Consider the following 105,640-nt stretch of genomic DNA (forward strand, 5'->3'; position numbering starts at 1 on the left):
CGAGAAGACCGACGAGCCCAAGCATCCATTGAAAATAAAACAAGCTAACAGCCATAAGCACCGCCAAGGCGGCTAACGCATAGGACGGATAACGGTACGTTTTCCTTTCGTAAAAATGAGACATTCAAGTCAGCTCCTACACTGCAAAAATGGCTTACTTTATCCAATTATTATATGCGGCGGCGCAAATCAAATCCTAAATCAATTATACCGAATATCGCCACAAGATAAAGTAGAAAAGGCAGGAATAAGCAAATAACCGTCCCCGCGACAACAACACCTTTTCCTATGCCTTTTTTGTAAGCGGCGTAGTACAAAAATGAAAACCCCTGAACAATCAAGGCAAGCTGCAACACGTAAGATACGTTCAATACAGCAATGTATGTAAATGTTCCCTCTTTAAGCGGAAATAGGGATAAAACGAGCACAAGGACATAAATCCATAACACGCTTTTGGGCAAGGAAAGCTCACGAAACGGCGGCCACGTGCCGACTGGCAGTTTCAGACGTTTCATGACTGGAAGCGAGACAATAATCGTCACGTACGCCAACACAAACGAGGCGACGAAAAACAAAGTCGGAGTCATGTAACTAATCAGCACAATGGCTTGCTCAAACTGTTTTTTCATCTCCGTCGGCGGTGTTTGCCCCATTCCTTCCATGACGCGCATTGCCGTATCAAATGATTCACGCACTAGCGCGAGTGTATCTTGGATCATATCAACTTGCAAAAATTGAATCGAAATGACATAGTCAAGCACAATGTTGGCTAAAAATACGAGCGCACCAATAAGCAAAACAAGGTAACGATTTTTCTTTTTCACCAGCATCGCGCCGACCGCTATGCCAAAAGTTCCGAACATAAGCGCCATCGGCAGCGACAAAAGCGATCCGATCAAACCGGAGACGACAAGCGCCGCCGCAAGCAGCAACCACGCGGGAATGAGCCCGTGGCGCATCGTAAACACCATAAACGGAAGCGCTAAAAACAAAGCAGCAATGAAACCGATAAACGGCACGTATAACGCGAGCAAAAGCAAAACGGCAAACAATGCCAATTCAATCGCTGCTTCAGTGAGAGCATGCGTCTTTCGCAATGAACGTTCTCCTTTCCGTCTAGTGATCAGCATAAATAGAAAAAAGCAGTAAGGTCCCCCTTACTGCTTTTTTCAGCTCACTCGTCCGCAACATACGGCAAAAGCGCCATTTGGCGCGCGCGTTTGATCGCGACCGTCAATTTGCGCTGATATTTCGCGCTCGTTCCTGTCACGCGACGCGGTAAAATTTTGCCGCGTTCGGAAATGAATTTTTTCAGCAAATCAACGTCTTTGTAGTCGATATGCGTGATGTTATTCGCCGTGAAATAACATACTTTGCGGCGTTTGCCACGTCCACCTTTCCGTCCTGCCATGGTCCGTTTCCTCCTTTCTGTCCCTGTCTTCCTTATCAATTAAAACGGCAAATCGTCGTCAGAAATATCGATCGGTTGGCCGTCATTGGCGAAAGGATCTTCATCAATGCGGCCAATCCCTTTTTCGTTCGGGTATCGGTGGTTCTGATCTTGTCCGAATGGGAACGGATCCCCATAGTAGCCGCCTGCTGCTGCCCCACGTTGCTCGTTGCTTCCTTTTGGCTCAAGAAATTGGACGTTATCAGCCACCACTTCCGTCACATACACGCGCCGGCCTTCTTGGTTTTCATAGCTGCGAGTTTGCAGCCGGCCGTCCACTCCGGCTAAGCTTCCTTTTTTTAAGAAGTTAGCGACGTTTTCTGCCTGGCGACGCCAAACAACACATTGGATAAAATCAGCTTCACGCTCGCCCTGCTGGTTTGTGAACGGGCGGTTGACCGCGAGCGTAAATGTGGCAACAGCCACTCCGCTTGGAGTGTAGCGCAACTCCGGATCTCTCGTTAACCTGCCGACCAAAATGACGCGGTTAATCATCAGAACCACCTCTTAACATATACCAAAAATTATTTTTCTTCTTTTACGACGATATGACGGATGATATCTTCGCTAATGCGCGCTAAGCGATCAAATTCTTGCACCGCTTGCGGTTCTGCCATGACGTTGAGAATCATGTAATAACCGTCACGGTATTTTTCAATTTCATAGGCTAAACGGCGTTTGCCCCAATCCGTCACATTCGTAATCTCCGCACCTTTTTCTTTCAACACGTTGTTGAAGCGTTCGACGACAGCTTGTCTTGCTTCATCGTCCATGTTCGGGCGGATGATATACATGATTTCGTATTTTCTCACGCTCGTCACCTCCTTTTGGTCTAAACGGCCCTTCCGCTGAAGGGCAAGGAGTAATAGCCATTACTCACATTCGTTGATTATACCACGATTGCAAGTGATAAGCAAGGGCATGTCTCGCATTCTGGCTGCGCAAACATCTTCCAGCGCCATTGCGGAAAACAGCGTACCAGTTAGAGAGTTTTCCTTCGGCAAATGTGATCGTTTTTCCTCGAACTTGCCGTTATGTTACACGTTAAACCGGAAGTGCATAATATCGCCATCTTGCACTTCGTAATCTTTTCCTTCGAGGCGCACTTTGCCGGCTTCCCGCGCTGCCGCCATCGATCCAGCAGCGACTAAATCAGCGTACGAAACAGTTTCAGCGCGAATAAATCCACGTTCAAAGTCAGAGTGAATAATGCCAGCGCATTGCGGCGCTTTCATTCCTTTCCGGAACGTCCATGCTCGTACTTCTTGCTCACCGGCAGTGAAAAATGTGGCCAGTCCCAGCAAGCTGTAAGCAGCGCGGATAAGCTGGTCAAGACCAGACTGCTTAATGCCGAGCTCTTGCAAAAACTGTTGTTTTTCTTCGTCGCTGAATTCAGCGATTTCTTCTTCAATTTTAGCGCAAACGACGATGACCTCAGCATTGTCGCTCTTCGCAAACTCGCGCACTTCAGCAACGAACGGATTGCTATCTGGATCAACCACATCTTCTTCCCCGACATTAGCGACGTAAAGCATTGGCTTTGTCGTCAACAAATGTAGCTGTTTAACGACTCTCATCTCTTCATCAGTGAATTCGACCGTACGCGCCGGTTTGCCGGCTTCAAGCGTCTCTTTTAATCGCAGCAAAATGTCGTATTCAAACGCTGCTTCTTTGTCTTTTTGCTTGGCAATTTTGCCGACCCGTTCGATTCGTTTGTCTACTGTTTCTAAATCGGCGAAAATAAGCTCCAAATTGATCGTTTCAATATCGGCTAGTGGATCGACCTTGCCGGCAACGTGGGTAATGTTTTCATCGTTAAAACAACGAACCACTTGGCAAATCGCGTCCACTTGACGAATGTGCGATAAAAACTTGTTGCCGAGCCCTTCTCCTTTGCTCGCTCCTTTGACGATGCCGGCAATATCGGTAAATTCAAAGACGGTCGGCACCGTGCGCTTCGGCTGGAACATTTCCATCAGTACATTTAACCGCTCATCAGGTACTTCGACGACACCAACGTTCGGTTCAATCGTACAAAACGGATAGTTGGCTGATTCAGCTCCTGCCTTTGTAATCGCGTTAAACAACGTCGATTTGCCGACGTTCGGCAAGCCGACAATTCCTGCTGTCAATCCCATTCGTCCCACTCCTCTTTCCCGTTCGCATCTTCCCTCATTATATGGGCTGGCAAGAAAAATGACAAGCGTACCGCCAGTCTGTTCTGGAAAAAGCGTTTTTTAGGTCGTTTCTCTTTCTTTCAGCACTATTTTTTGAATGTGAACTAAACAGTCATACAGTGTACTGCCGCAGCCGTTGCCCGACTCCAAATCCAACGTGAGTACGTTAAACGAACCGCCAAACGCCTCCCCATTGTCCTTCATCAATATTGATTGTTCCCGGATAAGCACCATCAAACACTTTGAACGTGCCGGCGAGCGAGCCGCAGTCGTTGTAGACAAGCACCTGATCACCATCAGTGTGCCCTCTTTCGTCGGCAACATCGGCTGCAACTTCAATGTGAACCATCTGCAATGCCGGAATGAGCGGATAGTGCTGCAAATGGTTCGACCCGAGCGGATGGATCGTCAGCAACCGGTACGGATATTTCGCGGCCAATAACGGATTCGATTCTTTTGATTCAGCCGGATACATGATTTGGAGACGGCCATCCATCCCTTTTTGTCGAACAATGTTAGATATGAGCTCATATTTGCCGCTTGGCGTTTGAAAGCGACGGTCGCACCATGGCACCGGTTCGACAGGCAAAAAAACGCGGTGCTCTGCCTTCAGCCGTTCAAGCGTAATGCCGTCTCGTTCCAAAGGTCGAAGCGCCATCGCGAGAAACTGCTCGTGCGTATAGGCAAATTCATCTGCAAAGCCTACGCGCTTCGCCAGCTCCGTCCAAATCCAAAGGTCGGGATTTGCCTCGCCCGGCGGAATGAAAATGAGATACTTACTCGATGGATTCTGTCTAATGGTTGCATATCAATGCATGTTCGTCCGGGCGACGTTTCGCTCCCAAATAACGATATGACGACTATTCCTTGATATCTTCTGGTGAATGACTGTACGCGTTGCCAAAATCTCACGTTTGCGCTTCAATCCCCGCACCCCAGCAAAGGCTGCCGACAAGTTCCATCACTCCACCATAGCAGTTGAAAAAACGTCGGTCCAAATTTTTCAACAGCCCGTTATTGGCGTAATCATGGTTACGAAGCACAGCTGTCGGACCGAACCGTTTTTTAATTCCCGCACGTTTCGAGCAATATCATCAAACGTCTCTTTCCACGAAACACAGATAAACTGCCCGTTCACTTTTTTCAGTGGATAAAGGAGACATTCCTTAGCATTGACCCGCTCTTTCAACATTCGTCCGCACCTGCAAATGCTCCCTTACGTGATCGGGTGTGGTTCATCGCCGTCAATGCGCACGACTTTTCCTTCCTTCACCGTCACTTTCAACCCGCATACCCTAGCCATTGAGCGGGCATGACGTCACATGCGTGATTTCCATCCTTTTCCCTCTTAATTAACAAAAGAGCATGGGACAGCTGCCCATGCTTTTTTGGTTCGCATTTCTCTATTCCTCGTGCTTGACTAACACTTTTTTCATTTTACGGATAAACTCTTTGCGCGGCAAAAGAACACTATGGGCGCATCCTTCACATTTAATGCGAATATCAGCGCCTAGACGGATCACCTTCCAACGGTTCGTACCGCACGGATGCGGTTTTTTCATTTCAACGATATCATACAAACCAAATTCTTTCCCTTCCATCCACTCACCCCCATATCATCACGATTGTTCCCTTTGCCGCTTCACCGCAGACTGTTCGTCTTCATCCCGGCGATGCAGCACGAGTCGTGGATACGCAACTTCGATCCCTCGTTCGTCTAAAAGCATCTTTACTTCTTTGCGAATGGCTCTTCCTATACCGATATGGCACATCGGTTTTGTTTCACATACAATGCGGAGCACGACTTCCGGACCGGTCACATTTTGCACGCCGAGCAGTTCCGGCGGAGCGACCATATCTTCATATTTTGCCGGCAGCTGCGGCAGAAGCTCGCGAATTGCTTGTTCTGCCTCTTCAATATCCTCTTCGTAAGCGATGCTGACGTCTACAACCGCCAAGCTATTATGAAGCGAATAGTTTGTCACTTGCGTGATGCTGCCGTTCGGTAAAATGTGCACTTCTCCAGTCCAACTTTTAATTTTCGTCACCCGCAACCCAATTTCTTCCACATACCCTTCAAAATTGTCGATGCGCACGTAATCGCCGACAGCAAACTGGTCTTCAAAAATGATGAAAAATCCGCTAATGATGTCTTTCACTAAACTCTGCGCCCCGAAGCCAACGGCCAAGCCGACGACCCCAGCCCCGGCCAACAGCCCTTTAACGGGAACACCCAACGTATCTAAAATCATCAATAACGCAATAAAATATAATGCGTATGTAATGACGTTGTCGAGCAGTCGCGCTAGCGTCATCTCCCGACGTTCCGAAAATCGGAGCGGTGCTTTCTGGCGCATTTTGAATGCATTATGGACGGCCATTTTCAATACTTTCACCGCTACGGCGCATATGAGTAGGATAAGAATAATATAAAGCGTCTTTTTTCCGATCTCAGTCCACAAGTTCTCATCTGTCAAAAACTCAAAGAACGGATTCACCGTTTTTTCAATTGTCTTCAACGTTGACGACACCTCTACCTTATTTCATTCTGCGCTTTTTATTTTAACAAGATCGATCGTTGATTTGTAGTCATGCACCAGATGAAAAAGAAAAACAAACGTCAAGATGTATATCATTCTTTTATTTTCCGTATACTGTTAATACTTTTGAATCGAAAGTAGGAGTGAAGTGAATGAGCATACCGTCGATATTTTTCTCTTCCAAGGAGGATAGAAATCGTATTTTTTACGATGAACAAGGAGCGGTGGCCGCGATTGCCTGGCGGATCGCTTCGCTGCTTCCGGATCCGCTCGTCCAACCGATCGCCATCGTCTGCATCGGCACAGACCGTTCAACCGGTGATTCGCTCGGACCGCTTGTCGGCACGATGCTACAGGAGAAGCCATTGACCCGCTTTCACGTCTACGGAACGCTTGAAGAACCGATCCACGCTGTCAACCTAGAAGAAAAAGTGGAAGCCATTCAGCTCATTCATGGTGATCCATTTATGATCGCGGTCGATGCTTGTCTCGGACGGCTGAAAAGTGTTGGCGCCATCACTGTAGCCAAAGGACCGGTTCGCCCTGGAGCTGGGGTGAATAAACAGCTTCTTCCCGTCGGCGACGCCCATATTACCGGAGTAGTGAATGTGAGCGGATTTATGGAATTTTTCGTCCTGCAAAATACACGCCTTCATCTCGTCATGAATATGGCCAAAACGATCGCCAACGGCATTTATGAGGCAGAACGGCATCTCATCCGGAAGGAACGGCTTGCCGTCCAACCGTTTCCGAAAGATCGACATTCATTATGGTAGGTGGCCAATCCCCCTCTTGACAAGCTATTTCAAGAAGGGGATTTCTTTTTTCCTTCCCTTAAAGGTGTCGACAGCAACTTTTGTTAAACGAACGAAAGAATGAAAACAGCCGCTGCCGTTACAAGAATACTCGGCAACAAATTGGCCACGCGAATGTTTGTCAAACCAAGCATATTCAGCCCGATAGCTATAATTAAAATTCCCCCGGTTGCTGTCGATTCAGCGATAAACGCATCCAACACTTCCCTTGGCACAAATCGCTCGATTTGTGTCGCCAACAAAGCGATGCTGCCTTCGTATATGATAACGGGCAGCGTAGAGAAAATGACACCGATGCCAAGCGTCGTTGTCAAAATAACACTGGTAAATCCATCCAAAATCGATTTCGTATACAAGACGCTATGGTCGCCGCGCAACCCACTGTCAAGCGCCCCGACAATCGCCATCGCACCGATGACAAATAATAATGTCGCGCTGACAAACCCTTTCGCAATGCTTCCTTCCCCGTGGCCGCCGACTTTCTTCTCCAACCATTGGCCGAGCCGATTCAACTTTTCCTCCCAGTTCCAAAGCTCCCCGAGAATACCGCCAAAAACGAGGCTGAAAATGACGATAAGAAACTGCTCGCTTTTCATTCCCATCTGAATGCCAAGAAGTGCTACTGCTAGCCCGATGCCCCCCATTACTGTCTCTTTTACCCGTTCGGGAATACGGTGAAACCATTTTCCGATCAAGGCTCCGACAACAATGCTAATTCCGTTGACAATCGTCCCTAGCAATACCATGGTGTTCAATCCTCTCTAATAAAAATAAACCGGCCTTGGTTAAGGGCCGCTCTACTCATCGAACTGTACGTCAAGTAGTTCCAATATTCTCTCTAAGTCTTCCGGAGAAAAAAATTCGATTTCGATTTTCCCTTTTTTCTTTGATTGTTTAATCGTGACGTTCGTGCCAAATTTTTCGCGCAACAGCGATTCGCTTTCCCGGATAAACACGCTTTTTTCCGGTGGTTTTCGTTTCGATGTTTCACGTGAAACATTTTCATTCATTTGCTGGACCAGTTTCTCAAGCTGGCGCACGTTCAGCCCTTCACGAACCGTTCGCTCAACGATGGACTTCATTTTTCCTTTTTTCTTCAGCCCTAAGAGCGCACGACCGTGTCCCATCGAAAGTGTGCCGTCAATGAGCAGCTTTTGTACTTCGGGCGGAAGAGACAATAAGCGCAAATGGTTGGCAATGTGCGGACGGCTCTTCCCGACGCGGCTGGCAATTTCCTCTTGTGTCAAGTGCAGCTTGTCCATCAACATTTTATACGCCATCGCTTCTTCGATCGGGTTCAAATCCTCACGTTGCAAGTTTTCCAAAAGCGCAAACTCCATCATTTGTTCGTCCGTTAACTCGCGCACGACAACAGGAACGGACGGCAAATTTGCTTCTTTTGCCGCCCGGTAGCGCCGCTCGCCAACGACGATTTCAAACCCTTTCAGCGAGCGACGAACGATGAGCGGCTGCAAAATACCGTGCTGCAAAATCGATTGTTTTAGTTCCTCAATCGCCTCAGGCTGAAACGTTTTCCGCGGCTGGTACGGGTTCGGATGGAGATCAGAAATGCTGACTTCGAAGATGGTTTCCTCTTCCCCGTTGAGCGAGAGGTTGTTAAACAGCGCATTGATGCCTTTACCGAGACCTTTAGCCACGTTCAAGCACCTCCTTCGCCAGTTCCAAATACACTTCCGCTCCCCGCGATTTGACATCGTATAAAATAATCGGCTTGCCGTGGCTTGGCGCCTCGCTCAGCCGCACGTTTCTCGGGATGATCGTTTCGTACACTTTTTCGCGGAAATACTTTTTGACTTCTTGAATCACTTGTAAACCTAAATTCGTCCGTGCATCAAGCATGGTTAACAAGACGCCTTCAAGGCGTAAATCATAGTTTAAGTGCCGCTGCACGAGCCGGATCGTGTTCAGCAGCTGGCTGAGCCCTTCAAGCGCATAATATTCGCACTGAACAGGGATCAGGACAGCATCCGCCGCCGTCAACGCATTTAACGTCAGCAATCCTAACGAAGGAGGACAGTCAATAATGATAAAATCATACACAGTCTTGAGCGGATCGAGCGCGTTTTTAAGCCGAATTTCACGGGAAATGACCGAAACGAGCTCAATTTCTGCGCCTGCTAGCTGGATCGTCGCCGGAATTACGTATAAATTTTCGATATTTGTCGGCCGAATGACATCTTTTGCTTTCATATCGCCAATAATGACGTTGTAAATGCATTCGTCGACATCGCCCTTTTCAATGCCGATTCCGCTCGTTGCGTTCCCTTGCGGATCGACGTCAACAAGCAGCACTTTTTTTCCGAGATACGCCAAACAAGCCGACAAGTTGACGGCTGTCGTCGTTTTCCCAACTCCGCCTTTCTGGTTTGCAATAGCAATGACTTTGCCCACGATGCCACCTACCTCTATCTATTACTCATAAATTCTATTTTATCATGAAAAAAAGAAAAATGACTTTGTTTTCTGAAAGAAAAAACCCCATCAGCCGCGCTTGATGAGGCAACAGGTGACTTCGTTATTTTTTTGCAATGCGAATCGTAATTTGATAGTAATCGTCAAACTCTTCTTCTTCAGAATGGACCGACACCCCGCTATTTTCTACCATGGAAAGCGATTGGCGAATCGTATTGACAGCGATGCGCATATCTCGGCTGAACGCCTTTCTCTTCGGCTTCGGCTTTCGTTCGCCTGCCTCAAGCATCTTTAGCACGCGGTCTTCTGTTTGTTTGACGTTTAATTGTTTATCGATGATTTCTTGCAGAAGCTTCAGCTGTTTCTCTTTATCTTTCAATGCAATTAACGCACGCGCATGGCGTTCGGTAATCGCCCGTTGCAGGAGTGCCTCCTGCACTTCTTGGGGAAGCTTAAGCAGTCGCAGCTTGTTGGCGATGGTCGACTGCCCTTTGCCGAGGCGTTGGGCAAGCGCTTCCTGCGTTAAATCGTGGAGTTCGATCAATCTGGCATACGCCATCGCCTCTTCGATTGGCGTCAGTTCCTCACGCTGCAAGTTTTCAATGAGGGCAACGGAGGCGGTTTCTTTATCGTTTAAGTTTTTAATAATAGCGGGGATTTCCGTCCAACCAAGCTTTTGCACCGCTCTCCATCTCCGCTCGCCGGCGATGATTTCAAATTGTCCGTTGTCGCATTCGCGGACGACGATCGGTTGGATGATGCCGTGCGTGCGAATCGTCAACGCCAGTTCGGCAATTTTTTCTTCATCAAATACCGTGCGCGGCTGAAAACGGTTCGGAATAATACTGGCAACCGGTATGTTGCGAACTTCTTCCCTCTCTTGCTTGCCCCCCGCCTCTTCTTGCTCTTTTTCTCCAAAGCTGAACAAACGTGAAAACGGATGCTTCATCCCCCTACACCACCTTTGGACATACTTGGCCAATATTCTCTGTTTCGCCCAGCAGGTGCCGCTGCTTATGGCCGTCTTTGTTTTCCTCGAAACGGAACGCGAGGCGGGAGCCGGTACAACCTCTTTTCTCTTTCCCTTTCCCGCCGCGTCCGCAAAGGGTTACTGAATCGGTTGTTTATTTGGCGTTCCCGGTTTGCGCGGGTATCGGGCCGGCGTCTTTTTCGTTTTTTGAACGAAAATGATCGTCCGTTCGCCTTCCTCAAATGGCAGCATGAATGTTTCCGTCGCGGTTACTTCCCCGCCGAGCACGGCGATCGCTTTTTCCCCCTCTTTCAACTCTTCGGGGGCCGAAGCAGCTTTCATCGCGAGGAATGTACCGCCGACTTTCGTAAGCGGAAGGCAAAGCTCGGCAAGCACCGGCATACGCGCCACTGCCCTAGCCGTAACGACGTCGAACGATTCGCGCATCCCCTTTTGGCGAGCAAACGTCTCGGCACGATCGTGGTAAAGGGCGATATCTTTAAGCCCTAGTTCCCCAACAAGATGCTGTAAAAAGCGGATGCGTTTTTGCAGCGAATCGACAATCGAAACTCGCAAGTGCGGAAAGCAAATTTTAAGCGGGATGCTCGGGAATCCTGCCCCAGCACCAACGTCGCAAAGCGAGAACGGCTCGGAAAAGTCGTAATAAAACGCCGGAGAAACCGAATCAAAAAAATGTTTCACATATACACCGGGCTTGTCCGTAATGGCGGTCAAATTCATCTTCTCGTTCCATTCAACGAGCAGTTCATAATAGCGCTCAAACTGTGCAAGCGCCTGGGAAGAGAGGGAAATTCCCCTCTCTTCGAGCATGGCTTGAAATTGTGTCGCCTCCATAAGCCAATCCTTTCCCTCATGATTTATTCATTCGACACGCGCGCGATTCTTCCTTGTTCCAAATACACTAATAATATCGAAATATCGGCCGGATTGACGCCCGAAATGCGCGATGCTTGGGCAATCGAGAGCGGGCGCACTTGTTTCAGCTTTTGCCGCGCCTCGGTCGCCAGTCCTTGGATAGCGTCGTAATCGATATCTTCCGGAATTTTTTTGTTTTCCATTTTTTTGAGCCGTTCAACTTCTTGCAACGATTTTTGAATATAGCCTTCATATTTGATTTGAATTTCAACTTGCTCAGCCACTTCTGGAGCGATGTCTTCGTCAGCCGGCGCGAGTTTTTGAATATGTTCGTACGTCATTTCTGGGCGCCGGAGCAAGTCTGCAGCGCGGATGCCATCTTTCAGCTCGCTTCCCCCTGCTTGGCGGATCACTTCCTGCACTTCTGGCGTCGGTTTGATGATGACCGTTTGCAACCGTTTTTTCTCCCGTTCGATTGCCTCTTTTTTCGCCAAGAACGCTTGGTACCTCTCTTCGGAAATAAGGCCGATCCGATAGCCGAGCTCGGTCAGGCGCAAATCAGCATTGTCGTGGCGGAGCAACAGCCGATATTCAGCGCGTGATGTCAACAAGCGGTACGGCTCGTTTGTCCCTTTTGTTACTAAATCGTCGATCAAGACACCGATATAGGCATCCGAACGACTTAAAATGATTTCCTCGCGGCCGAGCGCGCGATGGGCGGCGTTAATGCCGGCCATAATGCCTTGACCCGCCGCTTCTTCGTAGCCGGACGTACCGTTAATTTGACCAGCGGTGTATAAGTTTTTCACCAACTTGGTTTCCAACGTCGGCCATAACTGTGTCGGCACAATCGCATCGTACTCGATCGCATAGCCAGCCCGCATAAGCTGCGCTTTCTCAAGTCCAGGAATAGTCTCAAGCAACTTGCGTTGAATATGTTCCGGCAAGCTTGTCGACAATCCTTGCACGTACACTTCTTCCGTTTCCCGCCCTTCCGGCTCGAGGAAAATTTGATGACGCGGTTTGTCGTGGAATCGGACGACTTTATCCTCGATCGACGGACAATAGCGCGGTCCGGTTCCTTTAATCATGCCGGAATACATCGGCGACAAATGCAAGTTTTCGTCAATGATGCGATGAGTTTCCTCTGTCGTATACGTCAGCCAGCAAGGCAGTTGGTCGGTGATGTATTTCGTCGTTTCGTACGAAAAAGCCCGCGGTTCCTCGTCGCCCGGCTGAATTTCTGTTTTGCTGTAGTCAATTGTCCGGCTGTTAACGCGCGGCGGCGTTCCCGTTTTGAAGCGAACGAGCTCGAACCCAAGCTCTTCTAAATGCTCAGACAGCTTAATCGACGGCTGCTGGTTGTTCGGTCCGCTTGAATATTTAATATCGCCAATAATAATTTCCCCACGTAGAAACGTCCCAGTCGTAATGACAACCGCTTTGGCGTAATAATGCGCTCCTGTTTGCGTAATGACGCCTTTGCAGACGCCATCTTCGACGATGAGCCGCTCGACTTTCCCCTGCAGCAACGTCAAATTTTTCTGGTTTTCGAGCGTCTTTTTCATTTCCCGCTGGTAAAGCACTTTGTCCGCTTGCGCACGCAACGCGCGGACAGCCGGCCCCTTGCCGGTGTTGAGCATCCGAATTTGAATGTATGTTTTATCAATGTTTTTCCCCATTTCTCCGCCGAGAGCATCGATTTCGCGCACGACGATCCCTTTCGCTGGGCCGCCAATCGACGGATTGCATGGCATAAATGCGATCATATCGAGGTTAAGCGTAATGACGAGCGTTTTCGCACCGATGCGCGCAGACGCCAGAGCCGCCTCGCAGCCGGCATGACCAGCACCGATGACGATGACGTCATACGATCCTCCGTGATACTCCATTTCGGTTCCTCCTTGTTTATTTTCCTAAACAAAATTGGGCAAACAGCTGATCAATCAGGCTTTCATGCACTGTATCGCCAACGATTTCGCCAAGCAGCTCCCACGCGCGGCGCAAATCGATTTGAACGAGATCGACCGGCATGCCAACATCAATGCCGGACAGCGCATCTTCGATCGCCTTTTTCGCTTGCTCGAGCAACGCGATATGACGGGAATTCGAGACATAAGTCAAATCGCCGGCTTCGAGTTCACCACCAAAAAATAAGTCAGCAATCGCTTTTTCCAGTTCATCAATTCCTCGTTCACACAATAGTGATGTTGCCACAATCGGCCGGCCAGCCGCAAGCTCTTTGACCCGCTCTATATCAATGTTCTGAGGCAAATCCGTTTTATTGACGATAACAATAACATCCATTCCTTCTGTCATTGCAAACAGCCGCTCATCCTCTTCTGTCAGCGGTTCATGATAGTTCAAAACAAGCAAAATTAAATCGGCCTTCTTCAACATTTGCCGTGAGCGCTCGACGCCAATCCGTTCAACAATATCTTCTGTTTCACGGATGCCGGCCGTATCAATCAAGCGGAGCGGCACACCGCGAACGTTGACATACTCTTCGATGACATCGCGCGTCGTTCCCGGAATATCAGTGACGATCGCTCGGTTTTCGTGAGCAAGCGCATTTAACAGTGAGGACTTGCCGACGTTCGGCCGCCCGATAATAACCGTCGCCAAACCTTCGCGCAAAATTTTCCCTTGGGTAGCGGTCGAAAGCAGTTTTTCAATTTGCCCACGCACGTATTCTGCTTTCTCTTTTAGTAGACGCGGCGTCATCTCCTCGACATCATCGTATTCCGGATAGTCGATGTTGACTTCAACGTGCGCCAACGTTTCTAAAATCGTCTGCCGCAATTCGCGGATCAATTTCGACAAGCGCCCCTCCATTTGCTGCAAGGCGACGTTCATCGCTCGATCCGTTTTGGCGCGAATGAGGTCAATGACCGCTTCAGCCTGGGATAAGTCGATGCGCCCGTTTAAAAACGCTCGCTTCGTAAACTCCCCCGGCTCGGCGAGACGCGCCCCGTTCGCGAGCACAAGCTGCAACACCCGATTGACGGAAACGAACCCGCCATGGCAATTAATCTCTACTACATCTTCACGCGTAAATGTTTTCGGCGCCCGCATGACCGATACCATCACTTCCTCAACGATCCGCCCGCTTTTTGGGTCAACAATATGCCCATAATGAATCGTGTGTGACGGCACGTCTTTCAGCTGCTTTCCAGTTGGGCTGCGGAAAAGCCGATCGGCGATCTCTACCGCCTCATCCCCGCTCAGCCGAACAATGGCGATCGCCCCTTCTCCCATCGGCGTCGAAATAGCGGCAATTGTATCAAATTCTGTCATGGCTTGTTCACCTCACTTTTCTCCGTTCCATCTATATCCACAACTTTTTTTGGCCGTATTCACCTTGTGTATTTTTGTTTAGTTCAATTTTAACTTATCCACATGTGAATAACAATATGGCACGCTCAGGCCGGTTGTCTAAAATGTATAGGGCTGATACAAACTATATAGAACATACATTCGCAAAATAAGACATGGTATTAGACATAAACATGTTAGGCATCCTCTCCGACCTAGAAATAGAAGCCAAAAAAAGAGAGGCTTCCTCTATGTTGTTTAAAGAGGTGCCTCTTTCCTTGACGATTTTTTGCCTGCTGCTGGCGAAACGACGATCGAACGATGTGGGTCAACCCCGATCGAATAGGTGGAGACATGTTTATTGCCGGCCAGTGCCAAATGAATGATTTTCCGCTCATGCGCCGGCATCGGCTCAAGCTTGACTTCTTTCCCCGTCTTGACCACCCTGGCCGCTAGCTTATGTGCTAATTCGACAAGCGCCTGTTTCCTTCGTTCGCGGTAATTTTCTACATCGACGGCAATCGACACGTATTCGTCGGCATGGCGGTTGGCGACGAGCTGCGTCAAAAACTGAAGCGCGTTTAACGTTTGCCCGTGTTTGCCAATCAGCAAACCGACCGGCCCTCCTTGAATGTGGAGCGTCACTTGCTTGCCGCGGCGGGCGACTTCAATGTTTGCCCCTTCCGCTCCCATTTGCGTGATAACCTGCTGCAAAAAACGTACCGTCTCCTCAACCGGATCGATTTTCAGCACTGCTTTCACAACCGCCGGCCGACCACCAAACAGGCCGAACCAACCTTTTTTTCCTTCATCGATTACGACGATATTCGCGCGCTCCCGAGGCACGCCGAGCTGTGCGAGCGCCAACTCCACCGCTTCTTCGACTGTTGCGGCAGTCGCGGTCACTTCTTTCACTTTTTCGCTCCTCCTGAATGGGCAGAAACAGCCGGCCCTTTAATGAGATACGTTTGCACAATGGAGAAAATATTTCCAACAACCCAGTAAAGCGACAAGGCGGCCGGGAAGTTGATCGCAAAAATGACAATCATAATCGGCATCATCCAAAGCATCATCGCCATTTGTGGATTTTGCTGAGCAGAGCCGGCCATCATAATTTTTTGCTGGATGAACGTCGTCAATCCGGCAACTAAAGGCAAAATATAGTATGGGTCCTTGTCACCAAGGTCGAACCATAAAAAGTTATGTTGAGCGATTTCCCTTGTGCGCATAATAGCATGGTAGAAACCGATTAAAATCGGCATTTGAATTAAAATCGGGAAGCAGCCAGCCATCGGGTTGACGCCGTGCTTTTGGAACAATAACATCATCTCTTGCTGGAGCTTTTGCTGGGTTTGCGCGTCTTTGGAACTGTATTTTTTGCGCAACGCCTCAATTTCAGGCTGAAGCGCTTGCATCGCTTTCGCATTGCGCGTCTGTTGAATCATCAGCGGCAAAATGAGCAGACGGATGAGAATGGTAACGACAATGATCGATAACCCGAAGCTTCCGCCAAGCAACTCAGCGACATATTTAATAAGCCAAGAAAGCGGATAAACGATATATTCGTTCCAAAATCCCTTGCTTTCTTGGGTGATCGGTTCATTAATTTCCGTGCATCCGGACAGCATGGCAGCCAATGCACTAAGCAAAACAATCAATGGAATTCGCCTTTTCACCTTCTTTTTCCTCCCACATGTACAAGTTCACGTATGTATTTTACCACCTTTTTTCGCCGCGTGGAGCATTTTTTCAAGCCAAATCCGTTGTTCGGCCTCTCTTTTTCAATCCCCCAGCTTTCCGCAGCACATGGAGCAAGCTTTTTTTCACTTCTGCATAGCCCATTTCAGCCACAGGCTGCCTAGCAATAATGACGTAGTCCTTGCCTGGGACAACCTCCTCTTTTAATTCAAGAAAACATTGGCGGACGTATCGTTTAATTTGGTTTCTGACAACCGCTTTGCCAAGCTTTTTGCTGACCGAAAGCCCGATGCGAAAGTAAGGCTGCTCCGGACGGTCAAGCGTATACACAACAAACTGGCGGTTGGCCGTCGAAACACCGCGTCGAAACACTTCTTGAAATTCCTCGTTTTTTTTGATCCGATACTTTTTTTTCATTTTCCCGAAACACTCCACTTGCCTAATTTCCCGACGGCAAAATGTTGAGAAAAAAGACCACTGATGTTTCAGTGGCCTATTATGCAGACAATACCTTTCTTCCTTTGCGACGGCGACGCGCCAATACTTTTCTTCCATTTTTCGTGCTCATGCGCGCGCGGAATCCGTGCACTTTGCTGCGCTTCCGTTTATTTGGTTGATACGTCCGTTTCATCTATGACACCTCCCTAGGGAATAACTGTTACGGGCAGTCTTTCTCATTATATTGAACAATCTTAGCAAATGTCAACCGCCTTCGTATTTTTCTCCCTCTATCACTGTTGTGGATAATTTTTCTGCCCTAAATAATAATCCACAACATTTATCGACATTTTTTTCACATGTTCAGCGGTGTGGATAACGATTTTTTCACAGCCTGTCCGTTTTGTGGATAATCAAAAAACACCATTGCAACTAGCTGCTTTATTTGCTATTATTAATGTGTTTTCACTATGAATAATCGTGTGGATAAAAAAAGATATCCACATTTGTGGATAGGATGTGGATATATTTTTTCACAGCTTGTTTATAGTGTTGTCCACAGATGGTGGATTTTGTCGAAAAGCCGCCTTTTTTCCTTAAATATATTTTTCCACAAATTTATTTTTTTAAACGAACCATTATCCTCTGAATTAAGGGAGGGGCAACGGGTGGAAAATATCCATGACTTATGGGATCGCGTGCTTGGAGAAATCGAACGAAAAATTAGCAAGCCGAGCTTTGAAACTTGGCTTAAATCGACGAAAGCCCACTCTTTACGAGGTGACACGCTCGTCATCGTAGCCCCAAACGAGTTTGCTAGAGACTGGCTTGATTCCCGCTATTCCCATTTAATTGCGGAAACCATTTACGCGATTACCGGTGAAGAGCTGGCGGTCAAATTTATCATTCCGCCAAATCAGGCTGATGAAAAATTGGAGCTTCCGTCGTCGGCGAAAAAACAACGAAAGCCGTATGAAGAGGCGAACGACTTCCCACAGAGCATGTTAAATCCAAAATATACGTTCGATACGTTCGTTATTGGCTCTGGAAACCGGTTTGCTCATGCCGCCTCGTTAGCGGTCGCTGAGGCGCCGGCTAAGGCGTATAACCCCCTCTTCATTTACGGCGGAGTCGGGCTTGGAAAGACACACTTAATGCACGCGATCGGCCATTACGTAATTGAACATAACCCATCCGCGAAAGTCGTCTATTTGTCTTCGGAAAAATTTACAAACGAGTTTATTAACGCCATCCGCGATAACCGCCCTGACGACTTTCGCAATAAGTACCGGAACGTCGACGTTCTGCTTATTGATGATATTCAATTTCTGGCTGGAAAAGAACAAACTCAAGAGGAATTTTTCCATACGTTTAACACACTGCATGAAGAAAGCAAGCAAATCGTTATTTCGAGTGACCGGCCACCAAAAGAAATCCCGACGCTTGAAGATCGCTTGCGCTCTCGCTTTGAGTGGGGACTGATCACGGACATCACGCCGCCTGATTTAGAAACGCGGATCGCCATTCTCCGCAAAAAAGCAAAGGCAGAGGGATTTGACATCCCGAACGAAGTCATGCTTTATATCGCCAACCAAATTGATTCGAACATCCGTGAGCTCGAAGGCGCTCTTATCCGCGTCGTCGCCTACTCATCGCTCATCAATAAAGAAATCACGGCTGACTTGGCAGCGGAAGCGTTGAAGGATATCATTCCGAGCGCGAAGCCAAAAGTAATTACAATCCAGGACATTCAGCGCGTTGTTGGGCAGCATTTCAACATTAAGCTTGAAGATTTTAAAGCAAAAAAACGGACAAAATCGGTCGCGTTCCCCCGACAAATCGCCATGTATCTCTCCCGTGAGCTGACTGACTGTTCGCTGCCGAAAATCGGCGACGAATTTGGCGGCCGCGATCATACGACGGTCATCCACGCCCATGAAAAAATATCAAAGCTTTTGCAAACCGACACGCAGCTGCAGAAACATTTAAAAGAAATCCAAGAAAAGCTGAAGCAACTGTGAATAACCGGCTTTGTTTTATGCACAGCTTATCCACATGTGGACAGGCTGTGCTTACTTCGCTTTTCTTGTTTATCCACATACTAACAAGCCATATGACTATTACTACGAATTTTTATTTTTATATTTTTATAATTTATTTCCGAACATCAACTAAACGGGGAGGAACGACAAGTGAACATTTCCATTGATCGCGAAGCGCTGGCAAAAAGCGTCCAAGACGTAATGAAAGCTGTATCGACAAGAACAACGATCCCGATTTTAACCGGAATTAAGTTAACAGCAAACGCTCATGGAGTGACGTTGACCGGAAGTGACTCTGACATTTCGATTGAGTCGTTTATTCCGCTCGAAAAAGAGGGACGCTTGCTTGTTGACGTAAAAAGACCCGGAAGCATCGTGCTGCAAGCGCGCTTTTTTGCCGAAATCGTCAAAAAGCTGCCTCAACAAACCATTGAGATTGAAACCGAGGACAACTTCTTGACTGTCATCCGCTCAGGACACTCAGAATTCCGTCTCAATGGCTTAAACGCTGAGGAATATCCACGTTTGCCGCAAATTGAAGAGGAAAACGTGTTTCAAATTCCGGCCGATTTATTAAAAACGCTGATCCGACAAACAGTGTTTGCTGTATCAACATCGGAAACACGCCCGATCTTGACAGGTGTCAACTGGAAAGTCGAAAACGGCGAACTGATTTGCACGGCGACAGATAGTCACCGCCTAGCGATGCGCAAAGTAAAAATCGAAGCGGAAAACGCGATTTCATATAATGTCGTCATTCCAGGGAAAAGCCTCAACGAGCTGAGCAAAATTTTAGATGACGGCAATGCTCCAGTCAGTATCGTTATCACGGCCAACCAAGTGTTGTTTAAGGCGGAACATCTTCTGTTCTTTTCCCGATTGCTCGACGGAAATTACCCGGAGACAGCCCGCTTGATCCCAACCGACAGCAAAACGAACATGGTCGTCAATGCAAAAGAATTTTTGCAAGCGATCGATCGGGCATCCTTGCTTGCAAGGGAAGGAAGAAACAATGTGGTGAAACTGACGACGCTCCCTGGAGGATTACTTGAGATTTCTTCGATTTCTCCGGAGATCGGAAAAGTGACTGAGCAGTTGCAAACCGAGTCGATTGAAGGCGAAGAATTAAACATTTCCTTCAGTGCAAAATACATGATGGATGCGCTGCGGGCGCTTGATGGCAACGATATTCAAATCAGTTTCACGGGGGCAATGCGTCCGTTCTTGTTGCGTCCACTTCATACAGACTCAATGCTTCAGCTTATTTTGCCGGTAAGAACATATTGATAACCCCTTAATAAAGCTAGCTTTACGCGCATAACGGCTGTGCTGTCTTAAACATGACTTTTTCCGTGACCGATGAGAAGGATGGGAATCCCTTTGACTGTCCTTGCTCATCGGCTTTCTTTGCGAGTGGAAGAGTTTTTCGGTAAAATAAAAGAATAGGCAGTTTGAAGGAAAGCGAGCGATAAGCAGATGGAACAAAAAGTAACAATTACTACGGAAACGATTACGTTAGGACAGCTGCTAAAGCTAGTGAATTTGATTGAGACAGGCGGCGCAGCGAAATGGTTTTTGCAAGAATACAATGTATTCGTTAACGGTGAAAAAGAGGACCGGCGCGGCCGGAAACTGAAAGACGGCGACCGAGTTGAGATTGAACGGATCGGCACGTTTATCGTCACGCAAGTGGAGTAGGTGAAGGCCGGGTGTTTCTGACTAACTTAACACTAACGAACTACCGCAATTATGAACATGAGACGTTAAGTTTTGACCAAGGCGTTAACATCATCTTAGGGGAAAACGCCCAAGGAAAGACGAACATGATGGAGGCCATTTATGTTCTGGCCATGGCAAAATCGCACCGCACCACGAACGATAAAGACCTTATCCGTTGGAATGAAGACTATGCTAAAATAGAAGGAAGAGCAGAAAAGCGAAGCGGTTCTTTAGCGCTTGAACTGACGATCTCAAAAAAGGGAAAAAAGGCAAGATGTAACCATATTGAACAGCAGCGGCTCAGCCAATATGTTGGCCATTTAAACGTTGTCATGTTCGCTCCTGAGGACTTGAATTTAGTCAAAGGAAGCCCGCAAGTACGGCGCCGGTTTATCGACATGGAAATCGGGCAAGTATCTCCCGTTTATATACATGATTTAAGCCAATATCAAAAGCTGTTGCAGCAGCGCAATCATTACTTGAAAATGATGCAGGCACGTGAGCAACACGATGAAGCAGTGCTCGACGTATTAACCGAGCAGCTCATGGTGCTGGCGGCAAAAATCACCCTGCGGCGCCGCCAGTTTTTAGCGTTGCTCGAGCAATGGGCAATGCCGATCCACCATGAAATCAGTCGTGGCGCCGAACGGCTTCACATTCGATACGAACCATCAGTTGACGTATCAGAAAAGGCAGAATTGTCGAGAATAGTAGAAGCATACAGTGAAACGTTTGCCGCCATGAGAGAGCGGGAAATTCAGCGGGGAACGACGCTTGTCGGCCCACACCGTGATGACATTGCGTTTATCGTCAATGGAAAAAACGTGCAAACATTCGGCTCCCAAGGGCAGCAGCGCACAACAGCGCTGGCGGTCAAACTAGCGGAAATTGAACTCATCTTTTCTGAGTTAGGAGATTACCCCATTTTATTGCTCGATGATGTGTTGTCGGAACTGGATGACTTCCGACAAACCCACCTCCTTGATGCGATCCGGAAAAAAGTGCAAACTTTTGTCACTACAACAAGTATCGACGGCATTAAGCACGATCTCATTCAAGAAGCGGCCATTTATCGAGTTCACTCCGGTTCGGTAGCCGCCCCTTCTTGATTGTGGAACGTTGAACGTTTGCAAAGAAAGCGTAGGTGATATGGCATGACAATGGAACAACGGGTTGAGCAGGCGTACGATGCGAGCCAAATCCAAGTGCTTGAAGGCCTTGAGGCGGTTCGGAAACGCCCAGGAATGTACATCGGTTCGACAGGACCAAAAGGGCTTCACCATCTCGTCTGGGAAATCGTCGACAACAGTATCGATGAGGCATTGGCCGGCTATTGCACGGAAATTCATGTGACGATCGGAGAAGATAACAGCATTACGATCGCTGACAACGGGCGCGGTATTCCGGTTGATGTGCACGAGGCGACGGGGCGTCCAGCTGTTGAGGTCATTATGACTGTCCTTCACGCCGGCGGAAAGTTTGGTGGAGGGGGCTACAAAGTATCGGGCGGCTTGCATGGCGTCGGTGCCTCAGTTGTGAACGCCTTATCGGAATGGCTCGAAGTTTACGTGTATCGTGACGGAAAAATCCACTACCAAAAATACGAACGAGGTGAACCTCGCACCGACCTGCAAGTTATCGACGAAACGGACCGAACCGGGACGACGACCCGTTTCAAGCCGGACCCGGAAATTTTTACAGAAACAACCGAGTTTGACTATGAGACGCTGGCTACTCGGCTGCGCGAGCTCGCTTTTTTAAACCGCGGCTTGAAAATTACCCTAACGGACGAACGGGTTGACAACCGGAAAAATGAATATTTTTATGAGGGTGGTATTCGCTCTTATGTTCGCCATTTAAACCGGACACGGGAAGTGCTGCACGAAGAGCCGATTTACATTGCTGGCGAGCGCGACGGCATCGCCGTTGAAATTGCCTTGCAATATAACGACGGCTACACAAGCAACATTTACTCATTCGTTAACAACATCCATACGCATGAAGGGGGCACGCATGAGTCCGGCTTTAAAATGGCGCTGACGCGCATTATCAATGACTATGCTCGCAAACAGCAAATTTTTAAAGACAACGATGCCAACTTGACCGGTGAGGATGTGCGCGAGGGACTGACAGCCATCGTGTCGATCAAGCACCCGGCTCCGCAGTTTGAGGGGCAGACGAAAACAAAACTTGGCAACAGCGATGCGCGCACTGTGACAGACGCCGTTTTCTCTGAGCAGTTCGAGACGTTTTTACTTGAACATCCAGCTGTTGCTCGAAAAATTGTCGAAAAAGGTATGATGGCAGCGCGCGCCCGGGTCGCGGCGAAAAAAGCGCGCGAACTGACACGTCGGAAAAGCGCGCTTGAAATTTCCAACTTGCCCGGCAAGCTGGCTGATTGTTCATCGAGAGATCCATCAATCAGCGAACTGTACGTCGTAGAGGGCGATTCGGCGGGTGGTTCAGCAAAACAAGGGCGCGACCGACATTTCCAAGCGATTTTACCGCTGCGCGGGAAAATTCTTAACGTAGAAAAAGCGCGTTTGGACAAGATTTTGTCGAATAATGAGGTGCGGGCAATCATCACTGCGCTTGGCACCGGCATTGGTGAAGACTTTGACATCTCAAAAGCGCGTTACCATAAAGTCATTATCATGACCGACGCGGACGTCGACGGCGCCCATATCCGCACGCTCCTTTTGACGTTCTTTTACCGCTATATGCGTGAATTGATCGAACGCGGCTACATTTATATCGCCCAGCCGCCGCTATATAAAATCGAGCAAGGAAAACAAGTGCGTTATGCTTACAATGACCGTCAGCTCGAAAAAATTCTTGCCGAACTGCCGGCTCAGCCAAAACCGATGATTCAGCGCTACAAAGGATTGGGCGAGATGAATCCAGAGCAACTTTGGGAAACGACGATGAACCCGGAAACGAGAACATTGCTGCAAGTGAGCCTACAAGACGCGATTGACGCGGATGAAACATTTGAAATTTTAATGGGCGACAAGGTGGAACCGCGTCGTCAGTTTATTGAAGAAAACGCCCGTTATGTGAAAAACTTGGATATTTAGGCTGAGAAGAGAGGGAAGCGGCCGCCCTCCCCGCTTCACCTTGCCGACGGGATCACCCGGCGCGCGAGCGAAGCGGCGCCTGCCGCTTGTCTGTTTCTGCCGCTTATAAGGCAGAACGGAGCGGTGGAGGTTCAAAAGGGAGGTTTGGACGAATGGCAGAACACGAACAACCACGCATTCGCGAAGTGAATATTAGCCAAGAAATGCGCTCTTCGTTCCTCGATTATGCAATGAGCGTCATCGTTTCGCGCGCCTTGCCGGATGTGCGCGACGGATTGAAACCGGTGCACCGCCGCATTTTATACGCCATGCACGATCTTGGCATGACCGCCGATAAACCGTACAAAAAATCGGCTCGCATTGTCGGCGAAGTGATCGGGAAATACCATCCGCACGGCGATGCCGCCGTGTATGATACGATGGTGCGCATGGCGCAAGATTTCAACTATCGATATATGCTCGTTGATGGGCACGGCAACTTTGGATCGATCGACGGCGATGCAGCGGCCGCCATGCGTTATACGGAAGCGCGGATGTCCAAAATCGCGATGGAACTGTTGCGTGATATCAACAAAGATACGATCGACTACCAAGACAACTATGATGGCTCGGAAAAAGAGCCGGTGGTGCTGCCGTCTCGGTTTCCAAACTTGCTTGTCAATGGTTCATCGGGTATCGCTGTTGGGATGGCGACGAACATTCCGCCGCATCAGCTTGGTGAGGTAATCGACGCTTTGTTGGCGCTAAGCCAAAACCCGGAAATGACAGTCGCTGACTTAATGGAATACATCCCTGGCCCTGATTTTCCGACTGCCGGACAAATTATCGGCCGCAGCGGCATCCGCAAAGCGTATGAAACGGGACGAGGCTCGATTACATTGCGCGCTAAGGCTGAAATTGAGCAGCATGCCAATGGCAAAGAAACGATTATTGTCAGTGAACTCCCTTACCAAGTGAACAAAGCGAAACTGATTGAACGGATTGCTGAGCTTGTACGTGAGAGAAAAATTGACGGGATTACTGACTTGCGCGACGAGTCGGACCGGAACGGTATGCGCATCGTCATTGAAGTGCGGCGTGATGCGAACGCGAAAGTCGTTTTAAACAATTTGTACAAATATACAGCCCTACAAACAAGTTTCGGAATTAATATGCTCGCCTTAGTGAACGGCGAGCCGAAAGTGCTGAACTTAAAAGAATGCTTGGAGCATTATTTAAACCATCAAAAAACGGTCATTCGCCGCCGGACGGCATTCGAACTCAAAAAGGCCGAGGCACGCGCCCACATTTTGGAAGGTTTGCGTATCGCCCTCGATCATTTGGATGAAGTGATCGACTTGATCCGACGTTCGCAGACAACGGAGGCAGCACGCGAAGGATTGATGGAGCGATTCTCGCTCAGTGAACGGCAGGCACAAGCGATCTTGGATATGCGTCTACAGCGGCTGACCGGCCTTGAACGGGAGAAAATTGAACAAGAATATCAAGACATTGTCCGTCTCATCGCTGAACTGAGAGCGGTGTTGGCTGACGAAGAGAAAGTGTTGCAAATTATTCGCGACGAGCTTAGCGAGATTAAAGAACGATTTAACGATGAGCGGCGTACGGAAATCGTTGTTGGAGCTGTCGAACAGCTGGACGACGAAGACTTGATTCCGCATGAGCATATTGTCATTACACTCACCCATAAAGGCTATATTAAGCGTCTACCTTTATCGACATATCGGAGTCAAAAGCGCGGTGGCCGAGGCGTGCAAGGGATGCACACATCGGAAGACGATTTTGTCGAACATTTGCTTATTACATCGACCCATGACACCGTACTATTTTTTACAAACAAAGGGAAAGTATATCAGGCGAAAGGCTACGAAATCCCAGAGTTCGGCCGAACGGCCAAAGGACTGCCGATCATTAACTTGCTTGAGCTCGATAAAGACGAGTGGATTAACGCTATGATCCCGATTGAAACATTTGACGACGAACGTTACCTTGTGTTTTCGACAAAACAAGGGATCGCCAAGCGCTCCTCACTTTCCTCCTTCGCCCATATTCGCAACAATGGGCTCATTGCTATTCATTTGCGCGAAGGGGATGAGCTGATTTCCGTCAGATTGACGGACGGCCAAAAACATTTGATTATCGGCACGAAAAATGGGATGCTTATCCGTTTCCCGGAAACCGATGTGCGAACGATGGGCCGTAGCGCAACCGGAGTCAAAGCAATCACGCTTGATGACAATGATGAAGTCGTTAGCATGGAGATTTTAGAAGACCACCACGACGTGCTTGTTGTCACGAAAAAAGGATTCGGTAAGCGCACTCCGGCCTCGGAATACCGAGTGCAAAGCCGCGGCGGCAAGGGATTGAAAACATGCAACGTTACAGAAAGAAACGGTTCTGTCGTCGCAGTGACGACTGTCGTTGGCAATGAAGACTTAATGGTGATTACGACCAGTGGTGTACTCATCCGTATTTCGGTCAGTGATATTTCCCGAACAGGGAGAGTCGCTCAAGGTGTGAAACTCATTCGCCTATCTGGTGAAGATGAACACGAGTGCGTCGCCACCGTAGCAAAGGTAACCGAGGAAGAAAAAGAGGAAGAGGAAGGCCATTCGGCTTAGCTTCTATGACGTTCCGTCCATTAAGGTACGGAGCGTCTTTCTTTTTTTTTGGGCCGAAAGCACTGCCATTGGAAGGAAAATCATGTTACGATAGAAATAAATGTTATAGGCAGAGGTGCATAAACGGATGGTGCGCGTCAAATTGGAGCAGCTTCGCGAAGGTTGTGTGCTTGCTCAAGATATGATTGGCAAAACGAAAAAACCGATTATGCCGAAAAAGACGGTCATCACTAAGCAGTTGTTGCACGTGCTTAGCAAGTTTCTGATTAATGAGGTGGAGATCGAACCGGTATTAGCCAATGGTGAGCCCTTCCTTGCAGGCGACTCCGCCTCAACGAAGGCCGACGAACGTCCGGTTATGTTGTATTTAGAAGCAGTCCAACGGTATAAAAAAGCGTTTCAGTCATGGCAAGCGGGGGGAGCGGTCGATATCGGTGAAATCAGAGAGATCGCCATCCCACTTTTCAACAAAATGATAAAGCATAAGCGGGAGTTGCTGATGCTTCACCATTACACAACAAAAGAAGAATATTTATACCATCACGCTGTCAGCATCGGTTTGCTCGCCGGGTTTCTAGCCATGCAGCTCGGCTACAGTCAAGGTGAATGTCATCAAATCGTGCTCGCTGGCGTTTTATCTGATTGTGGTATGGCGAAAATAAGCAGCCAAATTTTGATGAAACCTTCGGCACTCACCGAGGAGGAGTTTCGTGAAATAGAACAACATCCTATTTTGAGTTATAGGATGGTACAAAACATTGCGGCATTAAACCAAGGAGCAAAGTTGGCTGTGTTGCAACATCACGAGCGAAATGACGGCAGCGGATATCCATTACGAGTCAAAGCTGAAAAAATTCATCCATATGGCCAGCTTATTGCGGTCGCTGACGTATACTATGCAATGACTTCAGAACGTCTATACCGCCGCAAGCAGTCACCCTTTCGGGCAATTGAAGCCATCCAGCGAGAGCAATTTGGTCGATTAAATGCAGAAGTGGTTGCTTTGCTTGTAAACCATCTCATTAGCTTGCAAACGGGGGCAATTGTCAAACTATCAAACGGTGAAACGGCTGAGGTGATATTTATCCAGCCCGACGAACCAGCAAGGCCGATTGTCAAGGTGATGAAAACTGGTCAGTTGCTTTCATTAGTCGAGCAGCGCGACCTATATATCGAAGAAATTCTATGATGTTGACCGAGAAGTTCCCACCTCAAAGCAACAGTGGGAGACGGATCGGTCGTTTTTTGTGAACTATTATTTCAAAAAAACTGTTGCATAAATAACAGTAACGTGATACAATCTATCTTGCTTGCAACAACGAAATAAAAAAACTATTGACTTTTCGTTGTCCATGCGTTATCATTTAATAGCTGTCATTATTGAGAGATGATAAAAGTTCCTTGAAAACTAAACAAAACACAAGCGTCATAAGAAAAGCTGAGGTCGCTTGCTTATCGGCGAAACGCGCTGAGAGGCCCGCGAGGAGGCTGTTGCCGCCGCAGCGGGACACGAAGCGTCGCGAGCCGATAGCGGCCGAAGCTAGACAATACGAAAAGCTGAGGCTCACAGTACTTTGGTGCTGGAGCTGAAGTGCAAGCCAATCAACTTTCTTTTGGAGAGTTTGATCCTGGCTCAGGACGAACGCTGGCGGCGTGCCTAATACATGCAAGTCGAGCGGACCGAACGAGAGCTTGCTCTTGTTCGGTCAGCGGCGGACGGGTGAGTAACACGTGGGCAACCTGCCCGCAAGACCGGGATAACTCCGGGAAACCGGAGCTAATACCGGATAACACCAAAGACCGCATGGTCTTTGGTTGAAAGGCGGCTTCGGCTGTCACTTGCGGATGGGCCCGCGGCGCATTAGCTAGTTGGTGAGGTAACGGCTCACCAAGGCGACGATGCGTAGCCGGCCTGAGAGGGTGACCGGCCACACTGGGACTGAGACACGGCCCAGACTCCTACGGGAGGCAGCAGTAGGGAATCTTCCGCAATGGACGAAAGTCTGACGGAGCGACGCCGCGTGAGCGAAGAAGGCCTTCGGGTCGTAAAGCTCTGTTGTGAGGGACGAAGGAGCGCCGTTTGAATAAGGCGGCGCGGTGACGGTACCTCACGAGAAAGCCCCGGCTAACTACGTGCCAGCAGCCGCGGTAATACGTAGGGGGCGAGCGTTGTCCGGAATTATTGGGCGTAAAGCGCGCGCAGGCGGTCCTTTAAGTCTGATGTGAAAGCCCACGGCTCAACCGTGGAGGGTCATTGGAAACTGGGGGGCTTGAGTGCAGGAGAGGAGAGCGGAATTCCACGTGTAGCGGTGAAATGCGTAGAGATGTGGAGGAACACCAGTGGCGAAGGCGGCTCTCTGGCCTGTAACTGACGCTGAGGCGCGAAAGCGTGGGGAGCAAACAGGATTAGATACCCTGGTAGTCCACGCCGTAAACGATGAGTGCTAAGTGTTAGAGGGGTCACACCCTTTAGTGCTGTAGCTAACGCGATAAGCACTCCGCCTGGGGAGTACGGCCGCAAGGCTGAAACTCAAAGGAATTGACGGGGGCCCGCACAAGCGGTGGAGCATGTGGTTTAATTCGAAGCAACGCGAAGAACCTTACCAGGTCTTGACATCCCCTGACAACCCAAGAGATTGGGCGTTTTCCCCTTCGGGGGGACAGGGTGACAGGTGGTGCATGGTTGTCGTCAGCTCGTGTCGTGAGATGTTGGGTTAAGTCCCGCAACGAGCGCAACCCTTGCCTCTAGTTGCCAGCATTCAGTTGGGCACTCTAGAGGGACTGCCGGCTAAAAGTCGGAGGAAGGTGGGGATGACGTCAAATCATCATGCCCCTTATGACCTGGGCTACACGTGCTACAATGGGCTGCGAACCCGCGAGGGGGAGCGAATCCCAAAAAGCCGCTCTCAGTTCGGATTGCAGGCTGCAACTCGCCTGCATGAAGCCGGAATCGCTAGTAATCGCGGATCAGCATGCCGCGGTGAATACGTTCCCGGGCCTTGTACACACCGCCCGTCACACCACGAGAGCTTGCAACACCCGAAGTCGGTGAGGTAACCCTTACGGGAGCCAGCCGCCGAAGGTGGGGCAAGTGATTGGGGTGAAGTCGTAACAAGGTAGCCGTACCGGAAGGTGCGGCTGGATCACCTCCTTTCTAAGGATTTATTGACAAAACCTTTCGGTTTGATTATAATGGCGCTTGGTGTTTTGTTTAGTTTTGAGGGAATTTGTTATTCTCTTGGTGTTTTGCGCCTGCGTCTGCGAGTGATTCAGAGGAGCTGGATTCCTCGGCGCAAGGCCGCAAAGAAGTTGACTCAAGGTAGTAGCCTTGTTTAGTTTTGAGGGAACTTGTTGTTCCTTGAATAATATAGAGGTTATGGGCCTATAGCTCAGCTGGTTAGAGCGCACGCCTGATAAGCGTGAGGTCGGTGGTTCAAGTCCACTTAGGCCCATCTTGGATTATGGGGCCTTAGCTCAGCTGGGAGAGCGCCTGCTTTGCACGCAGGAGGTCATCGGTTCGATCCCGATAGGCTCCACCATTTTCGATGAATAGAAATCGTTCCTTGAAAACTAGATAACCGGAAAAGCTGAGGTGCCGCGGTCAGTTCTCGAAGCCAAATGTTCTTCACCCGCAGGGGTGCTTGCACCCCAAGGGGGAAGGTTATTTGGCGGAAGAGAGCTAGGCGCCGAAGCTAGACAATAAGGAAGAAGCCGAAACGAGCTGTAGGTTAAGCTAGAAAGGGCGCACGGTGGATGCCTTGGCACTAGGAGCCGATGAAGGACGGGGCAAACGCCGAAACGCTTCGGGGAGCTGTAAGCAAGCGTTGATCCGGAGATGTCCGAATGGGGAAACCCCCTGCCCGTAATGGGGCAGGATCCATGCCTGAATCCATAGGGCATGGAGGGCACACCCGGGGAACTGAAACATCTTAGTACCCGGAGGAGAAGAAAGCAAATGCGATTCCCTGAGTAGCGGCGAGCGAAACGGGAACAGCCCAAACCAAGAGGCGTGCCTCTTGGGGTTGTAGGACCGCTCAGATGGGAGTGAGAAAGGAACGGGGTAGACGAACCGGTCTGGAACGGCCGGCCAGAGAAGGTGACAGCCCTGTAGTCGAAACTTCGTTCCCTCCCGAGCGGCTCCTGAGTACGGCGGGACACGGGAAATCCCGTCGGAAGCAGGGAGGACCATCTCCCAAGGCTAAATACTCCCTAGTGACCGATAGTGAACCAGTACCGTGAGGGAAAGGTGAAAAGCACCCCGGAAGGGGAGTGAAAGAGAACCTGAAACCGTGTGCCTACAAGTAGTCAGAGCCCGTTCATGGGTGATGGCGTGCCTTTTGTAGAATGAACCGGCGAGTGACGATGGCGTGCGAGGTTAAGCCGAAGAGGCGGAGCCGCAGCGAAAGCGAGTCTGAATAGGGCGTTTGAGTACGTCGTCGTCGACCCGAAACCAGGTGATCTACCCATGTCCAGGGTGAAGGCCGGGTAACACCGGCTGGAGGCCCGAACCCACGTACGTTGAAAAGTGCGGGGATGAGGTGTGGGTAGGGGTGAAATGCCAATCGAACTTGGAGATAGCTGGTTCTCCCCGAAATAGCTTTAGGGCTAGCCTCAAGGTGAGAGTCTTGGAGGTAGAGCACTGATTGGGCTAGGGGCCCTCATCGGGTTACCGAACCCAGTCAAACTCCGAATGCCAATGACTTATCCTTGGGAGTCAGACTACGAGTGATAAGATCCGTGGTCAAGAGGGAAACAGCCCAGATCGCCAGCTAAGGCCCCCAAGTGCACGTTCAGTGGAAAAGGATGTGGAGTTGCGAAGACAACCAGGATGTTGGCTTAGAAGCAGCCACCATTTAAAGAGTGCGTAATAGCTCACTGGTCGAGTGACTCTGCGCCGAAAATGTACCGGGGCTAAACGTGCCGCCGAAGCTGCGGGATGACCGTTGGTCATCGGTAGGGGAGCGTTCTAAGGGCATCGAAGCCAGACCGGAAGGACTGGTGGAGCGCTTAGAAGTGAGAATGCCGGTATGAGTAGCGAAAACAGAGGTGAGAATCCTCTGCGCCGAAAGCCTAAGGGTTCCTGAGGAAGGTTCGTCCGCTCAGGGTTAGTCGGGACCTAAGCCGAGGCCGAAAGGCGTAGGTGATGGACAACAGGTTGAGATTCCTGTACCACCTCCTTCCCGTTTGAGCGATGGGGGGACGCAGGAGGATAGGGTGAGCAGGCGGCTGGAAGAGCCTGTCCAAGCAGTAAGGCTGGCCAGTAGGCAAATCCGCTGGCCGTAAAGGCTGAGCTGTGATGGCGACGGATTTGATCCGGAAGTCCCTGATTCCACACTGCCAAGAAAAGCCTCTAGCGAGGGAAGAGGTGCCCGTACCGCAAACCGACACAGGTAGGCGAGGAGAGAATCCTAAGGCGCGCGGGAGAACTCTCGTTAAGGAACTCGGCAAAATGACCCCGTAACTTCGGGAGAAGGGGTGCTCTTTGGGGTGATGAGCCCCGAAGAGCCGCAGTGAAAAGGCCCAAGCGACTGTTTATCAAAAACACAGGTCTCTGCGAAGCCGAAAGGCGAAGTATAGGGGCTGACACCTGCCCGGTGCTGGAAGGTTAAGGGGAGCGCTTAGCGCAAGCGAAGGTGCGAACCGAAGCCCCAGTAAACGGCGGCCGTAACTATAACGGTCCTAAGGTAGCGAAATTCCTTGTCGGGTAAGTTCCGACCCGCACGAAAGGTGTAACGACTTGGGCACTGTCTCAACGAGAGACCCGGTGAAATTATACTACCTGTGAAGATGCAGGTTACCCGCGACAGGACGGAAAGACCCCGTGGAGCTTTACTGCAGCCTGATATGGAATTTTGGTATCGCTTGTACAGGATAGGTGGGAGCCAGGGAAGCCGGAGCGCCAGCTTCGGTGGAGGCGTCGGTGGGATACCACCCTGGCGGTATTGAAATTCTAACCCGCACCCCTTATCGGGGTGGGAGACAGTGTCAGGTGGGCAGTTTGACTGGGGCGGTCGCCTCCCAAAAGGTAACGGAGGCGCCCAAAGGTTCCCTCAGAATGGTTGGAAATCATTCGGAGAGTGCAAAGGCACAAGGGAGCTTGACTGCGAGACGGACAGGTCGAGCAGGGACGAAAGTCGGGCTTAGTGATCCGGTGGTTCCGCATGGAAGGGCCATCGCTCAACGGATAAAAGCTACCCCGGGGATAACAGGCTGATCTCCCCCAAGAGTCCACATCGACGGGGAGGTTTGGCACCTCGATGTCGGCTCATCGCATCCTGGGGCTGTAGTCGGTCCCAAGGGTTGGGCTGTTCGCCCATTAAAGCGGTACGCGAGCTGGGTTCAGAACGTCGTGAGACAGTTCGGTCCCTATCCGTCGTGGGCGTAGGAAATTTGAGAGGAGCTGTCCTTAGTACGAGAGGACCGGGATGGACGCACCGCTGGTGTACCAGTTGTCCCGCCAGGGGCACCGCTGGGTAGCTATGTGCGGAAGGGATAAGCGCTGAAAGCATCTAAGCGTGAAGCCCCCCTCAAGATGAGATTTCCCATCGCGTTAGGCGAGTAAGATCCCTCGAAGATGACGAGGTTGATAGGTCCGAGGTGGAAGCGTGGCGACACGTGGAGCTGACGGATACTAATCGATCGAGGGCTTAACCTAGAAAAGCGGAGGCCGCCCGCCTATCGGCGAGACGCGCTGGAGGGCCTGCGAGGAGGCTCGAACCAAGCAAAGCTTGGTTCTGCGTGGGTGGTGCCACAGGAGCGTATGCAATGTGTCGCCGCCACAGCAGGACCGAAGCGTCGCGAGCCGATGGCGGCCGGAGCTAGACAGTACGACAAGCGGAGGCTTCTTCCCCAAAAACGGTTATCTAGTTTTGAGGGAATGATCCCACAACTTCATATTGCCTAGTGGTGATAGCGGAGAGGAAACACCCGTTCCCATCCCGAACACGGAAGTTAAGCTCTCCAGCGCCGATGGTAGTTGGGGCCAGCGCCCCTGCAAGAGTAGGTCGCTGCTAGGCGAAAGAAACCCCTGCTGTTTCAAACAGCAGGGGTTTTTAATTTGGTTTAGCCAAAAGCTTTTGCATCAAATATTCGTTCAACAATAACGGGACTTTTTCCGCCGACACGGAAAGAAATTGAAGAATAAAAATATACGCCTTGCTGGAGTAGGAGTGAAGGAGTTCGCTCCACCATTCGGTCTCGTAACGGGAGATCATGCTTAAGTTATAGAGCAACAAGTAATGGGCGTGAATCTCTGGGAGTGTAAAAATTTTTTCTTTCTTGGTCGGGATATGGTATGTCCCGTTAAGATGAAATAAAAATGGGCCTTCTCCCACGGAAGATAGCGGCGTTGCTGTCTCAAAATAAAGAAATTCTCCTTCCTCTTTGATGAAGACAAGCTTCCTTCCTTGCCCCTCCTCTCCAATGTATTGGACAAATCGGGATAACGACATGTGATAGTGATCTAAAATTGTTTTTGGGATGGCCAGTATCGGTGGTGAAACGTTATGTACAATCGGCAAAGATAATGGCTTTTTTCGTCCGCCTAGGAAAAAAAACGTTTCATGTAGTTCACAAATCCGTTGCAACAGTGTGCCCATGCGAAACTTTTCCCCAGCTTCCTGTTTCACATGAAACATTTTTTCAGAAAAGTGAGTGAACAAACCATTTTTTTGTACTTTTACTTCGTCATCTAAAAATTCATAGCCTTGTTTTTTTCGCTTTCTCGTTGACACCCCGTGGGCTAAGACAGATGTTGACTCCGGGTAGTTGGGATCAACGGTAAGCAAGCAGGCTTTTAAAAGCTGAACCATTCCGTAAAATAAAAGAACTGGCTTGATCGACAACGGGGCCTGCTGGGCAGCGGCGTAAAAGTTTTGTCCGTGCTCCAAATAGTACAAAAACGGATAACAATTTGTATAACTGCGTTGGACTGCGTCATCGCGTTGCTGTTGCTTGTAGCATTGCTGCAAAAAGTGTTGCGCGGTATCCGCGGAACGGAAAACGGAAAGGTTGAATGCACTTTTGGTATTTCCGAACATTTTTGCCCTCCTTGTTGCTGAATTGTAGGGAAATAACTGAAAAGTAGGACATTTTTTTGATTCCTTGACAGTAGTTTAACCAGTTGTTAAGCTACTAATAATATTTCCGGACAAGGGGGAGAAAACATGTGGGAAGCGAAATTCGCGAAGGAAGGATTGACGTTTGACGATGTTCTTCTCATCCCGGCAAAATCTGACGTGCTGCCGCGCGATGTTGATGTCACGACGAGGTTAAGTGACACACTGCAGTTGAACATCCCGATTATTAGCGCTGGCATGGATACCGTCACCGAGGCCGAAATGGCGATTGCGATGGCGCGTCAAGGTGGTCTTGGTATCATCCACAAAAACATGTCCATTGAGCAGCAAGCTGAGCAAGTCGATAAAGTAAAACGGTCGGAGCGAGGGGTTATTACTGATCCGTTTTTCTTAACGCCTGATCATCAAGTGTACGATGCGGAGCATTTAATGGGCAAATACCGTATCTCAGGTGTGCCGATCGTGAACAACGCTGAGGAACAAAAGCTTGTTGGGATTATTACAAACCGCGATTTGCGTTTTATTCAAGACTACTCGATTAAAATTTCCGAGGTAATGACGAAAGAAAATTTGATCACAGCTCCGGTTGGAACAACGTTAGAGGAAGCGGAGAAAATTTTGCAACAACATAAAGTCGAAAAATTGCCGCTTGTTGATGAAAACGGGATACTAAAAGGGTTAATTACCATCAAGGACATTGAGAAGGTGATTGAGTTCCCGAACTCGGCGAAGGACGCGAAAGGACGACTTGTCGTCGGGGCGGCTGTTGGAGTGACAGCGGACACGATGATCCGTGTTAAAAAACTCGTTGAGGCAGGGGTTGACGTCATTGTCGTCGACACGGCGCACGGCCACTCCAAAGGTGTCCTCGAGACAGTGGCCAATATCCGTCGCCAGTACCCAGATTTGAACATTATCGCTGGGAATGTCGCGACAGCTGAGGCGACGCGCGACTTAATTGAAGCGGGAGCAAACATTATTAAAGTCGGGATCGGTCCGGGATCTATTTGCACGACACGGGTTGTCGCCGGGGTTGGAGTGCCGCAAATTACAGCCATTTACGATTGTGCGACGGAGGCGCGCAAACATGGCGTTCCGATTATCGCTGACGGCGGGATCAAATATTCCGGCGACATCGTGAAGGCGATGGCGGCTGGAGCGCATGCTGTTATGCTTGGTAGTTTGCTCGCCGGCGTCTCAGAAAGCCCAGGTGAGACGGAAATTTATCAAGGACGTCGCTTTAAAGTGTACCGGGGTATGGGATCGGTCGCGTCAATGGAGCGAGGCAGCAAGGATCGCTATTTCCAAGAGGAAGCGAAAAAGTTTGTCCCGGAAGGCATCGAGGGACGCGTGCCATACAAAGGACCGCTCGCCGATACGATTTACCAGCTCGTCGGCGGACTGCGTGCTGGTATGGGCTACTGCGGAACGCGGAACTTGGACGAGTTGCGGGAGAAAACACAATTTATCCGCATGACGGGCGCAGGACTCCGTGAAAGCCATCCGCACGATGTACAAATTACGAAAGAGGCGCCAAACTACTCTGCGTTTTAAGCGAGGTTGCGCCAATCGACCTAACTTTGACGGAGACATGTTCTCCGTCTATTTTTTTGGCTGTCCATATGTTACAATAACGGTTGTGTAAGGAGGGTGCGACGTGGAGACAAAGAAACGAAACTGGTTTGTTTGGCTACTATCAATTTGTCTTTGTTTGACGCTATGGCCGTTCCAAGCAACGGTGAAAGCGGAGAGCGTGCCGCTTGATATTCGGGCCGATGCCGCTATTTTAGTGGACGCGCAAACAGGAAGAATTTTGTACGAAAAAAATATTGATGCGGTGCTTGGCATTGCCAGTATGACGAAAATGATGACTGAATACTTGCTCCTTGACGCTATTAAAGCGAAGCGCGTCAAATGGGATCAAACGTATACGCCAAGCGATTACGTGTACCGGCTGTCGCAAGACCGGTCGCTGTCGAACGTCCCTCTGCGCAAGGACGGGCAATATACGGTTCGTGAGCTGTACGAGGCGATGGCCATTTATTCAGCGAATGCAGCAACGGTCGCGATTGCCGAAATCATTGCCGGATCAGAGAAAAATTTTGTGCGAATGATGAATGAAAAGGGGAAAGAGCTTGGGCTCAAAGACTATAAATTTGTCAATTCAACCGGGTTAAGCAACAGTGACTTAAAGGGATTCCATCCACAAGGAACAAGCCAAGACGAGGAAAACGTCATGTCCGCACGGGCGATGGCGACCCTTGCCTACCGGCTGCTGAAAGATCACCCAGAAGTGCTGGAAACAGCGAGCATTCCAAAGAAACTGTTCCGCGAAGGAACGGATGATGAAATTCGAATGGACAACTGGAACTGGATGTTGCCAGGGCTTGTGTACGAATATGAAGGGGTAGACGGATTAAAAACTGGCTATACTGAATTTGCCGGCAATTGCTTCACTGGAACGGCGAAACGAAACGGTGTCCGCCTTATTTCTGTCGTTATGAACGCGAAAAATGCGAGCGGAAAAACGACGAAAGAGGCGCGCTTCGAGGAGACGAAAAAGCTATTTAACTATGGATTCAATCAATACTCGCTCCAAACGCTTTATCCGAAGGGATATCAGCTGAAAGGAAAAGAGAAGCTTCCAGTCGCGAAAGGGAAAGAAAAAGAGGTTCGTGTCAAGACAGGTAAAAAACTGTCGCTGTTAGTCAGAAACGGCGAGGAAAAACAGTACAAGCCGGTATATGTATTGGACAAGAAAAAAATGACAAATGAAGGAAAGCTGATTGCTCCGTTGAAAAAGGGAGAGACAGTCGGGTATATGACGCTCGAATATAAAGGAGACGACTCTCTCGCCTTTTTAAGCCCGGACATGCAAAAAAACATCCGGGTGCCGCTTGTTACGACAGTCGAGGTAGAAAAAGCAAACTGGTTTGTGCTCTCAATGCGTGCGATCGGTGGGCTGTTTGCCGACTTATGGACGAGCGCGGTCAAAGCGGTGAAAGGTTGGCTGTAAAATGACTCCCCTGCCAGGGGAGCTTTTTTCCATTGTGATTTTTGTAAAAATTGAGTTAAAATAAAACAGTATAAATCATCCTTTTGCGCATATGGCAAAGCATAACGATAGGAATAGGGGGAATCAACGGTGGCATTGACAGGTACGGATCGCGTCAAACGAGGGATGGCGGAAATGCAAAAAGGCGGCGTAATTATGGACGTCGTAAATGCGGAACAAGCAAAAATTGCGGAGGCGGCAGGAGCTGTCGCGGTTATGGCGCTCGAGCGTGTCCCGGCAGACATTCGTGCTGCTGGCGGTGTCGCGCGCATGGCAGACCCGACGGTGGTCGAAGAAGTGATGAACGCTGTGTCGATCCCGGTCATGGCGAAAGTGCGCATCGGTCATTATGTGGAAGCGCGCGTCCTTGAGGCGCTTGGCGTTGACTATATCGATGAAAGTGAAGTATTGACGCCGGCTGATGAGGAATTCCATATCGATAAACGGCAGTTTACGGTTCCGTTTGTATGCGGTTGTCGCGATTTGGGGGAGGCTGCCCGCCGCATTGCTGAAGGGGCATCAATGCTACGGACAAAAGGGGAGCCGGGGACAGGCAACATTGTTGAAGCGGTGCGCCATATGCGCAAGGTCAACGCGCAAATCCGTAAAGTTGTTAGCATGAGCGAAGACGAACTTGTCGCTGAGGCGAAACAGCTTGGGGCTCCGGTCGAAGTGTTGCGCGAAATTAAACGAATTGGTCGCCTCCCGGTCGTCAACTTCGCTGCTGGCGGTGTCGCGACACCGGCTGACGCTGCTCTCATGATGCACTTAGGCGCAGACGGTGTCTTTGTCGGGTCGGGCATTTTCAAATCGGAAAACCCAGAAAAATATGCGCGTGCGATTGTTGAAGCGACAACTCATTACGAAGACTATGAGCTGATCGCCCACTTGTCCAAAGGGCTGGGTGGTGCGATGCGCGGCATCGATGTCGCGACATTGTTGCCAGAGCACCGCATGCAAGAACGTGGCTGGTAAGCTAGGCAAAGGAGCAAAGGAACGATGAAAATAGGTGTACTCGGACTGCAAGGAGCCGTGCAAGAACATGTCCGCGCCATTGAGGCGTGCGGCGCCGAGGCGGTTGTCGTGAAAAAGACAGAGCAGCTCACTGGACTCGACGGACTCGTGTTGCCGGGCGGCGAAAGCACAACGATGCGTCGTCTCATCGATCGGTATGGACTTATGGAACCGCTGAAGCAATTTGCTGCTGACGGCAAACCGATGTTCGGTACGTGCGCCGGGCTCATTTTGCTGGCGAAACGAATCGTCGGCTACGATGAGCCCCATCTAGGTTTGATGGACATTACGGTTGAACGAAACTCGTTCGGCCGGCAACGGGAAAGCTTTGAAGCTGAGCTGTCGATCAAAGGGGTCGGCGATGGGTTTGTCGGCGTTTTTATCCGCGCACCGCACATCGTTGAGGTCGGGGACGAGGTCGAAGTCCTCGCGACATACAATGACCGCATTGTCGCGGCTCGACAAGGCCAGTTTCTTGGTTGCTCGTTCCACCCTGAGTTGACTGATGACCATCGGTTAATGCGATATTTCTTAAATATGGTGAAGGAAGCAAAAACGGTATCAAGCATTTAATCAATGGGAAAGCGATGAGAGGAACTAGTAGCAGGCGTCCGTCCTTTCAGAGAGCCGGTGGGTGGTGTGAACCGGTAGGAGGAGCCTGTGAATCCATCCTCGAGCAAAGCGCTGAACGCTCAAGCGGCCAGTAGGCGTTTTCGGCAGCCGCCGTTACCGGCATAAAAGTGGAAGGCATGGTGGCCTTCAATAAGGGTGGCACCGCGGGAACGCTCCCGTCCCTTTTTGGGACGGGAGCATTTTTATGTATAATAAATGGTGGATAAGGAGGTAAAGCGAATGCTGGATGTGAAATTACTACGCACCCAATTTCAAGAGGTGAAAGAAAAACTGCTGCAGCGCGGCGACGACTTGGCCAACATCGACCGGTTTGAGCAGCTTGATAAAGAGCGTCGTCGTTTGATCGCTCAGGTGGAGGAGTTAAAAAGCAAGCGCAATGAGGTGTCGCAACAAATTGCTGTCTTAAAGCGTGAAAAAAAGGACGCCGAGTCGTTGATCGCCGAAATGCGCGAAGTCGGCGACCGCATTAAACAAATGGACGAGCAAATTCGCCAACTTGAAGAAGAGCTCGACAGCCTTCTGTTATCGATTCCGAATGTACCGCATGAGTCAGTGCCAGTCGGCCAGTCGGAAGAAGATAATGTCGAAGTGCGAAGATGGGGGGAACCGCGTTCGTTCTCGTTCGAACCGAAGCCACATTGGGACATTGCTGACCAACTCGGTTTGCTCGATTTTGAGCGGGCCGCCAAAGTGGCAGGAAGTCGGTTTGTGTTTTACAAAGGACTAGGGGCTCGTCTTGAGCGGGCATTAATCAACTTTATGCTCGACATCCATCTCGATGAATTTGGCTATCAAGAGGTGTTGCCGCCATACTTAGTGAACCGGGCGAGCATGATCGGAACAGGGCAATTGCCAAAATTTGCGGAAGACGCGTTCCACTTGGACAATGAAGACTATTTTCTCATTCCAACAGCGGAAGTGCCTGTGACGAATTTGCATCGCGATGAAATTTTAACGGCTGATGACTTGCCGCTTTACTATGCGGCTTACAGCGCGTGCTTCCGCGCCGAAGCTGGCTCGGCTGGCCGTGACACGCGGGGGCTCATCCGCCAGCACCAATTCAATAAAGTGGAGCTCGTCAAGTTCGTCAAGCCGGAGGATTCATATGACGAGTTGGAAAAATTGACGCACCAAGCCGAAACGATCCTGCAACGGCTCGGGCTTCCGTATCGCGTCGTAGCCTTGTGTACAGGAGATCTGGGATTTTCAGCGGCGAAGACGTATGATATTGAGGTGTGGCTGCCAAGCTATGGAACGTATCGGGAAATTTCGTCGTGCAGCAACTTTGAGGCGTTCCAGGCGCGCCGAGCTAATATCCGCTTCCGTCGCGAGCCGAAAGCAAAGCCAGAATATGTGCATACGCTAAACGGTTCGGGGCTAGCCATCGGCCGCACGGTTGCTGCCATTTTGGAAAACTACCAACAAGAAGACGGATCGGTCGTCATCCCGGAAGCGCTCCGTCCATATATGGGGAATCGGGATGTCATTCGCTAAACAAAAGGCACGTTTTCCTAGATAAATCGTTGGTTGACTTTTCCCGGTAACCATGTTATATTGAATGACGTTGGCAACGAGGATAAAGGGATGGCGGATGCCAATTTCTTGTTCTCAGCCACGGCGATAACGAACAATACTGACGCGCATAAGAGGAGATTGCTAGCCGAAACGGCTGACCAAGGGTGCCGTTTCCAGCCATAAAAAAACCCGCCGATCGAAGGCGGGTTTTTTTATTGTTTTTGGCCTTGGTGTTTTTATTTTTTCACCACCGTGAATTGATCGTTGATCAGCAGCCAATTTTGCGGGAAGTCAAGGCCAAGCTTCCAGTAACTTACTCCACGCAAACCAAGTTCCTTAACTAAATTAAATTTCGCTTGGATGGAACGGGCATCTTCAAACCATACTTCATGTTCACGGCCATTCTCATCGCGGTAGCGGAAATGCGGCGCCTGCGCCTCGACATCGTATTCGATAGCAACGTTATACTTTGCGGCGAGAGCGATGGCTTGTTGCGGGCTAATGGCTCGTGCGTACGGGCCACCCGGTACATACGGCAACGTCCAGTCATAGCCATACAAGTTTTGTCCCATTAAAATTTTTCCTGCCGGCATTTCCGAAAGGGCGTACTCGAGAACGCGTCGAACCGGTCCGATCGGAGAAACAGGCATCGGCGGTCCACCGCTGTAGCCCCATTCGTACGTCATAATGACGACAAAATCGACAATTTGACCGTGGGCGCGGTAGTCGTGCGCCTCGTACCAACGCCCGCGCTGAGTTGCACTCGTTTTCGGCGCCAAAGCGGTCGATATCAACCATCCTTCTCGTTCAAATCGGCGTTTCGCCTTGCGTAAAAAGGCGTTGTATGCCTCGCGGTCTTCCGGGCGCAAATATTCAAAATCGAAATGAATGTCGCGGAAACCGTATTGCCTCGCGGTCGCGACAATGTTGTCAAGCAAGCGGTTTTGCAGCGTTTCATTGGTTAAAATGAGCGCACCGAGCTCATCGCTGAACTGTCCGTTTTCAATGTTGGCGACAACCATGACAAGCGTGACGCGGTTGGCGCGGGCGATGGCAGGAAAATCATCAAGCGGCGGTCCTTGCAGTGTCGCGTCGCGCCGGATGGAAAAATAAAAGGGGCTTAAATAGGTCAAATACGGAGCGGCCTCACGGGCGCTTGCTTCCAGTGCCGGGCTGACGGTCGTTCCACGCGGTTCGATATATGCGTTAAACTCTGCCCTCCGCTTAGCGCCGGGCGGGATGTAAAGCCGCTGGCCGACCCGCAGGGGGGCGTTTAAGGAGAGGTGGTTCACCTCTGCGAGACGTTGCATCGGAAGTGAAAATCGGCGTGCAATCGACCATAAACTGTCGCCGCGTTGCACCCAATAAAAACGGCCGACGATCGGGATCACGAGCGTCTGGCCGACAACAAGTTCATCAGGATTTGGAAGTTTGTTGGCCCGGACAATTTCCTCAACGGTCGTTCCGTATGCCTCAGCGATCCCGCTCAACGTTTGTCCGCTCTGTATGACATGGATTTGCATACTTGACCTCCTAGTTGCGTCTTTATTCTCCATATTTTATGATGGAAAGAGAAGAGAAATGACCGTTTGCACGAAGGGGTATATGATGAACAACGATGAGTATTACATGAGGTTAGCGATTGAAGAAGCAAAGAAAGCCGAGCAAATCGGTGAAGTGCCGATTGGTGCCGTCATCGTTCAAGACGGACGCGTCATCGCCCGCGCCCATAATTTGCGGGAAACGGAGCAGCGTGCCATTGCCCATGCGGAAATTTTAGCGATTGATGAAGCGTGCCAGGCAACTGGTTCATGGCGGCTCGAACGAGCGACGTTGTATGTGACGCTTGAACCATGCGCCATGTGCGCGGGGGCCATCGTCCTTTCTCGCATTGAGCGGGTTGTGTTTGGTGCCAGTGACCCAAAAGGGGGATGCGCCGGGACGTTGATGAATTTGTTGCAAGAGAGCCGTTTTAACCATCAAGCCGACGTCACTAGCGGAGTGTTGGCTAGCGAGTGTGGATCGTTGCTAAGCGATTTTTTTCGCCGATTGCGTGAACGAAAGAAAAATGTTGGTGGAAGTTCCAACTAAAAATCCGCCTATTTACATTGCATTTTTTCCACAAACGAGATATACTGATAGTGCCGTGCTAAGCGGGGAGGTAGCGGTGCCCTGTACTCGCAATCCGCTCTAGCGAGGCTGAATCCCTTCTCGAGGTTAGTCTGTTGTGAGGTCTGTCTCAAGCAAGTGGTGTTGACGTCTGGGTCCCGCGCAATGGGATTCCGTGAACCCTGTCAGGTCCGGAAGGAAGCAGCAGTAAGCGGATGCTCCCATGTGCCGCGGGGGTGCCTGGGCTGAGCTAACTACTTGAGCAACGCTCGGGGCAGCTAATCGACAGAAGGTGCACGGCCTTACATAGGTGAAACAAAACCCACTCGTAATGAGTGGGTTTCAGACTGTTGACAAAATGGGTTTCAGACGAATGTCTGAAACCCATTTTGTTCCATAAATAGACTATGTTTTCAAAAAAAGTGGGTAGGATGGGAAGCCATGCAAAGGAAAAGAAAGGGCGGTGCTTCGCCTTCCATAGGTAATTCGCCAGTTTTTTTAAATTCATGGCAGCACAAACAAGCATCGCCTGCGCCTCATTTTTTTCCAATCCCCGGTAATGCGTCCAGCGCAGACCATGCTTCTCTTTCATATCGGCGAAATCCCGTTCAATCGTCTCTTTTCGGAGGGCATAGAGTTCCCGGTATTCCGGAACATACCGCAAATGCTCTGCTTCTTCATAGTAGTCCTGCCATACGTGGCGAGTGACTACTTTGGTGTAGCTCTTGCTTTGCGTGCACTGATGAAGATACGGACAGCTTCGGCACACCGCCGGGTCCGATTTGTATTCCCGGTACCCTTCCCGATTCGTAGTAGAGTAAGATAGAACTTGATCATTGGGGCATAGATAACAATCAAAATATTCGTCATACACAAAATCTGATTTCCGAAAGAATCCATCTTTTGTTTTCGGGCGAGTGTACGGCCAAATCGGCTTTACCCCTTGTTCGAGTAAATACTTGGCAATGGCAGGAGTTTTATATCCTGCGTCTACACACACGGCTTCCGGACATGATTGGATTTCCCGTTTCACTCGTTCGAACAGCACAAAAAACGCTTGACTGTCATGGACGTTGGCTGCCGTCACGTAGGTCTGTAGAATCCATCCGTTGCGATCACAAGCTGTATGATACGAATAGGCAAACACTCGCTCCCGTTCATTTTTCACCAACAGTCCGCTCTCCGGATCCGTTTTGCTTACTTTTACTTCCCGTTTTTTTTTCTCAGATGGCAACGGCGATTTTCCATGAGCGATCCGATCCCGTTCGATTTCTTTTTCGAGTTCCTGTTGGTAGGCTTTGGCTTCGACTTCTGCCATTTCCGTTGTAAACTTCTTTTTATTGGCGCTTGCTTTGACATGAGTGGAGTCTACGTACAAGACACTCGAATCTACCAATCCGTGTTCAAAGGCTTCTTTTAAAATCCGTGAAAAAATTTGATGGAATACATCCGTTCCAGCGAAACGACGCGCATAGTTTTTACTTGGCGTCGAGTGATGAGGAACGGGATCATGAAGACTAAGTCCTAAAAACCAACGATAGGCGACGTTGGTTCGGATTTGTTCGACGGTTTCACGCATGGAGCGAATCCCAAATACATACTGAATCAAATACATTTTAAACAACATCACTGGATCAATGCTCGGACGTCCATGATCAGGAGAGTAGAGATCTTTCACCACATCATAGATAAAAGAAAAATCAATGGCCGCATCCAGCTTTCTTACCAAGTGATCCTCTGGAACCAGATCATCCAGTTTCACCGTGGTTTCGGTATAGCGCCCATCTTCTTGGTGTGGCCGAAGCATCGTTCCTTTCCTCCATTTCTCCCTCGTCTTACCTTCATAATAAAACAGCTTGTCGACTTTGTCGACAAGCTGAAACCCACTCGTAATGAGTGGGTTTTTTATTATTTTAAATTGAAACGAGAAGTTATATAATAAATAGGATGAGAGGAAGAGGAGGGCCGTTTCCCGTGGCATACCAAGCGTTATACCGTGTTTTCCGGCCGCAGCGTTTTGCCGACATGGTCGGCCAAGAACACGTAACGAAAACATTGCAAAGCGCCCTGCTTCAACATAAAATATCGCATGCTTACTTATTTTCCGGTCCACGTGGGACGGGAAAAACGAGTGCGGCGAAAATTTTCGCCAAGGCGGTCAATTGTGAACATGCTCCGGCGGCCGAGCCGTGCAATGAATGTCCCGTTTGTCTCGGCATTACGAACGGAACGGTTCCCGATGTGTTGGAAATTGACGCCGCTTCCAACAACCGTGTCGATGAAATTCGCGACATCCGCGAGAAAGTAAAGTTTGCACCGACTTCGGTCCGCTATAAAGTGTACATTATTGATGAAGTACACATGCTATCGATCGGCGCGTTTAACGCACTGCTGAAAACGTTAGAAGAGCCGCCGAAACACGTCATTTTCATTTTGGCCACGACCGAGCCGCATAAAATTCCGGCAACAATTATTTCCCGTTGTCAACGGTTCGACTTTCGCCGCATTCCGCTATCGGCCATCGTTTCCCGGCTGAAATACGTAGCGAATGCCCAAGGTGTGGAAGCATCTGATGAGGCGCTGTCAGCCATTGCCCGTGCCGCCGATGGGGGGATGCGCGATGCGCTCAGTTTACTTGATCAAGCGATTTCGTTTAGCAATGGGAAGCTTGAGGTCGACGATGTGCTGTCGATGACGGGGGCGGCGTCATTTGCTGCATTAGCCGACTTCATTGGAGCTATCTACCGCAAAGATACAGCTGCGGTTCTTCAGCAGTTCGAAACAATGATGGCTCAGGGGAAAGACCCCAATCGTTTGGTGGAAGATTTAATTTTATATTGTCGCGACTTGCTGCTCTACAAAACCGCCCCTCATGTGGAAGGAGCCATTCAAATTGCAGTCGTCGATGAGGCGTTTATCTCGCTTTCGGAAACGATTCCTCTTTCTGATTTATACGGAGCGATTGAGCTGTTGAACAAAAGTCAGCAAGAGATGAAATGGACGAACCACCCACGTCTCCTTTTGGAAGTAGCGCTCGTTAGGCTTTGCCATCAGCCGGCTGCCGCGCCGTCGTTATCCGCTTCCGAGCTGGAGCCGTTAGTGAAGCGGATTGAGACGTTAGAAGCCGAACTGCGCCGTCTGAAGGAACAACCGTCCGCTTCCCCATCGGCCGCCGCTCCGGCGAAAAAAACGACGAAAGTGGCGAAAACCGGGGGATATAAAGCGCCAGTTGGCCGCATTCATGAACTGTTGAAGCAAGCGACGCACGAAGATTTAGCCTTAATTAAAGGCCGCTGGGCGGACGTACTTGATACGTTGAAACGGCAGCATAAAGTGTCGCACGCCGCCTTGCTTCAAGAGAGCGAGCCGGTTGCAGCAAGCGCCTCGGCATTTGTGTTAAAGTTTAAGTATGAAATCCACTGCAAAATGGCGACGGATCCGGCGAGCTCAGTGAAAGAAAATGTTGAGGCGATTTTGTTCGAAATGACGAATCGGCGATTTGAAATGGTCGCCATTCCGGAAGAAGAATGGGGAAAAATAAGGGAAGATTTTATCCGTAACAAAGAGGCTAAAGCAGAAAAAAGTGAGGACGAACCGTTGATTGCCGAGGCGAAACGGCTGTTTGGTGAAGAACTGATCGAAATTAAAGAATAAACGATTGAAGGAGGATTCCAAAATGATGCGTGGCGGAATGGGAAATATGCAAAAAATGTTAAAGCAAATGCAGAAAATGCAAAAAGAAATGCAAAAGGCACAAGAAGAGTTAGCGGAAAAAACAGTAGAAGGGACGGCTGGGGGAGGTATGGTGACAGTCGTCGCCAATGGCCATAAACAAATTTTGGAGGTCAAAATTAAGGAAGAAGTGGTAGACCCTGATGATATTGAAATGTTACAAGATTTAATTTTAGCGGCAACAAACGATGCACTAAAAAAAGTGGATGAACTAGCTAACGACATGATGGGGCAGTTTACCAAAGGGTTAAACATTCCAGGACTGTTCTAGGGGGAAACCATGCATTATCCAGAGCCAATATCGAAGTTAATTGACAGTTTTATGAAACTGCCCGGGATTGGTCCAAAAACGGCCGCCCGTCTTGCGTTCCATGTGCTGGCAATGAAAGAAGATACCGTGCTCGAGTTTGCCAAAGCGCTGGTCGATGTGAAGCGTCATATTCATTATTGTACGATTTGCGGACATATTACAGATACAGACCCTTGTTACATCTGCAAAGATGAACGGCGCGATCGGACGATGATTTGCGTCGTCCAAGACCCAAAAGATGTCATCGCTATGGAGAAGATGAAGGAATATAACGGTCTATATCATGTGTTGCATGGAGCCATCTCCCCGATGGAAGGGATCGGACCGGAAGACATTAAAATTGCGGAACTGCTAGCGAGATTGCAGGACGAAACGATCCAAGAAGTGATTTTAGCGACCGACCCAAACATTGAAGGGGAGGCGACGGCCATGTATTTATCGCGTCTGTTAAAACCAACAGGGATCAAAATTACCCGCATCGCCCATGGGTTGCCAGTTGGTGGTGATTTGGAATATGCGGACGAAGTGACGTTATCAAAAGCGTTGGAAGGACGCCGCGAGCTGTAGAGAGAAAGAAGGTGGGGATCGGTTTGTTATGGCGGCGGAAGGGGAAACTAAAGAGACAATTTGATGAAAAGCTAATCGCTGAGCTACAAAAAGCAAGAACCGAGTGGTTCGAACAAAAACAACTTATCGAAAAAAGTGTTGACCCATCGCTGGAGGTGCTAAGCGCGCTGCAACTTGCGGAGGCAAAATATTTTTTTCTCCTCCGGGAAGCGAAGCATCGCCGCGTCACATTGAAGGAAGTGCGTTAACTTCCTTATTTTTTTGTTCTTTTTTCCCCCGTGTTTCATACGTTTGTAGTACAAGCGTACAAAAAGGGGGTTCAACCATTGGAACCAAAAGTTGTCATTAGCGTACTACTAGCGCTCATTACCGTGCTCCTTATCGTCGGTGCTCGTTTTAAGGCGCTTCGCTTTTTCGGCTATGCCGCCATCCGTCTGATCGTAGGCGCACTAGCGCTGTTTGTCATCAATGCCATTGGCGGACATTTTAGCATTCATATTCCGATTAACTTTATCACCTCACTCGTTTGTGGATTTCTTGGCATCCCAGGGGCTGCGGCATTAATTGTAATCGACCAATATATTTTGTAAGGATCCGTTTAGCTAAAATAGAATTGAGAAGGCATCGTCTAGCCAAAATGCCTTTTCATTTTTTTTGTTAAAAACTATTGACTTTTACATAGATATCAAGTATATTAATAAACGTCGCTGATAAAAATAAAAAACATATTGACAGCGAAATGAATGGTGAGTATAATAATAAAAGTGTGCAACACCAATTCTAAAGTTCCTTGAAAACTAAACAAAACACAAGCGTCATAAGAAAAGCTGAGGTCGCTTGCTTATCGGCGAAACGCGCTGAGAGGCCCGCGAGGAGGCTGTTGCCGCCGCAGCGGGACACGAAGCGTCGCGAGCCGATAGCGGCCGAAGCTAGACAATCCGAAAAGCTGAGGCTCACAGTACTTTGGTGCTGGAGCTGAAGTGCAAGCCAATCAACTTTCTTTTGGAGAGTTTGATCCTGGCTCAGGACGAACGCTGGCGGCGTGCCTAATACATGCAAGTCGAGCGGACCGAACGAGAGCTTGCTCTTGTTTGGTCAGCGGCGGACGGGTGAGTAACACGTGGGCAACCTGCCCGCAAGACCGGGATAACTCCGGGAAACCGGAGCTAATACCGGATAACACCAAAGACCGCATGGTCTTTGGTTGAAAGGCGGCTTCGGCTGTCACTTGCGGATGGGCCCGCGGCGCATTAGCTAGTTGGTGAGGTAACGGCTCACCAAGGCGACGATGCGTAGCCGGCCTGAGAGGGTGACCGGCCACACTGGGACTGAGACACGGCCCAGACTCCTACGGGAGGCAGCAGTAGGGAATCTTCCGCAATGGACGAAAGTCTGACGGAGCGACGCCGCGTGAGCGAAGAAGGCCTTCGGGTCGTAAAGCTCTGTTGTGAGGGACGAAGGAGCGCCGTTTGAATAAGGCGGCGCGGTGACGGTACCTCACGAGAAAGCCCCGGCTAACTACGTGCCAGCAGCCGCGGTAATACGTAGGGGGCGAGCGTTGTCCGGAATTATTGGGCGTAAAGCGCGCGCAGGCGGTCCTTTAAGTCTGATGTGAAAGCCCACGGCTCAACCGTGGAGGGTCATTGGAAACTGGGGGACTTGAGTGCAGGAGAGGAGAGCGGAATTCCACGTGTAGCGGTGAAATGCGTAGAGATGTGGAGGAACACCAGTGGCGAAGGCGGCTCTCTGGCCTGCAACTGACGCTGAGGCGCGAAAGCGTGGGGAGCAAACAGGATTAGATACCCTGGTAGTCCACGCCGTAAACGATGAGTGCTAAGTGTTAGAGGGGTCACACCCTTTAGTGCTGCAGCTAACGCGATAAGCACTCCGCCTGGGGAGTACGGCCGCAAGGCTGAAACTCAAAGGAATTGACGGGGGCCCGCACAAGCGGTGGAGCATGTGGTTTAATTCGAAGCAACGCGAAGAACCTTACCAGGTCTTGACATCCCCTGACAACCCAAGAGATTGGGCGTTCCCCCTTCGGGGGGACAGGGTGACAGGTGGTGCATGGTTGTCGTCAGCTCGTGTCGTGAGATGTTGGGTTAAGTCCCGCAACGAGCGCAACCCTTGCCTCTAGTTGCCAGCATTCAGTTGGGCACTCTAGAGGGACTGCCGGCTAAAAGTCGGAGGAAGGTGGGGATGACGTCAAATCATCATGCCCCTTATGACCTGGGCTACACACGTGCTACAATGGGCGGTACAAAGGGCTGCGAACCCGCGAGGGGGAGCGAATCCCAAAAAGCCGCTCTCAGTTCGGATTGCAGGCTGCAACTCGCCTGCATGAAGCCGGAATCGCTAGTAATCGCGGATCAGCATGCCGCGGTGAATACGTTCCCGGGCCTTGTACACACCGCCCGTCACACCACGAGAGCTTGCAACACCCGAAGTCGGTGAGGTAACCCTTACGGGAGCCAGCCGCCGAAGGTGGGGCAAGTGATTGGGGTGAAGTCGTAACAAGGTAGCCGTACCGGAAGGTGCGGCTGGATCACCTCCTTTCTAAGGATTTATTGACAAAACCTTTCGGTTTGATTATAATGGCGCTTGGTGTTTTGTTTAGTTTTGAGGGAATTTGTTATTCTCTTGGTGTTTTGCGCCTGCGTCTGCGAGTGATTCAGAGGAGCTGGATTCCTCGGCGCAAGGCCGCAAAGAAGTTGACTCAAGGTAGTAGCCTTGTTTAGTTTTGAGGGAACTTGTTGTTCCTTGAATAATATAGAGGTTATGGGCCTATAGCTCAGCTGGTTAGAGCGCACGCCTGATAAGCGTGAGGTCGGTGGTTCAAGTCCACTTAGGCCCATCCTGGATTATGGGGCCTTAGCTCAGCTGGGAGAGCGCCTGCTTTGCACGCAGGAGGTCATCGGTTCGATCCCGATAGGCTCCACCATTTTTGATGAATAGAAATCGTTCCTTGAAAACTAGATAACCGGAAAAGCTGAGGTGCCGCGGTCAGCTCTCGAAGCCAAATGTTCTTCACCCGCAGGAGTGCTTGCACCCCAATGGGGAAGGTTATTTGGCGGAAGAGAGCTAGGCGCCGAAGCTAGACAATAAGGAAGAAGCCGAAACGCGCTGTAGGTTAAGCTAGAAAGGGCGCACGGTGGATGCCTTGGCACTAGGAGCCGATGAAGGACGGGGCAAACGCCGAAACGCTTCGGGGAGCTGTAAGCAAGCGTTGATCCGGAGATGTCCGAATGGGGAAACCCCCTGCCCGTAATGGGGCAGGATCCATGCCTGAATCCATAGGGCATGGAGGGCACACCCGGGGAACTGAAACATCTTAGTACCCGGAGGAGAAGAAAGCAAATGCGATTCCCTGAGTAGCGGCGAGCGAAACGGGAACAGCCCAAACCAAGAGGCGTGCCTCTTGGGGTTGTAGGACCGCTCAGATGGGAGTGAGAAAGGAACGGGGTAGACGAACCGGTCTGGAACGGCCGGCCAGAGAAGGTGACAGCCCTGTAGTCGAAACTTCGTTCCCTCCCGAGCGGCTCCTGAGTACGGCGGGACACGGGAAATCCCGTCGGAAGCAGGGAGGACCATCTCCCAAGGCTAAATACTCCCTAGTGACCGATAGTGAACCAGTACCGTGAGGGAAAGGTGAAAAGCACCCCGGAAGGGGAGTGAAAGAGAACCTGAAACCGTGTGCCTACAAGTAGTCAGAGCCCGTTCATGGGTGATGGCGTGCCTTTTGTAGAATGAACCGGCGAGTGACGATGGCGTGCGAGGTTAAGCCGAAGAGGCGGAGCCGCAGCGAAAGCGAGTCTGAATAGGGCGTTTGAGTACGTCGTCGTCGACCCGAAACCAGGTGATCTACCCATGTCCAGGGTGAAGGCCGGGTAACACCGGCTGGAGGCCCGAACCCACGTACGTTGAAAAGTGCGGGGATGAGGTGTGGGTAGGGGTGAAATGCCAATCGAACTTGGAGATAGCTGGTTCTCCCCGAAATAGCTTTAGGGCTAGCCTCAAGGTGAGAGTCTTGGAGGTAGAGCACTGATTGGGCTAGGGGCCCTCATCGGGTTACCGAACCCAGTCAAACTCCGAATGCCAATGACTTATCCTTGGGAGTCAGACTACGAGTGATAAGATCCGTGGTCAAGAGGGAAACAGCCCAGATCGCCAGCTAAGGCCCCCAAGTGCACGTTCAGTGGAAAAGGATGTGGAGTTGCGAAGACAACCAGGATGTTGGCTTAGAAGCAGCCACCATTTAAAGAGTGCGTAATAGCTCACTGGTCGAGTGACTCTGCGCCGAAAATGTACCGGGGCTAAACGTGCCGCCGAAGCTGCGGGATGACCGTTGGTCATCGGTAGGGGAGCGTTCTAAGGGCATCGAAGCCAGACCGGAAGGACTGGTGGAGCGCTTAGAAGTGAGAATGCCGGTATGAGTAGCGAAAACAGAGGTGAGAATCCTCTGCGCCGAAAGCCTAAGGGTTCCTGAGGAAGGTTCGTCCGCTCAGGGTTAGTCGGGACCTAAGCCGAGGCCGAAAGGCGTAGGTGATGGACAACAGGTTGAGATTCCTGTACCACCTCCTTCCCGTTTGAGCGATGGGGGGACGCAGGAGGATAGGGTGAGCAGGCGGCTGGAAGAGCCTGTCCAAGCAGTAAGGCTGGCCAGTAGGCAAATCCGCTGGCCGTAAAGGCTGAGCTGTGATGGCGACGGATTTGATCCGGAAGTCCCTGATTCCACACTGCCAAGAAAAGCCTCTAGCGAGGGAAGAGGTGCCCGTACCGCAAACCGACACAGGTAGGCGAGGAGAGAATCCTAAGGCGCGCGGGAGAACTCTCGTTAAGGAACTCGGCAAAATGACCCCGTAACTTCGGGAGAAGGGGTGCTCTTTGGGGTGATGAGCCCCGAAGAGCCGCAGTGAAAAGGCCCAAGCGACTGTTTATCAAAAACACAGGTCTCTGCGAAGCCGAAAGGCGAAGTATAGGGGCTGACACCTGCCCGGTGCTGGAAGGTTAAGGGGAGCGCTTAGCGCAAGCGAAGGTGCGAACCGAAGCCCCAGTAAACGGCGGCCGTAACTATAACGGTCCTAAGGTAGCGAAATTCCTTGTCGGGTAAGTTCCGACCCGCACGAAAGGTGTAACGACTTGGGCACTGTCTCAACGAGAGACCCGGTGAAATTATACTACCTGTGAAGATGCAGGTTACCCGCGACAGGACGGAAAGACCCCGTGGAGCTTTACTGCAGCCTGATATGGAATTTTGGTATCGCTTGTACAGGATAGGTGGGAGCCAGGGAAGCCGGAGCGCCAGCTTCGGTGGAGGCGTCGGTGGGATACCACCCTGGCGGTATTGAAATTCTAACCCGCACCCCTTATCGGGGTGGGAGACAGTGTCAGGTGGGCAGTTTGACTGGGGCGGTCGCCTCCCAAAAGGTAACGGAGGCGCCCAAAGGTTCCCTCAGAATGGTTGGAAATCATTCGGAGAGTGCAAAGGCACAAGGGAGCTTGACTGCGAGACGGACAGGTCGAGCAGGGACGAAAGTCGGGCTTAGTGATCCGGTGGTTCCGCATGGAAGGGCCATCGCTCAACGGATAAAAGCTACCCCGGGGATAACAGGCTGATCTCCCCCAAGAGTCCACATCGACGGGGAGGTTTGGCACCTCGATGTCGGCTCATCGCATCCTGGGGCTGTAGTCGGTCCCAAGGGTTGGGCTGTTCGCCCATTAAAGCGGTACGCGAGCTGGGTTCAGAACGTCGTGAGACAGTTCGGTCCCTATCCGTCGTGGGCGTAGGAAATTTGAGAGGAGCTGTCCTTAGTACGAGAGGACCGGGATGGACGCACCGCTGGTGTACCAGTTGTCCCGCCAGGGGCACCGCTGGGTAGCTATGTGCGGAAGGGATAAGCGCTGAAAGCATCTAAGCGTGAAGCCCCCCTCAAGATGAGATTTCCCATCGCGTTAGGCGAGTAAGATCCCTCGAAGATGACGAGGTTGATAGGTCCGAGGTGGAAGCGTGGCGACACGTGGAGCTGACGGATACTAATCGATCGAGGGCTTAACCTAGAAAAGCGGAGGCCGCCCGCCTATCGGCGAGACGCGCTGGAGGGCCTGCGAGGAGGCTGTCGCCGCCACAGCAGGACCGAAGCGTCGCGAGCCGATGGCGGCCGGAGCTAGACAGTACGACAAGCGGAGGCTTCTTCCCACCAAACGGTTATCTAGTTTTGAGGGAATGATCCCACAACTTCATATTGCCTAGTGGTGATAGCGGAGAGGAAACACCCGTTCCCATCCCGAACACGGAAGTTAAGCTCTCCAGCGCCGATGGTAGTTGGGGCCAGCGCCCCTGCAAGAGTAGGTCGCTGCTAGGCTACGAGAAAGCAGCTAATCATGTTTCATGCACGATTAGCTGCTTTTATTTTTTGCCATTTTTTCAAGTTTCTGCTTGGCAAGTGCCCTGAGACACGTTCAATCTTTCCATCTACTAGTATAGAATGTTATCAATACGGGAAACATAGAGGATGGGAGGTGGAGAACGTGAGGGTATCGGTGATCGACAAAAATAAACGCGAAAAAGTGTGCATTGTTTGTGAACAAGAAAAAGCGGAAGGTATTTTTCTTTTTGGCCATTTTCTTTGCGTAGATTGCCATCAGGCGATCGTACAAACGAATACAGATGATCCGAATTATGCATTTTATGTGCAGCAGTTACGGAAAATGATGACATCCAAAATTTATTCGTAAAGGCCTGGATCAGGCCTGTTTTTATTTGGCCTGCCTTGTGCCGAAACGGTCGTAGGTGCCTTGTACGCGTTTCTTTTCGAGACGGTTCGTGTTAATATTATTTTGTTGTTTCCCGTTACATATCTAATGGTTTCCCGTTTTTATTCAGATATCTGTCGTGTTTCTTATGTATGCAAAAGAGCAACAAGGAAAGAGGATTACAATGAATCAAGCGAAAACCCCGTTATATGACGCGTTAACGCGCCATTGGGCACGCCGTCCAGTTTCGTTCCATGTGCCGGGCCATAAATATGGGGCCATATTTCCGAAACGGGCGGAGGATGTATTTTCGTCATTATTGGCGTTGGATGTGACGGAGATTTCGGGACTTGACGATTTGCACCATCCGGAATCAGTCATTGCTGAGGCACAAGCATTGGCAGCTGAACTTTATGGTGCTGAGGAAACGTTTTTCCTTGTAAACGGATCGACGTCCGGAAATTTGGCAATGATTGCTGCCGTATGTGATGAAAAGAAGCGAAAAGTCATTGTACAGCGAAACTGCCATAAATCTGTGATGCATGCACTGCAGTTAATGGGAGCAACCCCTGTTCTTCTTTCCCCTGAGTTTGACAGTGATATGCGTGTTGCTTCGCACGTTTGCATGGAGACTGTCAAAGAGGCGCTTGCCCTTCATCGAGACGCTGCCGCCCTCGTATTGACGAATCCGAATTATTATGGCATGTCAATTGATTTAACGGAAATCGTCCGTCTAGCTCACGACCATGGGATCCCCGTGTTAGTCGATGAAGCGCATGGTGCCCATTTTGTTGTTGGTCCTCCGTTTCCGAAGTCAGCGCTTGCCTGCGGTGCCGATATGGTCGTGCAGTCGGCTCATAAAACGCTGCCGGCAATGACGATGGGGGCATTTTTACATGTGAACAGTGGGCGTATCGATGTAGAGCGGTTGAAATATTTTTTGCAGCTGTTTCAATCGAGCAGCCCGTCGTACCCGATTATGGCGTCGCTTGATTTAGCTCGCAGCTATGTTGCTAAGCTTATGGAAGATGGTGTGGAGGCGATTGTGGAGAAAATTGAAGAGTTCAAGACGGCGTTGAATGATATTGCTGGGGTGACGGTTGTTTCTTCCCGACATCCTGATGTGCAAATCGATCCGCTAAAAGTGACGGTGCAAACGCGCAGTTCGCTGACAGGGTATGAACTACAGCATCGGCTTGAACGCGAAGGGGTGTTTGCGGAACTGGCCGATCCGTTGAACGTTCTACTCGTTTGTCCACTTGCTGCGAACGGACAGCTTATAGAGACAGTGGACAAAATGAAACGGGCGTGGTGCGGGTTGCCGACTGGTCAGGTACCGCTGTTTGGCTCTTTCCCGTTGTTACGCTCGCCGTTGTCAGTATTAGTTCCGTATGATGAGCTGCGTGATGTACGGAAAAAAGTGGTCGCTTTAGAGGAGGCAGAAGGGTATGTGGCGGCGGAAACGGTTATTCCATATCCACCTGGGGTGCCGCTTATGTGGATTGGGGAACGGATCGACCGCAGCCATATTGAACAAATTCGCCAATTCCTCCACCATCAGGCGCATATCCAAGGCGGAAGCCGGCTCAGGGATGGGTTGCTTGTCGTATACGAACTTTGATGATGGAAAGGATGCTACGGGCAATGAACGGGTATTTTTTTTCGTTTGAAGGGCCGGAAGGGGCCGGAAAAACAACGATGATTGGCAAGCTTGAGTCATTTTTGCGCGAGCGAGGCTTTGACGTAATGGTAACGAGGGAGCCTGGTGGAGTGCGCATCGCCGAGGCGATTCGCGCACTCATTTTAAATCGCGAGTATACGGAAATGGATGGACGAACGGAAGCACTTTTGTATGCAGCGGCGAGGCGACAGCATTTGCTTGAGAAAATTGTTCCGGCGCTTGAGGCTGGTCGCGTTGTGCTGTGTGACCGATTTGTTGACAGCTCACTCGCCTACCAAGGATTTGCTCGCGGGCTTGGTGTTGAAGAGGTATGGAAAATTAACGAGTTTGCCATTGACGGATATATGCCGTCGTTGACGGTTTATTTTGATATTGATCCGCAAATCGGGCTCGAACGGATTCGGCAAAACCGGGAACGGGAAGTGAACCGGCTTGATCTTGAAACATTGTCTTTCCATGATAAGGTAAGGGAAGGATATCGGAAGTTGGCGAAGCGGTTTGCTGAACGGATCGTTGTTATTGATGCAAGCCGACCACTCGATGATGTGTTTTCCGAGACGGTGGCGACGGTGCTCTCCCGCCTTGAAGGATCAAAGCGTCATTTCCATGAATCCAATCGTGATGATTCATGCTGGACATGATAGAATAGAAAATAAGAAATGAGAAAGAGTGATGGCGATGCAATGGGAACAGCTAGCAAAACGCCAGCCAGTAGTGGCGAAAATGCTGCAAAGCGGCCTTGAAAAAGGGCGGATTTCCCATGCGTACTTGTTTGAGGGACAGCGGGGGACGGGAAAAAAGGCAGCCAGTTTGTTGTTGGCAAAAAGCTTATTTTGTCTATCCCCGTCAGGAATTGCCCCGTGCTTGGAATGCCGCAACTGCCGACGCATTGAATCCGGTAACCATCCGGACGTTCGGGTAATCAGCCCGGATGGCGGATCGATTAAGAAAGAACAAATCGAATGGTTGCAACAGGAGTTCACGAAAACGGCAGTGGAGTCCGACAAAAAAATGTATATTGTCGAACACGCCGATCAAATGACGACAAGCGCTGCTAACAGCCTTCTAAAATTTTTAGAGGAACCGCATCCGGGAACGGTGGCGGTGTTGTTGACCGAGCAATACCATCGATTGTTAGAAACGGTCATTTCCCGCTGTCAAGTACTTTCCTTCCGGCCGCTGCCGCCGGCAGAACTCGCCGATCAGCTCGTTAAAGAGCGTGTGCCGCTGACGTTGGCGTTGCTCGCCGCTCACTTAACAAATAGCTACGACGAGGCGTTGGCGCTCAGCCAAGATCGTTGGTTTGCCGAGGCACGAACATTAGTGCTACAATTATATGAGATGCTTGGCAAGCCAGAGTTGCAGCTTCTGTTTTTTATCCACGACCGTTTACTTTCGCATTTTCCGGAAAAGCATCAGCTCAACCTCGGGCTTGATTTGCTTTTATATATATACCGCGATTTGTTGCACATTCAAGCTGGACGGAAGGATAGCGCATTATACCGGGATGAGCTTGACCGCCTGCAGCGTTGGGCGCTTTCTTGCCCACAGCGACGGGTTTTAGATGGCATGGAGGCGATTTTACAGGCAAAAGCACGTTTAAATATGACGAATATGAGCACGGCGCTGCTGATGGAGCAGTTGGCTCTTCAATTAAAGCGGTAAAGGAGGGAGAACCGTTGTATACTGTAGTCGGCGTCCGCTTTAAAAAGGCGGGAAAAATTTATTATTTTGACCCAGGCGATTTTGTCATTCCTGCCGGTGAGTTTGTCATTGTCGAGACGGCGCGTGGCATTGAATACGGAAAAGTAGTCATCGCCAATAAACAAGTTGATGAAAACGATATCGTGCTGCCGCTCAAAAAAGTAATCCGAGTGGCGAACGAAAAAGATAAATGGGTCGTTGAAGAAAATAAAAAAGCGGCGCGCGAGGCGTATGACATTTGCTTGCGTAAGGTGGAAGAGCACGGACTCGAGATGAAGCTCGTTGATGTAGAATATACGTTTGACCGCAATAAAGTGATCTTTTACTTTACCGCCGACGGGCGTGTCGATTTCCGTGAGCTCGTCAAGGACTTGGCATCGATTTTCCGCACACGTATCGAGCTGCGGCAAATCGGGGTGCGCGATGAAGCGAAAATGCTCGGCGGTATCGGCCCGTGCGGTCGGATGCTTTGCTGCTCGACGTTTCTTGGCGATTTTGAACCAGTGTCGATCAAAATGGCGAAAGATCAGAATTTATCGCTGAATCCGACGAAAATTTCCGGGTTGTGTGGACGGTTGATGTGCTGCTTGAAATATGAGAGTGAAGAGTATGAAACGGCGAAAGAGCAGCTCCCCGATTTAGGAGAGTATGTTGAGACACCTTATGGCTTTGGTAAAGTCGTCGGTTTGAACATTTTAGAGCGGGTGTTGCAAATCGAATTGCCAGAGCACGGCCGGGTCGTTGAATATACGCTTGATGAGTTGATGAAGGACGGAACGTTATCGATTCGTGTCGCAGATTAATTTGGGGTGGGGCCATGTGGAAAAGGTAGATAAAAAAGAAGTATTTCAATCAGTGGCAAACATGGAAGAGCATCTGAGCCATTTTTACCGCGAGCTTGTGCAGCTGAAACAGCGTGTATCCGAGCTGCTAGAGGAAAACCACCAGCTGCAAATCGAAAACGCTCATCTGCGCCGGCGGCTTGAGCAGCTGGCGGAAGCGTGGGAAGAAGAAAAACGAAAAGAGACGAAGCATGGCAAAAAGCCGGTCGACATCGGCGAAGGATATGACAATTTAGCTCGCCTTTATCAAGAAGGGTTTCATATTTGCCACGTCCACTACGGAAGTGTACGCACGGAAGGCGATTGTTTGTTTTGCTTATCGTTTTTAAACAAAAAATAAAGATAGTGCAACCCTTTCCGCTTCGGAAAGGTTATTTTTTTCAATGGAGGATCGTGTGTGATGGTGGAATTGTACGGGGATGAACGACTTGATTATTTGTTCAATGAGGAGCTCCGCATCATTCAGAGCCCATCTGTGTTTTCCTTTTCCCTTGATGCGGTGCTGCTCGCCCATTTTGCCTATTTGCCCATTCAAAAAGGGCAAATCGTCGATTTATGCACGGGCAATGGGGTGATCCCATTGTTGCTGAGCCAACGGACAAAAGGAACGATTATCGGTATTGAAATTCAGGAACGACTTTGCGACATGGCGAGGCGAAGCATACAATATAACGGACTAGAAGAACAAATTGAGATTATACACGGCGATATTAAAGAGGCGCCGCAGCAAATCGGTTACAGCCGATACGATGTCGTTACGTGCAATCCTCCGTATTTTCCAACTGCCGGCCAGGATGAGCTGAGCAAAAATGAGCACTTGGCCATCGCCCGCCACGAAATTTATTGTACATTAGAAGATGCTGTTCGCGTCAGCAGCCAATTGTTGAAGCAAGGAGGAAAGGCGGCGTTCGTTCACCGGCCGGGGCGGCTGCTTGATATTGTAATGCTTATGCGCCAATACCGGCTTGAGCCGAAACGGCTCCGTTTTGTCTATCCAAAAGCAGGAAAAGAGGCAAATATGATTTTAATTGAAGGAATGAAAGATGCCAGTCCAGATTTAAAAGTGTTGCCTCCGCTTGTCGTTTATGATGAGAACAACGAATATACAGAAGAAATGAAGCGCATCTTATATGGGATTATTTCACCGTAAAAGGGGCGGAACACGAATGCTTTGGCAACAAAAAAGCTTTGTCGAACAAATGGGGCAAGGAACGCTGTATATCGTGCCAACGCCGATTGGCAACTTGGAAGATATGACGTTCCGTGCGGTACGAACATTGCGGGAAGCAGATGTGATCGCCGCGGAAGACACAAGGCAGACGAAAAAACTGTTGTCTCATTTCGACATTCATACGCCGCTTGTTAGTTATCATGAACATAATAAATATGCCAGCGGTCGGCAGCTTGTCGAATGGCTGAAGGAAGGGAAAAACGTAGCGTTAGTGAGTGACGCGGGTATGCCGGGCATTTCCGACCCCGGATATGAACTTATTGTCGCCGCGTTGGCGGAACGGTGCCGCGTCGTTCCCCTCCCTGGGGCGAACGCAGCGTTAACGGCGCTTGTCGCCTCTGGGCTACCGACCGGCCGCTTTTTGTTCGTCGGTTTTTTGGAACGAGCGAAAAAAGAGAAGCGGGAACAGTTGTTGTCGTTAAAAACAGCAGCAGAGACGTTGGTTTTTTATGAGGCTCCTCACCGCTTAAAAGAAACGTTGGCGGCTATGTACGATGTGTTCGGCGAGCGGCGTGTTGCTCTTTGTCGAGAATTGACCAAACGGTTTGAGGAATTCATCCGCGGCGATTTAAGCGAGGCCATCGCTTGGGCGGAGACAACTGACATTCGCGGTGAGTTTTGTATTGTTGTTGAAGGGGCACAGAACGGAAGTGAACCTGAGCGGGAGGAAGAAACGTGGTGGCAGTCGCTTTCACTGGTTGAACATGTCGATTATTATGTTAGTGAACATGGTCTTTCCGTAAAGGAAGCAGTGAAACAGGCAGCTGGTGATCGAAAAATGTCGAAACGCGACGTCTATCAACAGTACCATCGGCAGAAAGAGAAAAAAGAGTTTCTCTGAGAAACCAGAGAAACTCTTTTTTTATTCGCTGTCCGTTGAGTCTTGTAAGTGCTGACGGATCTCCTGAAGCAAAATTTCTGCTCCTTCGCGGCTTAAAATGATTTTACCGCCGGCTAATTTAAAGTTGTCGTCCGAAACTTCGCCTGTGACAACGCAGGTCATGTTCGGTTTATATTTTTTCAAAATGATGCGGTCGTCGTCGACATAAATCTCTAATGCATCTTTTTCATTAATATCTAACGTACGGCGCAACTCAATCGGGATGACGACGCGGCCCAGCTCATCGACTTTACGTACAATCCCTGTCGATTTCATCGTCTTTTCTCCTCTCCGAAATAATTTTTGCGTTTATTCGTCAATATTCGACAAATTTCCTACACCCTAATCATATCAGTGTTTCCATTAAGCGTCAATCCTTTAATATGTAAAATTTTAAAAAAATGTATGTTGTTATTTCAAAAAAAAACTTGCCAATGGATAAAAGGAAAAATGAATGATTTGGGTCGTTGAAAATCTATCCTTGTATAATAAATTCGCGACTCATTTCAAAAATAAGGTCGTATTTTTGGCCATTTGGGTATATTTTTTCCACTGAGGAGAAATAGATGTTTTTGTGGAATGAAAAAATTATGTAAAATAGAAGTAACACCGCTCCCGTCGCCAGATCGGGGGTTTTTGTGCTTAACAGTACGAGGGAGGGCCTAACTGATGGAGAAAAAGACGTTTTATTTGACGACGCCGATTTATTATCCGAGCGACAAATTGCACATCGGCCATGCTTATACAACAGTGGCGGGGGATACGCTAGCGCGCTATAAACGGATGCGCGGTTACGATGTTATGTATTTGACGGGAACCGATGAGCACGGGCAAAAAATTCAACGCAAGGCGGAGGAAAAAGGAGTAACGCCGCAGCAATATGTCGATGAGATCGTCGCTGGCATTCAGGAGCTATGGAAAAAGCTCGACATTTCTTATGACGATTTCATCCGTACAACGCAGGAGCGGCATAAAAAAGTAGTCGAAAAGATTTTCGCGCGTCTTGTCGAACAAGGGGATATTTATTTAGGTGAATATGAAGGATGGTATTGCACGCCATGCGAATCGTTTTACACTGAGCGGCAGCTTGTCGACGGCAACTGCCCGGACTGTGGTCGTCCGGTTGAAAAAGTGAAAGAGCAGTCGTACTTTTTCCGAATGAGCAAATACGTCGACCGTTTGCTTCAATATTATGAGGAAAATCCAGATTTCATCCAGCCGGAATCGCGGAAAAACGAAATGATTAACAATTTTATTAAGCCGGGGCTTGAAGATTTAGCTGTGTCGCGGACGACGTTTGACTGGGGCATTAAAGTGCCGGGCGATCCGAAACATGTCATTTACGTCTGGATTGACGCGCTTGCCAACTATATTACAGCGCTCGGTTACGGCACGGACAATGATGAAAAGTTCCGCAAATATTGGCCGGCCGATGTCCATTTAGTCGGCAAGGAAATCATCCGCTTTCATACGATTTATTGGCCGATTATGCTCATGGCGCTTGACTTGCCGCTGCCGAAAAAAGTATTCGGTCATGGCTGGCTGCTCATGAAAGACGGGAAAATGTCGAAATCGAAAGGCAATGTCGTTGACCCGGTGACGTTGATCGATCGATACGGACTCGATGCGCTTCGTTATTATTTACTCAGGGAAGTGCCGTTCGGTTCTGACGGCGTATTCACGCCGGAAGGATTTATTGAGCGCATCAACTACGATTTAGCCAATGACCTAGGCAATTTATTGAATCGTACAGTAGCGATGATTAAGAAATATTTTGATGGGGTGATTCCGCCGTACCGCGGTCCGAAAACGCCGTTTGACGAAGAGCTGGTACAAACGGCGCGTGAGGTGGTCCGTCAGTATGAGGAAGCGATGGAACGGATGGAGTTTTCCGTTGCCCTTGCTTCGGTTTGGCAACTGATTGGCCGGACGAACAAATACATTGATGAGACGCAGCCATGGGTATTGGCCAAAGATGAAAGCAAACGGGAAGAGCTTGCTTCTGTCATGACCCACCTAGCCGAGTCGCTCCGCCATACGGCAGTGCTGTTGCAGCCGTTTTTGACACGCACGCCAGAGCGCATTTTTGCCCAGCTCGGCATTGCCGACCGTTCATTAAAAGAGTGGGATAGCTTGTACGAGTTCGGGCTCATTCCGGAAGGAACAAACGTGCAAAAAGGAGAACCACTGTTCCCGCGCCTTGATATTGAAGCGGAAGTCGAGTACATTAAGGCGCATATGCAAGGCGGCAAGCCGGCGGTGGAACCCGTTAAAGAGGAGAAGCAAGCGGCTGAGACGGCTGAAATCTCAATTGATGAGTTTGCCAAAGTTGACTTGCGCGTTGCTGAAGTCGTGCATGCTGAACGGATGAAAAACGCCAATAAGCTGTTGAAGCTCCAACTTGATCTTGGCGGCGAGAAACGGCAAGTCATCTCTGGTATCGCTGAATTTTACAAACCAGAGGAACTCATCGGCAAAAAGGTCATTTGCGTCGCCAATTTAAAACCGGCCAAACTGCGCGGTGAGTGGTCGGAAGGAATGATTTTGGCCGGCGGTAACGGCGGAGAGTTTTCACTGGCGACCGTCGATCAACATGTGCCAAACGGAACAAAAATTAAATAACATAATCGCTTAATCGGCGAGGGGGTGTCGACCTTGACACCTCCTTGTCGTTATTTTGTAATGTAAATGTTAATGAACTGTGATATACGTAATCAATTTCTATGCTACACTTATCAACAAGGTGGAAAAGAGGGTAGTTGTATGCTTTTTGATACGCACGCGCATTTGAATGCGGTCCAATATGAAGAAGATTTAGAACAAGTCATTGAGCGCGCCCGTGCTGAAGGGGTTTCGTATATTGTTGTTGTCGGATTTGACCGCCTGACGATTGACCGGGCGATTGAGCTGGCTGAGCGGTATCCATTTATTTACGCAGCGGTTGGCTGGCATCCGGTCGATGCGATTGACATGACCGATGACGACCTACAGATGATTGAGCAGCTCGCCTCCCATCCGAAAGTGGTGGCACTTGGCGAGATGGGGCTTGATTACCATTGGGATAAATCACCAAAAGATGTCCAACAAGATGTATTTCGCCGGCAAATTGCCCTAGCAAAAAAAGTAAAGCTTCCAATCATCATTCATAATCGTGAGGCAACGGCGGATATTTTAAAAATTTTACAAGAAGAAAACGCCGCCGAAGTAGGCGGCATTATGCATTGTTTTAGTGGTAGTGTCGAAGTAGCGAGACAATGTATCGAAATGAATTTTCTCATTTCCCTTGGTGGTCCGGTCACGTTTAAAAATGCGAAAAAGCCGAAGGAAGTGGCAAAGGAAATTCCGCTCAGCCATTTATTGATTGAGACTGATTGTCCGTATCTAACGCCTCACCCTTTCCGCGGAAAACGAAACGAGCCGAGCTATGTCAAATATGTTGCCGAGGCGATCGCGGAGATTAAAAACGTTTCTTTTGACGAAGTGGCGAAAACAACGATGGAAAATGCCAAAAGATTGTTCGCCATCGACCGCTAAAATTAGGCATCAAATGATGGGGAGGCTTGTCGAAAGAACAGAGGAGACGAAAAAGTTCTACAAATTTAGCCAATATGGGCCAATCAGATGTCGACAAGTCTTCCTTCCTTTTTCACTGAATTTTCTGCATAAAAGAGTGTGCTCGTGAGTACACGTTAGAGGGAGAGGGGAATCTCGGAGGAAAAGGAGGCGTTTCATTTCATGGCACCAAACGGTAGGAAATGGTTAGACTTATGGAGGAAAAACGTGACCGCTACGGCGAGTGGATTTCTTGCTATCTCCGCGACAACAGGGGTCGCTGGGTATGAGATGGCGAAAGACGATGTGACGTTAACCGCCAATGGGAAAAAACAAGAAATTCGTACTCATGCGGAGAATGTAAAGGAGTTGCTTGAAGAGCAAGGCATTCGGCCGCGCAAGGAAGATTACGTATATCCGTCTTTAAATACACCGATTACTGATGATCTGCATATCATTTGGGAAGCAAGCAAAGAAGTGACATTGACGGTAAATGGGAAAGCGAAAAAAGTGTGGACGACAGCTGACACAGTTGAGGAACTGCTCCGTTCGCAACACGTGGCGGTCGGGCCGTACGATAAAGTGACGCCAACACTTTCGGCGAAAATCAAAAAAGGCATGGACATTGGTGTTGAAAAAGCATTTCCTGTCCGCGTCAATGTTGGTGGTAAACAGCAACAGGCATGGACAACTTCGACTACGGTCGCTGACTTTTTGAAGCAGCAAGGAATTGAGCTGGGCGAACTCGATCGAATTGAGCCTTCCTTGCAAGAAAAGGTCAAAGAACAAATGACGATTCACATCACTCGGGTAAAAAAAGTCACCGATGTAGTGGAAGAGCCTGTTGACTTTGCTGTGATGACGAAACAGGATAGTTCGCTACCAAAAGGAGAGCGACGCGTGATTGAGCCTGGAGAAAAAGGAAAAATTGAAAAAACGTATGAAGTAACGTTTGAAAACGGCAAAGAAGTGGCGCGGAAATTGATTGCGACAAAAACGGTGAAAGAAAGTAAAGCGCGCATTGTCGCCATCGGCACAAAAACGGTGGAACCACCTAAACCATCCGCCATTGGCACAAAAACTAAGAGATCCGACCAGCCATCTTCGCGCGGATCTAATCAAGCTGCGAAGACATTTTATGTTACTGCCACTGCCTATACGGCCTATTGCAAAGGCTGTTCAGGCGTAACGAGAACAGGCGTTAACTTGCGTCAAAATCCTTCCACTAAAGTCATTGCTGTCGACCCATCCATCATCCCCCTTGGGTCGAAGGTATATGTGGAAGGATACGGATATGCCATTGCCGCTGACACCGGCTCAGGCATTAAAGGATACGAAATTGATGTATTTTTCCCGGAAGAGTCAGATGCGATGCGTTGGGGAAGAAAGCGCGTCAAAATACGGGTATTGCCATAGAAATGCACTCGAAGAACAGAGCGGAGGGTTTTTTCCCTCTGCTTTTTTTCGTTATAATGACATTGTGCCGAGACAATGCGCACTTCACCACTTCTGTCTAATTAGACGTTATAATCGGAAAAAAGTTTCAACAGAATTGAAAAAAATAAAAGGGAAATGGAGCAATAGCGGTGAAGGTTCATCGTACTATTTATTTTACCGGAAAGGAGGCATTGCAGAAATAGGAAAAAACTCTTATTCCGCCATATTTCTGCAATGATGTGATGAAAATTAAGGAAGTCATTGTCGTGGAAGGAAAAGATGATACAGCGGCGATCCGACGTGCCGTTGATGCCGATACAATCGAAACCAATGGAGCCGCAGTAGGGATGGATGTCATTGAACGAATTAAGCTGGCAAAAGAACGGCGCGGCGTGATTATTTTTACCGATCCAGATTTCCCTGGTGAAAAGATTCGCAGGACGATTGCCGAGCAGGTGCCGGGATGCAAACATGCATTTTTGTCGCGCGAAGCGGCAAAAGCGAAAAACGGCAAAGGCGTTGGGGTCGAGCATGCCTCTCCCGATGAAATTCGCCAAGCGCTCGCCAACGTATATGAAGAGGTGGCGGATTGGCAAGAAGAAATTACATTTGCCGAGTTGATCGAGGCCGGATTAGTCGGTGGAGAGATGGCGCGTCGTCGACGGTTGCGCCTTGGGGAGGAGCTGAAAATCGGCTATGCCAACGGCCGACAGTTTCATAAGCGGCTAAAAGTGTTCCGTATTTCTCGAGATGCCTTTTATGCGGCGTTGGCACAAGTGATGCAGGAGGAGGCAGGCGATGCATAAAGATATTGCGACACCGGGGCGGACGAAAGAAATTTTGGCACGGTACGGCTTTTCGTTTAAAAAGAGCCTCGGACAAAACTTTTTAATCGATACGAATATTTTACGAAAAATTGTTGACGCTGCTGGCATTTCCGGCGACACCGGAGCGATTGAAATCGGGCCTGGCATTGGGGCGCTGACCGAACAGTTGGCGCGGCGGGCCAAAAAAGTGGTCGCCTTTGAAATCGACAGCCGGTTGCTGCCGATTTTGGCTGATACGTTATCAGCTTATGATAATGTGCGCATTATCCATCAAGATGTGTTAAAAGCCGATTTGCATGCGGTGATTGCCGAAGAGTTTGCTGAGGTGAGTGATCGGATGGTCGTGGCGAATTTGCCGTATTACGTGACGACGCCAATCATCATGAAACTGCTCACCGAGAGGCTGCCGATCCGCGGTATGGTCGTTATGATGCAAAAAGAAGTAGCTGACCGCCTTGCAGCCAAGCCGGGAACGAAAGATTACGGCTCGCTGACGATCGCTGTGCAATATTATACAGAGGCGGAAGTCGTCATGACGGTGCCGCGCACTGTATTTATGCCACAGCCGAACGTCGACTCCGCTGTCATCCGATTGACGAAACGATCCCATCCTCCTGTGGCTGTGGAGGACGAAGAGGTGTTTTTTCAAGTGGTGCGGGCAAGCTTTGCTCAGCGTCGCAAAACGCTGTTGAATAACTTGCTGAACAATTTGCCGGATGGAAAGGAGAAAAAAGAACAAATTGAACGGGCGCTCGATGCTGTAGGCATTGATCCGCGCCGTCGTGGGGAAACGCTCGATATGGCTGAATTCGCTTCGTTAAGCAACGCGCTGATGCCGCTTTTCCGCGTCTAGACCGCCGTTAAAGGAAAGTGAGACGTCTATCACCTATTGTCCGCGTATGCATATCGTATGGATGACAACGATTATACAATGGAGTGAGTGGTGATGGACGTCAAAATCGGCGATATTGTCGCCCGCAAGTCTTACCAATGTGACTTATTGTTCCGTGTCATTGACATTAAAGAAAGAGACGGAGAGCGAGAGGCGATTTTACATGGAGAAGATGTGCGGCTTGTCGCAGACGCTCCGTGCAGTGATTTAGTCATCATCGATGAGCAGGAGCGGCAAGAACGGAAAAAGCGGGAAATCGAGCTGATCGAACAGGTATACCGGTTGTTTCGACAGGACTACCAGACGATTAAGCAAAAAGTGGAGTATCGAGCGACCGGCGGATATCGAGTAGAGAAAGATTTTTTTCAAATTCCGGGACGCGTCCTTCATTTGGACGGCGACCCGGTATATTTGCGCAAATGCTTGGATTTATATGAACGGATTGGGGTGCCAGTGCACGGCGTTTACTGTGAGGAAAGTGAGATGCCAGAGAAAGTTGGCTCTTTGATCGAACAGTTTCGACCGGATATTTTAGTCATTACCGGCCACGATTCGTATTCAAAATCGAAAGGAAAAGTACACGATTTAAAAGCATACCGCCACTCGCGCCATTTCGTTCAAACGGTGAAAGAAGCGCGCAAAAAAGTGCCGCATCTAGACCAGCTCATCGTTTTCGCCGGTGCTTGCCAATCACATTTCGAGTCGTTGATCCGTGCTGGAGCCAATTTTGCTAGTTCACCTGCGCGGGTTAACATTCATGCTCTTGATCCGGTCTATATTGTTTCGCGCCTCAGCTTCACTCCATTCACGGAAACGGTCGATGTGTGGGATGTGCTTCGCAACACGTTGACCGGAGAAAAGGGATTGGGTGGGGTGGAAACGAAAGGAGTGCTTCGCACCGGAATGCCGTTTCGCCTTATTGAGGAGGAACGAGGGGGGAACCGCCGCAATTAATGGGCGGTTTTTTTAATGCCTTTCACCGCATTTTTTTACAAAAAAGTGCCATGAAGTACATAAAAAGAAGGATATTGTAGAAAAATAATTATTGACAGAAACAAAAACACGCTGATATAATCATTATTTTTTGACTTTCAATTCCGTTTTTGTTATAATCGTAAGCAGTGAGGTGGATGACGAATGCCAAAAACTTTATCCGATATTAAAAAGACATTGGACTCTAATATCGGGAGACGTTTAACGTTACGAGCCAACGGCGGACGCAGAAAAATGATTGAGCGTTGCGGCATTTTGGCGGAGACTTACCCATCGGTATTTGTCATTGAGCTGGATCAAAAGGAAAACTCATTTGAACGTGTATCGTTTAGTTATGCTGACGTGTTGACAGAAACCGTAAAGCTGACGTTTTGGGATGATGAGCAAGCAGGGGGGCAGTAGACATCAATTGTTTGCTGCTTTTTGTTTTGTTATTAAAGAAAGACGGGGGTTGCTTGCTTATCAGAAAGGTGCGCTAAAAGGTTTGCGAGGAGACGCAGATTAAGCGGTGCTTAGTTTTGCATGGAGTATAATCCATGGATTGTCATTGTAGCAAGATTGAAGTATTACCTGCTGATAACGGCGAAGCGAAACAATAATAGGCAGACATAAAGCCGCCTTCGTTATTTCATACTAAAACTGCCGCAGCCGCCTTTCATCCTTAGCAAGTGAAGCTGGTCGGTTTCTTGCGCTGGCGGGTTGCAAAACGTTTCGTGCCATGACGCCAATGAACATCGAAAGGGGTTGCTGACATTGGGTCGACGCCGCGGAGTTATGTCGCAGCGCTTGAAAGAAGAGCTAGCAAAAGAGCTAGGCTTTTACGATGTCGTGCAGCGTGAAGGATGGGGAGCTATCCGAGCGAAAGATGCAGGAAACATGGTAAGGTTGGCGATTGAACGGGCAGAACGGCAACTGGCCGGGAAAACGGAATAGCGGAGTTGGCGCGTTGCGGCGAGGGTGTCCCAAGCAGGGGACGCCCTTTTTACATATATCGTTTGGCGACGGCATCGAGACATGGTAATATGGTAAAATGGATTGACAGGAGAAAGCCGGATATGGCACGTGTAAAAATCATCAAAACAGAAAAGCGAATGAATATGTCGAATCATTTGTCCGCCGGCATATCGAGACAGTTTGTTTATGAATGTGCGTGGAAGTGGGTGAAGAATCGTGAGGTTGTCGGTAAAAGCGCCAGCAAAAATTAACTTGTCGCTCGATGTTCTTTATAAGCGTCCCGACGGCTACCATGAAGTGAAAATGGTGATGACAACGATCGATTTGGCTGATCGTATTGAGCTGATTCCTTTGCCCGGGGAGGATGCGATTCGCGTTGTGTCGCAAAATCGTTTCGTGCCGGACGATTCCCGCAATTTGGCGTACCAAGCGGCGCAACTTCTTAAAGAGACGTTTTCGATTCGCGAAGGGGTGGCGATTTCGATTACGAAGCATATTCCGGTGGCTGCTGGCTTAGCAGGAGGAAGCAGCGATGCGGCAGCGACGCTGCGCGGGCTCAATAAGCTTTGGAAACTCGGGTTAAGCGTCCATGAACTCGCTGAGCTTGGCGCGCAAATCGGCTCAGATGTCGCTTTTTGCGTTTATGGCGGAACGGCCGTGGCGACTGGACGCGGAGAGATCATCACCCCGATCTCATCGCCGCCACCGTGTTGGGTCGTGTTGGCCAAGCCCCCGATTGGCGTATCGACGGCAGAAGTGTACCGAAACTTGCAGCTTGAGCATGTTAACCATCCGGATGTCGATGCGATGGTGGGGGCGATCGAGCAGCAAGATTATGCAGCGATTTGTCGGTCAGTTGGCAATGTCCTTGAGGAAGTGACACTAAAAAAATATCCGGAAGTCGCACATATTAAAGAGCAAATGAGGCGGTTTGGCGCCGACGCGGTATTGATGAGTGGCAGCGGACCGACAGTGTTTGGGCTAATTGAGCACGATTCAAGAATGCAGCGCGTATACAACGGACTGCGTGGCTTTTGCGATCAAGTGTTTGCTGTAAGGTTGTTAGGGGAGCGACACTCCCTTGATTAAACACGTACATTTTTGGTAAGATAAATTTAAATATTCGGTTTTAGGAGGTCGGCTATGAAGCTAAGGCGAAGCGGCCGTTTAGTCGATATGACACACTATCTTCTTGAACGGCCACATCATCTCATTCCGCTTACTTTTTTTGCCGAGCGGTATGAATCGGCCAAATCGTCAATCAGCGAAGATTTAACGATTATTAAGCAGACGTTTGAACAGCAAGGGATTGGAACAGTTCGGACGTTGCCCGGCGCAGCCGGCGGCGTGCAATACATTCCGAAAATGACCGCCGAGGAAGCCGAGGAAGTTGTCTCCTATTTGTGTGAACAGTTGTCGCGGCCAGACCGGCTTCTTCCTGGCGGATATTTGTATATGACGGACATTCTTGGCGACCCCCGTATTATGAATAAAATTGGTCGTCTTTATGCGTCCATTTTCGCTGACCGTCCAGTGGATGTCGTGATGACGATCGCTACGAATGGGATTCCACTTGCGTATGCTATCGCCAATTTTTTGCACGTGCCGGTTGTGATCGTCCGTCACGACAATAAAGTGACGGAAGGACCGATGGTAAGCATCAATTATGTATCGGGTTCGTCTAGGCGCATCCAAACGATGGTCCTGTCCAAGCGCAGTTTGGCCGAAGGATCAAACGTGCTGATCGTCGACGATTTCATGAAAGCAGGTGGCACGGTCAACGGAATGGTCAGTTTGCTGCAAGAATTTAACGGCAATGTCTCTGGCATCGGTGTGCTCGTCGAGTCTGAAGAGGCAAAAGAGCGGTTAGTTGACGAATACATTTCACTTGTAAAGCTATCAGCTGTTGACATAAAAGAAAAACGAATCGCGGTCAAGGAAGGAAATTACAAAGCGTTTGTTTAGGTAGCGTGTTGCTTGTTATAATGAGGAAAATTGAGGAAGGAGGATTTTACTAATGAGAAAAGTGGAAACAAAAAATGCGCCACAAGCCATTGGTCCTTATTCACAAGGAATTATTGTCAATAACATGTTTTACAGCTCAGGGCAAATTCCGCTCACTCCGGAAGGGGAATTGGTAAAAGGTGACATTCAAGCGCAGACGCATCAAGTGTTCCAGAATTTAAAAGCGGTATTGGAAGCAGCTGGCGCTTCGCTCGAAACGGTCGTAAAAACAACGGTATTTATAAAAAATATGGATGATTTTGCGGCCATGAATGAAGTATACAGCCAATACTTCCCAAACCATAAACCGGCGCGCTCATGCGTGGAAGTGGCTCGATTGCCGAAAGATGTCCTTGTCGAAATTGAAGTCGTTGCTCTTGTACCGTAACAGTCAATCTCCTCCTTTTCCCTACCTGAAGTTTATAAAAAATTTTTTGAAAAAAGAAGGAAATGACTCGAGGACGTGGAATTAATTACATCGAGTCTCATATAGGGAAAAGGTGGTGAGCATAATGGAAGTGACAGACGTAAGATTACGCCGCGTCAATACCGAAGGACGGATGAAAGCGATCGCCTCCATTACGTTGGACAACGAATTTGTCGTCCATGACATCCGTGTCATTGACGGGAATAACGGACTGTTTGTTGCGATGCCGAGCAAGCGCACACCAGACGGGGAGTTCCGCGATATCGCCCATCCGATCAATTCCGCTACGCGCGGAAAAATCCAAGAGGCGATCTTAGCTGAATACCACCGCCTCGGGAAGTTGGAAGAAGAACTTGAAGAAGCTGGCGCTTCGTAAACATATTGAAGAGAGCTTAGGCAAAATTGGCCAAGCTCTCTATTTTTTTGGCAAATGCATTGTTTCCTTGAAATGAGCAGCCAATTCATATATATTCAATTATGGATAAAAGGGTAATTGGGGGCCTTTCACATGGTAAAGCGATATGCAGTCATTTTGGCGGCCGGACAAGGAACGAGGATGAAATCCAAGTTGTATAAGGTACTTCATCCCGTTTGCGGCAAGCCAATGGTTCAGCACGTAGTGGACCAAGTGTCCAAGCTTGGGGTAGAAAAAACGATTGCAGTAGTGGGATTTGGGGCGGAGCAAGTGAAAGAACAGCTCGGCGCCCAGTGTGAATACGCCTTGCAAGAAAAGCAGCTCGGGACAGCACACGCGGTAATGCAGGCCGCGCCTCATTTGCAAAACCTTGAAGGGATCACCATCGTGGTCTGTGGTGATACACCGCTCATCACCGCTGAGACGATGGAAGCGCTCCTCGAGCACCATATGACCGCTGGGGCGAAGGCGACCGTATTGACGGCCATCGCTGACGATCCGACCGGATATGGCCGCATTGTTCGCAACAGTGATGGCCATGTTGAAAAAATTGTTGAGCATAAAGATGCGAATGAACAAGAGCGGGAAATCCGCGAGATTAACACGGGAACGTATTGCTTCGATAATCGAATGTTGTTTCAAGCGCTTACAAAAGTAACAAACAATAATGCCCAAGGCGAATATTATTTAACCGATGTGATCGAAATTATAAAAGCGGATGGTGGCATTGTCTCCGCTTATCAGGCACCGTCGTTTGACGAAACGATCGGTATCAATGACCGCATCGCGCTTGCTGAGGCGGAACGGATTATGCGCGATCGCATTTGCCGCCAACATATGAAAAACGGGGTGACGATCATCGACCCGGCTTGCACTTATATTTCAGCTGAAGCGACGATCGGGCGCGATACGGTCATTTATCCTGGTACGGTCATCGAGGGAAAGACAGTGATCGGCGAAGATTGTACGATCGGGCCCCATTCAGAAATTAAAAACTGTCACATCGGCCACCGCACATCTATTCGCCACTCGGTCGCCCATGACAGCGAGATCGGCGACGATGTGACGATCGGTCCGTTCGCCCATATTCGTCCGCTGTCGAAAATTGACGATGAGGTACGAATCGGTAACTTTGTCGAGGTGAAAAAATCGACATTCGGTAAAGGAAGCAAAGCTTCGCATTTAAGCTATATTGGGGATGCAGAAGTCGGAGCCGATGTCAACCTTGGCTGTGGATCGATTACGGTCAATTACGATGGTGTGCATAAGTATCGGACGAAAATTGAAGACGGTGCATTTATTGGCTGCAACGCCAACTTGATTGCGCCGGTCACGATCGGCCAAGGCGCTTACGTCGCCGCTGGATCGACGGTCACCGATGATGTTCCCGGCCGTGCGCTCGCTATTGGTCGCGCTCGACAAGTGAACAAAGAAAATTATGTGGATCGCCTGCGAGGCAAGAAAAAATCTTAATGGAGGTTTATCATGTCTGAATGCCAACACCAATTAAAGTTGTTCGCCCTGAACTCGAACATGAAGCTAGCGAAACAAATTGCTGAAACCATGGGGATCGAGCTTGGCAAGTGTTCAGTATCCCGTTTTAGCGATGGAGAAATTCAAATTAACATCGAAGAAAGCATCCGCGGCGACGATGTATTTGTCATCCAATCGACAAGCGTCCCGGTCAATGAGCATTTAATGGAACTGCTCATTATGATCGATGCATTAAAACGTGCTTCAGCGCGCACGATCAATATCGTAATGCCATACTACGGTTATGCGCGACAAGACCGGAAAGCGCGCTCGCGCGAGCCGATTACAGCGAAACTCGTGGCCAACTTGCTGGAAACAGCCGGGGCATCGCGCGTCATTACGCTCGATTTGCATGCTCCGCAAATCCAAGGGTTTTTCGATATCCCGATCGATCATTTAATGGGTGTTCCGATTTTAGCGGATTACTTTAAAAGCAAACAGTTGGATGATGTCGTCATCGTTTCCCCGGACCATGGCGGTGTGACGCGGGCACGCAAGTTGGCTGATCGTCTGAAGGCACCGCTCGCTATTATTGACAAACGCCGGCCGCGGCCAAACGCTGTTGAAGTAATGAACATCATCGGTCAAGTGAAAGGAAAGACGGCCATTTTGATTGATGACATTATCGATACAGCTGGGACGATTACGCTGGGGGCGAACGCCCTTGTTGAAAACGGGGCGAAAGAAGTGTACGCATGCTGTACTCACCCGGTGTTGTCCGGTCCGGCGATTGAGCGTATTCAAAATTCCAAAATTAAGGAGCTTGTCGTCACCAATTCGATTGCCTTGCCAGAAGAGAAGAAAATTGATAAAATTGTAGAGCTGTCGGTGGCGCCGCTCATTGCTGAAGCGATTACGCGCGTGTATGAAATGCAATCCGTCAGCGTCCTGTTCGACTAAACACAAAGCATGTTTAACCCTTCTTGTTTTAGGATAAAGTAGACAATAGATTCTAATTCAGGAAGGTGAAGAAACATGGCGATTGTGTTGGGAGCGAAAGAACGCAAGGACAAAAAACATTCAACATTGCGGCGTATTCGTTCGCAAGGAGGCATTCCGGCGGTATTGTACGGCAAAAAGGTCGATAATAAAATGATTTCCATCAGCGCCGCTGATCTTGAGAAGGCGCTACGCGAGGGTGGACGTCACAGCTTAGTGACGCTGAAAGTCGACGGGGAAGATTACTCGGTTCTATTGCGTGAAGTGCAGCGTGATCCATTGCGTGGCGAGCTTCTTCACGCTGACTTTCAAGCGGTCGATATGTCGACGGAAGTCGATGTTGACGTGGAAGTCCGCTTAGTGGGCGAAGCGCCTGGAGTAAAAGATGGCGGCGTGTTGCAGCAAAACTTGCACGAATTATCGATCCGCGTTTTGCCGGCAAACATTCCGCCTGCGATTGAAGTGGACATCTCCGGTTTGCAAGTCGGCGATGTCATCACAGTCGGCGACGTGCAAACAGGCGGAACATTTGAAATCAATCATGAGCCTTCCGAAGTCATCGCGACGATCTTGCCGCCGCAACAGGAAGAAGAAATCCATAGCGGTGAGCAGCAAGAGCCGGGACAGCCTGAGGCTGAAGAAGGAAGAGAAACGACGCCAGAAGGATGATAGACGTAACCGTTTCGGTTACGTCTTTTGTAGTATCATGTACAGAGAGGAGCACGGCCATTGAAGCTGTTTGTCGGGCTCGGAAACCCGGGCAAGGAGTATGAACAAACGCGCCATAACATCGGTTTTTTCGTCATTGATGAGTTGGCTAAACGTTGGAACGTTTCGTTGAAAACCGCTAAATTCCGTGGCTTGTTCGGAACGGCTTCCGTTTTCGGCGAAAAAGTGGCATTATGCAAACCTTTAACATATATGAATTTATCAGGGGAATGTGTTTGCCCGCTCATCGACTTCTACGATATTGCCGTCGACGATGTTATTATTATATACGATGACCTCGATCTCCCGCCGGGGAAAATCCGCCTTCGTCTAAAAGGAGGCTCCGGTGGTCATAATGGTGTCAAGTCGATCATTCACCATCTTGGCACGGAGCAGTTTAAGCGCATTCGCATCGGCATCGGTCGGCCAACAAATGGGCAACCAGTTGCTGATTACGTACTTAGCCGTTTTACGGAAGAAGAAAAGCCAGCGGTAATGGAAGCTGTTTTGCGGGCTGCCGATGCGTGTGAACAGGCAGTGACGACACCGTTTATCCAAGTGATGAATGACTTTAACGAGTGAATATTTTCCTCTGAACTGGTACACAATGTGAGTACGGAAGGCGCGAGGCATTGACTTCGCCTGCCTTGCGGACGGAACAGTCCAGTGAGGAGGTTTGCTCGGATGGCATTGCACTACTATTGCCGTCATTGTGGCGCAAAAGTTGGCACGATTGACCACGTATCCATATATAGTGAAAAACTAGGATTCCATCATTTGACTGAAGAGGAACGACTTGACATGATTTCGTACGAGCCGAACGGTGACATTCATGTAAAAACGATTTGTGAAGATTGCCAAGAGGCGTTGGTGCGAAATCCGGAATGGCATCAATATGAAAAATTTATTCACTAGGCGCAGCTTTGGGCGACCAAAGCGTTTTTGCATTTTCGCCAAATGGCTAAAAGGGGAAGAAACTAATGTTGGAAGGAGGGGGGATAGAGGTGCTTTCTCTGCATCGCTATTTAGCTGAAAATCAGGATGTTCGCACGATCATTGAAGGAATCCATGCCCGCCTGAAAGAACAGCTTGTCGCCGGGCTGTCAGGGTCGGCTCGGTCTGTTTTTATTTCCACCCTTTATAAGGAGACAGGGCGGCCGATGTTAGTGGTGGCCCATAACTTGTTTCAGGCGCAAAAAATATATGACGATCTCGTTTCGTTGTTGGGGTCGGATGATGTGTTTCTTTATTCGGTCAACGAAGTCATCGCCGCTGAAATGGCGGTCGCCAGTCCGGAGTTGAAGGCACAACGTCTCGAAATTATGAATCATTGGGCGCAAGAAGGAAAAGGGGTTGTTGTCTGTCCAGTCGCCGGCTTGCGGCGATTGCTGCCGCCGCTGTCGCTTTGGAAGCATTACTTGTTTACGTTCTCGGTTGGACAAGAGCTCGATTTGGAACGCTATAAGCAGCTGTTTGTCGAAATGGGATACAAGCGGGTCGCCACCGTTTCTGCTCCCGGGGAGTTCAGCATCCGTGGCGGCATCGTTGACATTTATCCGCTAACGGCTGAGCTTCCGTATCGTATTGAGCTGTTTGATACAGAAATTGAATCGATTCGAACGTTCACCCCTGATGACCAGCGTTCACACGAGCAGGTGGACCGCGTCATGATCGGGCCGGCCGACGAAATTATTCTTAATGAGGAGGCACGGCAGCGAGGAATCGAACGAATCGAAGCCGGGCTTGCAGCTAGTTTGGAAAACATCAAAGATGATGCTGCCAAGCAGCGGATGTACGAGCATATCCACGCTGAATTGGAACAGCTGCGCGAGGGACAGGAAATCGAACAACAATATAAATATATGTCTCTTTTTTATGAAAAGGCTGCGAGTTTACTAGATTATTTGCCAGAAGATGGCGTGCTGCTGATGGATGAAATGAGCCGGTTGCAGGAGGCGGCTGAGCGACTTGATCGCGAAGAAGCGGAATGGTATACAAGCTTACTCGACGGCGGAAAAATGATCCATGATGTGCCGATTTCGCACTCATTTTCTGAATTGTTGCAAAAGAGTCGATTCCAACGGGTGTACTTGTCCTTATTTTTACGTCATGCACCTCATACTCATCCGCAAAATGTCGTCAATATTACATGTAAGCAAATGCAAAACTTTCATGGGCAAATGGCTCTTCTTCAGTCTGAGATCGAGCGATGGAAAAAGGCGAACTATGCGGTCGTCTTTTTGGCGCCTGATGCCGAGCGGGTGAAAAAGTTGCAGTCGCTGCTTGAAGATTACGAGATCGATGCGCTGCCGCTGCCGTACGAAGCGGCGCTGTTGCACGGCAAATGTCAGCTCCTTCAAGGCGATTTAAATACAGGGTTTGAGCTGCCACTGCAAAAACTGGCGGTCATCACCGAGGAAGAACTGTTCAAAAAGCGGGCCAAACGCCCAGTGCGCCGACAAAAGTTGTCGAATGCCGAGCGGATCAAAAGCTATGCCGAACTGCAAGTCGGCGACTATGTTGTCCATGTCAACCACGGTATCGGAAAATATTTAGGCATCGAGACGTTAGAAATCAACGGAGTGCATAAAGACTATATTCATATCCAATATCAAGGCGGCGATACGCTTTACGTCCCGGTTGATCAAATGGACCAAGTGCAAAAGTACGTCGGTTCGGAAGGAAAAGAGCCGAAAATTTATAAGCTCGGCGGTACAGAATGGAAAAAAGTCAAAAAGAAAGTGGAGTCTTCTGTCCAAGACATTGCGGAAGATTTAATCAAGTTATATGCCGAGCGCGAGGCAAGCAAAGGATATGCATTTTCCCAGGATACAGAAATGCAACGCGAATTTGAAGCGGCGTTTCCGTACCAAGAGACGGAAGACCAGCTTCGTTCGATCGAGGAAATTAAGCGTGATATGGAAAGCGAAAAGCCGATGGACCGCCTCCTTTGTGGCGACGTCGGTTACGGGAAAACGGAAGTGGCGCTGCGAGCGGCATTTAAAGCGATTATGGACGGCAAACAAGTGGCCTTCCTTGTGCCGACGACGATTTTAGCCCAGCAACATTATGAAACGGTGCGTGAGCGGTTCCAAGGATTTCCGATTAACGTCGGGTTGTTAAACCGGTTTCGGACGAGAAAACAGCAGGCGGAGACGATCAAAGGGTTAAAAGACGGCACAATCGACATGGTGATCGGTACGCACCGGCTGTTGTCGAAGGACGTGAAGTTTAAAGATTTAGGCTTGCTCATTATTGACGAGGAGCAGCGGTTTGGCGTGGCGCATAAAGAAAAAATTAAGCAGCTGAAGGCGAATATCGACGTGCTTACATTAACAGCAACGCCGATCCCGCGCACGCTCCATATGTCGATGATCGGTGTACGCGATTTGTCGATCATCGAGACGCCGCCGGAAAACCGCTTTCCGGTACAGACGTATGTAATGGAATATACACCAGAGCTTGTTAAAGAGGCGATTGAGCGCGAGCTCGCCCGTGATGGGCAAGTATTTTTCCTTTATAACCATATCGAAGATATCGACTTGAGAGCAGAAGAAATCGCCCAGCTTGTCCCGGAAGCGCGCGTGACGTTTGCGCACGGGCGAATGTCGGAAGCTGAGCTCGAATCGACGATTTTAGCCTTTTTGGAAGGGCAATATGACGTGTTGGTGACAACGACGATTATTGAGACAGGCGTCGATATTCCGAACGTCAATACGCTCATCGTGTATGACGCCGACCGGATGGGGCTGTCGCAGCTGTACCAGCTGCGTGGGCGCGTCGGCCGCTCGAACCGCGTCGCTTATGCATATTTCACGTACCGAAAAGACAAGGTGTTGAATGAAACGGCAGAAAAACGGTTGCAAGCTATTAAAGAGTTCACCGAGCTTGGTTCCGGGTTTAAAATCGCCATGCGCGATTTGTCAATCCGCGGTGCCGGCAACATTCTCGGCGCGGAACAGCACGGCTTTATCGATTCTGTCGGATTTGATTTATACTCACAAATGCTGAAAGAGGCAATTGAAAAACGGCGTGGCCTTAAACAGGAAGAGGAGCGCCCGGACGTTGTGATCGACGTAGAAGTCGATGCCTATATTCCGGATACGTACATTTCCGATGGATTACAAAAAATTGAAATGTACAAGCGGTTTAAAGCTGTCGAGACACTCGAGGACGTTGAGATGCTACGTGAGGAGATGGCGGATCGTTTTGGCGATTATCCGGACGAGGTGGCTTATTTGTTTCAAATTGCGGAAATTAAAGCGTTGGCGAAGCAGCTCGGCGTTGAATCAATTAAGCAGCATAAGCAACAAATCGATCTTTTATTTACCGAGCAGGCGTCGAAAACAGTGGAAATCCAGCGCTTATCTGGCATTGGCCGCCAGTATGGCCGCCTGTTTGGATTCGGCATGGATGGGGCGAAGCTGAAAATCGTTCTTTATATTAAACAAATGAAGCCACACGAATGGCTGATGATTTTGTATGAGACGTTAAAGCAGCTGTTCGGGGTGGAAAACGAAAAATCAGTGATCGCATGACCAGGACAAAAAAGTCGAGTTTTGTTTTGCATGTTTATGTTTCTGCTGATGTGGCGATAATGAATGATGGACAATTTTATCTAAAATGGGCAAAATCACTTTCATCGCGTATAGAAAGTGGATTGTGAAGGATACTAATGACAACAATGGTGAATTCCCCATCACAAAAGGGTTCATCGGAGTATCCTTCAAATCCTAGATGAAAGTGAGGGTATACAAAGCATGAAAGCAACCGGTATTGTTCGTCGAATTGATGACTTGGGAAGGGTTGTCATTCCGAAGGAAATTCGGAGAACGTTACGCATCCGCGAAGGAGATCCGCTCGAAATATTTGTTGATCGCGATGGAGAGGTCATTTTGAAAAAATATTCGCCGATCAGTGAGTTGGGTGACTTTGCTAAAGAGTATGCTGAGGCACTGTTTGACAGCCTCGGGCAGCCCGTGCTCATTTGTGACCGCGACGTATTTATCGCTGTCGCCGGTGTTTCGAAAAAAGAGTATATGAACAAAAGCGTCAGCCCGCTAGTGGAAAAAGCGATGGAAGAGCGCACTTCTGTCCTCCATACGGAAGAAGGAGAGGTAGAGCTAGTAGACGGGATGACGGAGACGTTGAAGTCGTATACGATCGGTCCGATTGTCGCCAACGGCGATCCGATCGGGGCGGTCATCATTTTATCACGCGAGAAGACGCTTGGTGAAGTGGAGCATAAAGCGGTTGAAACTGCGGCCAGCTTTTTAGCCCGACAAATGGAACAATAAGCGAAACAAGAAGGCAGCTTACGAAGCTGCCTTTTTTCCGTCTGCTAGCCGTTTGAGGAAGTCGTGGCTTCAGGTAAGCCATCGTCTTTGTCTAGCAGCCCCATGTTGCGCTATAATATCGAGCGTAGCCATGGCAATGGAACCATTGGCGGCTTTCTCGGTCGCTGGCGAATGTCCCCAGCCTGGCTATCCGTCGGCAAACGCCATGAAGGCGGGAGGAAAAGCGATATGGGGAACGTATGGAAAGGCGCAGCTGTATTGACGGTTGCTGCTTTGCTGACGAAGCTGTTAAGCGCGTTGTACCGTATCCCGTATCAAAATATGGTCGGGGATGTCGGTTTTTATATTTACCAACAAGTGTATCCGATTTACGGCATTGTTGTAGCGATGTCACTAGCGGGCTACCCGGTCGCTATCTCGAAGCTCATCGCTAAGAGGTTCGTGGAAGGAGATGCGGCGGGAGCAGCCGCCGTTAGGCGCATCGCGCTGCTGTTGTTAAGCGCGCTCGGTGTTATGCTGTTTGCTGGTTTGTATGCAGGGGCCGAAACGGTGGCGTCATGGATGGGGGACGGTCGGCTTGAACCGCTGTTGCGGTTGCTTTCATTTTCATTTTTGTTTTTTCCGTTGATCGCTGTGCTGCGTGGTTATTTCCAAGGCCAGCATGACATGATGCCGACTGCGGTGTCTCAAGTTGGTGAACAGTTCGTGCGGGTGACAGCGATTTTAGGGCTGTCATATTGGGCGATGCGGCGTGGTGCAGATGTTTATTCCTGCGGCATGGCAGCGATTGCAGGGACACTCGGCGGTATGGCGGCGGCGCTTCTTATTTTGCTCTTTTATTCCGCTAAGCGCAGACGAAAAAAAACGGCCGGCCGCACGCCCACGGCTTCGTTCTTACATGTAGGCCGACATTTATTGACAGTTGGAACGATCGTTTGTTTGACAAATATGGCATTGACGCTTATTCCACTCGTGGATTCGTTTTTGTTTGTCCCACTTCTTCATGAAACAGGAGCAAGCCTAGATGAGGTGAAATGGTTAAAAGGGGTGTATGATCGCGGGCAACCGCTCATCCAGCTTGGCACAGTTGTCGGCACATCGCTTTCATTGGCGCTTGTCCCATTTATCTCTAGCGCCCAACGCAGCCAAGGAGCCATTTTCACGCAAGGTCTGTTGCCATTTCGATTTGCTGCCGTCATCGGTGTTGGCGCTTCTTTAGGGCTCATTTGCCTGATTCGGCCGATCAATACGATGTTGTTTGAAAATGATCGTGGCTCACTCGTTCTCGCTGTCTTGTCCGCTTCTGTCTTTTTTACAACGATGGCACTGACTTCGTCCGCCATGTTGCAAGGAATGGGAAAAGAGTGGGCGGCCGCTGCCGGTGTAGCGGTGGCCGTAGCGGGAAAAATGGCGCTCATGCATTGGCTTGTGCCGCCGTTTGGCGTCCTTGGCGCGGCCTTAGCGACGACGGGGGCTTATGCGCTCATGGCTTGCTTTTTATATGTATGCTTGCGGCGTGAATGCCAACTGACCAACATCCAAAAGTATGCCTATCCAATCGTGAAGGCTGGCGTCGCGATGGTTGTCGTGCTGCAGTTGTATATGTGGCTTATGGATGCTGCCGCCGGCGGACGCTTATGGGCAACCGCTGAGGCGCTTGGAGGCGTCGCCGTCGGTGCGATCGTCTATATCGTATGCATTGTCAAAGGGAACGTTTTCTCCGAGGAGGAATTGTCCGCTCTCCCGTTGGCTAATAAATTTCGTCTACTATCAGGAAGCAGGTGATCGGCGATGAATACGATTTATATTTTCGGACTTGGCGCTGGGGATTTCGAACAGCTGCCGGTCGGTGTATACCGAAAGCTCAAGCGGGCGCATCCGCTCTTTTTGCGGACGAAAGAACATCCGGCCGTGAAGGGGCTTGAGGAAGAAGGAATCACGTTTACGTCATTTGACGATGTTTATGAAAAGCACGAGCAGTTTGCCGATGTGTATGCGGAAATTGTTTCTATTCTTGTCGAACAAGTAAAGCACGGCGACGTGTTTTATGCCGTTCCTGGTCATCCGCTTGTTGCTGAACAAACGGTGCAGCTTCTTTTAGAGGAGGAGCGACGCGGCGTTTGCCGGGTGATGATTGAAGGCGGCCAAAGCTTTTTCGATGCACTGTTTGCTGCGCTGCGCATCGACCCGATCGAAGGGTTTCAGCTGTTGGATGCGACTTCCTTTCAAGGAGACGAGTGGTCGCCTTCGCTGCATACGGTTTTTTGTCAAGTGTATGATTCGTTTGTCGCCTCGAACGTGAAGCTTTCCCTTATGGAACAGCTTCCTGACGACTACCTGGTCTATATTGTTACCGCGGCAGGAACGAAGGCCGAACAAGTAAAGCAAGTGCCGCTCTATGAACTTGATCGTCAGACTGTGCTCGACAACTTGACGAGTGTCTATGTGCCACCGGTCAAGGATGAGCCGCTGCTTTACCATCGGTTTGAGACGTTGCGCCGCGTCATTGCGACGCTGAGGGGGCCGAATGGCTGTCCGTGGGACCGGAAGCAGACACATGCATCGCTGAAGCGGTATTTGCTTGAAGAGGCGTATGAATTGCTTGAAGCGATCGATGAGAACGACGATGACCATATGGTTGAAGAATTGGGCGATGTGTTGTTGCAAGTGATGCTGCACGCCCAAATCGGCGCTGACGACGGCCTATTTTCGATCGACGATGTCATCCGCACGTTGACAGCGAAAATGATTCGTCGCCATCCGCACGTGTTTGGGAATGTAACGGCCGATACAGCCGAACAAGTGGTCGTGAACTGGGAAAAAATTAAGAAAGAGGAAAAAGGCGATGAACAGCCGGAATCGCTCCTCGCTGACATTCCGAAGAGCTTGCCAGGGACGATGCGGGCGTACGAACTGCAAAAAAAGGCAGCTAAAGTTGGGTTTGATTGGAATGATGTGGAACCCATATGGCAAAAAGTTGAGGAAGAAATGGCCGAGTTTCGAGCGGAAACGTCTAGCGGCCGTCGCGCGGAGCTTGTCAGTGAATTTGGCGATGTAATGTTTGCGCTCATCAACCTTGCCCGGTATTATGGCATTCAGCCAGAAGAAGCGCTGCAAAGGGCGAACGACAAATTCACCCGCCGCTTCGCCTACATTGAGGAACAAGTACGAAAAAGCGGTCGGCCGATCACCTCGTTTTCACTCGCCGAGCTCGATCGATTTTGGGAAGAAGCAAAAGAAAACGGACGGTAAGGGGGATCATCATGCGTCTTGACAAATTTTTAAAAGTATCCCGGCTCATTAAACGCCGCACATTGGCGAAAGAAGTTGCTGATCAAGGCCGAGTGTGGATCAACGGCCATGTTGCCAAAGCAAGTTCAAACGTGAAAATTGGTGATGAACTGACGATTCAGTTTGGGCAAAAACGGGTAACAGTAAAAGTAGCTGATTTAAAAGAAACGACAAAAAAAGAAGAAGCGACGGGGTTGTATGAGCTGATTCGTGAAGAACGGATCGCATCTGCGTCCGAACAAGACGGCGTCTAATTTGTCCCGCGGGCTTGTTCTAAACCATCCCCCGCTGACATACATATGGTACAAACAGCGGATACGAAAAAAGCGGTGGGCTCTGCCGCCTTTCATTCTAAATCGAAATGCGGGGGATGAACATGAATCGGCACGATGAATTTAGCGGGAATATGAACAAAGGACCGGTTCAAGAACACGACGTGATCATGCGCGGCCGACGTCTTCTTGACATTACTGGGGTAAAACAAGTCGAGAGCTTTGACAATGAGGAGTTTTTGCTTGAGACGGTCATGGGTTTTTTAGCGATTCGAGGGCAAAACTTGCAAATGAAAAACTTAGATGTCGATAAAGGTGTCGTCTCGATTAAAGGGCGCATTTTTGATCTCGTTTATTTAGACGACCATCAGGAGAAGGCTAAAGGATTCTTTAGCAAGTTGTTCAAATGAGCATCACAACACAGCTTCTCACCATGCTGACGATGATCGGCATGGGAGGCTGGCTTGGCATGGCGCTTGATACGTACAACCGATTTTTAAAACGGGACGAACGGGCGCACTGGCTCGTCTTTGTGAATGATGTGTTATTTTGGGCAGTGCAGGCGCTTCTTGTTTTTTATGTATTGTTGCTCGTCAATGATGGCGAGCTTCGCTTTTATCTTTTTTTGGCGCTTTTATGCGGCTATGCCGCTTATCAAAGTTTGCTCCGTTCGTTGTACGTTCGGGTGCTCGAGTGGATCATTTGGTTGGCGGTGCGGATCGGACAGGCGTTCGCCCAGCTGTTCCGCCATATGGTGATCCGTCCCCTCGTCCTCCTTGGACAAATGACGTTAGCGTTGCTTTTGTTTGCTTGCCGGCTTGTTATGTGGACGGTCCAGTTTCTATTGCTTGTCGTTTGGAAAACTGTTCTTTTCTTGCTTGCTCCGCTGCGCTGGATAGGTATAGCCGTTTGGCGACGAGTGCCGCCGCATCGTCGAGCTTGGGTGGAAAATTTTTTTCATCGTTTAAAAGGATTTGCTGGACAAATCAAGAATACAAAAGACAAAATAGGCATATGGTTTGCGAAATGGCGGAAATAAAAGAGGTGCAAATACATGAACGTGCCCCGGAAACCGAATGTGACGAAACTGCAGTCTAGTTACGTATCAGAACAAGAAGAAAAAAAGCGGAAGGCGTCAAGAAGGCGGCGGGTTGTGGCTGTTCGTTTGGCCTTTTGGGCTTCACTGTTTATGGTGCTCGCCTCTGTTCTCATTTACACGTTGCATCTGCAGGTGAAGGCGATCGATGCAAAAACAGCGGAAAAACAAGAGCTAAAAGACCAGCTTGCGGAGCTCGAACAGCAGGAAAAGCAACTGAAAGAGGAAATGAAAAAGCTGCATGACGATGATTACATTGCTGAACTGGCACGAAAAAAATATTATTTATCGAAAGATGGGGAAATTATTTTTGTCTTGCCAGAAGAGTGATATTTTAACTGCGGATGCCCGTACAATACGGGCATCCGTCATATTGACACGTATTTTTTTCATTCGCTATAATGAAAGCAATACCATCTTTAAAGCGTTTTAAGGAGGAGCACTTTTTTTATGTCGATTGAAGTAGGCAGCAAGTTACAAGGCAAAGTCACAGGCATTACGAAATTCGGGGCGTTTGTAGAGCTGCCGGAAGGTGTGACAGGACTGGTTCATATTAGCGAAGTAGCCGATAACTATGTCAAGGACATCAACGATCATTTGAAAGTTGGCGACATGGTGTATGTGAAGGTGATCAACGTCGGCCAAGATGGAAAAATCGGTCTATCCATTCGCAAGGCAAAAGATACGCCTTCTTCGCAGCGGCCTCGCCACCGAGCACACGACCGCTCTGCAGCTGACAGTTTAGAGCAAAAAATTAGTCGTTTCCTCAAAGAGAGTGAAGATCGACTGGCGTCGTTGCGCCGTCATACGGAATCGAAGCGGGGAGGGCGTGGAGCGAGACGCGGGTAACTTGCTGCTGAATACATGTAGGAAAGATGATGAATAGGGAGACAACAAGCATCCATGATCATGGATGCTTCTTTGTTTCTAAGGTAAAAAATGAAGGGGATATTTTCCTTATATATTTTTTCGTTTTATATGTTGACAATATCCAATTCCTCTATTATGATATTAAATGTTGTCACACGGCGGTGTAGCTCAGCTGGCTAGAGCGTACGGTTCATACCCGTGAGGTCGGGGGTTCGATCCCCTCCACCGCCACTAAAACAGAATATGGCCCGTTGGTCAAGTGGTTAAGACACCGCCCTTTCACGGCGGTAACACGGGTTCGAATCCCGTACGGGTCATCGCAAACGAGCATGCGTCATCAAGCGACATGCTCGTTTTTTCTTTTTGTCTGCTTCTGTCGGAACGGGTATACTGTCGGCGCATCATCGAAGAAAACGTCGAACGATTTTTTATTTTGCTCCGTTGTTTTGACAAATTTCAGATAATTTTAACTATATAATAGGGGGTAATAGAAAGCAAAGGAGAGGATCGGGAATGGAAAGAGTAGAAAGAGGAACGGTGCGTCGCATTTCAGAAGTACGGATTAATGAAACGCAAGCAACCTTGTCGCGCTGGATGCGCCATGTGAAGTTGCGACTTGGCCATCTGTTCGTTCATCAAGGCTTTTTGCTTCTCCTTGTCGGCTTTTTGTTGGGACGGGCGTTAATTTTGGCGAAATTGACCCCGTTTGCGCTGCCGTTTTTTGTCTCTGTCTACATGTTGCGTCGTGACAAGGCAGCTTTCGCTTTAGTTTCACTGCTGGCCGGCGCTGTGACGCTGTCGTTTGATACGGTGTTGTTTGTCGGTGCTTCCATTTTTGGTTTCCTCTTTATTTATAGCTGGGTGCGGAAAGTGATTAGTGAATCATTAAAACTTGTGCCGTTCGTCGTTTTCGCTGTATCGTTGGCGACAAAATGGCTCATTTCTTATTACTGGCTTGGGGAACGGACGGCATACGGAGTGGCTATGGCGGTTGTAGAAGCCGGGTTGTCACTCGTGCTGACATTGATTTTTATGCAAAGCATTCCGCTGTTGACGGTACAGAAACATAAACATGCGCTGCGGGCGGAAGAAATGATTTCATTGATTATTTTGCTGGCGTCGATGCTGACTGGGATGATCGGCTGGTCGGCGTACGGCTTATCGCTTGAACATGTCATGTCGCGCTATCTCGTTTTATTATTTGCATTTGTAGCTGGGGCAGCGACTGGTTCGACCGTCGGGGTCGTCACTGGGCTCGTTCTGAGCTTAGCGAACGTCGGTAACTTGTCTGAAATGAGCTTGCTTGCTTTTGCCGGCCTGCTTGGCGGCCTGCTGAAAGAAGGAAAAAAGATTGGGGTCGCGTTCGGACTCATTGTCGCAACGCTGTTGATGGGCTTATACGGGGAAGGGAAAGCCGAACTCATGCCGACGCTGCTTGAATCAAGCATCGCTATCATGCTGTTTTTATGTACAGCCCATTCGCTGACAGAGAAGATTGCCAAACATATTCCTGGCACGGCTGAATATATCAACGAACAACAGCAATACGTTCGCAAAATCCGTGATGTAACGGCACAGCGCGTTTCGCAGTTTTCGAACGTCTTTCAAGCGCTGGCGGAAAGCTTTTCGCCTGGACCGCTGTCGGATTCTGATGAATACCATGAACGGGAGGTTGATTATTTTCTTGGTGATATTACAGAAAAGACGTGCCAAACGTGCTTTAAGAAAGCGCAATGCTGGGTAGCCAACTTTAGTACAACATATGCGTATATGAAACAAATGATGCATGAGGCGGACGAAAAAACGTTGGCACAAAACCATCAGTTGTTACGCGAATGGGAGCGGTATTGCGTCAAAGCAGGCAAAGTGGTTGACACGATTGAAAAAGAGATGGTGATTTATCAGGCGAACCGTAAGCTCAAACGGCAAGTTTACGAAAGCCGGAAGCTTGTTGCCGAGCAATTGTTGGGTGTTTCGCAAGTCATGGACGATTTTGCGAAGGAGATTCAAAAAGAGCGAGAAAACCATTATTTGCAAGAGGAACAAATCTACCATGCCCTGCAAGAGTTTGGCATCGAAATCGGGCATGTCGATATTTACAGTTTAGAAAAAGGAAATATCGATATTGAAATGAGCATTCCTTACTGCGAGGGGCGTGGTGAGTGCGAAAAACTGATCGCGCCGATGCTGTCGGACATTTTAGGGGAGACGATTGTCGTCAAGCGCGAGGAATGTGCTGCCTATCCAAATGGCTATTGCCGGGTTGCCTTCGGTTCGACAAAAGCGTTTGTCGTCGAGACAGGCGTGGCGTTTGCTGCTAAAGGAGGCGGGCTCATTTCTGGTGACAGCTATGCAACGATTGAACTTGGCACCGGTAAATACGCTGTCGCCATTAGCGACGGCATGGGCAACGGGGAACGAGCGCATTACGAGAGCCACGAGACGTTACATTTGCTGCAAAAAATCTTGCAGACAGGAATGGATGAATCGATCGCCATTAAATCGATCAATTCCATTTTGGCGCTGCGGACGACAGAAGATATGTACGCGACGCTTGATTTGGCGATCATTGATTTGCAAAACGCGGCGACGAAGTTTTTAAAAATCGGGTCGATGCCAAGCTTTATTAAACGCGGCGATAAAGTGATGAAAGTAGAGGCGAGCAATTTGCCAATGGGGATTATTAAAGAAGTCGAATTCGATGTGGTCAGTGAACAGCTGAAATCCGGCGACTTGCTCATTATGATGAGCGACGGTGTGTTTGAAGGGCCAATGAATGTGGAGAACCATGATTTGTGGATGAAACGGAAAATCCAAGAACTGAAAACGACCGATCCACAAGAAGTCGCCGATGTGATCATGGAGGAAGTGATCCGGCAGTGCGGTGGAGAGATTGAAGATGATATGACCGTTGTTGTCGCCAAAGTGCGGCACAACACGCCAAAATGGGCGACGATTCCGGCATATATGTATATGAAAAAGGCGCAGTAGTACGCGTATAAAAACGTTCTCCCGCGGCGATGATGGTAATACATTCCGCTGAGGAGGGGAACGAAGATGCGAAAGGGAACGTTGCGGCAGATTTTGCTCATTACCGACGGCTGCTCCAACCATGGCGAGGATCCAGCCGCCATGGCGGCATTGGCGAGGGAACAGGGCATTACAGTGAACGTGATTGGTGTATTGGACCAAGACACGATCGATGAAAATGGGCAGCGAGAAATTGAAGCGATTGCGGCCGCTGGCGGCGGGATGAGCCAGGTCGTATATGCGAGGCAGCTGTCGCAAACGGTGCAGATGGTGACGCGCCAAGCGATGACCCAGACGTTGCAAGGGCTGGTCAACCGGGAATTGAAACAAATATTTGGTTCGGACGTTTCGCTCGAAGACTTGCCTCCGGACAAGCGCGGTCAAGTGATGGAAGTCGTCGATGAACTTGGAGAAACGGCTGCGCTCGACGTGCTTATTTTAATCGATACGAGCGGGAGCATGAAGACGAAATTGCCGACGGTCAAAGAGGCGCTCGTCGATTTATCGCTTAGTTTAAATGCACGCATGGGTGAGAACCGTTTTTCCGTCTTCATCTTTCCAGGAAAGCGGCAACATGCCGAGAAAATGATTGACTGGACGCCGAGGATTGAGGAGCTGTCCACCATCTTTCCGAAATTGGCGTCAGGCGGGCTGACACCAACAGGACCGGCGCTGCGCGAAGCGATCGCCCATTTCGACCGCAAACGGTCACTAAGGAGCTGGATTGGTAATGGCGATGAGCCATACATTGAAGAATCGTCTTTGTAATCTTCCGCCTGGCACGGTTGTTACCGGCAAATGGCACGGCCGTTCATACCGGCTTTTGCGGCGGCTCGGCAGTGGGGCAAACGGCGTCGTCTACTTGGCAGAAAGCGGCTGCAACCGCGTCGCTGTCAAACTGAGCGATGATTATGCGTCGTTGGCCTCGGAAATGAATATATTACGTCGTTTTTCTAAGGTCCAGGGGGGCGCCCTCGGACCTTCTTTGCTGGAGGCCGACGACTGGCGGAGCCCGCTTGTGCAGGAGACGATCCCTTTTTATGTGATGGAGTATATTGAGGGGGAAAACTTCACTACCTTTGTCCGCCGCCGCGGGAAAGAGTGGGCGCCGGTGTTGCTTGTGCAGTTGTTGTCGGTGCTCGAGCGGCTGCATGAGGAGGGGTGGGTATTTGGCGACTTAAAACCGGATAATTTAATCGTCACCGGGCCGCCGCCATCTGTCCGGTTGTTGGATGTTGGGGGAACGACGCTGCAAGGAAGGGCGGTCAAAGAGTTTACAGAGCTGTACGACCGCGGCTATTGGGGGCTTGGGTCGCGCAAAGCTGAGCCGTCGTATGACTTGTTTTCAGCAGCGATGGTGATGATTGCATCCTGTTATTCGGGACATCTCGAGAAAAAGGGCGACGGGCGATCACAACTTTTCAGGATCATCGAAGCCGACCGCTTTTTAGCCCAATATAAGCACGTTTTGCAAAAAGCGCTCGACGGCCGGTATGCAAAGGCCGCCGACATGCGTCGTGACTTATTAGCGGCTTCTTCCCGCCGGTTAGCGGTGAAAGATGAAACAAAGATAGTGTCGTCGAACCGCCGGTCGGGGCGGCGGGCGAAAAAGCGCCGCAAAGTGGGGGCTATTGCTGAGACAGTGTTGATTGCTGTCCTGTTGCTTGGTGCATACGGTTTTTATATATACTGGCAACTAACGATGTAATTTATGGTACAATAGCTATCGATGAGGCTAAAAGAGAGCAAAGAGGTTTTTTCGAATGGTTGATAAAGTGCGCGCCTTTATTGACAGGCATAGGTTGCTTACGGAAGGAGCGACGGTCATTGTCGGCGTTTCCGGAGGCCCGGATTCACTTGCTCTTTTGCATCTTTTATCTTCGCTTCGGGATGAGTGGAAGCTTCAGCTCGTGGCGGCTCATGTCGACCATATGTTTCGCGGGCGGGAATCAGAAGAAGAGATGGAATTTGTGAAACATTTTTGTGCCGAGCACCGTATTTTATGTGAAGCGGTGCAAATCGATGTTCCAGCTTTTCAGCGGCGCACAGGTCTCGGCGCTCAGGAGGCGGCTCGAAATTGCCGGTATCACTTTTTTGCCGAGCTGGTGAAAAAGTATCAAGCGCAATATGTCGCTTTAGGCCATCATGGTGATGACCAGGTCGAGACGATTTTAATGCGACTTGTGCGCGGTAGCACAAGCAAAGGGTATGCTGGCATTCCTGTCAAGCGTCCGTTTCATGGCAGTTATCTCATTCGCCCGTTTTTGGCTGTCAGCCGGGCGGAAATCGAGGACTACTGCAAAAAAGAGGAGCTAACTCCGCGCCGAGATCCAAGCAATGAGAAAGACGATTATACACGCAATCGATTTCGCCATCATATTGTCCCGCTATTAAAACAGGAAAATCCGCGCTTGCATGAACGATTTCAACAATATAGTGAAATGATGGCAGAAGATGAGCAATTTTTAGAGGAATTAGCCACGGACGCGCTGAATAAAGTAATGGAAAAACAAAATAGCGATGTTGTATTGCGCATTGCCCCGTTTTTGGCGTTGCCGAGACCGCTGCAGCGTCGGGTGTTGCAGCTGTTGCTTCTCCGCCTTTACGGAGGCATTCCGCCGGTGTTGACTTCTGTGCATATCGGCCATATACTGATGCTTTGTGAGCGCGCCCATCCTTCTGGAATGCTCGATTTGCCAAAAGGGTTGAAAGTGATTCGTTCGTATGACCGCTGTTTGTTTACGTTTGGCTTGCAACATTGCGCTCAAAGCTATTGGCTAGAGCTGCCGGTTCCGGCGCTATTGCCTCTCCCAAACGGTTACGTAATCATAAGTGAATTTGGGGAACACTATCCAAGAAAGCAGTTAGGAAATGACTCGTTCGTGGTTGACCCCGCTACGGTTTCTCTTCCGCTTCATGTACGGACGCGCCGCACTGGTGACCGGATGGTGCTGAAGGGGACGGGAGGAACGAAAAAAATTAAGGAGATTTTTATTGAGGCGAAAATTCCACGGATGGAAAGGGACTGTTGGCCGATTGTAGAAGATGCCGACGGCCGCATCCTTTGGGTGCCTGGACTGAAAAAATCGGCTTTTGAAGCCGGAGAGCATGGGCAAACTCGCTATATTTTACTGCACTATCAGGCGATGAACAGCTAGGAGGAAAAAAGATGGGGATGAAAGACGATATCCAAAAAGTGCTAATCACCGAGGAAGAAATTCAGGCAAAAGTAAAAGAGCTAGGTGCTATATTGACGAAGGAGTATGACGGCCGTTTTCCGCTCGCCGTCGGCGTTCTCAAAGGCGCGATGCCGTTTATGGCCGATTTGTTGAAACATATTGATACATATTTGGAAATGGATTTTATGGATGTTTCGAGTTATGGGAATGCGACGATTTCATCTGGGGAAGTAAAAATTATCAAAGATTTAAATACATCCGTTGAAGGTCGCGACATTTTGATCATTGAAGATATTATTGACAGCGGGCTGACGCTCAGCTATCTGGTCGATTTATTCCGTTACCGGAAGGCGAATTCAATTAAAATCGTCACCCTCCTTGACAAGCCGTCTGGACGTAAAGCCGATATTCAAGCGGACTACGCCGGATTTACCGTCCCGGATGAGTTCGTCGTTGGTTATGGTCTCGATTATGCGGAAAAATATCGCAACCTCCCGTTTATCGGTGTCTTAAAGCCAGAAGTGTACCAAAAATAAGACCGTTGCTGTGCGGCGGCCGAATTGTTTGTATTTAGGCAAATTTCTATGCTAGTATTGAGTATAGTGTGTTTCATATGGGAGGAGGCAAGAAATGAACCGGATTTTCCGTAACACCATCTTTTATTTGCTGATTTTTCTCGTCGTGATCGGCGTCGTCAGCTTTTTTAACGGTACGAATCAGCGGACCGAGCCGATGACGTACGATGCGTTTATCACTCATTTGGAAAACGGGGAAGTCAAGTCGTTTTCCATTAAGCCGGAGCGCGGCGTATATGAAATTCGAGGCCAACTGAAAACATATAATGAAGGGCAATATTTTTCCACCTATGTGATAAACAGCGACAAAGTGCTTGATCGCATCGATGCGGCGGCGGCACGGGCGCGGGTGGAAGTGATGCCAGCGGATGAAACGAGCGGATGGGTTACGTTTTTCACATCCATTATTCCGTTTGTCATTATTTTTATTTTGTTTTTCTTCTTGTTGAACCAAGCGCAAGGCGGCGGCAGCCGAGTAATGAATTTCGGCAAAAGCCGGGCGCGGCTGTATACGGATGACAAGCGGAAAGTCCGTTTCCGTGATGTGGCTGGGGCGGACGAGGAAAAAGAAGAGCTCGTGGAAATTGTTGAATTTTTAAAAGACCCGCGCAAATTCGCTGAACTTGGTGCCCGCATTCCAAAAGGGGTGCTGCTTGTCGGACCGCCAGGTACAGGGAAAACACTGTTGGCGCGCGCGGTCGCAGGGGAAGCAGGCGTGCCGTTTTTCTCGATCAGCGGGTCGGATTTTGTGGAAATGTTCGTCGGGGTCGGTGCATCGCGCGTGCGCGACTTGTTTGAAACAGCGAAAAAAAATGCACCGTGCATCATTTTTATCGATGAAATTGACGCTGTCGGACGCCAGCGCGGAGCCGGTCTTGGCGGCGGCCACGATGAGCGTGAGCAGACGCTCAACCAGCTGCTTGTCGAAATGGACGGTTTTAACGGGAATGAAGGGATCATTATTATTGCAGCGACGAACCGTCCGGACATTTTAGACCCAGCGCTCTTGCGCCCGGGTCGCTTCGACCGGCAAATCACTGTCGATCGCCCAGATGTCAAAGGACGCGAAGCAGTATTACGCGTGCATGCCCGCAATAAGCCGCTCGATGAATCGGTTGACTTGAAGACGATCGCCATGCGGACACCGGGATTCTCCGGTGCTGATTTGGAAAACTTGTTGAACGAAGCGGCGCTTGTGGCAGCGCGTCGGAACAAAAAGAAAATCGATATGGACGATATCGACGAAGCAACCGATCGCGTCATTGCCGGACCGGCGAAAAAAAGCCGTGTTATTTCGGAAAAAGAGCGGCGCATTGTTGCATTCCATGAGGCCGGACATACGGTCATCGGCATGGTGCTTGCCGACGCGGAAATGGTGCATAAAGTAACAATCGTCCCGCGTGGCCAAGCTGGTGGTTATGCGGTGATGCTGCCGAAAGAAGACCGTTACTTTATGACAAAAGAGGAACTGATGGATAAAATTACAGGGTTGCTCGGCGGGCGCGTCGCTGAGGAAATTGTGTTCAATGAAGTAAGCACAGGGGCTCATAACGATTTTCAACGGGCGACAAACATTGCACGCCGGATGGTGACGGAATTCGGGATGAGCGAAAAACTTGGTCCGCTTCAATTTGGCCAACCGAGCGGGCAAGTGTTTTTAGGTCGCGACTTGCATAACGAACAAAACTATAGCGATAAAATCGCTTATGAAATTGACTTAGAGATTCAACGCATCATTAAAGAGTGCTATGACAAGGCGAAACAGCTTTTAACGCAGCATCGGGACAAATTGGATTTAATTGCTACGACACTTTTGGAAGTTGAGACACTCGATGCTGAACAAATTAAGCATTTGTTCGAGCACGGTACGCTGCCGCCGGACCGCAATGGACGCAATGACACCGGTAAAGGCGACGACGATGTGAAAGTGAACATTCAGAAGAAAGAGTAACAGTTGGGGCTGAACGAAAAGGACATCTTTCTTCAAGGGAGATACAACCTATTGCTTGTGAAAGTGCTCGATGTGTATATATGGTGATCACAAAGGATGTCTTACAATTTTGGGGACATCCTCTTTTTTTGCTATTGACCGGAGTGAGGCCGCCGTTTTTTCCCCCGCAAGAAAACAAGGTATGATATGATAAAGAAAGGAATTTATTGAGGAAAAGTGGGGAATGAGGCCATGATTTTTGTGTTGGACGTTGGCAATACAAATACCGTGCTAGGGGTTTATGACGGTGATGAATTAAAATACCATTGGCGCATTGAGACAAGCCGGGCGAAAACGGAAGACGAGTACGGCATGACAATTAAAGCGCTTTTGAATCATGTCGGCTTACAGTTTTCCGATATTCGTGGCATGATTATTTCTTCTGTGGTGCCGCCGATTATGTTTGCCCTTGAACGCATGTGTTTAAAATATTTCCATATTAAGCCGCTCATTGTCGGGCCGGGCATTAAAACGGGGCTTGACATTAAATATGAAAATCCGCGTGAAGTCGGCGCTGACCGGATTGTCAATGCGGTTGCCGGCATTCACTTATACGGCAGCCCACTGATCATTGTCGATTTCGGGACAGCGACGACGTATTGTTATATTAATGAACATAAACAATATATGGGGGGAGCTATCGCCCCAGGCATCATGATTTCGACAGAGGCGTTGTTCGCAAGGGCGGCGAAATTGCCTCGCATTGAAATTGCCCGCCCAGACGATATCGTTGGTAAAAATACGGTCAGCGCCATGCAAGCTGGCATTTTATACGGTTATGTTGGACAAGTGGAAGGCATCGTTTCGCGAATGAAGGCGAAAAGCAAAGTTCCACCGAAAGTGATCGCGACTGGTGGCCTTGCACCGCTCATTGCCAGTGAGTCGAGTGTCATCGATGTCGTCGATCCGTTTTTAACGTTGACTGGGCTGAAACTGTTGTATGAGAAAAATACGGAGAAAAAAGGATGAAAGGCTTGATGAACATGGGAGATTACTTAGTGAAAGCGCTCGCTTATGATGGACAAGTGAGAGCGTATGCCACAAGAACGACAGAAACAGTTGCAGAAGCACAGCGACGCCACCAAACGTGGCCGACCGCGTCCGCAGCGCTTGGCCGGGCGCTGACGGCGGGTGTCATGATGGGGGCGATGCTCAAAGGTGAAGAAACGTTGACGATTAAAATTGATGGCGGTGGGCCGATCGGCGTTATTTTAGTCGATAGCAACGCTAAAGGGGAAGTACGTGGGTATGTGACAAACCCCCATGTCCATTTTGAGTTGAACGAGCATGGGAAGCTTGATGTTGCTCGGGCTGTCGGCAAAAACGGGATGCTCACCGTAGTGAAAGACCTCGGGTTGCGCGACTTTTTCACCGGACAAGTGCCGCTCATCTCTGGAGAGCTTGGCGATGACTTTACGTATTATTTTGCCTCATCCGAGCAAATTCCATCGTCCGTCGGTGTCGGTGTGCTCGTCAACCCCGACTATACGATTCGGGCAGCTGGAGGGTTTATCATTCAGATCATGCCCGGAACGAAAGAAGCAACGATTGCGCGCATTGAAGAACGGCTGAAACAAATTCCTCCCGTTTCGCGCATGATTGAAAACGGGCTCAGTCCAGAACAAATGTTAGAACAAATTTTAGGGGATGGAGATGTCCGCGTGCTTGAGACAATGCCGGTTACATTCGTTTGCCGCTGTTCGCGCGAGCGGATCGCCGATGCCCTCGTCAGTCTAGGGCCGGAGGAAATTCAGGATATTATCGATAATGAAGGACAGGCGGAAGCTTCGTGCCACTTCTGCAACGAAACATACCATTTCGCGAAAGAAGAGTTGGAGCAGCTCAAGCAACTCGCCGAAAAAAGATGAAAACATTAAAATGATTGACAATTACGTCAATAACTGATACATTGGAAACAAATTCGATAAAAATAATCGGGATTAGGGGTGGAACCATGGCACGCACAGTCAACTCTGTAACGGAACTGATCGGCGATACACCGGCAGTGAAGTTGAACCGCATCGTCGACGAAGACAGCGCTGATGTTTACGTGAAGCTCGAGTTTATGAACCCAGGCAGCAGCGTCAAAGACCGGATTGCATTAGCAATGATTGAGGCAGCGGAAAAGGCCGGAAGACTGAAACCGGGCGATACAATCGTTGAGCCGACGAGCGGTAACACGGGAATCGGATTAGCGATGGTCGCAGCAGCGAAAGGATATAAAGCAGTATTGGTTATGCCGGATACGATGAGTTTAGAGCGCCGCAACTTGTTGCGGGCGTACGGTGCAGAGTTAGTACTCACGCCAGGTGCTCAAGGGATGCGTGGGGCAATCCAAAAAGCTGAAGAACTCGCTCGCGAGCACGGCTACTTTATGCCGCAGCAGTTCAAAAATGAAGCAAACCCAGAAATCCACCGTTTGACGACCGGGAAAGAAATTGTTGAGCAAATGGGCGACCAGCTCGATGCGTTTGTTGCTGGAATCGGTACGGGCGGAACGATTACGGGCGCTGGTAAAGTATTGCGTGAAGCATATCCGAACATTAAAATTTACGCCGTTGAGCCGGCTGATTCACCGGTCTTGTCCGGCGGTAAACCAGGTCCGCATAAAATCCAAGGAATCGGCGCTGGGTTTGTTCCAGATATTTTGGATACAAGCATTTATGACGGCGTCATTACGGTAACAACGGAAGAAGCGTTTGCGGCTGCCCGCCGCGCGGCTCGCGAGGAAGGCATTCTTGGCGGCATTTCGTCTGGTGCTGCTATTCATGCGGCGTTGAAAGTAGCAAAAGAACTCGGTAAAGGAAAAAAAGTGCTGGCTGTGATCCCGAGCAATGGGGAACGTTATTTGAGCACGCCGCTTTACCAATTCGAAAACTAAGCAACATTTTTCGACAGGGGCAACCCTGTCGAATTTTTTATGGTAGTGGGTGATATGAATGACTAATCATTGTACAATAAGAATAACTATGAACATCATGAGGAGTTGACCGAGATGGAACAACGGCGCAGGCGGCTGAAACGGACAATCGATTATAGCGGCCGGGATTGGTTCCGCCAGTACGAACAGCTGGCATACGGTCGACCGCACCACGTGCTGCTTGAGAGCGGTCAAGGGGGAAGATATAGCATCATCGGCCTCAACCCAAGCGGGATCATCCGGGCGACTGAGCAGCGGTTATCTATCATCTATCGTGGGAAAGAAACGACGCTGGACGGGCCACCGCTCGAGTTGCTGCAACAATGGTTTTCGCACTTTTTAATGCCGGATGAGGACGAGCCACTGCCGTGTCAAGGTGGACTGATCGGCTACATCAGCTATGACAGCGTCCGTTACATCGAACGGCTTCCGGAGCTTGCTCATGACGATTTGCAGCTGCCGTTTATGTATTTTTGGCTGTTTGATGATGTGGCGATTTACGACCATCAAGAACAGCAGCTCCACTTGATCGTCCATGCCAGCGATGGGGAGGAACAGGCTGCTTTTCGAAGATTGGATATGTATGAGCAAATGTGGCTTGAGGAGCAGAGTGAATCACCCCGATGGTCAACTGCTGGCTCGGCCGCCGCTCCGTCTGTGTCCATGACGAAACAGCAGTTTATCGAGGCGGTTCAGCGCGTGAAGCAGTACATTGCCCAAGGTGACGTGTTCCAAGTCAACTTGTCGGTGCGCCAATCACAGCCGCTCTTAGCTCATCCATTTGCCGTCTACAAGCAGTTGCGTACCATTAATCCGTCGCCGTATATGGGGTATTTGCATACCCCACAATTTCAAGTTGTGAGCGGTTCGCCAGAGTTGCTTGTCCGTAAACGTGGACAGCGTCTCGAAACACGGCCGATTGCCGGTACCCGGTCACGTGGCCGGACGAAAACGGAAGATGAACAAATTGCACAAAAATTGCTCGCGAGCGAAAAGGAGCGAGCCGAGCATGCCATGCTCGTCGATCTTGAACGAAACGATCTCGGCCGCGTCTGTGCATATGGGACGGTTCATGTCGACGAATGGATGACAGTCGAACGATATTCGCACGTCATGCATATTGTGTCGCATGTTTCCGGAACAATCGCGCCAGAATACGATGCGTTTGCCGTCATTCGCGCCATGTTTCCAGGAGGGACGATTACGGGGGCCCCGAAAGTGCGGACGATGGAAATTATCGAAGAACTCGAACCGGTCCGCCGCGGCTTGTATACCGGGTCGATCGGCTGGATCGATTTTCAAGGCAACATGGAGCTGAACATCGCCATTCGGACGATGGTTGTCAAAGATGGAATAGCGCATGTACAAGCAGGGGCAGGTATTGTCATTGATTCCAACCCGGAGCATGAATACAAAGAATGTTTGAAAAAAGCGGCGGCCCTTTGGAGAGCAAAAGAGCTGAGTGAAGCAGAGACATTATTTTCGAGCATGAGGTGAGAATGATGATCGTCATGATTGATAATTATGATTCCTTTACGTACAATTTAGTGCAATATTTAGGTGTTCTAGGTGAGGAGCTGCTTGTCAAGCGCAATGATGAAATTACCGTTTCCGAGATTGAACGGCTCGCTCCGGATTTTATTATGATTTCCCCAGGTCCATGCACGCCGAATGAAGCGGGTGTCAGCTTGGAAGCCATCACTTACTTTGCTGGCAAAATCCCGATTTTTGGCGTCTGCCTCGGCCATCAGTCGATCGCCCAAGCGTTTGGCGGCCGTGTCATCCGTGCTTCAAGGCTGATGCACGGGAAAACATCGTCCGTTTACCATGACGGAGAAACGATTTTCCAAGGGGTGCCGAGCCCGTTTACGGCGACTCGTTACCACTCTCTCATTGTTGACAAAGAAACACTTCCCGATTGTTTTACTGTTTCCGCTTGGACGGACGAAGACGAAGTGATGGCCATCCGCCATAAGACATTGCCAATCGAAGGGGTGCAGTTCCACCCCGAGTCGATTATGACAAGTCACGGAATGCAACTGCTGAAAAACTTTATTGACACATACAAAAAGGCGTGATGGACCATATGTACGTATATGTCAACGGCAAAATCGTTCCGCGTGAAGAAGCGCAACTTTCGGCATTTGATCACGGTTTTTTGTATGGGCTTGGATTGTTTGAAACGTTTCGTACGTATGATGGCCATCCGTTTTTGCTTGATGACCATTTAGCACGGCTGAACTGCGGGCTGTCCGAACTCCACATCGCTAGGCAGTTCGGCCGCGCTGAGGCGGTCGACATCATCGAGCGGTTGCTCAGGGCAAATGAACTGCGAGACGCTTATGTGCGTTTCAATGTGTCCGCCGGTGTTGGTGATCTCGGCTTGTCGACGGAACAGTACTTACGTCCCACCATCATCGTCTACATGAAGCCGCTGCCGCCAGCGGCTCCTCAAGAGGGGAAAGAAGGGGTCATTTTAACAACAACGCGGAACAGCCCAGAGGGCGACCAACGATTAAAATCGCACCATTATTTAAACAATATGATTGGGAAATGGGAGCTTGGCAACCGTCCCCATGCAGAAGGAATCTTTCTCAATCGTGAAGGTGCGGTGGCGGAAGGCATTGTCTCCAATATTTTTTGGATAAAAGGCGGTGTCGTCTATACTCCAGCGCCGTCTGTCGGCATATTAAACGGCATCACGAGGCAATTCGTGATCGCGTTGCTTAATGAGTTGCATATCCCGATTGAAGAAGGAGTTTATCCGCTTTCTGATTTGTACGAAGCCGACGAAGTGTTTATCACCAATTCACTGCAGGAAATTGTGCCGCTTCACCGCATCGGCCATCGCGTTTATCTTGGACAAAACGGCCCGGTGACCTGTGCGCTGCAACGCCATTACCGCCGCTTTACGGACACGTTATGGACGAGGAATGAATTGTCAGAAAGGATGAATCGATGATGATAACAATGACGCGTTCGCGTGTGCTTCAATGCCGCGGGCATGAGTTGGATTTAGGCAAAAAAACATTGATCATGGGTATTGTCAACGTCACACCGGATTCATTTTCTGACGGCGGACGATTTTACGATGTAGAAAAAGCCGTTGAGCATGCGAAGCGGCTTGTGGCCGAGGGAGCGGACATCATTGACATCGGCGGCGAGTCGACACGTCCGGGAGCGGAACAGGTTCTGCTCGATGAAGAATTACGGCGCGTCATTCCAGCGGTAAGAGCGATTGCCAGTGAGGTGAATGTGCCGATTTCCATTGATACATATAAAGCGGAGGTGGCACGCCAAGCCATCGAAGCCGGGGCACATATCATTAACGATGTTTGGGGAGCCAAAGCTGATCCGGATATGGCACATGTTGCTGCTTCGTACGGAGTGCCAATTATTTTAATGCACAATCGACACGATATGGCATACCGCGACCTTATTTCCGATATGATCGTCGACCTAGAGGAGAGCATCTGCATTGTCAAACAAGCCGGAGTGAAAGATGAAAATATTATTTTAGATCCAGGTATCGGGTTTGCCAAAACGTTCGAGCATAATTTGGAGGTGATGCGGCGTCTTGATGAGTTTGCTGCCCTTGGCTATCCGCTGTTGCTTGGAACGTCGCGCAAACGGTTTATCGGCCATGTGCTTGACGTGCCAGTTGAAGAGCGTGTCGAAGGAACGGGAGCTACTGTTTGTCTTGGTATCGTGAAAGGGGCGAATATCGTCCGCGTTCACGATGTATTGCCGATCGCCCGCATGGCGAAAATGATGGATGCGATGCTTGGGAAAGGGGAGAGCGGCCATCGATAAAATCTATGTGCGAGAGATGGAGTTTTATGGCTATCATGGAGTGCTTCCCGAAGAAAATGTCCTCGGTCAGAAGTTCGTGATTGATGTGACGATGGAGCTTGATTTGCGGCCAGCTGGGCGGAGTGATTGTCTTGAGCATACGATCAACTATGCGGATGTGTACGAGCGTTGTCGGGCGATTGTTGAGGAGCGGACATTTGCTTTGATCGAGGCAGTGGCTGAGGCGATCGCCGATGATCTGCTTGCCGCTTTTCCTGCCATTCAGCGTTGTACCGTGAGGGTGACGAAGCCAAATCCACCAATCCGCGGACATTATAAGCATGTCGCCGTTGAAATTGTTAGGGGGCGTTAAATGGAAAACATTGTATATATTTCCTTAGGTTCTAACTTAGGGGATCGTGTCTATTATTTACGTTCGGCCATTGAAGCACTTGATCGCTACGAGGGAATTTCTGTAAAGTCGAGTTCGTCCATCTATGAAACGGATCCGGTTGGTTACGTCCATCAAGACAAGTTTTTAAACATGGTAGTCGAGGTGGCGACGACGTTGTCACCATTTTCCTTGTTGAACGTGACGCAACAAATTGAACAAGAATTTGGGAGAAAAAGGGAAATTCGCTGGGGGCCGCGTACGTTAGACCTTGACATTTTGCTGTATAATCATGAAAATATTGAAACAGAGCAACTAGTCATTCCGCATCCGCGTATGGCGGAGCGGGCGTTTGTTCTTATCCCGTTGCTCGAAATCAATTCCCATTTAACAATACCGAACATTTTCGAGCCGTTAACAGACATCGTTGATCGACTACCTGACAAAGAAGGAGTTCGCGTATGGAAGCAGAAAGATGGGGAAGACGTATTCGCGCTTTTCGAAAGCTAAAAGGATATACACAAGAAAGGCTGGCTAAGGAGCTCGGCGTTTCCGTCTCAATCCTTGGTGAAATCGAACGGGGGAATCGGATGCCGTCCGATTCGCTCGTCGAGCAAATCGCCGAGCTGTTAAATATATCGGTCGAAGAACTGACGCCGCCGAAAATCGAATCAAACCAGTAGAAAGGAGGCGTTTTTATGTTTCGCATTGGCGATGTTGAGATTAAAAATCGTGTCGTGCTTGCCCCCATGGCAGGCGTGTGCAACTCGGCGTTCCGCTTGACTGTCAAAGAATTCGGCGCCGGGCTTGTGTGCGCAGAGATGGTGAGCGATAAAGGAATCGTATACAACAATGAAAAGACGTTAAATATGTTATATATCGATGAGCGGGAAAAGCCGCTCAGCCTGCAAATTTTCGGGGGCGAAAAGGAAACGCTTGTCAAAGCAGCAAAATTTGTCGATAAAAATACGAATGCGGATATTATCGACATTAACATGGGCTGTCCGGTTCCAAAAGTTACGAATTGCGACGCGGGAGCGAAATGGCTTCTTGATCCGAATAAAATTTATGACGTGGTTGCCTCCATTGTCGACGCCGTTGAAAAACCGGTTACGGTCAAAATGCGAATCGGCTGGGACGAACATCATATTTACGCTGTTGAAAACGCGCAAGCAGTTGAGCGCGCTGGTGGCAAAGCCGTCGCCGTCCATGGGCGGACAAGAGTACAAATGTACGAAGGAAAAGCGGATTGGAACATTATTAAACAAGTGAAAGAAGCGGTCAACATCCCAGTCATCGGCAACGGCGATGTCAAAACACCACAAGACGCCAAGCGGATGCTTGAAGAAACCGGGGTGGACGGTGTCATGATCGGACGGGCGGCGCTCGGTAACCCGTGGATGATTTATCGCACCGTGCACTATTTAGAAACAGGGGAGCTTATCCCTGAACCAACGCCGACAGAGAAAATCGATGTGTGCCTGTTGCATTTAGACCGTTTAATTGCGCTTAAAGGTGAGTATATTGCTGTCAAAGAAATGCGCAAACACGCCGCTTGGTATTTAAAAGGCATTCGCGGTGCAGCGAAAATCCGCAACGCCATCAACGAGTGTGAGACACGGGACGAACTAGCCGCATTGCTGCTGAAAGTCGCACAGGATGCAGAGAATCAGGCGGCAGCGAACGCCCGGGCCGTATAGGAGCGGAATTTGATGAAGCGGATGACTGCCAGCACGCGCTGGCAGTATTTTTCGTAAAAAATCATTAAATGGAGTGAATGAAGGATGAGCCATGAAGAATTGAACGACCAATTGCGTGTCCGCCGGGAAAAGTTAAAAAAAATCGAAGAGCTAGGTGTCGACCCGTTTGGCAAACGGTTCGAGCGCACGCATAAAGCAGAAGAGCTGTTTAAACTGTACGGCGATTTGTCCAAAGAAGAACTTGAAGATCAGCAAATTGAAGTCGCTGTCGCCGGCCGCATTATGACGAAACGCGGTAAAGGAAAAGCAGGATTTGCTCACATTCAAGACGTCACAGGGCAAATTCAAATTTATGTCCGCCAAGACGATGTCGGTGAACAGCAATATGAGCTGTTTAAAATCTCTGACCTTGGTGATATCGTCGGTGTGCGCGGCACTATGTTCAAAACAAAAGTCGGCGAGCTTTCCATCAAAGTGTCATCATATGAATTTTTAACAAAAGCATTGCGTCCATTGCCGGAAAAATACCATGGTTTAAAGGACGTCGAACAACGTTACCGCCAACGTTATCTCGACTTAACTATGAATCCGCAAAGTAAGCAGACGTTTATCACCCGTAGTCTCATTATTCAATCGATGCGGCGTTATCTCGACAGCCAAGGTTATTTGGAAGTCGAAACACCGATGATGCACGCCATAGCAGGTGGTGCGGCTGCACGTCCGTTTATTACGCACCATAATGCCCTTGATATGACACTTTATATGCGAATCGCCATCGAACTCCATTTAAAACGGCTCATCGTCGGCGGTTTGGAAAAAGTGTATGAAATCGGACGCGTCTTCCGGAATGAGGGGATTTCCACCCGTCACAATCCGGAGTTTACGATGCTTGAACTGTACGAGGCATATGCCGACTTCCGTGACATCATGAAATTGACAGAAAACTTAATTGCTCACATTGCCACGGAAGTGCTTGGCACGACGAAAATTCAATACGGCGAACATACCGTCGATTTAACGCCTGAATGGCGGCGACTTCATATGGTCGATGCGATTAAAGAATACGTCGGCGTTGATTTCTGGCGACACATGGACGACGAGGAAGCGCGGGCGTTGGCGAAAGAACATGGGGTCGAAATCGCCCCGCACATGACGTTTGGTCATATCGTCAATGAATTTTTTGAACAAAAAGTCGAGTCGCAACTCATCCAACCGACGTTCATTTATGGCCACCCTGTCGAAATTTCGCCGTTAGCTAAGAAAAACCCGGACGATCCACGCTTTACCGATCGATTTGAGCTATTTATCGTTGGACGTGAACATGCGAACGCGTTTACGGAACTAAACGATCCGATCGACCAGCGCCAACGTTTCGAAGCACAGTTGAAAGAACGTGAACAAGGGAACGATGAAGCGCACGAAATGGACGAAGATTTCCTCGAAGCGCTCGAGTACGGTATGCCTCCAACAGGCGGACTCGGCATCGGCGTTGACCGTCTAGTCATGCTCTTGACTAACTCTCCGTCCATTCGGGATGTGTTACTCTTCCCGCAAATGCGTCATAAATAAAAAATATTGTCCCCTGTGTGAAAATGCACAGGGGACGATTTGTTTTTTAAAAAACTATTGACTTTTAACATATAAACAATATAAAATGAAAATCGTCGCTTTGATAAAACAAAAACAGTAAAGCGAGTTGACAAATATTATTCAACGTGCTATATTAAGATGGTACGTCGGAACGATGACGAAAGTTGTCGAAGATAAAGAGTTATTGACAAACGAAGAAATTTGATTATAATATAACTTGTCTATTGGATAATTGCCTAGTGATGATAGCGGAGAGGAAACACCCGTTCCCATCCCGAACACGGAAGTTAAGCTCTCCAGCGCCGATGGTAGTTGGGGCCAGCGCCCCTGCAAGAGTAGGTCGTTGCTAGGCAATACCGTGGAGGATTAGCTCAGCTGGGAGAGCACTTGCCTTACAAGCAAGGGGTCGGCGGTTCGATCCCGTCATCCTCCACCATTTAATCTATTATGAACTATTAGCTCAGTAACAAGGGTTGTATCTTTGAATTCATTCCGAATTGTCTCAATGCTCTAGACACCTTTGAACGTGCTAGTAGAGGAAGAGACATCATCTAATATGAGTGTATGACAAACTCATGAGCCATTAGCTCAGTAGGTAGAGCATCTGACTTTTAATCAGAGGGTCGGAGGTTCGAGTCCTCCATGGCTCACCATAATTGATTTGCGGGTGTGGCGGAATTGGCAGACGCGC

At 49.4% G+C, this 105,640-nt stretch carries 95 protein-coding genes, 9 tRNA genes, 7 rRNA genes, 1 other RNA gene, 2 pseudogenes and 1 other annotated feature (2 of these 115 running past the window's edge); of the genes and pseudogenes, 90 read left to right on the top strand and 24 right to left on the bottom strand.

Annotated features, from left to right (window positions below; genetic code table 11):
• The 9 genes and pseudogenes from IC804_RS09680 to IC804_RS09720 all read right to left on the bottom strand — a co-directional run.
• A protein-coding gene (locus IC804_RS09680; protein ID WP_029761080.1) for a DHH family phosphoesterase crosses the window boundary here: on the bottom strand, nt 1–124 show its 5' portion. Its footprint begins 1,853 nt before the window's first position; 124 of the gene's 1,977 nt are visible here — the first part of the coding sequence; its start codon is at nt 122–124; its stop codon lies beyond the left edge, outside the window.
• A 46-nt stretch (nt 125–170) separates the two neighbouring features.
• A complete protein-coding gene (locus IC804_RS09685; RefSeq protein WP_008880811.1) occupies nt 171–1,097 on the bottom strand; it encodes a YybS family protein in 927 nt (308 codons plus the stop codon).
• A 77-nt stretch (nt 1,098–1,174) separates the two neighbouring features.
• Nucleotides 1,175–1,411 carry a 30S ribosomal protein S18 gene (rpsR, locus tag IC804_RS09690; RefSeq protein ID WP_008880812.1) on the bottom strand — a complete coding sequence of 79 codons (237 nt, stop codon included), beginning with the start codon at nt 1,409–1,411 and terminating at the stop codon, nt 1,175–1,177.
• Between the two features lie 39 nt (nt 1,412–1,450).
• Nucleotides 1,451–1,945, bottom strand: coding sequence for a single-stranded DNA-binding protein (gene ssb, locus IC804_RS09695; protein WP_011888458.1), 495 nt, complete (start codon nt 1,943–1,945; stop codon nt 1,451–1,453).
• Nucleotides 1,946–1,974: 29 nt separating this feature from the next.
• On the bottom strand, nt 1,975–2,262 hold the full coding sequence (gene rpsF / locus IC804_RS09700; RefSeq protein ID WP_008880815.1) for a 30S ribosomal protein S6: 288 nt from the start codon (nt 2,260–2,262) through the stop codon (nt 1,975–1,977).
• Nucleotides 2,263–2,487: 225 nt separating this feature from the next.
• On the bottom strand, nt 2,488–3,588 hold the full coding sequence (ychF, locus tag IC804_RS09705) for a redox-regulated ATPase YchF (protein WP_008880816.1): 1,101 nt from the start codon (nt 3,586–3,588) through the stop codon (nt 2,488–2,490).
• 99 nt (nt 3,589–3,687) lie between these two features.
• Nucleotides 3,688–4,964: pseudogene (locus IC804_RS09710) on the bottom strand (molybdopterin-dependent oxidoreductase).
• A gap of 66 nt (nt 4,965–5,030) precedes the next feature.
• The gene (locus tag IC804_RS09715) at nt 5,031–5,228 is read right to left on the bottom strand and encodes a DUF951 domain-containing protein (RefSeq protein ID WP_008880819.1); all 198 of its coding nucleotides are present in this window, start codon (nt 5,226–5,228) and stop codon (nt 5,031–5,033) included.
• 18 nt (nt 5,229–5,246) lie between these two features.
• Nucleotides 5,247–6,146, bottom strand: coding sequence for a mechanosensitive ion channel family protein (locus tag IC804_RS09720; RefSeq protein ID WP_008880820.1), 900 nt, complete (start codon nt 6,144–6,146; stop codon nt 5,247–5,249).
• A 173-nt stretch (nt 6,147–6,319) separates the two neighbouring features.
• Here IC804_RS09720 and yyaC point away from each other — a divergent pair, with 173 nt between their 5' ends.
• Nucleotides 6,320–6,943 (top strand): spore protease YyaC, encoded by a 624-nt coding sequence (yyaC, locus tag IC804_RS09725; RefSeq protein ID WP_008880821.1) that lies wholly within the window; start codon nt 6,320–6,322, stop codon nt 6,941–6,943.
• A gap of 83 nt (nt 6,944–7,026) precedes the next feature.
• Here the strand turns inward: yyaC and IC804_RS09730 are convergent, their stop codons facing one another.
• The 11 genes from IC804_RS09730 to rpmH form a co-directional block, all read right to left on the bottom strand.
• Nucleotides 7,027–7,728 (bottom strand): DUF554 domain-containing protein, encoded by a 702-nt coding sequence (locus tag IC804_RS09730; RefSeq protein WP_008880822.1) that lies wholly within the window; start codon nt 7,726–7,728, stop codon nt 7,027–7,029.
• A gap of 51 nt (nt 7,729–7,779) precedes the next feature.
• Nucleotides 7,780–8,640: a ParB/RepB/Spo0J family partition protein gene (locus IC804_RS09735; RefSeq protein WP_008880823.1), complete on the bottom strand. Its 861-nt coding sequence runs from the start codon at nt 8,638–8,640 to the stop codon at nt 7,780–7,782.
• The gene (locus tag IC804_RS09740) at nt 8,633–9,394 is read right to left on the bottom strand and encodes a ParA family protein (RefSeq protein ID WP_008880824.1); all 762 of its coding nucleotides are present in this window, start codon (nt 9,392–9,394) and stop codon (nt 8,633–8,635) included. Before IC804_RS09740 ends, IC804_RS09735 begins: the two co-directional genes overlap by 8 nt.
• Nucleotides 9,395–9,518: 124 nt before the next feature.
• Nucleotides 9,519–10,364, bottom strand: coding sequence for a nucleoid occlusion protein (gene noc, locus IC804_RS09745; protein WP_008880825.1), 846 nt, complete (start codon nt 10,362–10,364; stop codon nt 9,519–9,521).
• Nucleotides 10,365–10,523: 159 nt separating this feature from the next.
• Nucleotides 10,524–11,240, bottom strand: a complete 717-nt coding sequence (rsmG, locus tag IC804_RS09750; RefSeq protein WP_008880826.1) for a 16S rRNA (guanine(527)-N(7))-methyltransferase RsmG — start codon at nt 11,238–11,240, stop codon at nt 10,524–10,526.
• Between the two features lie 23 nt (nt 11,241–11,263).
• The gene (gene mnmG / locus IC804_RS09755) at nt 11,264–13,153 is read right to left on the bottom strand and encodes a tRNA uridine-5-carboxymethylaminomethyl(34) synthesis enzyme MnmG (RefSeq protein ID WP_008880827.1); all 1,890 of its coding nucleotides are present in this window, start codon (nt 13,151–13,153) and stop codon (nt 11,264–11,266) included.
• 16 nt (nt 13,154–13,169) lie between these two features.
• The gene (gene mnmE / locus IC804_RS09760) at nt 13,170–14,558 is read right to left on the bottom strand and encodes a tRNA uridine-5-carboxymethylaminomethyl(34) synthesis GTPase MnmE (RefSeq protein WP_008880828.1); all 1,389 of its coding nucleotides are present in this window, start codon (nt 14,556–14,558) and stop codon (nt 13,170–13,172) included.
• 276 nt (nt 14,559–14,834) lie between these two features.
• Nucleotides 14,835–15,491, bottom strand: a complete 657-nt coding sequence (jag, locus tag IC804_RS09765) for an RNA-binding cell elongation regulator Jag/EloR (RefSeq protein WP_008880829.1) — start codon at nt 15,489–15,491, stop codon at nt 14,835–14,837.
• A complete protein-coding gene (gene spoIIIJ / locus IC804_RS09770) occupies nt 15,488–16,252 on the bottom strand; it encodes a YidC family membrane integrase SpoIIIJ (RefSeq protein WP_008880830.1) in 765 nt (254 codons plus the stop codon). The genes jag and spoIIIJ overlap by 4 nt, the downstream gene beginning before the upstream one ends.
• 73 nt (nt 16,253–16,325) lie before the next feature.
• On the bottom strand, nt 16,326–16,691 hold the full coding sequence (rnpA, locus tag IC804_RS09775; protein WP_011888464.1) for a ribonuclease P protein component: 366 nt from the start codon (nt 16,689–16,691) through the stop codon (nt 16,326–16,328).
• 79 nt (nt 16,692–16,770) lie between these two features.
• Nucleotides 16,771–16,905 (bottom strand): 50S ribosomal protein L34, encoded by a 135-nt coding sequence (rpmH, locus tag IC804_RS09780; RefSeq protein ID WP_003397591.1) that lies wholly within the window; start codon nt 16,903–16,905, stop codon nt 16,771–16,773.
• A gap of 475 nt (nt 16,906–17,380) precedes the next feature.
• On the opposite strand from rpmH, the gene dnaA reads away from it, so the two are divergent.
• The 12 genes from dnaA to rrf (IC804_RS09840) all read left to right on the top strand — a co-directional run bounded on the left by dnaA (nt 17,381) and on the right by rrf (IC804_RS09840) (nt 33,187).
• On the top strand, nt 17,381–18,733 hold the full coding sequence (gene dnaA, locus IC804_RS09785) for a chromosomal replication initiator protein DnaA (RefSeq protein ID WP_011886589.1): 1,353 nt from the start codon (nt 17,381–17,383) through the stop codon (nt 18,731–18,733).
• A gap of 171 nt (nt 18,734–18,904) precedes the next feature.
• Entirely contained in the window at nt 18,905–20,041 is a 1,137-nt protein-coding gene (gene dnaN, locus IC804_RS09790; protein WP_029761071.1) for a DNA polymerase III subunit beta, read from the top strand.
• 189 nt (nt 20,042–20,230) lie between these two features.
• On the top strand, nt 20,231–20,452 hold the full coding sequence (gene yaaA / locus IC804_RS09795) for a S4 domain-containing protein YaaA (protein WP_011886590.1): 222 nt from the start codon (nt 20,231–20,233) through the stop codon (nt 20,450–20,452).
• A gap of 11 nt (nt 20,453–20,463) precedes the next feature.
• A complete protein-coding gene (gene recF / locus IC804_RS09800; protein ID WP_008880836.1) occupies nt 20,464–21,582 on the top strand; it encodes a DNA replication/repair protein RecF in 1,119 nt (372 codons plus the stop codon).
• Nucleotides 21,583–21,627: 45 nt separating this feature from the next.
• Complete coding sequence (gene gyrB, locus IC804_RS09805; RefSeq protein ID WP_011886591.1) at nt 21,628–23,550, top strand: DNA topoisomerase (ATP-hydrolyzing) subunit B; 1,923 nt, start codon at nt 21,628–21,630, stop codon at nt 23,548–23,550.
• A 152-nt stretch (nt 23,551–23,702) separates the two neighbouring features.
• On the top strand, nt 23,703–26,171 hold the full coding sequence (gene gyrA / locus IC804_RS09810) for a DNA gyrase subunit A (protein ID WP_011886592.1): 2,469 nt from the start codon (nt 23,703–23,705) through the stop codon (nt 26,169–26,171).
• 127 nt (nt 26,172–26,298) lie between these two features.
• A complete protein-coding gene (locus IC804_RS09815; protein ID WP_081157358.1) occupies nt 26,299–27,360 on the top strand; it encodes an HD-GYP domain-containing protein in 1,062 nt (353 codons plus the stop codon).
• A gap of 421 nt (nt 27,361–27,781) precedes the next feature.
• Nucleotides 27,782–29,325, top strand: a 16S ribosomal RNA gene (locus IC804_RS09820).
• A 224-nt stretch (nt 29,326–29,549) separates the two neighbouring features.
• Nucleotides 29,550–29,623, top strand: a tRNA-Ile gene (locus tag IC804_RS09825).
• Between the two features lie 11 nt (nt 29,624–29,634).
• A tRNA-Ala gene (locus IC804_RS09830) sits at nt 29,635–29,710 on the top strand.
• 187 nt (nt 29,711–29,897) lie between these two features.
• Nucleotides 29,898–32,826 (top strand): 23S ribosomal RNA (locus tag IC804_RS09835).
• Nucleotides 32,827–33,070: 244 nt separating this feature from the next.
• A 5S ribosomal RNA gene (gene rrf, locus IC804_RS09840) occupies nt 33,071–33,187 on the top strand.
• Together the 16S, 23S and 5S rRNA genes with 2 tRNA genes alongside form the textbook arrangement of a ribosomal RNA operon.
• 36 nt (nt 33,188–33,223) lie before the next feature.
• On the opposite strand, the gene IC804_RS09845 is transcribed toward rrf (IC804_RS09840), so the two are convergent.
• On the bottom strand, nt 33,224–34,210 hold the full coding sequence (locus IC804_RS09845) for a YaaC family protein (RefSeq protein ID WP_008882090.1): 987 nt from the start codon (nt 34,208–34,210) through the stop codon (nt 33,224–33,226).
• Nucleotides 34,211–34,336: 126 nt separating this feature from the next.
• On the opposite strand from IC804_RS09845, the gene guaB reads away from it, so the two are divergent.
• The 5 genes from guaB (at nt 34,337) to serS (ending at nt 40,445) form a co-directional block, all read left to right on the top strand.
• Nucleotides 34,337–35,803 (top strand): IMP dehydrogenase, encoded by a 1,467-nt coding sequence (gene guaB, locus IC804_RS09850; protein ID WP_008882089.1) that lies wholly within the window; start codon nt 34,337–34,339, stop codon nt 35,801–35,803.
• Between the two features lie 103 nt (nt 35,804–35,906).
• Nucleotides 35,907–37,265 carry a serine hydrolase gene (locus tag IC804_RS09855; RefSeq protein ID WP_081157581.1) on the top strand — a complete coding sequence of 453 codons (1,359 nt, stop codon included), beginning with the start codon at nt 35,907–35,909 and terminating at the stop codon, nt 37,263–37,265.
• A gap of 129 nt (nt 37,266–37,394) precedes the next feature.
• Entirely contained in the window at nt 37,395–38,279 is an 885-nt protein-coding gene (gene pdxS / locus IC804_RS09860) for a pyridoxal 5'-phosphate synthase lyase subunit PdxS (RefSeq protein WP_008882087.1), read from the top strand.
• A gap of 24 nt (nt 38,280–38,303) precedes the next feature.
• Entirely contained in the window at nt 38,304–38,891 is a 588-nt protein-coding gene (gene pdxT / locus IC804_RS09865) for a pyridoxal 5'-phosphate synthase glutaminase subunit PdxT (RefSeq protein WP_008882086.1), read from the top strand.
• A 5-nt stretch (nt 38,892–38,896) separates the two neighbouring features.
• Nucleotides 38,897–39,117, top strand: a binding site (T-box leader).
• 53 nt (nt 39,118–39,170) lie between these two features.
• Nucleotides 39,171–40,445, top strand: coding sequence for a serine--tRNA ligase (serS, locus tag IC804_RS09870; protein WP_008882085.1), 1,275 nt, complete (start codon nt 39,171–39,173; stop codon nt 40,443–40,445).
• Between the two features lie 257 nt (nt 40,446–40,702).
• Here the strand turns inward: serS and IC804_RS09875 are convergent, their stop codons facing one another.
• The gene (locus tag IC804_RS09875; RefSeq protein WP_081157582.1) at nt 40,703–41,989 is read right to left on the bottom strand and encodes a glycoside hydrolase family 18 protein; all 1,287 of its coding nucleotides are present in this window, start codon (nt 41,987–41,989) and stop codon (nt 40,703–40,705) included.
• 85 nt (nt 41,990–42,074) lie between these two features.
• On the opposite strand from IC804_RS09875, the gene tadA reads away from it, so the two are divergent.
• Nucleotides 42,075–42,557 (top strand): tRNA adenosine(34) deaminase TadA, encoded by a 483-nt coding sequence (tadA, locus tag IC804_RS09880; protein ID WP_029761871.1) that lies wholly within the window; start codon nt 42,075–42,077, stop codon nt 42,555–42,557.
• 53 nt (nt 42,558–42,610) lie between these two features.
• An RNA gene (gene ffs / locus IC804_RS09885) (signal recognition particle sRNA large type) lies at nt 42,611–42,875 on the top strand.
• A 172-nt stretch (nt 42,876–43,047) separates the two neighbouring features.
• Here the strand turns inward: ffs and IC804_RS09890 are convergent.
• Nucleotides 43,048–44,382, bottom strand: a pseudogene (locus IC804_RS09890) (IS1182 family transposase); the annotation flags it as partial.
• 167 nt (nt 44,383–44,549) lie between these two features.
• Between IC804_RS09890 and dnaX the strand changes: the two are divergent.
• The 18 genes from dnaX to rsmI all read left to right on the top strand — a co-directional run bounded on the left by dnaX (nt 44,550) and on the right by rsmI (nt 60,236).
• A complete protein-coding gene (gene dnaX, locus IC804_RS09895) occupies nt 44,550–46,229 on the top strand; it encodes a DNA polymerase III subunit gamma/tau (protein WP_081157639.1) in 1,680 nt (559 codons plus the stop codon).
• Between the two features lie 22 nt (nt 46,230–46,251).
• A complete protein-coding gene (locus IC804_RS09900) occupies nt 46,252–46,578 on the top strand; it encodes a YbaB/EbfC family nucleoid-associated protein (protein WP_008882094.1) in 327 nt (108 codons plus the stop codon).
• A 9-nt stretch (nt 46,579–46,587) separates the two neighbouring features.
• Nucleotides 46,588–47,184, top strand: coding sequence for a recombination mediator RecR (recR, locus tag IC804_RS09905; protein ID WP_008882095.1), 597 nt, complete (start codon nt 46,588–46,590; stop codon nt 47,182–47,184).
• A gap of 23 nt (nt 47,185–47,207) precedes the next feature.
• Nucleotides 47,208–47,432, top strand: a complete 225-nt coding sequence (locus IC804_RS09910) for a YaaL family protein (protein WP_008882096.1) — start codon at nt 47,208–47,210, stop codon at nt 47,430–47,432.
• Nucleotides 47,433–47,510: 78 nt separating this feature from the next.
• Nucleotides 47,511–47,774 carry a pro-sigmaK processing inhibitor BofA family protein gene (locus IC804_RS09915; RefSeq protein ID WP_008882097.1) on the top strand — a complete coding sequence of 88 codons (264 nt, stop codon included), beginning with the start codon at nt 47,511–47,513 and terminating at the stop codon, nt 47,772–47,774.
• A 409-nt stretch (nt 47,775–48,183) separates the two neighbouring features.
• Nucleotides 48,184–49,740, top strand: a 16S ribosomal RNA gene (locus tag IC804_RS09920).
• Between the two features lie 224 nt (nt 49,741–49,964).
• A tRNA-Ile gene (locus IC804_RS09925) sits at nt 49,965–50,038 on the top strand.
• A gap of 11 nt (nt 50,039–50,049) precedes the next feature.
• A tRNA-Ala gene (locus IC804_RS09930) sits at nt 50,050–50,125 on the top strand.
• A gap of 187 nt (nt 50,126–50,312) precedes the next feature.
• Nucleotides 50,313–53,241 (top strand): 23S ribosomal RNA (locus IC804_RS09935).
• 188 nt (nt 53,242–53,429) lie between these two features.
• Nucleotides 53,430–53,546: ribosomal RNA gene (gene rrf, locus IC804_RS09940) — 5S ribosomal RNA — on the top strand.
• A gap of 166 nt (nt 53,547–53,712) precedes the next feature.
• On the top strand, nt 53,713–53,919 hold the full coding sequence (locus IC804_RS09945; protein ID WP_008881670.1) for a sigma factor G inhibitor Gin: 207 nt from the start codon (nt 53,713–53,715) through the stop codon (nt 53,917–53,919).
• A gap of 202 nt (nt 53,920–54,121) precedes the next feature.
• Entirely contained in the window at nt 54,122–55,558 is a 1,437-nt protein-coding gene (locus IC804_RS09950; protein WP_029761809.1) for an aminotransferase class I/II-fold pyridoxal phosphate-dependent enzyme, read from the top strand.
• Nucleotides 55,559–55,581: 23 nt separating this feature from the next.
• A complete protein-coding gene (gene tmk, locus IC804_RS09955; RefSeq protein WP_008881672.1) occupies nt 55,582–56,259 on the top strand; it encodes a dTMP kinase in 678 nt (225 codons plus the stop codon).
• 31 nt (nt 56,260–56,290) lie between these two features.
• Nucleotides 56,291–57,283, top strand: a complete 993-nt coding sequence (gene holB / locus IC804_RS09960) for a DNA polymerase III subunit delta' (RefSeq protein ID WP_008881673.1) — start codon at nt 56,291–56,293, stop codon at nt 57,281–57,283.
• A gap of 14 nt (nt 57,284–57,297) precedes the next feature.
• On the top strand, nt 57,298–58,125 hold the full coding sequence (locus tag IC804_RS09965; RefSeq protein WP_008881674.1) for a PSP1 domain-containing protein: 828 nt from the start codon (nt 57,298–57,300) through the stop codon (nt 58,123–58,125).
• Between the two features lie 61 nt (nt 58,126–58,186).
• A complete protein-coding gene (gene yabA / locus IC804_RS09970) occupies nt 58,187–58,504 on the top strand; it encodes a DNA replication initiation control protein YabA (RefSeq protein WP_049756685.1) in 318 nt (105 codons plus the stop codon).
• Nucleotides 58,505–58,564: 60 nt separating this feature from the next.
• Nucleotides 58,565–59,314, top strand: a complete 750-nt coding sequence (locus IC804_RS09975) for a tRNA1(Val) (adenine(37)-N6)-methyltransferase (RefSeq protein ID WP_008881676.1) — start codon at nt 58,565–58,567, stop codon at nt 59,312–59,314.
• 16 nt (nt 59,315–59,330) lie between these two features.
• Nucleotides 59,331–60,236, top strand: a complete 906-nt coding sequence (gene rsmI, locus IC804_RS09980) for a 16S rRNA (cytidine(1402)-2'-O)-methyltransferase (protein ID WP_011886600.1) — start codon at nt 59,331–59,333, stop codon at nt 60,234–60,236.
• A 21-nt stretch (nt 60,237–60,257) separates the two neighbouring features.
• Here the strand turns inward: rsmI and IC804_RS09985 are convergent, their stop codons facing one another.
• A complete protein-coding gene (locus IC804_RS09985; RefSeq protein WP_008881678.1) occupies nt 60,258–60,551 on the bottom strand; it encodes a transition state genes transcriptional regulator AbrB in 294 nt (97 codons plus the stop codon).
• 393 nt (nt 60,552–60,944) lie between these two features.
• On the opposite strand from IC804_RS09985, the gene metG reads away from it, so the two are divergent.
• From metG to IC804_RS10240, 52 genes are all read left to right on the top strand, one after another.
• Entirely contained in the window at nt 60,945–62,897 is a 1,953-nt protein-coding gene (metG, locus tag IC804_RS09990; protein ID WP_008881679.1) for a methionine--tRNA ligase, read from the top strand.
• Between the two features lie 141 nt (nt 62,898–63,038).
• Nucleotides 63,039–63,809, top strand: a complete 771-nt coding sequence (locus IC804_RS09995; protein WP_008881680.1) for a TatD family hydrolase — start codon at nt 63,039–63,041, stop codon at nt 63,807–63,809.
• Between the two features lie 201 nt (nt 63,810–64,010).
• Nucleotides 64,011–65,243, top strand: a complete 1,233-nt coding sequence (locus IC804_RS10000; protein WP_008881681.1) for a G5 and 3D domain-containing protein — start codon at nt 64,011–64,013, stop codon at nt 65,241–65,243.
• 263 nt (nt 65,244–65,506) lie between these two features.
• Nucleotides 65,507–66,070 carry a ribonuclease M5 gene (rnmV, locus tag IC804_RS10005; protein WP_041264782.1) on the top strand — a complete coding sequence of 188 codons (564 nt, stop codon included), beginning with the start codon at nt 65,507–65,509 and terminating at the stop codon, nt 66,068–66,070.
• The gene (gene rsmA / locus IC804_RS10010; protein WP_011886604.1) at nt 66,063–66,944 is read left to right on the top strand and encodes a 16S rRNA (adenine(1518)-N(6)/adenine(1519)-N(6))-dimethyltransferase RsmA; all 882 of its coding nucleotides are present in this window, start codon (nt 66,063–66,065) and stop codon (nt 66,942–66,944) included. The genes rnmV and rsmA overlap by 8 nt, the downstream gene beginning before the upstream one ends.
• 93 nt (nt 66,945–67,037) lie before the next feature.
• Complete coding sequence (gene yabG / locus IC804_RS10015) at nt 67,038–67,937, top strand: sporulation peptidase YabG (protein WP_081157340.1); 900 nt, start codon at nt 67,038–67,040, stop codon at nt 67,935–67,937.
• 183 nt (nt 67,938–68,120) lie between these two features.
• Nucleotides 68,121–68,378, top strand: a complete 258-nt coding sequence (gene veg / locus IC804_RS10020; RefSeq protein ID WP_008881684.1) for a biofilm formation stimulator Veg — start codon at nt 68,121–68,123, stop codon at nt 68,376–68,378.
• A 351-nt stretch (nt 68,379–68,729) separates the two neighbouring features.
• Nucleotides 68,730–68,909, top strand: coding sequence for a small, acid-soluble spore protein, alpha/beta type (locus IC804_RS10025; protein ID WP_011886605.1), 180 nt, complete (start codon nt 68,730–68,732; stop codon nt 68,907–68,909).
• Between the two features lie 122 nt (nt 68,910–69,031).
• Nucleotides 69,032–69,181, top strand: coding sequence for a hypothetical protein (locus IC804_RS10030; protein WP_008881685.1), 150 nt, complete (start codon nt 69,032–69,034; stop codon nt 69,179–69,181).
• The gene (gene ispE, locus IC804_RS10035; protein WP_008881686.1) at nt 69,147–70,019 is read left to right on the top strand and encodes a 4-(cytidine 5'-diphospho)-2-C-methyl-D-erythritol kinase; all 873 of its coding nucleotides are present in this window, start codon (nt 69,147–69,149) and stop codon (nt 70,017–70,019) included. The genes IC804_RS10030 and ispE overlap by 35 nt, the downstream gene beginning before the upstream one ends.
• Nucleotides 70,020–70,073: 54 nt before the next feature.
• Nucleotides 70,074–70,895 carry a pur operon repressor gene (gene purR / locus IC804_RS10040; RefSeq protein WP_029761812.1) on the top strand — a complete coding sequence of 274 codons (822 nt, stop codon included), beginning with the start codon at nt 70,074–70,076 and terminating at the stop codon, nt 70,893–70,895.
• Between the two features lie 52 nt (nt 70,896–70,947).
• Nucleotides 70,948–71,322 carry a RidA family protein gene (locus IC804_RS10045; RefSeq protein ID WP_008881688.1) on the top strand — a complete coding sequence of 125 codons (375 nt, stop codon included), beginning with the start codon at nt 70,948–70,950 and terminating at the stop codon, nt 71,320–71,322.
• A 124-nt stretch (nt 71,323–71,446) separates the two neighbouring features.
• Nucleotides 71,447–71,737, top strand: coding sequence for a septation regulator SpoVG (gene spoVG, locus IC804_RS10050; RefSeq protein WP_003247437.1), 291 nt, complete (start codon nt 71,447–71,449; stop codon nt 71,735–71,737).
• 132 nt (nt 71,738–71,869) lie between these two features.
• Complete coding sequence (gene glmU / locus IC804_RS10055) at nt 71,870–73,249, top strand: bifunctional UDP-N-acetylglucosamine diphosphorylase/glucosamine-1-phosphate N-acetyltransferase GlmU (protein WP_011886607.1); 1,380 nt, start codon at nt 71,870–71,872, stop codon at nt 73,247–73,249.
• Nucleotides 73,250–73,261: 12 nt separating this feature from the next.
• Nucleotides 73,262–74,209 carry a ribose-phosphate diphosphokinase gene (locus IC804_RS10060; RefSeq protein ID WP_008881690.1) on the top strand — a complete coding sequence of 316 codons (948 nt, stop codon included), beginning with the start codon at nt 73,262–73,264 and terminating at the stop codon, nt 74,207–74,209.
• Between the two features lie 75 nt (nt 74,210–74,284).
• Complete coding sequence (locus tag IC804_RS10065) at nt 74,285–74,917, top strand: 50S ribosomal protein L25/general stress protein Ctc (protein ID WP_008881691.1); 633 nt, start codon at nt 74,285–74,287, stop codon at nt 74,915–74,917.
• 60 nt (nt 74,918–74,977) lie between these two features.
• The gene (gene pth, locus IC804_RS10070) at nt 74,978–75,538 is read left to right on the top strand and encodes an aminoacyl-tRNA hydrolase (RefSeq protein ID WP_011886609.1); all 561 of its coding nucleotides are present in this window, start codon (nt 74,978–74,980) and stop codon (nt 75,536–75,538) included.
• 102 nt (nt 75,539–75,640) lie between these two features.
• Nucleotides 75,641–75,871, top strand: a complete 231-nt coding sequence (locus IC804_RS10075) for an anti-sigma-F factor Fin (protein ID WP_008881693.1) — start codon at nt 75,641–75,643, stop codon at nt 75,869–75,871.
• 89 nt (nt 75,872–75,960) lie between these two features.
• Complete coding sequence (gene mfd / locus IC804_RS10080; protein ID WP_060475493.1) at nt 75,961–79,494, top strand: transcription-repair coupling factor; 3,534 nt, start codon at nt 75,961–75,963, stop codon at nt 79,492–79,494.
• A 222-nt stretch (nt 79,495–79,716) separates the two neighbouring features.
• Complete coding sequence (gene spoVT, locus IC804_RS10085) at nt 79,717–80,253, top strand: stage V sporulation protein T (RefSeq protein WP_008881695.1); 537 nt, start codon at nt 79,717–79,719, stop codon at nt 80,251–80,253.
• Between the two features lie 130 nt (nt 80,254–80,383).
• A complete protein-coding gene (locus IC804_RS18870) occupies nt 80,384–80,515 on the top strand; it encodes a hypothetical protein (RefSeq protein WP_255396528.1) in 132 nt (43 codons plus the stop codon).
• Nucleotides 80,482–82,038, top strand: coding sequence for a putative polysaccharide biosynthesis protein (locus IC804_RS10090; RefSeq protein ID WP_011886611.1), 1,557 nt, complete (start codon nt 80,482–80,484; stop codon nt 82,036–82,038). The genes IC804_RS18870 and IC804_RS10090 overlap by 34 nt, the downstream gene beginning before the upstream one ends.
• 6 nt (nt 82,039–82,044) lie before the next feature.
• Entirely contained in the window at nt 82,045–83,505 is a 1,461-nt protein-coding gene (mazG, locus tag IC804_RS10095) for a bifunctional methyltransferase/pyrophosphohydrolase YabN (RefSeq protein WP_008881698.1), read from the top strand.
• Between the two features lie 11 nt (nt 83,506–83,516).
• Entirely contained in the window at nt 83,517–83,798 is a 282-nt protein-coding gene (locus tag IC804_RS10100) for an RNA-binding S4 domain-containing protein (RefSeq protein ID WP_008881699.1), read from the top strand.
• Nucleotides 83,799–83,920: 122 nt separating this feature from the next.
• Entirely contained in the window at nt 83,921–84,226 is a 306-nt protein-coding gene (yabP, locus tag IC804_RS10105; RefSeq protein WP_008881700.1) for a sporulation protein YabP, read from the top strand.
• Nucleotides 84,223–84,855: a spore cortex biosynthesis protein YabQ gene (yabQ, locus tag IC804_RS10110; protein WP_008881701.1), complete on the top strand. Its 633-nt coding sequence runs from the start codon at nt 84,223–84,225 to the stop codon at nt 84,853–84,855. The genes yabP and yabQ overlap by 4 nt, the downstream gene beginning before the upstream one ends.
• Before the next feature lie 15 nt (nt 84,856–84,870).
• Nucleotides 84,871–85,242 carry an FtsB family cell division protein gene (locus tag IC804_RS10115; protein WP_008881702.1) on the top strand — a complete coding sequence of 124 codons (372 nt, stop codon included), beginning with the start codon at nt 84,871–84,873 and terminating at the stop codon, nt 85,240–85,242.
• Between the two features lie 120 nt (nt 85,243–85,362).
• Nucleotides 85,363–85,761 (top strand): S1 domain-containing RNA-binding protein, encoded by a 399-nt coding sequence (locus IC804_RS10120; RefSeq protein WP_008881703.1) that lies wholly within the window; start codon nt 85,363–85,365, stop codon nt 85,759–85,761.
• A 178-nt stretch (nt 85,762–85,939) separates the two neighbouring features.
• A tRNA-Met gene (locus IC804_RS10125) sits at nt 85,940–86,013 on the top strand.
• Nucleotides 86,014–86,027: 14 nt separating this feature from the next.
• Nucleotides 86,028–86,099 (top strand) — tRNA-Glu (locus IC804_RS10130).
• Nucleotides 86,100–86,295: 196 nt separating this feature from the next.
• Nucleotides 86,296–88,773, top strand: coding sequence for a stage II sporulation protein E (gene spoIIE / locus IC804_RS10135; protein WP_008881704.1), 2,478 nt, complete (start codon nt 86,296–86,298; stop codon nt 88,771–88,773).
• 66 nt (nt 88,774–88,839) lie between these two features.
• The gene (locus tag IC804_RS10140) at nt 88,840–89,580 is read left to right on the top strand and encodes a vWA domain-containing protein (RefSeq protein WP_008881705.1); all 741 of its coding nucleotides are present in this window, start codon (nt 88,840–88,842) and stop codon (nt 89,578–89,580) included.
• Nucleotides 89,543–90,520: a protein kinase domain-containing protein gene (locus tag IC804_RS10145; RefSeq protein ID WP_008881706.1), complete on the top strand. Its 978-nt coding sequence runs from the start codon at nt 89,543–89,545 to the stop codon at nt 90,518–90,520. The genes IC804_RS10140 and IC804_RS10145 overlap by 38 nt, the downstream gene beginning before the upstream one ends.
• A gap of 55 nt (nt 90,521–90,575) precedes the next feature.
• Entirely contained in the window at nt 90,576–91,970 is a 1,395-nt protein-coding gene (gene tilS, locus IC804_RS10150) for a tRNA lysidine(34) synthetase TilS (protein WP_081157339.1), read from the top strand.
• Nucleotides 91,971–91,981: 11 nt separating this feature from the next.
• Entirely contained in the window at nt 91,982–92,527 is a 546-nt protein-coding gene (gene hpt / locus IC804_RS10155) for a hypoxanthine phosphoribosyltransferase (RefSeq protein ID WP_008881708.1), read from the top strand.
• A 94-nt stretch (nt 92,528–92,621) separates the two neighbouring features.
• A complete protein-coding gene (gene ftsH, locus IC804_RS10160; protein WP_008881709.1) occupies nt 92,622–94,517 on the top strand; it encodes an ATP-dependent zinc metalloprotease FtsH in 1,896 nt (631 codons plus the stop codon).
• A 231-nt stretch (nt 94,518–94,748) separates the two neighbouring features.
• Nucleotides 94,749–95,525, top strand: a complete 777-nt coding sequence (locus tag IC804_RS10165) for a type III pantothenate kinase (RefSeq protein WP_008881710.1) — start codon at nt 94,749–94,751, stop codon at nt 95,523–95,525.
• 8 nt (nt 95,526–95,533) lie between these two features.
• Nucleotides 95,534–96,424 carry an Hsp33 family molecular chaperone HslO gene (hslO, locus tag IC804_RS10170; protein ID WP_011886614.1) on the top strand — a complete coding sequence of 297 codons (891 nt, stop codon included), beginning with the start codon at nt 95,534–95,536 and terminating at the stop codon, nt 96,422–96,424.
• Nucleotides 96,425–96,510: 86 nt separating this feature from the next.
• Nucleotides 96,511–97,437 (top strand): cysteine synthase A, encoded by a 927-nt coding sequence (gene cysK, locus IC804_RS10175; protein WP_008881713.1) that lies wholly within the window; start codon nt 96,511–96,513, stop codon nt 97,435–97,437.
• 114 nt (nt 97,438–97,551) lie between these two features.
• Nucleotides 97,552–98,973, top strand: coding sequence for an aminodeoxychorismate synthase component I (gene pabB / locus IC804_RS10180; protein WP_011886615.1), 1,422 nt, complete (start codon nt 97,552–97,554; stop codon nt 98,971–98,973).
• A gap of 5 nt (nt 98,974–98,978) precedes the next feature.
• A complete protein-coding gene (gene pabA / locus IC804_RS10185) occupies nt 98,979–99,554 on the top strand; it encodes an aminodeoxychorismate/anthranilate synthase component II (RefSeq protein WP_029761883.1) in 576 nt (191 codons plus the stop codon).
• 8 nt (nt 99,555–99,562) lie between these two features.
• On the top strand, nt 99,563–100,438 hold the full coding sequence (pabC, locus tag IC804_RS10190; protein WP_029761882.1) for an aminodeoxychorismate lyase: 876 nt from the start codon (nt 99,563–99,565) through the stop codon (nt 100,436–100,438).
• Nucleotides 100,435–101,289 carry a dihydropteroate synthase gene (gene folP, locus IC804_RS10195; RefSeq protein WP_029761881.1) on the top strand — a complete coding sequence of 285 codons (855 nt, stop codon included), beginning with the start codon at nt 100,435–100,437 and terminating at the stop codon, nt 101,287–101,289. The genes pabC and folP overlap by 4 nt, the downstream gene beginning before the upstream one ends.
• A complete protein-coding gene (folB, locus tag IC804_RS10200; protein WP_029761880.1) occupies nt 101,252–101,641 on the top strand; it encodes a dihydroneopterin aldolase in 390 nt (129 codons plus the stop codon). The genes folP and folB overlap by 38 nt, the downstream gene beginning before the upstream one ends.
• The gene (folK, locus tag IC804_RS10205; RefSeq protein WP_029761879.1) at nt 101,642–102,169 is read left to right on the top strand and encodes a 2-amino-4-hydroxy-6-hydroxymethyldihydropteridine diphosphokinase; all 528 of its coding nucleotides are present in this window, start codon (nt 101,642–101,644) and stop codon (nt 102,167–102,169) included.
• Nucleotides 102,121–102,342 carry a helix-turn-helix domain-containing protein gene (locus IC804_RS10210; RefSeq protein ID WP_008881720.1) on the top strand — a complete coding sequence of 74 codons (222 nt, stop codon included), beginning with the start codon at nt 102,121–102,123 and terminating at the stop codon, nt 102,340–102,342. The genes folK and IC804_RS10210 overlap by 49 nt, the downstream gene beginning before the upstream one ends.
• Nucleotides 102,343–102,357: 15 nt before the next feature.
• Nucleotides 102,358–103,359: a tRNA dihydrouridine synthase DusB gene (gene dusB / locus IC804_RS10215; protein WP_011886617.1), complete on the top strand. Its 1,002-nt coding sequence runs from the start codon at nt 102,358–102,360 to the stop codon at nt 103,357–103,359.
• A gap of 84 nt (nt 103,360–103,443) precedes the next feature.
• Nucleotides 103,444–104,928, top strand: coding sequence for a lysine--tRNA ligase (gene lysS / locus IC804_RS10220; RefSeq protein ID WP_029761878.1), 1,485 nt, complete (start codon nt 103,444–103,446; stop codon nt 104,926–104,928).
• 256 nt (nt 104,929–105,184) lie between these two features.
• Nucleotides 105,185–105,301: ribosomal RNA gene (gene rrf / locus IC804_RS10225) — 5S ribosomal RNA — on the top strand.
• Nucleotides 105,302–105,309: 8 nt separating this feature from the next.
• A tRNA-Val gene (locus IC804_RS10230) sits at nt 105,310–105,385 on the top strand.
• Nucleotides 105,386–105,526: 141 nt separating this feature from the next.
• Nucleotides 105,527–105,602 (top strand) — tRNA-Lys (locus IC804_RS10235).
• A 10-nt stretch (nt 105,603–105,612) separates the two neighbouring features.
• A tRNA-Leu gene (locus tag IC804_RS10240) sits at nt 105,613–105,640 on the top strand; it runs 57 nt beyond the window's last position.

The organism is Geobacillus sp. 47C-IIb, assembly GCF_014679705.1.
Classification (GTDB): domain Bacteria; phylum Bacillota; class Bacilli; order Bacillales; family Anoxybacillaceae; genus Geobacillus; species Geobacillus thermodenitrificans.

What these genes read in the sequence shown, in the direction of transcription:
- rpsR (WP_008880812.1), bottom strand. Translation starts at nt 1,411, where the DNA reads ATGGCAGGACGGAAAGGTGGACGTGGCAAACGCCGCAAAGTATGTTAT.
- ssb (WP_011888458.1), bottom strand. Translation starts at nt 1,945, where the DNA reads ATGATTAACCGCGTCATTTTGGTCGGCAGGTTAACGAGAGATCCGGAG.
- ychF (WP_008880816.1), bottom strand. Translation starts at nt 3,588, where the DNA reads ATGGGATTGACAGCAGGAATTGTCGGCTTGCCGAACGTCGGCAAATCG.
- IC804_RS09715 (WP_008880819.1), bottom strand. Translation starts at nt 5,228, where the DNA reads ATGGAAGGGAAAGAATTTGGTTTGTATGATATCGTTGAAATGAAAAAA.
- yyaC (WP_008880821.1), top strand. Translation starts at nt 6,320, where the DNA reads ATGAGCATACCGTCGATATTTTTCTCTTCCAAGGAGGATAGAAATCGT.
- IC804_RS09730 (WP_008880822.1), bottom strand. Translation starts at nt 7,728, where the DNA reads ATGGTATTGCTAGGGACGATTGTCAACGGAATTAGCATTGTTGTCGGA.
- noc (WP_008880825.1), bottom strand. Translation starts at nt 10,364, where the DNA reads ATGAAGCATCCGTTTTCACGTTTGTTCAGCTTTGGAGAAAAAGAGCAA.
- rsmG (WP_008880826.1), bottom strand. Translation starts at nt 11,240, where the DNA reads ATGGAGGCGACACAATTTCAAGCCATGCTCGAAGAGAGGGGAATTTCC.
- mnmG (WP_008880827.1), bottom strand. Translation starts at nt 13,153, where the DNA reads ATGGAGTATCACGGAGGATCGTATGACGTCATCGTCATCGGTGCTGGT.
- mnmE (WP_008880828.1), bottom strand. Translation starts at nt 14,558, where the DNA reads ATGACAGAATTTGATACAATTGCCGCTATTTCGACGCCGATGGGAGAA.
- rnpA (WP_011888464.1), bottom strand. Translation starts at nt 16,691, where the DNA reads ATGAAAAAAAAGTATCGGATCAAAAAAAACGAGGAATTTCAAGAAGTG.
- rpmH (WP_003397591.1), bottom strand. Translation starts at nt 16,905, where the DNA reads ATGAAACGGACGTATCAACCAAATAAACGGAAGCGCAGCAAAGTGCAC.
- yaaA (WP_011886590.1), top strand. Translation starts at nt 20,231, where the DNA reads ATGGAACAAAAAGTAACAATTACTACGGAAACGATTACGTTAGGACAG.
- gyrB (WP_011886591.1), top strand. Translation starts at nt 21,628, where the DNA reads ATGACAATGGAACAACGGGTTGAGCAGGCGTACGATGCGAGCCAAATC.
- gyrA (WP_011886592.1), top strand. Translation starts at nt 23,703, where the DNA reads ATGGCAGAACACGAACAACCACGCATTCGCGAAGTGAATATTAGCCAA.
- IC804_RS09815 (WP_081157358.1), top strand. Translation starts at nt 26,299, where the DNA reads ATGGTGCGCGTCAAATTGGAGCAGCTTCGCGAAGGTTGTGTGCTTGCT.
- IC804_RS09845 (WP_008882090.1), bottom strand. Translation starts at nt 34,210, where the DNA reads ATGTTCGGAAATACCAAAAGTGCATTCAACCTTTCCGTTTTCCGTTCC.
- guaB (WP_008882089.1), top strand. Translation starts at nt 34,337, where the DNA reads ATGTGGGAAGCGAAATTCGCGAAGGAAGGATTGACGTTTGACGATGTT.
- pdxT (WP_008882086.1), top strand. Translation starts at nt 38,304, where the DNA reads ATGAAAATAGGTGTACTCGGACTGCAAGGAGCCGTGCAAGAACATGTC.
- serS (WP_008882085.1), top strand. Translation starts at nt 39,171, where the DNA reads ATGCTGGATGTGAAATTACTACGCACCCAATTTCAAGAGGTGAAAGAA.
- IC804_RS09875 (WP_081157582.1), bottom strand. Translation starts at nt 41,989, where the DNA reads ATGCAAATCCATGTCATACAGAGCGGACAAACGTTGAGCGGGATCGCT.
- tadA (WP_029761871.1), top strand. Translation starts at nt 42,075, where the DNA reads ATGAACAACGATGAGTATTACATGAGGTTAGCGATTGAAGAAGCAAAG.
- IC804_RS09900 (WP_008882094.1), top strand. Translation starts at nt 46,252, where the DNA reads ATGATGCGTGGCGGAATGGGAAATATGCAAAAAATGTTAAAGCAAATG.
- recR (WP_008882095.1), top strand. Translation starts at nt 46,588, where the DNA reads ATGCATTATCCAGAGCCAATATCGAAGTTAATTGACAGTTTTATGAAA.
- IC804_RS09950 (WP_029761809.1), top strand. Translation starts at nt 54,122, where the DNA reads ATGAATCAAGCGAAAACCCCGTTATATGACGCGTTAACGCGCCATTGG.
- tmk (WP_008881672.1), top strand. Translation starts at nt 55,582, where the DNA reads ATGAACGGGTATTTTTTTTCGTTTGAAGGGCCGGAAGGGGCCGGAAAA.
- holB (WP_008881673.1), top strand. Translation starts at nt 56,291, where the DNA reads ATGGCGATGCAATGGGAACAGCTAGCAAAACGCCAGCCAGTAGTGGCG.
- yabA (WP_049756685.1), top strand. Translation starts at nt 58,187, where the DNA reads ATGGAAGAGCATCTGAGCCATTTTTACCGCGAGCTTGTGCAGCTGAAA.
- IC804_RS09975 (WP_008881676.1), top strand. Translation starts at nt 58,565, where the DNA reads ATGGTGGAATTGTACGGGGATGAACGACTTGATTATTTGTTCAATGAG.
- rsmI (WP_011886600.1), top strand. Translation starts at nt 59,331, where the DNA reads ATGCTTTGGCAACAAAAAAGCTTTGTCGAACAAATGGGGCAAGGAACG.
- IC804_RS09985 (WP_008881678.1), bottom strand. Translation starts at nt 60,551, where the DNA reads ATGAAATCGACAGGGATTGTACGTAAAGTCGATGAGCTGGGCCGCGTC.
- metG (WP_008881679.1), top strand. Translation starts at nt 60,945, where the DNA reads ATGGAGAAAAAGACGTTTTATTTGACGACGCCGATTTATTATCCGAGC.
- IC804_RS09995 (WP_008881680.1), top strand. Translation starts at nt 63,039, where the DNA reads ATGCTTTTTGATACGCACGCGCATTTGAATGCGGTCCAATATGAAGAA.
- IC804_RS10000 (WP_008881681.1), top strand. Translation starts at nt 64,011, where the DNA reads ATGGCACCAAACGGTAGGAAATGGTTAGACTTATGGAGGAAAAACGTG.
- rnmV (WP_041264782.1), top strand. Translation starts at nt 65,507, where the DNA reads ATGAAAATTAAGGAAGTCATTGTCGTGGAAGGAAAAGATGATACAGCG.
- rsmA (WP_011886604.1), top strand. Translation starts at nt 66,063, where the DNA reads ATGCATAAAGATATTGCGACACCGGGGCGGACGAAAGAAATTTTGGCA.
- yabG (WP_081157340.1), top strand. Translation starts at nt 67,038, where the DNA reads ATGGACGTCAAAATCGGCGATATTGTCGCCCGCAAGTCTTACCAATGT.
- veg (WP_008881684.1), top strand. Translation starts at nt 68,121, where the DNA reads ATGCCAAAAACTTTATCCGATATTAAAAAGACATTGGACTCTAATATC.
- IC804_RS10030 (WP_008881685.1), top strand. Translation starts at nt 69,032, where the DNA reads ATGGCACGTGTAAAAATCATCAAAACAGAAAAGCGAATGAATATGTCG.
- purR (WP_029761812.1), top strand. Translation starts at nt 70,074, where the DNA reads ATGAAGCTAAGGCGAAGCGGCCGTTTAGTCGATATGACACACTATCTT.
- IC804_RS10045 (WP_008881688.1), top strand. Translation starts at nt 70,948, where the DNA reads ATGAGAAAAGTGGAAACAAAAAATGCGCCACAAGCCATTGGTCCTTAT.
- spoVG (WP_003247437.1), top strand. Translation starts at nt 71,447, where the DNA reads ATGGAAGTGACAGACGTAAGATTACGCCGCGTCAATACCGAAGGACGG.
- glmU (WP_011886607.1), top strand. Translation starts at nt 71,870, where the DNA reads ATGGTAAAGCGATATGCAGTCATTTTGGCGGCCGGACAAGGAACGAGG.
- IC804_RS10060 (WP_008881690.1), top strand. Translation starts at nt 73,262, where the DNA reads ATGTCTGAATGCCAACACCAATTAAAGTTGTTCGCCCTGAACTCGAAC.
- IC804_RS10065 (WP_008881691.1), top strand. Translation starts at nt 74,285, where the DNA reads ATGGCGATTGTGTTGGGAGCGAAAGAACGCAAGGACAAAAAACATTCA.
- IC804_RS10075 (WP_008881693.1), top strand. Translation starts at nt 75,641, where the DNA reads ATGGCATTGCACTACTATTGCCGTCATTGTGGCGCAAAAGTTGGCACG.
- spoVT (WP_008881695.1), top strand. Translation starts at nt 79,717, where the DNA reads ATGAAAGCAACCGGTATTGTTCGTCGAATTGATGACTTGGGAAGGGTT.
- IC804_RS18870 (WP_255396528.1), top strand. Translation starts at nt 80,384, where the DNA reads ATGGCAATGGAACCATTGGCGGCTTTCTCGGTCGCTGGCGAATGTCCC.
- IC804_RS10090 (WP_011886611.1), top strand. Translation starts at nt 80,482, where the DNA reads ATGGGGAACGTATGGAAAGGCGCAGCTGTATTGACGGTTGCTGCTTTG.
- mazG (WP_008881698.1), top strand. Translation starts at nt 82,045, where the DNA reads ATGAATACGATTTATATTTTCGGACTTGGCGCTGGGGATTTCGAACAG.
- IC804_RS10100 (WP_008881699.1), top strand. Translation starts at nt 83,517, where the DNA reads ATGCGTCTTGACAAATTTTTAAAAGTATCCCGGCTCATTAAACGCCGC.
- yabP (WP_008881700.1), top strand. Translation starts at nt 83,921, where the DNA reads ATGAATCGGCACGATGAATTTAGCGGGAATATGAACAAAGGACCGGTT.
- yabQ (WP_008881701.1), top strand. Translation starts at nt 84,223, where the DNA reads ATGAGCATCACAACACAGCTTCTCACCATGCTGACGATGATCGGCATG.
- IC804_RS10115 (WP_008881702.1), top strand. Translation starts at nt 84,871, where the DNA reads ATGAACGTGCCCCGGAAACCGAATGTGACGAAACTGCAGTCTAGTTAC.
- IC804_RS10120 (WP_008881703.1), top strand. Translation starts at nt 85,363, where the DNA reads ATGTCGATTGAAGTAGGCAGCAAGTTACAAGGCAAAGTCACAGGCATT.
- spoIIE (WP_008881704.1), top strand. Translation starts at nt 86,296, where the DNA reads ATGGAAAGAGTAGAAAGAGGAACGGTGCGTCGCATTTCAGAAGTACGG.
- IC804_RS10140 (WP_008881705.1), top strand. Translation starts at nt 88,840, where the DNA reads ATGCGAAAGGGAACGTTGCGGCAGATTTTGCTCATTACCGACGGCTGC.
- IC804_RS10145 (WP_008881706.1), top strand. Translation starts at nt 89,543, where the DNA reads ATGGCGATGAGCCATACATTGAAGAATCGTCTTTGTAATCTTCCGCCT.
- tilS (WP_081157339.1), top strand. Translation starts at nt 90,576, where the DNA reads ATGGTTGATAAAGTGCGCGCCTTTATTGACAGGCATAGGTTGCTTACG.
- hpt (WP_008881708.1), top strand. Translation starts at nt 91,982, where the DNA reads ATGGGGATGAAAGACGATATCCAAAAAGTGCTAATCACCGAGGAAGAA.
- ftsH (WP_008881709.1), top strand. Translation starts at nt 92,622, where the DNA reads ATGAACCGGATTTTCCGTAACACCATCTTTTATTTGCTGATTTTTCTC.
- IC804_RS10165 (WP_008881710.1), top strand. Translation starts at nt 94,749, where the DNA reads ATGATTTTTGTGTTGGACGTTGGCAATACAAATACCGTGCTAGGGGTT.
- hslO (WP_011886614.1), top strand. Translation starts at nt 95,534, where the DNA reads ATGAACATGGGAGATTACTTAGTGAAAGCGCTCGCTTATGATGGACAA.
- cysK (WP_008881713.1), top strand. Translation starts at nt 96,511, where the DNA reads ATGGCACGCACAGTCAACTCTGTAACGGAACTGATCGGCGATACACCG.
- pabB (WP_011886615.1), top strand. Translation starts at nt 97,552, where the DNA reads ATGGAACAACGGCGCAGGCGGCTGAAACGGACAATCGATTATAGCGGC.
- pabA (WP_029761883.1), top strand. Translation starts at nt 98,979, where the DNA reads ATGATCGTCATGATTGATAATTATGATTCCTTTACGTACAATTTAGTG.
- pabC (WP_029761882.1), top strand. Translation starts at nt 99,563, where the DNA reads ATGTACGTATATGTCAACGGCAAAATCGTTCCGCGTGAAGAAGCGCAA.
- folP (WP_029761881.1), top strand. Translation starts at nt 100,435, where the DNA reads ATGATGATAACAATGACGCGTTCGCGTGTGCTTCAATGCCGCGGGCAT.
- folB (WP_029761880.1), top strand. Translation starts at nt 101,252, where the DNA reads ATGCGATGCTTGGGAAAGGGGAGAGCGGCCATCGATAAAATCTATGTG.
- folK (WP_029761879.1), top strand. Translation starts at nt 101,642, where the DNA reads ATGGAAAACATTGTATATATTTCCTTAGGTTCTAACTTAGGGGATCGT.
- IC804_RS10210 (WP_008881720.1), top strand. Translation starts at nt 102,121, where the DNA reads ATGGAAGCAGAAAGATGGGGAAGACGTATTCGCGCTTTTCGAAAGCTA.
- dusB (WP_011886617.1), top strand. Translation starts at nt 102,358, where the DNA reads ATGTTTCGCATTGGCGATGTTGAGATTAAAAATCGTGTCGTGCTTGCC.
- lysS (WP_029761878.1), top strand. Translation starts at nt 103,444, where the DNA reads ATGAGCCATGAAGAATTGAACGACCAATTGCGTGTCCGCCGGGAAAAG.